104 protein-coding genes and 1 tRNA gene (2 of these 105 running past the window's edge) are annotated in these 115,343 nt (G+C 53.8%); 52 read left to right on the forward strand and 53 right to left on the reverse strand.

What is annotated here, in order from left to right; genetic code table 11:
• The 5 genes from JF44_RS0103220 to JF44_RS0103240 form a co-directional block, all read left to right on the forward strand.
• Nucleotides 1-300: the final stretch of an ABC transporter ATP-binding protein gene (locus tag JF44_RS0103220; protein ID WP_033067510.1), read on the forward strand. It extends 408 nt beyond the left edge of the window; only the last 300 of its 708 coding nucleotides appear in the window; the start codon falls outside the window, past its left edge; the stop codon is at nt 298-300.
• Nucleotides 301-312: 12 nt separating this feature from the next.
• Nucleotides 313-1,323: a branched-chain amino acid ABC transporter permease gene (locus tag JF44_RS0103225; protein ID WP_033067511.1), complete on the forward strand. Its 1,011-nt coding sequence runs from the start codon at nt 313-315 to the stop codon at nt 1,321-1,323.
• Nucleotides 1,320-2,648, forward strand: a complete 1,329-nt coding sequence (locus JF44_RS0103230) for a branched-chain amino acid ABC transporter permease (RefSeq protein WP_033067512.1) — start codon at nt 1,320-1,322, stop codon at nt 2,646-2,648. The genes JF44_RS0103225 and JF44_RS0103230 overlap by 4 nt, the downstream gene beginning before the upstream one ends.
• A 359-nt stretch (nt 2,649-3,007) precedes the next feature.
• Complete coding sequence (locus JF44_RS0103235) at nt 3,008-3,916, forward strand: DMT family transporter (protein ID WP_033067513.1); 909 nt, start codon at nt 3,008-3,010, stop codon at nt 3,914-3,916.
• 138 nt (nt 3,917-4,054) lie between these two features.
• The gene (locus JF44_RS0103240) at nt 4,055-5,074 is read left to right on the forward strand and encodes a DMT family transporter (protein ID WP_081944320.1); all 1,020 of its coding nucleotides are present in this window, start codon (nt 4,055-4,057) and stop codon (nt 5,072-5,074) included.
• Between the two features lie 28 nt (nt 5,075-5,102).
• On the opposite strand, the gene JF44_RS0103245 is transcribed toward JF44_RS0103240, so the two are convergent.
• Both JF44_RS0103245 and JF44_RS0103250 read right to left on the reverse strand, forming a co-directional pair.
• Nucleotides 5,103-5,558, reverse strand: a complete 456-nt coding sequence (locus JF44_RS0103245) for a GNAT family N-acetyltransferase (RefSeq protein WP_033067514.1) — start codon at nt 5,556-5,558, stop codon at nt 5,103-5,105.
• A complete protein-coding gene (locus JF44_RS0103250; protein WP_202901474.1) occupies nt 5,558-6,883 on the reverse strand; it encodes a diguanylate cyclase domain-containing protein in 1,326 nt (441 codons plus the stop codon). Before JF44_RS0103250 ends, JF44_RS0103245 begins: the two co-directional genes overlap by 1 nt.
• A gap of 187 nt (nt 6,884-7,070) precedes the next feature.
• Between JF44_RS0103250 and JF44_RS0103255 the strand changes: the two genes are divergently transcribed.
• The 4 genes from JF44_RS0103255 (at nt 7,071) to JF44_RS0103270 (ending at nt 8,827) form a co-directional block, all read left to right on the forward strand.
• The gene (locus tag JF44_RS0103255; protein WP_033067515.1) at nt 7,071-7,415 is read left to right on the forward strand and encodes an ArsR/SmtB family transcription factor; all 345 of its coding nucleotides are present in this window, start codon (nt 7,071-7,073) and stop codon (nt 7,413-7,415) included.
• The gene (locus JF44_RS0103260) at nt 7,405-7,908 is read left to right on the forward strand and encodes an SRPBCC family protein (protein ID WP_033067516.1); all 504 of its coding nucleotides are present in this window, start codon (nt 7,405-7,407) and stop codon (nt 7,906-7,908) included. The genes JF44_RS0103255 and JF44_RS0103260 overlap by 11 nt, the downstream gene beginning before the upstream one ends.
• 243 nt (nt 7,909-8,151) lie before the next feature.
• Entirely contained in the window at nt 8,152-8,364 is a 213-nt protein-coding gene (locus JF44_RS0103265) for a type II toxin-antitoxin system HicA family toxin (protein ID WP_033067517.1), read from the forward strand.
• Nucleotides 8,365-8,401: 37 nt separating this feature from the next.
• The gene (locus tag JF44_RS0103270) at nt 8,402-8,827 is read left to right on the forward strand and encodes a type II toxin-antitoxin system HicB family antitoxin (protein WP_033067518.1); all 426 of its coding nucleotides are present in this window, start codon (nt 8,402-8,404) and stop codon (nt 8,825-8,827) included.
• Nucleotides 8,828-9,194: 367 nt separating this feature from the next.
• On the opposite strand, the gene JF44_RS0103280 is transcribed toward JF44_RS0103270, so the two are convergent.
• The 14 genes from JF44_RS0103280 to cysE all read right to left on the reverse strand — a co-directional run bounded on the left by JF44_RS0103280 (nt 9,195) and on the right by cysE (nt 21,190).
• Nucleotides 9,195-10,223 carry a DUF7946 domain-containing protein gene (locus tag JF44_RS0103280; RefSeq protein WP_156111581.1) on the reverse strand — a complete coding sequence of 343 codons (1,029 nt, stop codon included), beginning with the start codon at nt 10,221-10,223 and terminating at the stop codon, nt 9,195-9,197.
• Nucleotides 10,224-10,649: 426 nt separating this feature from the next.
• Nucleotides 10,650-10,726 (reverse strand) — tRNA-Met (locus JF44_RS0103285).
• A gap of 185 nt (nt 10,727-10,911) precedes the next feature.
• Nucleotides 10,912-12,057 (reverse strand): tRNA 2-thiouridine(34) synthase MnmA, encoded by a 1,146-nt coding sequence (gene mnmA / locus JF44_RS0103290; protein WP_033067521.1) that lies wholly within the window; start codon nt 12,055-12,057, stop codon nt 10,912-10,914.
• 203 nt (nt 12,058-12,260) lie between these two features.
• The gene (gene tenA, locus JF44_RS0103295) at nt 12,261-12,959 is read right to left on the reverse strand and encodes a thiaminase II (RefSeq protein WP_033067692.1); all 699 of its coding nucleotides are present in this window, start codon (nt 12,957-12,959) and stop codon (nt 12,261-12,263) included.
• A gap of 182 nt (nt 12,960-13,141) precedes the next feature.
• Nucleotides 13,142-13,339, reverse strand: coding sequence for a Fe-S cluster assembly protein IscX (gene iscX, locus JF44_RS0103300; RefSeq protein WP_033067522.1), 198 nt, complete (start codon nt 13,337-13,339; stop codon nt 13,142-13,144).
• Between the two features lie 56 nt (nt 13,340-13,395).
• Nucleotides 13,396-13,731, reverse strand: a complete 336-nt coding sequence (locus tag JF44_RS0103305) for a ferredoxin family 2Fe-2S iron-sulfur cluster binding protein (protein ID WP_033067523.1) — start codon at nt 13,729-13,731, stop codon at nt 13,396-13,398.
• 143 nt (nt 13,732-13,874) lie between these two features.
• The gene (gene hscA / locus JF44_RS0103310; RefSeq protein ID WP_033067524.1) at nt 13,875-15,773 is read right to left on the reverse strand and encodes a Fe-S protein assembly chaperone HscA; all 1,899 of its coding nucleotides are present in this window, start codon (nt 15,771-15,773) and stop codon (nt 13,875-13,877) included.
• Between the two features lie 53 nt (nt 15,774-15,826).
• Nucleotides 15,827-16,447, reverse strand: a complete 621-nt coding sequence (hscB, locus tag JF44_RS0103315; RefSeq protein WP_052065415.1) for a Fe-S protein assembly co-chaperone HscB — start codon at nt 16,445-16,447, stop codon at nt 15,827-15,829.
• A gap of 146 nt (nt 16,448-16,593) precedes the next feature.
• Nucleotides 16,594-16,935: a HesB/IscA family protein gene (locus JF44_RS0103320; protein WP_033067525.1), complete on the reverse strand. Its 342-nt coding sequence runs from the start codon at nt 16,933-16,935 to the stop codon at nt 16,594-16,596.
• A 44-nt stretch (nt 16,936-16,979) separates the two neighbouring features.
• On the reverse strand, nt 16,980-17,381 hold the full coding sequence (gene iscU, locus JF44_RS0103325) for a Fe-S cluster assembly scaffold IscU (protein ID WP_033067526.1): 402 nt from the start codon (nt 17,379-17,381) through the stop codon (nt 16,980-16,982).
• Nucleotides 17,382-17,472: 91 nt separating this feature from the next.
• Nucleotides 17,473-18,696: an IscS subfamily cysteine desulfurase gene (locus JF44_RS0103330; protein WP_033067527.1), complete on the reverse strand. Its 1,224-nt coding sequence runs from the start codon at nt 18,694-18,696 to the stop codon at nt 17,473-17,475.
• Between the two features lie 28 nt (nt 18,697-18,724).
• Nucleotides 18,725-19,852 carry a cysteine desulfurase family protein gene (locus JF44_RS0103335; protein WP_033067528.1) on the reverse strand — a complete coding sequence of 376 codons (1,128 nt, stop codon included), beginning with the start codon at nt 19,850-19,852 and terminating at the stop codon, nt 18,725-18,727.
• 49 nt (nt 19,853-19,901) lie between these two features.
• On the reverse strand, nt 19,902-20,384 hold the full coding sequence (locus tag JF44_RS0103340; protein WP_033067529.1) for an Rrf2 family transcriptional regulator: 483 nt from the start codon (nt 20,382-20,384) through the stop codon (nt 19,902-19,904).
• Between the two features lie 77 nt (nt 20,385-20,461).
• Complete coding sequence (cysE, locus tag JF44_RS0103345; RefSeq protein WP_081944321.1) at nt 20,462-21,190, reverse strand: serine O-acetyltransferase; 729 nt, start codon at nt 21,188-21,190, stop codon at nt 20,462-20,464.
• Nucleotides 21,191-21,435: 245 nt separating this feature from the next.
• Between cysE and JF44_RS0103350 the strand changes: the two genes are divergently transcribed.
• Nucleotides 21,436-22,074: an alpha/beta hydrolase gene (locus JF44_RS0103350; protein WP_033067530.1), complete on the forward strand. Its 639-nt coding sequence runs from the start codon at nt 21,436-21,438 to the stop codon at nt 22,072-22,074.
• Between the two features lie 44 nt (nt 22,075-22,118).
• Here JF44_RS0103350 and JF44_RS0103355 read toward each other — a convergent pair whose 3' ends face one another.
• Nucleotides 22,119-23,246 carry an anhydro-N-acetylmuramic acid kinase gene (locus tag JF44_RS0103355; RefSeq protein ID WP_033067695.1) on the reverse strand — a complete coding sequence of 376 codons (1,128 nt, stop codon included), beginning with the start codon at nt 23,244-23,246 and terminating at the stop codon, nt 22,119-22,121.
• A gap of 187 nt (nt 23,247-23,433) precedes the next feature.
• On the opposite strand from JF44_RS0103355, the gene tyrS reads away from it, so the two are divergent.
• Nucleotides 23,434-24,687, forward strand: a complete 1,254-nt coding sequence (gene tyrS, locus JF44_RS0103360) for a tyrosine--tRNA ligase (RefSeq protein WP_033067531.1) — start codon at nt 23,434-23,436, stop codon at nt 24,685-24,687.
• Between the two features lie 87 nt (nt 24,688-24,774).
• Here the strand turns inward: tyrS and JF44_RS0103365 are convergent, their stop codons facing one another.
• Entirely contained in the window at nt 24,775-28,293 is a 3,519-nt protein-coding gene (locus JF44_RS0103365; protein WP_033067532.1) for a YhdP family protein, read from the reverse strand.
• 265 nt (nt 28,294-28,558) lie between these two features.
• Between JF44_RS0103365 and JF44_RS0103370 the strand changes: the two genes are divergently transcribed.
• The 5 genes from JF44_RS0103370 (at nt 28,559) to adhP (ending at nt 35,244) form a co-directional block, all read left to right on the forward strand.
• Nucleotides 28,559-31,546, forward strand: a complete 2,988-nt coding sequence (locus JF44_RS0103370) for a bifunctional [glutamine synthetase] adenylyltransferase/[glutamine synthetase]-adenylyl-L-tyrosine phosphorylase (protein ID WP_033067533.1) — start codon at nt 28,559-28,561, stop codon at nt 31,544-31,546.
• A 117-nt stretch (nt 31,547-31,663) separates the two neighbouring features.
• Nucleotides 31,664-32,128: a thioredoxin-dependent thiol peroxidase gene (gene bcp, locus JF44_RS0103375; RefSeq protein WP_033067534.1), complete on the forward strand. Its 465-nt coding sequence runs from the start codon at nt 31,664-31,666 to the stop codon at nt 32,126-32,128.
• Between the two features lie 223 nt (nt 32,129-32,351).
• Nucleotides 32,352-33,122 carry a response regulator gene (locus JF44_RS0103380; protein WP_033067696.1) on the forward strand — a complete coding sequence of 257 codons (771 nt, stop codon included), beginning with the start codon at nt 32,352-32,354 and terminating at the stop codon, nt 33,120-33,122.
• 133 nt (nt 33,123-33,255) lie between these two features.
• Complete coding sequence (locus JF44_RS0103385) at nt 33,256-34,077, forward strand: ferritin-like domain-containing protein (RefSeq protein ID WP_052065416.1); 822 nt, start codon at nt 33,256-33,258, stop codon at nt 34,075-34,077.
• Between the two features lie 144 nt (nt 34,078-34,221).
• Nucleotides 34,222-35,244 (forward strand): alcohol dehydrogenase AdhP, encoded by a 1,023-nt coding sequence (gene adhP / locus JF44_RS0103390; RefSeq protein WP_033067535.1) that lies wholly within the window; start codon nt 34,222-34,224, stop codon nt 35,242-35,244.
• A gap of 65 nt (nt 35,245-35,309) precedes the next feature.
• Here adhP and JF44_RS0103395 read toward each other — a convergent pair whose 3' ends face one another.
• From JF44_RS0103395 to JF44_RS0103430, 8 genes are all read right to left on the reverse strand, one after another.
• Entirely contained in the window at nt 35,310-35,843 is a 534-nt protein-coding gene (locus tag JF44_RS0103395) for a methylated-DNA--[protein]-cysteine S-methyltransferase (protein WP_033067536.1), read from the reverse strand.
• Between the two features lie 2 nt (nt 35,844-35,845).
• Nucleotides 35,846-37,363, reverse strand: coding sequence for a DNA-3-methyladenine glycosylase 2 family protein (locus JF44_RS0103400; RefSeq protein ID WP_238318359.1), 1,518 nt, complete (start codon nt 37,361-37,363; stop codon nt 35,846-35,848).
• 33 nt (nt 37,364-37,396) lie between these two features.
• On the reverse strand, nt 37,397-38,002 hold the full coding sequence (locus JF44_RS0103405; RefSeq protein ID WP_033067538.1) for a nucleoside deaminase: 606 nt from the start codon (nt 38,000-38,002) through the stop codon (nt 37,397-37,399).
• A gap of 119 nt (nt 38,003-38,121) precedes the next feature.
• Nucleotides 38,122-38,376 (reverse strand): hypothetical protein, encoded by a 255-nt coding sequence (locus tag JF44_RS0103410; protein ID WP_033067539.1) that lies wholly within the window; start codon nt 38,374-38,376, stop codon nt 38,122-38,124.
• A 265-nt stretch (nt 38,377-38,641) separates the two neighbouring features.
• A protein-coding gene (prfB, locus tag JF44_RS0103415) for a peptide chain release factor 2 (RefSeq protein ID WP_156111582.1) occupies nt 38,642-39,770 on the reverse strand; the annotation gives its coding sequence in 2 pieces (ribosomal slippage) (nt 38,642-39,700 and nt 39,702-39,770; 1,128 coding nt in all).
• A gap of 171 nt (nt 39,771-39,941) precedes the next feature.
• Nucleotides 39,942-42,365 carry a penicillin-binding protein 1A gene (locus JF44_RS0103420; RefSeq protein ID WP_033067541.1) on the reverse strand — a complete coding sequence of 808 codons (2,424 nt, stop codon included), beginning with the start codon at nt 42,363-42,365 and terminating at the stop codon, nt 39,942-39,944.
• 367 nt (nt 42,366-42,732) lie between these two features.
• Nucleotides 42,733-43,737, reverse strand: a complete 1,005-nt coding sequence (locus JF44_RS0103425) for a hypothetical protein (RefSeq protein WP_033067542.1) — start codon at nt 43,735-43,737, stop codon at nt 42,733-42,735.
• 103 nt (nt 43,738-43,840) lie between these two features.
• Nucleotides 43,841-45,124, reverse strand: a complete 1,284-nt coding sequence (locus tag JF44_RS0103430; protein ID WP_238318360.1) for an N-acetylmuramoyl-L-alanine amidase — start codon at nt 45,122-45,124, stop codon at nt 43,841-43,843.
• Between the two features lie 652 nt (nt 45,125-45,776).
• On the opposite strand from JF44_RS0103430, the gene JF44_RS0103435 reads away from it, so the two are divergent.
• Nucleotides 45,777-48,827 carry an Rne/Rng family ribonuclease gene (locus JF44_RS0103435; RefSeq protein WP_033067543.1) on the forward strand — a complete coding sequence of 1,017 codons (3,051 nt, stop codon included), beginning with the start codon at nt 45,777-45,779 and terminating at the stop codon, nt 48,825-48,827.
• A 99-nt stretch (nt 48,828-48,926) separates the two neighbouring features.
• On the opposite strand, the gene JF44_RS0103440 is transcribed toward JF44_RS0103435, so the two are convergent.
• Both JF44_RS0103440 and JF44_RS0103445 read right to left on the reverse strand, forming a co-directional pair.
• Nucleotides 48,927-50,078 (reverse strand): pyridoxal phosphate-dependent aminotransferase, encoded by a 1,152-nt coding sequence (locus JF44_RS0103440; RefSeq protein WP_033067544.1) that lies wholly within the window; start codon nt 50,076-50,078, stop codon nt 48,927-48,929.
• A gap of 75 nt (nt 50,079-50,153) precedes the next feature.
• Complete coding sequence (locus JF44_RS0103445; RefSeq protein ID WP_033067545.1) at nt 50,154-51,542, reverse strand: gamma-glutamyltransferase; 1,389 nt, start codon at nt 51,540-51,542, stop codon at nt 50,154-50,156.
• Between JF44_RS0103445 and JF44_RS0103450 the strand changes: the two genes are divergently transcribed.
• From JF44_RS0103450 to JF44_RS0103460, 3 genes are all read left to right on the forward strand, one after another.
• Nucleotides 51,529-52,890, forward strand: a complete 1,362-nt coding sequence (locus JF44_RS0103450) for a M48 family metalloprotease (RefSeq protein ID WP_052065417.1) — start codon at nt 51,529-51,531, stop codon at nt 52,888-52,890. The genes JF44_RS0103445 and JF44_RS0103450 overlap by 14 nt on opposite strands.
• A 47-nt stretch (nt 52,891-52,937) precedes the next feature.
• Nucleotides 52,938-53,585: a hypothetical protein gene (locus JF44_RS0103455; protein WP_238318361.1), complete on the forward strand. Its 648-nt coding sequence runs from the start codon at nt 52,938-52,940 to the stop codon at nt 53,583-53,585.
• A gap of 90 nt (nt 53,586-53,675) precedes the next feature.
• Complete coding sequence (locus JF44_RS0103460; protein WP_033067546.1) at nt 53,676-54,434, forward strand: DsbA family protein; 759 nt, start codon at nt 53,676-53,678, stop codon at nt 54,432-54,434.
• A 134-nt stretch (nt 54,435-54,568) separates the two neighbouring features.
• Here JF44_RS0103460 and thiS read toward each other — a convergent pair whose 3' ends face one another.
• Nucleotides 54,569-55,564 carry a sulfur carrier protein ThiS gene (gene thiS, locus JF44_RS0103465; RefSeq protein WP_033067547.1) on the reverse strand — a complete coding sequence of 332 codons (996 nt, stop codon included), beginning with the start codon at nt 55,562-55,564 and terminating at the stop codon, nt 54,569-54,571.
• A gap of 330 nt (nt 55,565-55,894) precedes the next feature.
• Between thiS and JF44_RS0103470 the strand changes: the two genes are divergently transcribed.
• The 5 genes from JF44_RS0103470 to JF44_RS0103490 all read left to right on the forward strand — a co-directional run bounded on the left by JF44_RS0103470 (nt 55,895) and on the right by JF44_RS0103490 (nt 59,379).
• Nucleotides 55,895-56,176, forward strand: coding sequence for a type II 3-dehydroquinate dehydratase (locus JF44_RS0103470; protein WP_238318362.1), 282 nt, complete (start codon nt 55,895-55,897; stop codon nt 56,174-56,176).
• A gap of 11 nt (nt 56,177-56,187) precedes the next feature.
• Complete coding sequence (gene accB / locus JF44_RS0103475; RefSeq protein WP_033067548.1) at nt 56,188-56,637, forward strand: acetyl-CoA carboxylase biotin carboxyl carrier protein; 450 nt, start codon at nt 56,188-56,190, stop codon at nt 56,635-56,637.
• Nucleotides 56,638-56,654: 17 nt separating this feature from the next.
• The gene (gene accC / locus JF44_RS0103480) at nt 56,655-58,004 is read left to right on the forward strand and encodes an acetyl-CoA carboxylase biotin carboxylase subunit (protein WP_033067549.1); all 1,350 of its coding nucleotides are present in this window, start codon (nt 56,655-56,657) and stop codon (nt 58,002-58,004) included.
• Nucleotides 58,005-58,201: 197 nt separating this feature from the next.
• Entirely contained in the window at nt 58,202-58,870 is a 669-nt protein-coding gene (aat, locus tag JF44_RS0103485; protein WP_033067550.1) for a leucyl/phenylalanyl-tRNA--protein transferase, read from the forward strand.
• Nucleotides 58,871-58,896: 26 nt separating this feature from the next.
• Nucleotides 58,897-59,379, forward strand: a complete 483-nt coding sequence (locus JF44_RS0103490; protein WP_033067551.1) for a GNAT family N-acetyltransferase — start codon at nt 58,897-58,899, stop codon at nt 59,377-59,379.
• A 98-nt stretch (nt 59,380-59,477) separates the two neighbouring features.
• On the opposite strand, the gene serA is transcribed toward JF44_RS0103490, so the two are convergent.
• Nucleotides 59,478-60,719, reverse strand: coding sequence for a phosphoglycerate dehydrogenase (gene serA / locus JF44_RS0103495; protein ID WP_033067552.1), 1,242 nt, complete (start codon nt 60,717-60,719; stop codon nt 59,478-59,480).
• A gap of 243 nt (nt 60,720-60,962) precedes the next feature.
• Here serA and JF44_RS0103500 point away from each other — a divergent pair, with 243 nt between their 5' ends.
• Entirely contained in the window at nt 60,963-62,117 is a 1,155-nt protein-coding gene (locus JF44_RS0103500; protein WP_081944327.1) for a GNAT family N-acetyltransferase, read from the forward strand.
• A gap of 104 nt (nt 62,118-62,221) precedes the next feature.
• Here JF44_RS0103500 and JF44_RS0103505 read toward each other — a convergent pair whose 3' ends face one another.
• Nucleotides 62,222-63,904, reverse strand: coding sequence for a methyl-accepting chemotaxis protein (locus JF44_RS0103505; protein ID WP_033067553.1), 1,683 nt, complete (start codon nt 63,902-63,904; stop codon nt 62,222-62,224).
• A gap of 11 nt (nt 63,905-63,915) precedes the next feature.
• A complete protein-coding gene (locus JF44_RS0103510) occupies nt 63,916-64,533 on the reverse strand; it encodes a hypothetical protein (protein ID WP_052065419.1) in 618 nt (205 codons plus the stop codon).
• Nucleotides 64,534-64,866: 333 nt separating this feature from the next.
• Between JF44_RS0103510 and JF44_RS0103515 the strand changes: the two genes are divergently transcribed.
• A complete protein-coding gene (locus tag JF44_RS0103515) occupies nt 64,867-65,181 on the forward strand; it encodes a hypothetical protein (protein WP_156111583.1) in 315 nt (104 codons plus the stop codon).
• A 115-nt stretch (nt 65,182-65,296) separates the two neighbouring features.
• On the opposite strand, the gene JF44_RS0103520 is transcribed toward JF44_RS0103515, so the two are convergent.
• The 4 genes from JF44_RS0103520 to JF44_RS20430 form a co-directional block, all read right to left on the reverse strand.
• Nucleotides 65,297-65,842: a hypothetical protein gene (locus tag JF44_RS0103520; protein WP_033067555.1), complete on the reverse strand. Its 546-nt coding sequence runs from the start codon at nt 65,840-65,842 to the stop codon at nt 65,297-65,299.
• 105 nt (nt 65,843-65,947) lie between these two features.
• Nucleotides 65,948-68,266 (reverse strand): ATP-dependent Clp protease ATP-binding subunit ClpA, encoded by a 2,319-nt coding sequence (clpA, locus tag JF44_RS0103525; RefSeq protein WP_033067556.1) that lies wholly within the window; start codon nt 68,264-68,266, stop codon nt 65,948-65,950.
• 3 nt (nt 68,267-68,269) lie between these two features.
• Entirely contained in the window at nt 68,270-68,596 is a 327-nt protein-coding gene (clpS, locus tag JF44_RS0103530) for an ATP-dependent Clp protease adapter ClpS (protein ID WP_008890601.1), read from the reverse strand.
• A 319-nt stretch (nt 68,597-68,915) separates the two neighbouring features.
• On the reverse strand, nt 68,916-69,428 hold the full coding sequence (locus tag JF44_RS20430; RefSeq protein ID WP_052065420.1) for a phasin family protein: 513 nt from the start codon (nt 69,426-69,428) through the stop codon (nt 68,916-68,918).
• 70 nt (nt 69,429-69,498) lie between these two features.
• Between JF44_RS20430 and JF44_RS20435 the strand changes: the two genes are divergently transcribed.
• Nucleotides 69,499-70,029, forward strand: coding sequence for a hypothetical protein (locus JF44_RS20435; protein ID WP_162181380.1), 531 nt, complete (start codon nt 69,499-69,501; stop codon nt 70,027-70,029).
• Between the two features lie 9 nt (nt 70,030-70,038).
• A complete protein-coding gene (locus JF44_RS20440) occupies nt 70,039-70,209 on the forward strand; it encodes a hypothetical protein (RefSeq protein ID WP_162181381.1) in 171 nt (56 codons plus the stop codon).
• 421 nt (nt 70,210-70,630) lie between these two features.
• On the opposite strand, the gene JF44_RS0103540 is transcribed toward JF44_RS20440, so the two are convergent.
• The gene (locus tag JF44_RS0103540; protein WP_033067557.1) at nt 70,631-71,380 is read right to left on the reverse strand and encodes a hypothetical protein; all 750 of its coding nucleotides are present in this window, start codon (nt 71,378-71,380) and stop codon (nt 70,631-70,633) included.
• A gap of 213 nt (nt 71,381-71,593) precedes the next feature.
• On the opposite strand from JF44_RS0103540, the gene JF44_RS0103545 reads away from it, so the two are divergent.
• A complete protein-coding gene (locus JF44_RS0103545) occupies nt 71,594-72,862 on the forward strand; it encodes a D-alanyl-D-alanine carboxypeptidase family protein (RefSeq protein ID WP_033067558.1) in 1,269 nt (422 codons plus the stop codon).
• Nucleotides 72,863-72,964: 102 nt separating this feature from the next.
• Here JF44_RS0103545 and pgmG read toward each other — a convergent pair whose 3' ends face one another.
• From pgmG to JF44_RS0103575, 6 genes are all read right to left on the reverse strand, one after another.
• Nucleotides 72,965-74,380 (reverse strand): phosphoglucomutase/phosphomannomutase PgmG, encoded by a 1,416-nt coding sequence (gene pgmG / locus JF44_RS0103550; RefSeq protein ID WP_033067559.1) that lies wholly within the window; start codon nt 74,378-74,380, stop codon nt 72,965-72,967.
• A gap of 8 nt (nt 74,381-74,388) precedes the next feature.
• Complete coding sequence (locus JF44_RS0103555) at nt 74,389-75,705, reverse strand: UDP-glucose dehydrogenase family protein (protein ID WP_033067560.1); 1,317 nt, start codon at nt 75,703-75,705, stop codon at nt 74,389-74,391.
• A gap of 80 nt (nt 75,706-75,785) precedes the next feature.
• Nucleotides 75,786-76,673, reverse strand: a complete 888-nt coding sequence (gene galU, locus JF44_RS0103560; protein ID WP_033067561.1) for a UTP--glucose-1-phosphate uridylyltransferase GalU — start codon at nt 76,671-76,673, stop codon at nt 75,786-75,788.
• Between the two features lie 114 nt (nt 76,674-76,787).
• Nucleotides 76,788-77,615, reverse strand: coding sequence for a J domain-containing protein (locus tag JF44_RS0103565; RefSeq protein WP_033067562.1), 828 nt, complete (start codon nt 77,613-77,615; stop codon nt 76,788-76,790).
• Nucleotides 77,615-78,337, reverse strand: coding sequence for a hypothetical protein (locus tag JF44_RS0103570; RefSeq protein WP_033067563.1), 723 nt, complete (start codon nt 78,335-78,337; stop codon nt 77,615-77,617). Before JF44_RS0103570 ends, JF44_RS0103565 begins: the two co-directional genes overlap by 1 nt.
• 67 nt (nt 78,338-78,404) lie before the next feature.
• Nucleotides 78,405-79,304 (reverse strand): division plane positioning ATPase MipZ, encoded by a 900-nt coding sequence (locus tag JF44_RS0103575; protein WP_033067564.1) that lies wholly within the window; start codon nt 79,302-79,304, stop codon nt 78,405-78,407.
• 241 nt (nt 79,305-79,545) lie between these two features.
• On the opposite strand from JF44_RS0103575, the gene JF44_RS0103580 reads away from it, so the two are divergent.
• From JF44_RS0103580 to JF44_RS0103595, 4 genes are all read left to right on the forward strand, one after another.
• Entirely contained in the window at nt 79,546-80,532 is a 987-nt protein-coding gene (locus JF44_RS0103580) for a hypothetical protein (RefSeq protein WP_033067565.1), read from the forward strand.
• A gap of 60 nt (nt 80,533-80,592) precedes the next feature.
• Complete coding sequence (locus JF44_RS0103585; RefSeq protein WP_033067566.1) at nt 80,593-81,729, forward strand: NAD(P)/FAD-dependent oxidoreductase; 1,137 nt, start codon at nt 80,593-80,595, stop codon at nt 81,727-81,729.
• A 32-nt stretch (nt 81,730-81,761) separates the two neighbouring features.
• A complete protein-coding gene (locus JF44_RS0103590) occupies nt 81,762-82,937 on the forward strand; it encodes an endo alpha-1,4 polygalactosaminidase (RefSeq protein WP_033067705.1) in 1,176 nt (391 codons plus the stop codon).
• 135 nt (nt 82,938-83,072) lie between these two features.
• Nucleotides 83,073-83,663, forward strand: coding sequence for a 2-hydroxychromene-2-carboxylate isomerase (locus tag JF44_RS0103595; protein WP_033067567.1), 591 nt, complete (start codon nt 83,073-83,075; stop codon nt 83,661-83,663).
• A 108-nt stretch (nt 83,664-83,771) separates the two neighbouring features.
• On the opposite strand, the gene JF44_RS0103600 is transcribed toward JF44_RS0103595, so the two are convergent.
• Entirely contained in the window at nt 83,772-84,005 is a 234-nt protein-coding gene (locus JF44_RS0103600) for a hypothetical protein (RefSeq protein WP_033067568.1), read from the reverse strand.
• Nucleotides 84,006-84,579: 574 nt separating this feature from the next.
• Here JF44_RS0103600 and JF44_RS0103605 point away from each other — a divergent pair.
• On the forward strand, nt 84,580-85,638 hold the full coding sequence (locus tag JF44_RS0103605) for a Glu/Leu/Phe/Val dehydrogenase dimerization domain-containing protein (protein WP_033067569.1): 1,059 nt from the start codon (nt 84,580-84,582) through the stop codon (nt 85,636-85,638).
• Nucleotides 85,639-85,681: 43 nt separating this feature from the next.
• On the forward strand, nt 85,682-85,990 hold the full coding sequence (locus tag JF44_RS20700; protein ID WP_475351022.1) for a hypothetical protein: 309 nt from the start codon (nt 85,682-85,684) through the stop codon (nt 85,988-85,990).
• Between the two features lie 150 nt (nt 85,991-86,140).
• Here the strand turns inward: JF44_RS20700 and JF44_RS0103615 are convergent, their stop codons facing one another.
• Both JF44_RS0103615 and putA read right to left on the reverse strand, forming a co-directional pair.
• Complete coding sequence (locus JF44_RS0103615; protein ID WP_033067571.1) at nt 86,141-86,770, reverse strand: BON domain-containing protein; 630 nt, start codon at nt 86,768-86,770, stop codon at nt 86,141-86,143.
• 285 nt (nt 86,771-87,055) lie between these two features.
• Nucleotides 87,056-90,859, reverse strand: coding sequence for a bifunctional proline dehydrogenase/L-glutamate gamma-semialdehyde dehydrogenase PutA (putA, locus tag JF44_RS0103620; protein WP_033067706.1), 3,804 nt, complete (start codon nt 90,857-90,859; stop codon nt 87,056-87,058).
• 206 nt (nt 90,860-91,065) lie between these two features.
• Between putA and JF44_RS0103625 the strand changes: the two genes are divergently transcribed.
• Nucleotides 91,066-91,539: an Lrp/AsnC ligand binding domain-containing protein gene (locus JF44_RS0103625; protein ID WP_033067572.1), complete on the forward strand. Its 474-nt coding sequence runs from the start codon at nt 91,066-91,068 to the stop codon at nt 91,537-91,539.
• 135 nt (nt 91,540-91,674) lie between these two features.
• Complete coding sequence (locus JF44_RS0103630; protein WP_033067573.1) at nt 91,675-92,286, forward strand: 2-hydroxychromene-2-carboxylate isomerase; 612 nt, start codon at nt 91,675-91,677, stop codon at nt 92,284-92,286.
• A gap of 48 nt (nt 92,287-92,334) precedes the next feature.
• On the opposite strand, the gene JF44_RS0103635 is transcribed toward JF44_RS0103630, so the two are convergent.
• Together JF44_RS0103635 and JF44_RS0103640 are read right to left on the reverse strand one after the other, a co-directional pair.
• On the reverse strand, nt 92,335-92,586 hold the full coding sequence (locus JF44_RS0103635) for a hypothetical protein (RefSeq protein WP_033067574.1): 252 nt from the start codon (nt 92,584-92,586) through the stop codon (nt 92,335-92,337).
• Nucleotides 92,583-93,194 (reverse strand): hypothetical protein, encoded by a 612-nt coding sequence (locus JF44_RS0103640; RefSeq protein WP_156111584.1) that lies wholly within the window; start codon nt 93,192-93,194, stop codon nt 92,583-92,585. Before JF44_RS0103640 ends, JF44_RS0103635 begins: the two co-directional genes overlap by 4 nt.
• Nucleotides 93,195-93,502: 308 nt before the next feature.
• Here JF44_RS0103640 and JF44_RS0103645 point away from each other — a divergent pair, with 308 nt between their 5' ends.
• The 5 genes from JF44_RS0103645 to JF44_RS0103665 are packed head-to-tail and all read left to right on the forward strand — an operon-like array spanning nt 93,503 to nt 99,374.
• A complete protein-coding gene (locus JF44_RS0103645; protein WP_033067576.1) occupies nt 93,503-95,113 on the forward strand; it encodes a carboxyl transferase domain-containing protein in 1,611 nt (536 codons plus the stop codon).
• A 7-nt stretch (nt 95,114-95,120) separates the two neighbouring features.
• Complete coding sequence (locus JF44_RS0103650) at nt 95,121-95,933, forward strand: enoyl-CoA hydratase/isomerase family protein (protein WP_033067707.1); 813 nt, start codon at nt 95,121-95,123, stop codon at nt 95,931-95,933.
• Between the two features lies 1 nt (nt 95,934).
• Nucleotides 95,935-97,938, forward strand: coding sequence for an acetyl/propionyl/methylcrotonyl-CoA carboxylase subunit alpha (locus JF44_RS0103655; protein WP_033067577.1), 2,004 nt, complete (start codon nt 95,935-95,937; stop codon nt 97,936-97,938).
• Nucleotides 97,938-98,867, forward strand: a complete 930-nt coding sequence (locus JF44_RS0103660; protein ID WP_033067578.1) for a hydroxymethylglutaryl-CoA lyase — start codon at nt 97,938-97,940, stop codon at nt 98,865-98,867. Before JF44_RS0103655 ends, JF44_RS0103660 begins: the two co-directional genes overlap by 1 nt.
• Before the next feature lie 3 nt (nt 98,868-98,870).
• Nucleotides 98,871-99,374 carry a GNAT family N-acetyltransferase gene (locus tag JF44_RS0103665; RefSeq protein ID WP_033067579.1) on the forward strand — a complete coding sequence of 168 codons (504 nt, stop codon included), beginning with the start codon at nt 98,871-98,873 and terminating at the stop codon, nt 99,372-99,374.
• A 118-nt stretch (nt 99,375-99,492) separates the two neighbouring features.
• Here the strand turns inward: JF44_RS0103665 and JF44_RS0103670 are convergent, their stop codons facing one another.
• The 3 genes from JF44_RS0103670 to JF44_RS0103680 are packed head-to-tail and all read right to left on the reverse strand — an operon-like array spanning nt 99,493 to nt 101,958.
• Complete coding sequence (locus JF44_RS0103670) at nt 99,493-100,011, reverse strand: DUF934 domain-containing protein (RefSeq protein WP_033067580.1); 519 nt, start codon at nt 100,009-100,011, stop codon at nt 99,493-99,495.
• Nucleotides 99,998-101,653, reverse strand: coding sequence for a nitrite/sulfite reductase (locus tag JF44_RS0103675; RefSeq protein WP_033067581.1), 1,656 nt, complete (start codon nt 101,651-101,653; stop codon nt 99,998-100,000). The genes JF44_RS0103670 and JF44_RS0103675 overlap by 14 nt, the downstream gene beginning before the upstream one ends.
• A gap of 11 nt (nt 101,654-101,664) precedes the next feature.
• Nucleotides 101,665-101,958 carry a DUF2849 domain-containing protein gene (locus tag JF44_RS0103680; RefSeq protein ID WP_033067582.1) on the reverse strand — a complete coding sequence of 98 codons (294 nt, stop codon included), beginning with the start codon at nt 101,956-101,958 and terminating at the stop codon, nt 101,665-101,667.
• A 215-nt stretch (nt 101,959-102,173) separates the two neighbouring features.
• Between JF44_RS0103680 and JF44_RS0103685 the strand changes: the two genes are divergently transcribed.
• On the forward strand, nt 102,174-102,590 hold the full coding sequence (locus tag JF44_RS0103685) for a DUF1489 family protein (RefSeq protein WP_033067583.1): 417 nt from the start codon (nt 102,174-102,176) through the stop codon (nt 102,588-102,590).
• Between the two features lie 29 nt (nt 102,591-102,619).
• Here JF44_RS0103685 and gcvA read toward each other — a convergent pair whose 3' ends face one another.
• On the reverse strand, nt 102,620-103,561 hold the full coding sequence (gene gcvA / locus JF44_RS0103690; protein ID WP_052065435.1) for a transcriptional regulator GcvA: 942 nt from the start codon (nt 103,559-103,561) through the stop codon (nt 102,620-102,622).
• Nucleotides 103,562-103,699: 138 nt separating this feature from the next.
• On the opposite strand from gcvA, the gene JF44_RS0103695 reads away from it, so the two are divergent.
• From JF44_RS0103695 to JF44_RS0103705, 3 genes are all read left to right on the forward strand, one after another.
• Nucleotides 103,700-103,942, forward strand: coding sequence for a DUF1127 domain-containing protein (locus JF44_RS0103695; RefSeq protein ID WP_202901475.1), 243 nt, complete (start codon nt 103,700-103,702; stop codon nt 103,940-103,942).
• Between the two features lie 235 nt (nt 103,943-104,177).
• Nucleotides 104,178-105,221: a polyphosphate kinase 2 gene (gene ppk2, locus JF44_RS0103700; RefSeq protein WP_033067708.1), complete on the forward strand. Its 1,044-nt coding sequence runs from the start codon at nt 104,178-104,180 to the stop codon at nt 105,219-105,221.
• Between the two features lie 123 nt (nt 105,222-105,344).
• The gene (locus JF44_RS0103705; RefSeq protein ID WP_033067586.1) at nt 105,345-106,214 is read left to right on the forward strand and encodes an NAD(P)-dependent oxidoreductase; all 870 of its coding nucleotides are present in this window, start codon (nt 105,345-105,347) and stop codon (nt 106,212-106,214) included.
• 86 nt (nt 106,215-106,300) lie between these two features.
• Here JF44_RS0103705 and JF44_RS0103710 read toward each other — a convergent pair whose 3' ends face one another.
• Entirely contained in the window at nt 106,301-107,800 is a 1,500-nt protein-coding gene (locus JF44_RS0103710; protein ID WP_238318363.1) for a S41 family peptidase, read from the reverse strand.
• A 368-nt stretch (nt 107,801-108,168) separates the two neighbouring features.
• Here JF44_RS0103710 and JF44_RS0103715 point away from each other — a divergent pair, with 368 nt between their 5' ends.
• From JF44_RS0103715 to JF44_RS0103735, 5 genes are all read left to right on the forward strand, one after another.
• The gene (locus JF44_RS0103715; protein ID WP_033067588.1) at nt 108,169-109,938 is read left to right on the forward strand and encodes an acyl-CoA dehydrogenase; all 1,770 of its coding nucleotides are present in this window, start codon (nt 108,169-108,171) and stop codon (nt 109,936-109,938) included.
• A 213-nt stretch (nt 109,939-110,151) separates the two neighbouring features.
• Complete coding sequence (gene lptF, locus JF44_RS0103720; protein WP_238318364.1) at nt 110,152-111,270, forward strand: LPS export ABC transporter permease LptF; 1,119 nt, start codon at nt 110,152-110,154, stop codon at nt 111,268-111,270.
• Nucleotides 111,267-112,370 carry an LPS export ABC transporter permease LptG gene (lptG, locus tag JF44_RS0103725; RefSeq protein ID WP_033067589.1) on the forward strand — a complete coding sequence of 368 codons (1,104 nt, stop codon included), beginning with the start codon at nt 111,267-111,269 and terminating at the stop codon, nt 112,368-112,370. Before lptF ends, lptG begins: the two co-directional genes overlap by 4 nt.
• Before the next feature lie 3 nt (nt 112,371-112,373).
• Nucleotides 112,374-114,560 (forward strand): LPS-assembly protein LptD, encoded by a 2,187-nt coding sequence (locus JF44_RS0103730; protein ID WP_033067590.1) that lies wholly within the window; start codon nt 112,374-112,376, stop codon nt 114,558-114,560.
• A 6-nt stretch (nt 114,561-114,566) separates the two neighbouring features.
• On the forward strand, nt 114,567-115,343 hold the 5' portion of the coding sequence (locus tag JF44_RS0103735; protein WP_033067591.1) for a peptidylprolyl isomerase. It continues 504 nt past the right edge of the window; the window shows 777 of its 1,281 coding nt (coding positions 1-777); its start codon is at nt 114,567-114,569; the stop codon falls past the right edge of the window.

The raw sequence follows: 115,343 nt of genomic DNA on the forward strand, positions 1-115,343 counted from the left end.
TCCGGGGGGCAGCGCCAACAGGTTGCCGTGGGCCGTGCGCTCATGACGCAGCCGAAACTGCTGATGCTTGACGAGCCAACCGCTGGCGTCTCGCCGATCGTGATGGATGAATTGTTCGACAAGATTGTGGAAGTCGCCAAAACTGGCGTCGCCATCCTTATGGTCGAACAAAATGCCCGTCAGGCACTAGAGATCGCCGATCACGGGTTCGTCCTGGTGCAGGGACGGAACCGGTTCACCGATACGGGCGAAGCCCTTCTCGCCAACGAAGAAGTCCGCCGGTCCTTCCTGGGCGGGTAAATGGGGTATTGAATGGAAATTCTTAACGCACTTGCGCTGTTCACCAATTTCGTGGTCGTTCCGGCGACTGCCTATGGTGCGCAGCTCGCCCTCGGGGCGCTGGGCGTCACACTTATTTTTGGCATCCTGCGCTTTGCCAACTTCGCGCATGGCGAGTTGATGTCATTTGGCACCATGATCACAATTCTGGTCACCTGGTTCCTGCAAAATATGGGTGTGAGCATCGCCCCCTTCCCGACCGCGCTTTTGGCATTACCCATCGGCGTTTTGGCTGCCGTCAGCATGGCGCTTTTGATGGATCGGTCGGTTTTCCGGTTCTATCGCAAACAACGCTCCAATCCGATTGTGTTTGCCATTGTTTCGGTCGGCGTTATGTTCCTGCTTGCCGGGATCATCCGCATCGTCATCGGCCCGGCCGATCAAAGCTTCGCCGATGGTGAACGCTTTATCATCGGTGCGTTTGATTCGCGCAGGGCACTGGGTCTGGATGAAGGCATCGCCATCAAACAAAGCCAGGTCATCACCGTCGTCGTCACCGCCATCGTTGTGGCCTGGCTGTTCTGGTTCCTGCAGAAAACCCGTTCGGGCAAGGCAATGCGCGCCTATTCCGATGACGAGGATCTGGCCCTGCTTTCGGGCATCAACCCGGAACGCGTGGTGATGATCTGCTGGATCATCGCGGCGGCATTGGCAACGATTGCAGGCACGCTTTACGGCCTTGACAAGACCTATAAGCCCTTCATCTTCCTGCAGATTCTGCTTCCGATCTTTGCGGCCACCATCCTTGGTGGCATCGGGCAACCGATTGGCGCGATTCTGGGGGCCTTCATTGTCGCCTTCTCGGAGGTGGTTGTGACATATGCCTTCAAGAAGTTCCTTGCCTATCTCGGCCCGACGGACTGGGCGCCAGACGGGCTCGTGCAACTGCTGTCGACTGACTACAAGTTCGCGGTCTCCTTCATCATCCTGGTTGCGGTTCTTCTGATCCGACCAACAGGCATCATTCGTGGGAAAGTAATATGACGAAGAGGGTTGCGCTCCTATATGGCCTTATGTGCCTGGTGTTGATCGTGATCGGCTTTCTTCAAAGCTGGAACGTCGCCTTTGGCATTTTCAATCTTTGTTTGATCTCTGCGGTGATGGCGCTGGGCGTCAACATGCAGTGGGGATATGCCGGCCTGTTCAACGTCGGTGTCATGGGCTTTACCGCCCTTGGTGGCCTGACAGCCGTTCTGGTATCAATGCCACCGGTGGGACAGGCCTGGTCGGTTGCAGGCGGGGATATCGCACTGTCGGTGCTTAGCCTTGCTGGCACGATTGTCGCGGTGATTTACGCCCGCAAGGTCGTGCCGCCGGTCCTGAAATTGCCGGTAACGCTGGTGCTTATGCTGGCCGGCTATTTCGTGATTGGCATTTTCTTTGGTCCGGCGACCGATGCAATTGAAAGCATCGATCCGGCACTGAGCGGTTATCTGGGTGGTGCTGGTCTGCCGGTTGTTCTGGCCTGGCCGCTTGCCGGGCTGGTGGCTGCGGGTGCGGGCTGGCTTATCGGGCGTATCGCGCTGGGGCTTCGGGCTGATTATCTGGCCATTGCCACGCTTGGTATTTCCGAAATCATCATTGCGGTCATCAAGTATGAAGAGTGGCTGTCGCGTGGGGTTAAAAACGTCACCGGCATCCCTCGCCCCGTGCCCTACGAGGTTAACCTGATCGAAAGCGAATGGTTCATCAATCTGGCGAACTTCTTTGGTGCTGCTGAACTCTCGGATGCGGCCAGCCTGTTTGTGAAGCTTTGCTATGCGGTGCTGTTTGTCATTGTGCTGGCGATCATCATGTGGTTTGCCGAACGGGCATTGAAATCCCCGTGGGGCCGCATGATGCGTGCCATCCGTGACAACCGTGACGCGGCAGCAGCCATGGGCAAGGACGTCAAACGTCGCCATCTGCAGACCTTTGTTCTGGGCTGTGCTGTTTGCGGCATTGCCGGTGCGATGCTGACCACGCTTGACGGTCAGTTGACCCCGACCAGTTACATCCCGCTGCGCTACACCTTCCTGATCTGGGTGATGGTGATCCTTGGCGGTTCGGGCAACAACTGGGGTGCGATACTGGGTGGTTTCATCATCTGGTTCCTGTGGGTCGAAGCAGAGCCGTTTGGCAACTGGTTCATGGCCACCGTAACCGCACCGCTGGGTGAGGATTCCGGCCTTGCCGATCACCTGGTCTCAGGGGCGGCCTATATGCGTTATCTGATGATGGGGGCAATCTTGCTTGTCGTCATGCGGTTCGCGCCAAAGGGCCTGATACCGGAACAAACAGGTGGATCAGCGGCGTCACGTTCGTCCTGATCACAGATTTCTGCTTGGGGCGGGCACGATCAACCGATTGTGCCCGCCCCGGCTTTTTTGACCGCCGTACCAAGCTCCTGAGTAGCGCATCGCGTAACGGCCCTGCAATGCAGCTCCATCAATGCCTGCCGGGCGCCAACGCACTCCCCAAAAGAACATCTTCATTCGCGCAGGCCGATTAACTCGGCCTTGCCCGCAAAAATGTGCAAAACAGCGCAAGATTGTGAAAGCCTGCATTGGCGTTTTGTGGCTTATTGGTCCGCAACAGATGCAATGGAGATGCCCCACATGTCCATTGTGCCAATTCCTGATCTCCTTCGTGCCACCACACGCACGTGCTGTTTTGAAAGCCCCAAAGAATGACAGCCCTGCTTTTTGTTATTGTCACCGCCTGCTGGGGATTTACCTGGTATGCGATCAAGCTTCAGATCGGGCCGATCCCGGTTGAAATTTCGATCTTTTATCGCTTTGCCCTGGCCGCGGCCGTTTTGTGCGGTTTCCTTTTAATGATCCGCAAATGGCGTCCTGTGCCCTGGCGTGCGCATCCGTGGATCGTACTTCTGGGCTGCGGACTTTTCGGGATCAATTTTATCCTGATGTATTCGGCGACTGGCTATATCGCCAGTGGCATTGTCGCGGTGATTTTCACCACCTCGACCATTTTCAATGCGCTGGGCAACTGGGCGTTTTATGGCAATAGGCCCGGTTTGCGCTTTGTCTTTGGTGCCGCCTTCGGGCTGGCGGGGATTGCCTGTTTGTTTGCCAATCAGATCTACGCCCTGTCGAACAATGCCAACGCTGTCACCGGCATGATCCTGGCCCTGTGTGGCACGGCGGTGTTTAGCATGGGCAACATGGTTTCGGTCAAACTCAATAAAATGGGCATCCCGAACCGGGACGCGGTTGCACGCGGCATGATTTATGGCACCGTTTTGTTGTTTATCTTTGCCACCTTGCGCGGTCAGACGCCGGTCATGCCAACCGAACCGCTTTATATCGGCGGCCTGATCTATCTGGCGATTCCGGGATCGGTGGTGGCGTTTATCGCCTATCTGGCGCTGGTCAACCGGGTTGGCGCGGGGCGCGCGGCCTATGTCACGGTGCTGTTTCCGGTCGTCGCACTTACGGTTTCGACATTCCTTGAAGGTTATGTCTGGACGCCGATTGGCGCGACCGGGCTTGCGATGGTGTTGCTGGGCAACATCACGATTTTTGCCAAGCTTCCGAAATTCATTGCGGTACGAACCAAGACCGCCATCGCAAAATAACACATCGGACAATTTGACGATCAAACGGGGCCGCATGTGCCCCGTTTTTATGTGTTACCTTCATGTCCGAAACTGGCGAGCGTGTAACACCCGATACGCATAGTCTTTGCCGTCATCACCAAACCGACGGAGCCACAAATGCAGCCCACCAAAGACACCACACACCCGTTACCAGTTGAAAACCAAACCCCGTCGCGCCCATCCAGCGCGGCCCCGCCAATGGATGGCACAAGCTGGTTAATGCTGATTGTGCTTTCGATTCTTTGGGGCGGATCGTTTTTCTTTACCGAAATTGCGCTTGTTGATTTGCCGCCGCTTACACTTGTGCTGTGCCGGGTGATGATTGCCGCGATTGTTTTGTGGTGGGTGGTCTTGCTGCGCAATATTGCAATCCCGCGAGATCCGAAATTCTGGGGCGCAATCCTGATCATGGGGGCACTGAACAATCTTGTGCCCTTCTCGCTTATTGTCTGGAGCCAAACCCACATCACCAGTGGCCTTGCCGCCATCCTGAATGCCACAACGCCGCTTTTCACCCTTATCATTGCCCATCTTGCGACCGATACGGAAAAGCTTAATCTGCGCAAGGCATCGGGTGTTCTGATCGGCTTTGCCGGTGTGGTGGTGATCATCGGTGTGCCTGATGTGCCAACCCCACAGCCCGGCACCGATGCAACCCTGGCCTTGCCAACAGCCTCATGGCTTGCAGCACTTGCGCCACTCGCCCCGCTTGCGGTTCTTTTGGCGGCATTCAGCTATGGCTGTGCCGGGGTGTTTGGCAAACGTTTCGGGGATACAAACCCGATCCTGACCGCTGCGGCGATGACCAGCGCATCAAGCCTGCTTCTGATCCCGCTTGCCGCCATCATTGACACGCCCTGGCGTTTGGCACCGCCATCCCCGGACGCCATCATGGCTGTCTTTGGCATTGCGGTCCTAAGCACTGCGCTTGCCTATATCCTTTATTTCGCGATCCTCAAGCGGGCGGGTGCAAGCAATTTGCTGCTTGTGACCTTTTTGATCCCGGTCAGCGCGATCTTTCTTGGCGTCGGGCTTCTGGGGGAAAAGCTTTCGCTGCAACAGCTTGCCGGGATGGGCGTGATCGGGGTGGGATTGGCGGTAATTGATGGACGGTTGATCAGAAAACGGGTGCGGTAAAAAACAGCGTTGTGGCGGTTTTCATCGCTTAATCATCGAGTGGGCGTTCATAAACCACCCAGTCCGATGCATTGCCAAGCCGGTCATAAAGCCCGCGTGCCGTGGTGTTATCCGCTGCTGTGATCCAGGAGAGTTTGAACCATCCACGGGCGCGGGCGATTTTATCAAGTCGCGCAAGCAGGGCCAGGGCCACGCCCGCGCGCCGGGATCCCTGTACGACATAAAGATCATCAAGTTGACCAAACCAATTTCCGGTCAGGGTTTCGGGCACGGCGCGATATTGCGCAAAACCAACAACCCGACCGTTTTTCACTGCGAGCAGGCATTCCATCGGCCCATCAGGATCAACGATCCAGCGCCATGTCGTCTCAAGCGCTGCGTCAGACGAAACACAGCCGTAAAACGCCATATAGTCACCAAACAGCGTGGCCCAAGCGCCCCGGTCGGCTTCGACTGCGGGGCGGATTTCGATTGTGCCTGCCATTACTCGGCAACCTCCGAACCACCAATGCAATAAAGGTTCGTCCCCTTGGCCTTGGCTGCATACATTGCCTTGTCGGCCGCGTGGATCAGGGTATCAAGCGTGCGGGCATGTTCGGGATAGATCGCAATGCCAAGACTTGCCCCCACCCGATAGGTCCTTTCGCGTGTTTCCAGCGGCGCGGATACAGCCCCCAGGATCTTGTCGGCGATGGCGTGAACCTCTGCCCCTGTTTCCAGTTCTTCGAGAATGACCATAAATTCATCCCCGCCGATGCGGGCGACGGTATCGGCGGCCCTGACCGCATTTGTCAAACGTTGTCCGGTATTGATCAGGATGCGGTCCCCGGCAGCGTGACCGAGTTCGTCGTTGATCGACTTGAAACCGTCCAGATCGATAAAGACCACGGCGATCCGCGTCTGGTGGCGCTTGGCGCGTTCAATGGCCTTTGAAAGCCGATCTTCGAAAATGATCCTGTTGGGCAACCGGGTTAATGGGTCGTTGAAGGCAAGTTCGCGGATTTGGTCGGCTTCTTCGCGTTCCTCGGTAATGTCGCGGACAACCCCCATCATTTTAAGCGTTTCGCCATTTTCATCCTTGATGACATTCCCGGTTTCGCGCAGCCACCGAATGGTCCCATCGGGCCAGACAACGCGATATTCCTCGTCGTGTTTCTCGCCAGTTTCGATACAGCGAATTTCACCCTGCCGGACGCGTTTCTTGTCATCGGGGTGGACCGCGTCACAGAACAGGGAATAGCTTGGCGTCACCTCGCCCGGTTTATAGCCAAACATGGCATAGATGGCGTCCGACCAATAAAGCTCGTCGGTGTCAACGCGCCAGTCCCAGGTGCCGATACGCGCAAAATGCTGGCTTTGCTTGAAGCGTTGGACGTCTTCGCTGACCTCCGGCCGGGCGTTTGCAACATCCCGCACGATCAGCATTTTGGTGCTACGCCGCCGCCCGGTCTGCCCCAATTGCAAGACCTCGACCGGAAACCTCGCGCCGTTTGAGCGGACCGCGTCGGTTCGATGCATGGTTTTGTGCTGTTCGTTGCCACCAGCAACCGGCATGTCGGGCAACAGCATGGCAAGGTCGATGCCCGAAACATCCCCCACAGGTTGACCAAACATCTCTACTGCTGCGGCATTGACGCTTCCAACCGATCCGTCAGGGCCGAGTGTTACGACACCATCAGACATATTCGCGATCATGGCATCAAAGACATCCAGCCGTGCGCGATCCTGCCGACGCAACCAGACGACATAGGCCAATGCAACAACCGAAATGATGGCAAAGAAAAGGGAAAAATGAACGGTATAGGGCATCGGTGGGCGTGTTTTTCCCTAAAACGGTGTGTCATGCAAAGTATAGCTATACATCAGTAATATGAAAAGTCTGCAGAACAAAACAACGGTGAAGATATCTGGTCCAGATGCTCGATCGAACCACTCCAAAAGCCCGGCCAATACTTAGCCATTGACATAACTTTTATACCCGCATATACTTAGCCGCATGGATAAGTATCAAGAACCACTCGACAGCCTCTTTCATGCACTGGCCGACCCGACCCGCCGGGCGGTCGTTCAGCGTTTGGTGGAAGGCCCGGCACCGGTAAAGGAACTGGCAGCGCCACACGACATGGCCCTGCCGTCTTTCATGAAACACATCAGTGTTCTGGAAGACGCCGGACTGATTACCTCTCAAAAGCAGGGCCGTGTTCGGACCTGCAGGTTTAATCCCGAGAAACTGGCGGCAGCAGAAAAATGGTTCGAGCAACAGCGCGCCATCTGGGCAAGCCGCTTTGACAATCTCGACAATCTACTGACAACCCTTCAGGGAGAAACCGATGAAACCTGATCTGCGTTTTAACTTCATCGCCGACATGCAAAAAGGCACCCTGACCGTCCGGCGCGAGTTTGCCGCCAAACGGCAACTGGTGTGGGATTGCTATACCAAGCGTGAGCTTCTCGACCAATGGTACGCGCCCAAGCCCCTGACGACGAAAACCAAGTCTTTTGATTTCCGCGAAGGCGGGCATTGGCACTTTGCCATGATTGATCCGAACGGCACCCATTACTGGAGCCGCACGGATTACGAAACCATCACCCCGATTGACGGTTATACCGGTTATGACAGCTTTACTGATGAGACCGGCACCCCGAACCCCAATATGCCCCGTTCGCATATCGAGATGACCTTCACCGATCAGGGCGCGCATACGATGACCGAGACAGTGGTTGCCTACACCTCCGCCGAAGACCTGCAAACGGTCATTGATATGGGCATGGAAGAAGGCCTGGCCTCGACCCTTGAGCGGCTTGATGAATTGCTTGTTAAATTGGTGGCTTAAGCTGACACCGAAAATGCAAAAGGGACCGGAACGAACCGGTCCTTTTTCTGTTCTATGCCGCAAAATATCGCGGTGATTTTCATATCCTCGAACGACCCGATTTCACATACCTCGTTGTCTCAGAGTTACAGGTGGGGGTTCAAGTCCCTCCTCGGCTACCAATCACTTCAGATAATCTCACACATTGACAATCGAACAAATTTGTTCGAAAACGCATTCATCAGCACACTGGGCAGAGGCTGAATGAACGGCAATGAACTGATGCGCAAGCTCAGGAAATACGCCAAGGCGCGTGGGCTGGACCTTGGGTTAGTGGCTCATCGCGGCAAAGGGTCACACGGTACGCTGTATTTGGGTAGCCGTCGCACCACCCTGAAAGACCGCAAAAAGGAAATCAGCCCCGGCCTGCTCAACAGCATGCTGAAGGATCTCGGCATTGATCCGAAGGATATCTGATATCCGGTGATTCATATCCAAAGAATGGAAGAAAGAAATGCGTTTTAGTTACCCGGTTGATCTCAGCGACGATGGCGCAGGCGGTGTTTTGGCGGTTGTCCCCGATATCACCGGCTGCGCAACCGATGGCACGACAGAACAGGAAGCACTCAGCAACAGTGCCGATGCGCTTGAGGAAGCCATAGCCGCCGCAATGATGGCAAAGGAAGTTATTCCGATGCCATCCCCCAACAATGGACGCCCGACCGTCACCCTTGGCACATTGATGGCCGCCAAGGCCGCCCTTTACATCACCATGCGCGAAACCGGTACAAACAACACCGCCCTTGCGGCAAAGATGGGCCTCGCCGAAACCGAAATTCGCCGCATGCTTGATCCGCGTCATGCGACGAAGATCGGGCGGCTGGAAGATGCGTTGGCTTTGTTGGGGCGGCGGATTTCTGTGGTGGTGGAGGCGGCTTAGGTGGGGTGATACTCTGGGAAATAAATCTGTCCCCTTTTTTCCCAATCTGTCCCCTTTTTTTTCCCAAAGAAGGGAGGGCGCACGTCTCCCAGTCGAATTTCTCTCATCGAGTAACCGGAAGGTCTTTGGTAGCCATTGCGACAGTTGCTGTTACGCTGGCGAAAAAGCTCAAGGCGAAGTCTCTAACAAGTTTTATCATCATATTGGCCTCCCAATTCATCGACTTTTGGTCGAAAAGTGACACTGTCAAAATGGCGAAAAGGCTTATGATTATAATCCAAGGTAGGGCTACTGAAGCAATGGCGCCCCAGCACAATGGCTGCCAAAAACATCCCTTCTAATCAAATTTTGATAAGTGAATACTATATCAATAATCAAACTTCTCGTCTTCTTCATCTAAAATACTTTCAAAAACAAGATGCTTTACAATATTCTGAGAGTCCCTCACGTAATAGAACACCATCACAATCTCTTCTTTTTTCATTGCCTCGATCAGGTCTACTGTTTCGCCAGATTTTTTCCCCCCACGGACAACAAACGACATAGGCCTTTCAAATTCTTCTGAACGAAATTTTCCCCAACCGGTTTCTTTATCGAAGCGCACTATCTCTCCAGCAAGAGAACTGGGAACCATGTCCATTTCGCGCCCAGATAGCCTCTCAATAGTTCTCCCATCCATAAAGGAGAAGGGACGAATTATCTTTCCGCTAGAAAGGTACAATTTCTCTGCCGAGCGAGACAATGGCTTACCAATTTCAACAAACTGCCCGCTAACCTTATCAACGAGCTTCCTCTGCGCATCTTCATCAATCTTTTGCAACTCTCGCTGATATGGCTCTATCGCTTCTTCTCTAATTTGTGCTGCCTCGATAGCATCTTTTCGATTTTCCAAATCCTGTCGGGTAGCGTCACCAATACCTGCAGTCTCAAGCGCGGACTTAACGATAGACAATGCTTGTTCCGTAGTTAAAGCCATCAAACGCATCCGCTCAGTTTCCTGTTCAGATTGCTTTGTCCGTTCTTGTTCTTGCAGTGTAGCTTGCTCAGCTAATTGCACACTGTCAGCCAACAAATTCTTTTTAGGAAGAACAGCGTCAAAAGCCCATGCGACCATAACATCTATGGGCACTTTTAAAAAAGCGTCAGCGAGATGTGGCAGTACGGGCCCAATAATTTCCAGCCCCCAACTTCCTGCTACAGGTGCAGGAATTCGATAATCAGCATTGATTCGCGAAGTAATTTTCTTAGGAACACGACCATTACGGCGAAATGTCTCCAAAGTGGAGATTAATCGCGAGGCTCCATACATAAACCGAGAGGCTTCATAAAAGTTGAGCTGATGATTTGCTGCAGAAGCCCCATCAAAGTTAAAGCTCAGAACTACTTCGTCTGTCACAAAGACCCCACCATCTGTGTATACAACCAACAGAACGATGGCGAACAAATCACTCAAATACAACTAAAAAAAGAATAACCTCGAACCTATAATGCAAACTATTCTTCACCCTTGAACAGTTATGCGCCTCGTTTGTAGCAAGCAAATGTTTATATGTCAGGGGAAGAGCCCCCCGTAAGGTTCATAATTGCCTCCCTCAAGTAGCGCTTTCAACCAATGCAAATGAGGGATTTGTAAAAATCAGCCTTTGGGCTGTTTTTTATCCTTGGGCTTTGCCCTGCGGACCATCGCCCGATGGGCGACGTCTCTCGAAAGCTGCGTGCCTCGCTTTCTCGCGAACCAGTGTTTTTTTTTTGGGGGGGGCAAGCCCTCGCTGAGGTTGCCAATTAAAAACCCCGCCAGGCTTTGCCTGACGGGGTTTTTAATTGGTAGCCGAGGAGGGACTTGAACCCCCGACACGCGGATTATGATTCCGCTGCTCTAACCAGCTGAGCTACTCGGCCACAGGATATATTTTGTGGTGTTCCGCGACGTTTGGAACGAGGCGGTTTTTAAGTCAGGGAGCCGTCCCCGTCAAGCGCCTTTTTGCCGATTTTGGCAAAAAACCTTGTGTCAAAACCAGTGGGCGAGGAACAAGCGCCCTCGCCCACCGTATTCGTTGATAAGCCAAGCCTGTCTGGGGCGTTGCCTATGCGGCACTGGCCGCGTTGCCAATCATCTCCTCACGGGTGATCCAGCCGCCCCCAAGGACACGTTCACCCTGATAGAAGACCCCCGCCTGCCCCGGCGCAATGCCGAACTGGGCATCATGCAGCTCAACGCGGGCTTCACCCGTGGCTTCAGGGAAGACGGTGGCTGTGGTCGGCTGCATCGCCGAGCGCAGTTTGACTTCGACCTCAACCCCGTTTTCATCAATCTTGTCGCCTTCAAGCCAGTTGAGGTCTTTGACATAAACCAGCTTCTTGGCAAGGGCGGCCTTGGGGCCAACCACGACCTGACGTTTTTCCGGCGAGAGTTTGACGACATAAAGCGGTTCTGCCGTCCCGCCGATGTTAAGTCCACGGCGCTGCCCAACCGTGTAGTGGATAAGCCCACGATGATCGCCAAGGACATTGCCATCAAGATCAACGATCTCGCCGGGTTCACCGGCCTCTGGACGGAGTTTTTCGACCAGACGGGCATATTTGCCATCCGGGACAAAGCAGATGTCCTGGCTGTCAGGCTTGTCAGCGACCTCAAGACCATATTTGGCGGCCAGCGCACGGGTTTCGGCCTTGCTCATCAAATGCCCCAGCGGGAAGCGCAGGAAGTCGAGCTGTTCCTGTGTCGTGGTGAACAGGAAATAGCTTTGATCGCGGTTGGGATCGGCTGCGCGGTGCAGTTCAGCCCGACCGTTCGCACCCAGTTTACGCTGCACGTAATGGCCGGTCGCCATGCAATCCGCACCCAGGTCATGGGACGTTTCAAGCAGATCGCGGAATTTAACGGTCTGATTGCATTTTACGCACGGGATCGGGGTTTCGCCGCGCATGTAGCTGTCAGCAAAATCATCGATCACTTCTTCGCGGAAGCGTGATTCGTAATCAAGCACGTAATAGGGAATGTCGATATCCTCGGCCACCTTGCGCGCATCATAGATGTCACGCCCGGCACAACAGGATTTCGCGCGGGTGGGCGCATTGGCACCCATATCATAAAGCTGCAGCGTAATGCCGACCACGTCATAGCCTTCTGATTTCAGAAGGGCTGCAACGGCGGAGCTATCCACCCCACCCGACATGGCGACAACCACGCGGGTATCTTCGGGGGCTTTATCAAAGCCAAGAGAGTTCATGTTTCTCACCCATCCGTGGGTCAAGGCCACGGCGACAAGAGGTTAATATCAAAAGTACCAACGGCACGATGAATTCCCGCCTGCGCGGGAATGACAGCGCATTTTATTCGTCATGCCCGCGAAGGCCGACATCCACGAACTGTACGGAATGACGTTTTCATCAAACAACAAACCGCAATCGCAGTCATATAGGGCATATCGCCCTATTTTGCCAGATCAAGTCCCATCTGCCAAAAATCGGCTTCAAGGCGGCTTGCCATGGTAAAGGTATCGACAAGGCCTTCGAGGCGACGATGACCACCGCGCGTGGCGCAGGTATGTTCAAGCAACTCGATCTCGGCCTTTGCCACGTCCTGAAATTCATCAGAAGCATACATTTCAATCCATGCCCGATATGGATTGCCTTCAAGCACAGTATCAGAACTTGCCATCAGGCGGTTTGCGATTTCGGCATAGCCAACCATACAGGGCATCAGGGCAACCTGAAGATCAACCACATCGCCCTGATGGCCGCGATCGAGCACATAACGGGTATAGGTGATGCAGGCGCGTGCTTCGGGCTCCTTGATGATATCAGCTTCGGACAGGCCCCAGCCTTCGCAGAATTCCAGATGCAGCTTCATTTCCATATCAAGGATGGCATGAACCGTGCCGGAAAATGCGCGCATGGCATAGAGGTCTTCGGCCTTATACACCGCCAGCGCATAGGCGCGCGAAAACTGGATCAGGAACAGATAGTCCTGAATAAGGTAATGCTTAAAAGCCGCTTCTGGCAGGGTGCCATTGCCCAGTTGCTTCACGAAATCATGGCAGACATAGCTTTGCCATGCTTCGGGCGCGCATGTGCGCAGTTTGCCAAACAGGCTGTCGACCGGAATGATGTCGGTGAAGGTGGTGGTCATGGTATCCTGCCCTGCACTTTTGGTTGCGGATATGAAAAGGCCAGCCTGCGGAGGATTTCCGGGCTGGCCCACTAATATCAAGTCACAGGATCGGTGCGGCGATGGACCCCCGCCTTCGCGGGAGTGACGTTAAACAAGGTCGTCATGCCTACGCAGGCCGGCATCCATTTCAGCTGCATCGATCAGTCTTCGCGTTCGTCGATCCAGGCCATCTGAATGGCTTCGAGAATCTTTTCATTGGATTTCTCGGGATCGTCTTCGAAACCTTCAAGCTCAGTGACCCATTTGTGCAGGTCGGTAAAGCGAAGGTTGAGGTTATCCTTGTCCGGATGGGCGTCCTCAAGCTCAATCGCGATGTCCTGAATGTCTGTCCAACGCATTGTCGTCTCCTTTGGGCCGGGACGGGATTTTCCGTCCGGTCAACAGAAGGTGAAACTTACTTGTCGACCATCATGTTGCGGGTCGCAGACGGCAGGGTCACCCGCAGGCCGTCAAGCTCGTCGCTCATGATGATCTGGCAACCAAGACGCGACGTCTCGGTCAGGCCGAAAGCAAGATCAAGCATGTCTTCTTCATCTTCGGACGGTTCGTCAAGTTTATCGAACCACTCTTCATCCAGAACCACGTGGCAGGTCGAGCAAGCCAGCGAACCTTCGCACGCACCTTCAAGGTCGATGCCATTCTTATGGGCAGCTTCCAGAACAGACAGCCCATCGGCAACGTCGAATTCCTTTTCAGTGCCATCCGGCTCAACAAAAACGATCTTAGGCATCTGTGCCTTTCTCCTCGGTAATACTTTTCGTTCGATCTCTGTTTATGCGCTGCTTGATACAGCGCACTTGTCCGGCCCTGACCTTGGCGGTTGTTCGGGACAATCGCCGCAGATGGCCGTTTTGTCAATTCCACCGGTGTCGATTAATTCACTTCATCGACATTTTGCCCGGCAAGAGCCTGGCGTATCCGGCTATCCATACGCGCTTCGGCAAACGGTCGGGACGCATTTTCAAGCGCCTCGGCCGCGTCATTGATCGCATCACGGTCTTCGCCTGCCATTGCTGTTTCCAGCGTGGCAATGGCGTTGGTGATGGATGTGTCATCCTCAGCCGTCAGCAAATCCCGATCCGCATCCATTGCGGCCTGCACCGCCAGAATATTGCGCCGCGCCTCGACCCGTGCTTCGGTCAGCAGGCGCAATTCCATATCGTCACGCGCATTGACCATACTGTCGCGCAGCATGTTGGCCATGTCCGATTCATTGATGCCATAGGTCGGCTTGACGGCTACTTCCTGTTCGGTGCCGGTGGTTTCTTCGCGTGCGGAGACAGTCAAAAGACCATCTGCATCGACGTTGAACTGTACGCGAATGCGTGCCGCACCTGCGGCCATCGACGGAATTCCTGTCAGAACAAAGCGCGCAAGCGATCTGCACTGATCGACCATTTCGCGTTCGCCCTGCACCACATGGATCATCATGGCCGACTGACCATCCTGATAGGTGGTGAATTCCTGTGCCTTGGAAACCGGGATCGGCGTATTGCGGTCGATGACCTTTTCAACAATCCCGCCCATGGTCTCAAGACCAAGCGACAGCGGCGTCACATCCAGTAGCAGGTTATCCGAGCCACCTGTCAACGCCTCTGCCTGAAGGGCTGCCCCAAGGGCAACAACTTCGTCCGGGTCGATGTCAGAAAGCGGTTCCTGTTCAAACAAATCGGCCACCGCCTTGCGCACGGCTGGCACACGGGTTGATCCGCCTACCAGCACCACGCCCTTGACGTCTTCGGGCAGAACATCGGCATCATCAAGCACCTGTTCGGTGATGGCGGTCGTGCGCGAAACCAGTTTGGCAATCATCGCGTCAAAGGCATCACGGGTAACCGTGTGTTTGGTTTCTGCACCGTTCAGTTCAACCGTTACTTCGACACTGTCCTGATCGGTCAGGCTTTCCTTGACGGTCCGGGCGGCCTTGAGAATGCGTTTGGCATCCGACGCATCGAGTGCATCTGTCGCCCCGCCGTCCTTGCGTTCCGCCAGAAGATGTTCGGCAATGGCATGATCAAAATCATCCCCGCCAAGGGCAGCATCACCGCCGGTTGCCTTCACCTGGAAGACACCCTTTTGCATCTTGAGCAACGAGATATCAAACGTCCCGCCGCCAAGGTCATAAACGGCGTAAAGCCCCTCTGCCCCGTTATCGAGGCCATAGGCAAGGGCGGCGGCTGTCGGTTCATTGACCAGACGGAGCACCTCGATCCCGGCCAACTTGGCAGCATCCTTGGTCGCGGTACGGGCGCCATCGTCGAAATAGGCCGGCACCGTAATCACGGCCTTTTCAACCGGTTTATCAAGGCTTTCTTCAGCACGCGCACGCAGGGCACGCAGGATATCGGCCGATACTTCGACCGGGGTCAAAACACGATCGCCGACATTAAGGCGCACCATCATCGGTTCGCCGTTTTCCGTTTCGGATTTTTCCGGAACTTCAACGTGATACGGCAGCGTGCCTGCGACCGATTTGACGTCCTCAAGGCCGCGGCCCATCAGCCGTTTGACCGATGACACCACACGGCTGGCATCGGTATTGATGTGATCGCGCGCCGCTTCGCCAACCACAGGGGTATCGCCCCCATAATAAACGACAGACGGCACAATCGCGTTGCCACCGGATTTATCACGCAGGACTTCAGGCGTTTCGTCGTTTGAGATCGCAACGACCGAGTTGGTGGTCCCAAGGTCGATCCCGACCGCAATCTGACGCTCGTCCTCGTGGGGAAGTGGCGTTTCGCCCGGTTCGTGGATTTTCAGCAGAGCCATTATTCAGTCCAGTTTTCTTGGGCCAGTTTCTTGAACAAGTTTCCTGGCGATGATCAGGCAGCGGCAAGGCGCGATTTCTTCGCGCGCGCTTCCTCGGTCATTTTCACGAGATACCTCAGACGGGTGGCGAGCTTTTTCGCCGCGTCAAAGGATTGGGAGTCAAGCGCATCACCAAGATCCTTTTCACAGGCACGCGCCTGCTTGCGGGTATCCTTGATCATGGCATCAATGGTGGTTTTGTCTTGGGCATCATCAAGAGCCTCGCGCATTTCCATTGCTTCCATCAGAAGGGCCGGGTCATTGACCGTGTGGCCTTCGCCACCTTCGGGTTCATGACCAGCCTGACGCAACATGTAATGGGCACGTGCCACCGGATTTTTCAGCGTCTCGAATGCATCATTCAGACTGGCTGCCTGTTGCGATGACAGGGCCTGCTCGCGGCCTGATTTGGCGGCAAACCGATCCGGGTGCAGCATTTGTTGCTGTTTGAGATAGGTTGCTTCCATCGCATCAACATCCACGGCAAAGGATTTTTCAAGTCCAAAGCGGGTGAAATGATCAAGCTGGCCCGGGGCCTGAATGGCGTTGCAGGTTTCGCAGAACAATGCGCTGGCTGCAACCGGACCCTTGCAGGACCAGCAAACCTTGTGCGCCGGGTGTTCGGTATTGCTCACGCTATGCACTTCCGAGGATTAAAAACAAAAAACAAATCTGGTCAAAAGCGGTCTGCATCAAACATCAGACCACCCTTTTCAGGCGATGGCCCCGGCGATTACGCCAGGGCCATTACCGGTCAGAAAGCAGGGAAAGCCCGGCCTGATCAGACGTGGAAGGATTCCCCACAACCACAACGACCTTTTTCGTTGGGATTGCGGAAGACGAAACCTTCTTCCATCTTGTTGACCTCGTAATCCATCTCCGTGCCAAGCACGAACATGATTGCTTTTGGGTCGATCAGGAGTTTCACGCCGTCTTCCAGCTCGACTACCTCTTCGAAGCCACTGGCATCGTCAGCATATTCAAGCGTGTAAGACAGGCCCGAACACCCTTTGCTGCGCACACCAAGCCGGATGCCTTCAGACGGTTTCCCGCGGCTATCAAGCAGCGCCTTGATATGATCAAGTGCGACAGGTGTAACAGAAATCGGTGACGGCAAAGCCATGGTATTCTCCCTAAATCCCGAAAACGAGACGGTTGGGACGCTGCTTATTCAGCAGCGTCAGCAGCCGCACCGTTTTTGGTTTTGTAGTCGCTGATTGCAGCTTTAATCGCATCTTCGGCCAGGATCGAGCAGTGAACCTTGACCGGCGGAAGAGCAAGCTCTTCAGCGATCTGCGAGTTCTTGATCGCACCAGCTTCGTCAATCGACTTGCCTTTAACCCACTCGGTGATCAGCGAGCTTGATGCAATCGCCGAACCGCAGCCGAAGGTTTTGAATTTTGCATCTTCAATGATCCCTTCCGGGGTCACTTTGATCTGCAATTTCATAACGTCACCACAGGCCGGTGCACCAACAAGGCCGGTACCAACAGAGGTTTCGTTTTTGTCCATTGAACCAACGTTACGCGGGTTTTCGTAATGGTCGATCAGTTTTTCACTATAAGCCATGATAGGAATCCTCCTAAAAGTCCTGTGTCTCTCTCACGAGATAGAATACATATCGATTGTGTCGATAGTACGTTGTCTGTCGTCGTCGTTCTTAGTGCTCAGCCCACTCGATCGACTTGATGTCGATGCCTTCCTGGGCCATTTCCCAAAGCGGGCTCATCTCACGAAGGCGCTCAACTGCGACACAGATCGACTCAACGGCCTGATCAAGTTCTTCCTTCGTGGTGTAGCGACCAATGCCGATACGCAGCGAGGTGTGGGCGAGTTCTTCGTCAACACCAAGTGCACGCAGCACATAGGACGGTTCAAGCGATGCCGAAGTACAAGCCGAACCCGATGAAACAGCAATATTCTTGATGTCCATCAGCAGGCTTTCACCTTCAACATAGGCAAACGAGATGTTCAGGTTGCCGCTAACACGTTCATGTTCGTCACCATTGACATAAATGTCTTCGAGACGGTCACGGAAACGCTGGAGCGTATAGTCGCGCAGCTCGGTGATACGTGCGTTTTCTTCGGCCATTTCGTTTGACAGAATGTCACACGCCTTGCCAAGACCGACGATCAGCGGCGTTGCCAGCGTACCAGAACGCATGCCGCGTTCCTGACCACCACCGGTGATCTGGGCAATGACGCGAACGCGCGGGCGACGGCGAACATAAAGGGCACCAATGCCTTTCGGGCCATAGATTTTGTGGCCGGAAATCGACATCAGGTCGATTTTCATGTCGTCAACGTCAAGGTCGATCTTGCCAACCGCCTGTGCACAGTCGGTGTGGAAGAAGACTTTGCGTTCGCGACAGATTTCGCCGATTTCTTTCAGCGGCTGGATCACACCGATTTCGTTGTTCACACCCATGACAGACACGAGTGCGGTTTCATCGGTGATCGCTGCCTTCAGTTCTTCAAGATCGATCAGACCGTTATCCTTAACGCCAAGATAGGTCACTTTGTAACCTTCCTGCTCAAGGTGACGGGCACTGTCGAGCACGCATTTATGCTCGGTCACGACCGTGATCATATGCGGCTTTTTCTTGCCATAGAACTTCATCACACCTTTGAGTGCGAGGTTGTTCGATTCAGTCGCACCCGAGGTAAAGATGATTTCCTTGGCAGATGCACCAATGATTTTGGCGACCTGACCACGGGCGACGTCAACCGCATCTTCTGCTTCCCAGCCAAAGCTGTGGTTGCGCGAATGCGGGTTGCCGAATTTCTCGGTGAAATACGGCAGCATCGCGTCGACGACCCGCGGGTCTGTCGGCGTCGTTGCCTGGTAATCCAGATAGATCGGCTTTGCTTTAAGCTCGTTCATTTTAAAGGCTTCCTCACTCACTCTCTTGTCAGGCAGCGTGACGCGCCTTCTTGCGCGCTGCATTGCCCCTCATCCGGCTCCAAACTCGGATAAACGTATCGATATCTTCGTCGGTTGTTTCCAATCCCAGACTGACCCTTACGGCCGATCCGGTGTCAGAAATTCCCATTTCCTTAAGCACGTGGCTTTCACGTACCTTGCCTGATGAACAGGCTGATCCCGAACTGATTGCAACACCTGCCAGATCCAGTGCCATTACCTGGGTTTCCCCCGGCATTCCCGGCAAAATCAGGCAACTCGTATTGCTCAGTCGATCCGTTCCCTTACCGGCGATCAGAAGTTCAGGTGCAACTGATGCCAATTCTGTTTCAAGGCGGTCGCGCAAGGCAGCGATATCCGCCATTTTCGCCATGTTGGCTTCTGCACGCCGGGCCGCGGCTTCAAAGCCTGCGATCCCCACAACGTTTTCCGTGCCACCACGGCGGTATTTTTCCTGTCCGCCCCCGCGTATCTGGGGGATCAGCATCACGCCCGGCGCAATCGCCAAGGCACCAATGCCTTTCGGGCCGCCGATCTTATGGGCCGAGATCGACACCATATCAACCAGCAAACGTCCCATATCAACGGGCATCCGGCCCAACGCCTGAACGGCGTCACAATGGACCTTTGCCCCGTATTCACGCGCCAGCAAAGCAACTTTTGCCACCGGCTGAATCACGCCGGTTTCATTGTTGGCCAGCATGACCGAAACCAGGACCTTTTCGCCGGCATTGAATGCGTCCTTAAGCATCGCTTCCAGCGCATCAAGATCGACAACGCCATGCTCATCTACCGGAATGCGTCTGGCATCTGTACGGCCATCCATGACCGACGGATGTTCAATTGCACTGGTAAAGACCGTAACATCCTCCAGGCCATTGAGAGCCAGGTTGTTTGCCTCGGTCCCGCCGCTGGTAAAGATGATCCGTTCTGAATCACCCCCGACCAGTTCGGCGATGGTGCGGCGCGCATGATCAATGATCTTTCTGGCTGCGCGGCCGCTGGCGTGAACGGATGACGGGTTGCCCGGGATTTCCATCGCAGCGACCATTGCCTGCCTTGCCTCTTGGCAGAGCGGCGCGCTTGCGTTGTAATCAAGGTAAACCTGACCGGTCATCCGTTTATAATCATCCTTATTCTCATCTGCCCTCGATATAGAGGACTAATTACTGTGCCGCAACCTGTGACGGTTCTTCTATTTGTGTGGTTTTCGACGGGAAAGCGCGCAGCGTACCGGCGACATTTCGGTCAACCACATCAGCAAGACTGACAGAGGCCAGGTAAAGATAAATCTGGTTGCCAAGTTCTTCCCACAATTCATGGGTTTGGCAGCGCCCCTTGTTGGCCTTGCAGCCCTTGGGCGATCCAGACTTGCAGCGGGTTGCGCGGATCGGCTCATCGACGGCCAAAATGACATCGGCAACACGGGTTTCGGTTGCAGTGCGGGCCAACAGATATCCGCCACCCGGTCCACGAACAGATCGAACCAATCCCCCTTTGCGCAGCTTGCCAAACAGTTGCTCAAGATAGGACAATGAAATTTCCTGACGGTCCGCAATATCGGCAAGTGCGACCGGCCGGTCCTTGCTGCTTTCAGCGAGATCGACCATCGCCATCACGGCATAGCGGCCTTTGGTACTCAGCTTCACGGTGCGTCCTCCTGCCTTGCTGTCGGGTTGCCCCTGCCAGCGGGCTCTTCATTTACGCGGCGCTGTGTGCGCCAATATTATTCCGATGATGCGACGATGCGCGGCTTTTCCGGGGCCGCATCCTTGTCTGCATTACCTGCCTTTTCGGCCTCAAGGGCCACGACCTTGCCGCGCAGGTTTTCGACTTCACGTCCAAGTTCCTCAAGCGCACGGGCCACCGGATCAGGCAGATCGCCAATCGGCGTACCATATGCGCAGAACCGGTCGTCCTGTTCGCGACGGACCATCTTGGCTGGAATACCGACCACAGTTGCGCCTTCGGGCACTTCGCCCAGCACAACCGCGTTTCCGCCAACACGCGCATTCTTGCGCACGGTAAACGGCCCCAAAATTTGCGCGCCTGATCCAACAATCACGCCGTCCTCAAGGGTCGGGTGACGTTTCAGACCACGCTGGCCATCGCTGTTGACACTAGGTGATGTCCCGCCAAGGGTAACCCCTTGATACAGGGTGACATCATCGCCAATTTCGGCGGTTTCACCGATGACAACACCCATGCCATGATCAATAAAGAACCGCTTGCCGATGGTGGCACCCGGGTGAATTTCAATCCCGGTCAACCAGCGCATGATTTGCGACAAAAAGCGTGCTGTCAGACGAAAACCACGTTGCCAAAGCCAATGCGTGCCACGATATCCCATGATCGCATGAAACGCCGGATAGCTGATCACGACTTCCCAACGGGATCGCGCCGCGGGGTCACGGGCAATCATCGCGTCAATTTCCTGACGAATTAGCTTGAACATGGGGCGGTCCACTGTGTAATTAGTATCTTCGATTCCCGGCACCCTTGCCCAGCCCCGGCCTTGCAGCATATGCAAAATCGGGTTTGACGGGCACCAACGGGTTAGCCGGAATATAGGATAACCGAGTAACTTGGTCAAGTATTTGCCCAAAGCAATTTATGCGCAAACACGAAAAAACTTACAAAAACACTCGGATATTTTTGTTACACATATCTTTCCATTCGTGGACAGGAGCAGTCTGATCCATGCCTGAGGTCATTTTTAACGGCCCCGAAGGTCGCCTTGAAGGTCGCTACCACCATAACGGCGCTGACGATTCGCCCATCGCACTTATCCTCCATCCCAACCCGCAACAGGGTGGCACAATGAATAACAAGTTGTGCTTCAACATGTTCAACATGTTCAAGGACCGCGGCTATTCGGTCATGCGGTTCAACTTCCGGGGTGTTGGTCGCTCGCAGGGCATTTACGATCAGGGGATCGGTGAACTGTCTGATGCGGCATCCGCACTCGACTGGATGCAGACCTATAATGCCAACGCACGCGCAACCTGGGTTGCCGGTTATTCGTTCGGTTCCTGGATCGGCATGCAGCTTTTGATGCGCCGCCCGGAAATTGACGGATTTATTTCGGTCGCAGCCCCGGCAAGCGAACATGACTTCACCTTCCTGGCCCCCTGCCCGTCATCGGGCATTTTGATCCACGGGTCGCAGGACACCAACATTCCGGTCGCCTCGGTCAACAAGCTTGCAGACAAACTCAATTCCCAGAAGGGCATTGAAGTTGACATGTGCGCGATTGACGGTGCCGATCACTATTTTGCCAAACAGCAAGATGACGTGATCAAGCATTCGGCTGCATATCTGGACAAGCGTGGCGCTTAAACCCGCCTTAAGCATGATCCAATGACCCACAAAAGGCTGCCTGATCAGGCAGCCTTTTGTGTTGTGTAAAGCCGCCCGCCACAACAGGGGGCAGAAACACCTGTGGTGCCCGGAAAACTGAGCGGTAAATCACGCAGGTGGCGCACTGCCAAAAATCCAAAACATTCCGCCTCGACCGCGTCCCCGTCCCAGTTCAACACATCGACTGAACGCACTCGAACGCCAAGCCGTTCGCCGAGTTTTGTCATGACATATGTGTTGTGGCGCCCGCCCCCACAGACAAACCAGCTTTTGGGCGCTGCGGGTAGGTGATTCACCCCGGCGACGATGGCCGCAACCGTACAATTGGCAAGCGTTGCCGCGCCATCCGACACATTCAGCTTGGCCTCGGTGACAAGTCCGTCAATACGCGCAGCCATATCTTCGCGATCAAGGGATTTCGGCGGAACGCGATCAAAATATGGATCTTCGAGAAATTTGACTTCGACCATCGGATCGCCATTTCCTGACGCGGCTGCTGCCCCGTTCAGGTCCACCGGGTTGCCGGTATGGCGCAACATCCAGTCATCAAGGCGCGCATTGCCTGGCCCGCAATCAAAGGCCAGCAGTTCCTCGTTGGTGTCAATATAAGTGACATTCGACACCCCACCGATGTTAAGTACCGCAACTGGCATCTCCACCCCGGCACTTTTCATAAGTGCAGCGTGGTAGACCGGTGCCAGTGGCGCGCCCTCGCCACCTGCAGCCACATCAGCCAGCCTGAAATCTGCCACCACGGGAATGCCGGTTTTCTCCGCCAGCATATGTGGCGTGCCGATCTGACGTGTCAGCCCGGAGGCCGGTTCGTGAAACACCGTCTGCCCGTGAAAGCCGATAACGCCAATATCACCTGCCGCCACCCCGGATTTTTCAAGCAACATGTTAACGGCACAAACATGAACCTGCGTCAGATCATCGGCAACCACATGTTCGCTATTGGTCGCACTGCGATTGCCAAAACAGGCCCGCATGTTTTCGCGTAGCTCCGGGGCATAGGGCACGAATACGGATTGATCCAGACGACGGACATTGATGCCATCGGTTTCAATCAGGGCCGCGTCCACACCGTCAAGCGATGTACCGCTCATCATGCCGATTGCTGTGATCCAGCCTTTTGGCGAACCGTCTGTCATCTCAAACTCCGTCCCGGAATATTCATCGTTTGGCACAGCCTAGGCTGAAATTATCGCGAATTCGTTACTCAGACATCAGATATGAAAGCCGATGCGTTGCCCAGAAGATGTTTTCTGTGCTAGATCATCGCCTCCGCGCCAAAAAGCGGGTCGAATTTTCAATCACAACCAACATAGCGCAAAAACCATGACTGAACTGAAGTCTGATTTTCTCCGCGTCATGAATGACCGCGGTTATATCCACCAATGTACTGATCTTGAAGGCCTTGATGCCTATGCATCGGATAATACGGTGGTGTGCTATGTGGGCTATGATTGCACTGCAGACAGCCTGCATGTCGGATCGCTTGTATCGATCATGATGCTGCGCTGGTTGCAGAAAACCGGTCACAAGCCAATCGTCCTGATGGGCGGCGGTACGACGCGCGTTGGCGACCCGACCGGTCGCGATGACGCCCGCCCGGTTCTGACCGATGAAATCATCGAAGCCAACATGGCTGGCATCAAAAAGGTGTTTCAGCAGTTCCTGACGTTTGGCGAAGGCCCGACCGATGCGGTCATGGTCAACAATGCCGACTGGCTTGATAAACTGAATTACATTGAATTCCTGCGCGATTTTGGCCGTCATTTTTCGGTCAACCGCATGCTGAGCTTTGATTCGGTCAAGCTGCGTCTTGATCGTGAACAGTCGCTGAGCTTCCTTGAATTCAATTACATGATCCTGCAGGCCTATGATTTTGTCGAACTGAACCGCAATTACGGCTGCACGTTGCAGATGGGCGGATCGGATCAGTGGGGCAACATCGTCAATGGTGTTGAACTTGGCCGCCGGGTGGATGAAAAATCCCTGTTTGGCCTGACCACGCCGCTGATGACCACCGCATCGGGCGCCAAGATGGGTAAAACCGCTGCCGGTGCGGTTTGGCTCAACGAAGAACGCCTGTCGTCCTATGACTACTATCAGTTCTGGCGCAACACCGAAGATGCCGACGTGATCAAGTTCATGCGTCTGTTTACCGAGATGTCGCTTGATCAGATCGCCGAATACGAAAAGCTCGAAGGATCGCAGATCAACGAAGCCAAAAAGGTTTTAGCATTCGAGGCAGTCAAACTGTGCCGCGGCGAAGAAGCAGCCCTTGCGGCCGCAGAAACCGCACGTAAAACGTTCGAAGAAGGCGTTCTGGCCGATGATCTTCCGACCGTTGAAATCGCCAAGGCTGATCTTGATGCCGGCATTGCGGCCTTTGATCTGTTCCGCCGTGCCGACCTTGCAAAATCGGGGGGCGAAGCCCGCCGTTTGATCAAGGGCGGAGGTGCGAAAATCAATGACGAGAAAGTCAGCGATGAAAACGCCAACATCACCGCTGATTCCGTGAATAGCGACGGTGTGATCAAGGTATCGGCGGGCAAGAAACGCCATGTGCTGATCAAACCGGTCTGATCACAGATCGCGTCTGAATTAAAAAGCCCCGCCGGATACCGTGCGGGGCTTTTTCGTGTTCAGACAACAATTGACCACGGATCAGATCTAACCCGGCTCCGCCCCGGTGATCAGGTTTCTAAATACGCCGGGCACAAAGGTTGAAAGCGGATTGACCGTAACATCGGGTTCATTCAGGTCGCCCTCAATCGTATAGGTCGGAGCAAAGATGCCACCGCCTTCTTCCCCGACCAGAAGATCCCCCAAAATCGGGATCGCGCCCAATGCTGAATTCAGCGCGTAAATCGGCACGATTGACCCGGCAAGGCGGATTTCGGATTTGGCCAGATCAATTGATCCATTTGCCGTCACCCCGACGGCCGAACCGTTTGCTGCAACCTTTGACATCGACAGCACATCATTGACGTAGGTAAAGCTGCCGGTCAGCTCGTTAAACGAGATGCCATTGCCCTGTAAGACATCGCCAAGCCCGGTTAAGGACGCGGCGCTGAGAACACGCGCTGCAATCGGTGCGTTGACGACACGAAACTCACGAAGACTAACCGTACCGGAAAATGGCTGGGCAAGGTCGCTTTCATCGACAGTGCCCTCGATGGTTAACCCACCGCCCAAAAGATTGTCATACATATCAACCGCACGCAGGAACCGACCGGCATCTTCGCTGGTCAATGTCACCTTGCGGGTTTGGAAATCTTCGCGGGTGACTTGGGCAAATACGTTATCGCGATCACCGAATGTTCCATTCAGGACAAGTCGGTCCCATTCCTGTCCCACGGTGTGAATTGACCCTCTGACTCCGTCAAGGAGTTCGCCATTGGCCATCACCATTTGTTCGATATTCAGAAACACCTCGGTGCTGCCACCAGTGCGCGCAGCCCGTTCGCCGATGCCCCCTGTTTTGGCCCCGGACGTATCGCCAGGGGGTTCAACTTCGTCATCCTCGGAGACAATCCACGGGGTTGCGATCAACTGGCGGGCCGTGATTTCAAGTTCGCGTTTGTCATTGTCCTGACGCAGGGTGATCTTGCCATCATTGAGAAGCGGCGCATCCCCCTTCATCAGAAACCCGCCGCCTTCGAGAGTAACAAGATAATTCTGATTATCTGTCCCGGCTTGTTCGGTTTCGTTGTCGCTTGCATCACCATCAATGAAAGGACGCAAATCAAACTGCGCACCCTGCAAATCAACACTTACCTGGCCGTTGTCATCGAGCCGAACGGTGCCGTTGATATCTGTATTTTCGCGAAAGCGGGTATCTTCGAACTCAAAGGCCCATTTATCAGCCATCGCGTTTTCGCCGCGCCAGTTTCCACGTCCTTTGGCCTCAAGTTCCGGGGCCATCAGTTCAAAGGAATAAAGGTCGCCCGCACCATCAAAATGCACGGCAACATCAAACTTCGACTGTCCGGAGACGCCGGGCTTCTTATGATAGGAAATGTTTTCCAGCGGGACAGAAACATTGACGTTTGCGAGATCAATATCCCCGACAACCCGGACTTGATCCGATGCCACCTTGATATCGATATCTCCTTGCGCCATTCCCGCAATATACGGCCCCGGATCAAGTTCAATATCGGGCAACACGCCAATATCCAGATCACCCGACAGGATATAGTGGCTTTTGACCGCTGCCTGCTCGTCGAAGTTTTCAACCCAGTTTATGTTGGTTGTGCCCGTACCGACCTTTGCTGCACCACCAAGTTCAAGGCCATTGTTATTGACCTGCAACTCAAAACTGCCATCGGAAATATCCATGCCGCGAAACGCCGATGTGATCGCGGCATTTTCAATACGCGATGCGGCCGCAACTTCCACGTCATCAAAGGTCACCGCGCGCAACAGCGGAAAATGCAATCGCACGCGGGTTGCCTGATCGCCGCTGATCTGTGCCGGGTCAATCCCAAGGCGGGTTGCGAAGCCAAGTGGCTGGGCTTCGATCAATTCAAGTGCCTTGCGCGCGCTGCCCTGGGCAACGATTTCGATATCGGCATATGGGACCGGTTCATCAAGTTTGGAAAAGATGATGCTGGCATCGGTAACCTGCAGGCCATCGGCTTCGCCACGATCAACAAAAATACTGAAACTGGTTTCATCAAATTCTGCCCGACCGGCAGAATTCAGGACCTTGGGCATCTCGCCGAGATAATCGACTGTCACCCCCGACATGGTCATTTGCCCGCCAAGGTCATCGAGAATGACGTCCCCTGCGTCATCCTGATGCAGTTCGGTATGCAGGGTTGCCTGATGAACAATCCCCTCAGACAGTTTGGAGACAACCCATTCACGGGCATCATAGCCAACACCTTCGGGCCACAAACGGTTGAGGTCATTGGTTGAAACATCCTTGGCAGATGCATCAAGCTCAACCTGCCACTGCCCGAAAGGTTCAAGAACAACGCCCTGAAGCTTTGCCGAGGCATCCCCGACAGTCAGTTCCACACCATCAATACTGAAACGACCGGGTACGAAACTTGTCCTGATCCGTCCGTCCGCCACCCGATAGGTCGCCCTGATTTCATCAGGGAATGTAATGATACCGGCGCCAACGGCAAGATCGGTTGCCGCCGACAGCAATTCACCATCGGCATCAAATTTTGCCCGCAGCTTGCCCGAAACAGGTACATAGGCATCGCGCAGTTTTTCAAAAACATCGGAAATGCTGATCAGGTCGGACAGTTCAATCTCGCCCAGATCAGCTTCAAGCTGCACCTCGCCAGTTTCGATGCTGTAATCACCGGTGACCCGCACCTGTGTTGCCACGTCGCCCGCACTTACCTGCAGGGAGGCCTCTGCGCCAATACCAAATGCCCGGCGCGACAAAAGAATATCAGCCTGTGGAGCAGCCCAGACGATCCCGATTTTCTCGTCGCGGACTTCAAGGTCGGCATTGACGACGCCGAAACTTTCAAAATAGGCCGCTGCGGGAACATCCGTGCGTTCACCTGACAGAATGGCAAAAACATCATGCAGGAATCTGGAACCTGATTGTTCTGCGGGTGCGACCGGATCTTCGGTCGTGGCGGGTGTTGCTTCTGTGGCAACGCCATCTGATTGCGCCGTTGTCGGCAGATCAATTGTGACAGATGAGCCACGCCCCTTTTCATAGGGCTGATCACCTGAATTGGTTTGTTCGCTGATATCAGCACCACCGGACTGATCTGCGGCATCAAATGCGGCCTCTTCTGCGACATAGCCAATATCGATCTTGCCGTCCGCACTGCGTTCAAGGCGAATGCGCGGACCAATCAGGTTAAGCTCCCGAAGTGCGAGAACACCTTCAAAAAGGGCCTTGCTTGAAAAAACAACGTCTGCTTCGGGGATATGAAGGATTTCCTGATTACCGGGACCAAAGATGCTGACATCACGCAAACCGACATCAAATTTTTCATCCCAACCGCGCCAACGCAAAACAACATCTTCCACCGCCAGATGGTTGTCACCCATCGACTGGTTGAGATGTTCGACAAGATACGGGGTGAGACGATGAAGCGACACGGGTTCCTGCGACAGCCGCCAGATCGTGACGGCTGCAAACACGCCGACAAACAGGACGATGGCTGATAAAGTCAGCGCCAGCCATCCGGCAAAGGTCTTAACGTGGCGCACTCTTTGTACCCTGTGTTCCCGGTGTCATATGCAGCAATGTCAATGATCAGCTATTGTTAGCATGGCTGTCCAACGTCTTGGGGCAACCATATTACCTGAAAGTTCCAGACAATACTTGATCCATACCTCTTTTTGTTCGATCACAGAAAAGCTAGAGTTGTCCTGTTGATCAGGGCATCCAGCCCCTTGCAGAAATCATGCAATCAGGCGCAACACTTTGAATAGCGCGGTTCGTTACCGTTTCGCAATACAAGGAACGCAAAAAGTGTCTCTTTCCTGGATTCCACAGGACCTGCCCCAGCCCTTTGATTCCGACCGCGTCACCAACGCGTTTGAACGCTGGACGGCCTTGGGCGATCGCCCGGCATTTGAAAATCTGGCAGCAAAAATTGGCGATATTGCGTCCAATGTCCAGTTTCGGGGTGTCTTGTCCGCACTTTTTGGCAACAGCCCGTATCTGACCAACCTGTGTTTGCGTGATCCCGATGTGGTCTGTGATGTGTTTGACAACGGCCTTGACCGGGCTTTTGCCAATGCCCTTGATCCGGTACGCATCAGCGCAGATGCCAGCGGCCTTGATCAACCGACCACCATGGCAACTGTACGTCGCGCCAAACGCCGCGCCGCGCTTGTGATTGCCATTGCCGATATCTGCAAGGCATGGCCGCTTGAAAAGATTACTTCTGCCATCAGCGACACGGCAGAAGTCACCCTTGATTTCACCATTGCCCATTGCCTGTCTGCCGTGGCGAAATTGCGCAAATATGACCTGCCGAACCCGGAAAACCCGCTTGAAGGATCGGGTATTTTTGCCATTGGCATGGGGAAGCTGGGTGCTGGTGAACTTAACTATTCATCTGATATCGACCTGATCTTTCTCTATGATCAGGATGTGGTCACCTATATCGACCCGGATCGCATTCATCAGGATCTTGTTCGCATGGTGCGCGACATTACGCGCATCATGGAAGAACGCACGGGCGACGGATATGTCTTTCGTACCGATCTGCGCCTGCGCCCCGATCCGGCATCAACCCCGCCGATCATGTCGATGCTGGCGGCAGAAACCTATTATGAAACCGTCGGGCAGAACTGGGAACGTGCGGCCATGATCAAGGCGCGCATTGTCGGTGGTGATCGGGTGTCGGGCGATCAGTTCCTTGAAATTCTACGCCCGTTTGTCTGGCGCAAACACCTTGATTTCATTGCTATTCAGGACATTCATTCGATCAAGCGCCAGATAAATGCCCACAAGGGTGGCAGCAAGATCAACATTCCCGGCCACAACATCAAACTGGGCCGGGGCGGCATTCGCGAGATCGAGTTTTTTGCCCAGACCCAGCAACTGATCTGGGGCGGGCGCGAAGTGGCCCTGCGGGGCAAGGCAACCTGCGACACATTACGCACCCTGACCGAGTTCGGACAGGTATCTGAAAAAGTCCGTGATGAAATGCTTGCGGCCTATGATTTTCTGCGCACGGTCGAACACCGTTTGCAAATGATCAATGACCAGCAGACCCAGACCCTTCCCGATACTGACGACGGGTTGCTGGCCCTTGCGACCTTCCTTGGCTACAGCGCACTTGATGACTTCAAGCTTGATCTGTTGGGGCATCTGCGCAACGTCGAAAGCAACTATGCCGAACTGTTTGAAGATGACACGACCCTTGCTGGCACGACTGGAAACCTTGTGTTCACCGGCACCGAAGACGATCCCGAAACCCTGACCAACTTGCGCGAGATGGGGTTTGAGAATGCGGAAAATGTTTCTGTTACTGTGCGCGGATGGCATCACGGGCGTTACCGCGCGACCCGATCGCGCCGTGCACGCGAAATCCTGACCGAACTGATGCCAACCCTGCTCGAAGCGTTGGGTAGGACCACCAACCCGGATATGGCATTCCGTGCCTTTGACGAATTTCTTAAAGGCTTGCCTGCCGGGGTTCAGTTATTCTCGCTGTTTACCGCCAATCCGCAATTGCTTGAACTTCTGGCGCAAATTGCCGGAACGGCCCCGCGCATGGCAAAATATATCGGGCGGAATGCTGCAGTACTGGATTTCGTACTGATGTCGGGATTCCACGAAGAAATGCCTGACGCGGACGCCATGATCGCAGAACTGGACGCGCGCCTGTCACGCGAAGACATGGTCGAAGACTGGCTGGATGCTGCGCGGCGCTGGGCCAACGATCAAAAATTTCAGATTGACGTGCAAACCATTCAGAACCGCCATACTCCCCATGAAGCAGGACGTGCCTTGGCCGATGTTGCAGACGTTGCCATTCGCGCCCTCTTCCCGCGTATCGCCAACGATTTTGCCACCAAACACGGCGCATTTTCAGATGGTGGATTGGCGGTATTTGCGCTTGGAAAACATGGCGGGCAGGAACTTTCCCCCGGATCTGACCTTGATATGGTGTTCATCTATGATGTGGCCGATGACGCCGATGAGTCTGATGGTGAAAAGCCCCTGTCGCCCGGCCATTATTTCATCCGGCTCAGCCAGCGATATATCAACGCCCTTTCCGCCCCGACCGCCGAAGGGGTTCTGTTTGAAACCGACCTTAGGCTGCGACCAAGCGGGTCCAAAGGCCCGCTTGCGACCCATTTCAAAAGTTTTGAAACCTATCAAAACAACGAAGCCTGGACGTGGGAGCATATGGCACTGACCCGTTTGCGACCGGTTTATGGCCCCAAGGCACTTTGTGACAAGGTTCTTGCAACAACCAGCGCAGTTTTGCGCAAGAAACGCGACCCCGACAAACTTGTCCGGGCGGTGTATGACATGCGCAACCGCATGGATGCCGGCAAGGGTGACAACCATCCCTGGGCGATCAAAATGCGCCGTGGCGGGTTGGTTGATCTGGAATTCATCGCGCAATATCTGCAGCTGCGCCATGCCCATGACCACCCGGAAATCCTGTCACCCACGACGCGCGTGGTGTTCAAAAATCTTGGCGCAGCAGGCATTCTTGAGGAACAAGAAGCAGAGTTTCTGGCAAATGCCGGTTCATTCTGGCTGGCCTTGCAGGCGATGTTGCGCCTGACCACCGAGGGGCCATTTAAGCCTGAAAGTGCCAGCGAAGATTTGCAGAAGATGTTGGCCAATGCCGGAAAATGTGATGACTTTGCAAGCCTTCAGGACAAGATGGAAACCACGGCAACAACGATCAAACAAATCTTTGACCGTATCATCACAGTACCCGGAGAGAAGGCCGCATCAACCGAGCAGCCTTCGCAAGGCAAGGAATGATCCAACAGCGCTTGCAACGCTTATAAGGCATTGTATTTTACCCCGGATCGGGACGCATGGGCCGCAAAAACATGCGTATTCGCGCCCCGAACCGCAACGCACAGAAAAGGATTGAACATGACAGTTGATGTTGGTGACAAGGCCCCGGATTTTGACCTGCCGACAGATGGCGGCGGCAACGTAAAACTGTCTGATCTGGCGGGGAAACCGGTGGTGATTTACTTCTATCCAAAGGATATGACCCCCGGCTGCACGACTGAATCCTGTGAGTTTCGCGATGCAGAACCCGATTTTGGCGCCGTGAACGCACAGATCATCGGCATTTCTAAAGACAGCGCCGAACGCCATGACAAATTCAAGGCCAAGCATGACCTGAACTTCATTCTTGCTTCCGACGAGAATGGCACCACCTGCGAGGATTATTGTGTCTGGAAAGAAAAGAACATGTACGGCAAGAAATTCATGGGCATTGAACGATCCACCTTTGTCATTGATGGCGACGGCGTCATTCGCAATGCCTGGCGCAAGGTCAAGGTCAAAGGCCACGTTGCCGAGGTACTTGAAGCCGTAAAGGCCCTTTAAGAACGCCTTTATCAAATATCGCGGCCCGGCAACCAGTAGCCGGGCCTTTTTCTTTTAATGGCAGAAAATCGTTTCAAGTCAGGTTTCTGGCGCATACCGTCAACACTGATTTTGTTGCCTTGCCTTGTTTGTCGGGATAGAAATTCGATATGGGAGTATTGGGTGCATGGTTTTTCACCCAATTGGAGAAAACAAACCGGCATCCGGTAAGGCAGGTACACCAATGAACAAGAATGTTGTTGATCTAGACGATCAAATGCTGGCCGACTTTCGCGACGAAGCGAACGACATTATCAGTTCCATCGACGTTCATGTGCAAAATGCGCGCAGCAAAAACGACCCGGCCCATCTAACCGCCATTCAGCGCGAGGTTTTCAATCTGCGATACAAGGGCAAATCGGTTGCCGCCCCGCTGATCAATCTGGCCAGCCACCGCCTTGCAGACTATGTCACGACGTGCAAAGACCTTAACGAAGGCGCAATTGAAGACATTCAGGCATTTGTCGATAAAATCCAGTCCTTGCTGGATGGTGACATCAGTGCCGGTGGTGCTGATACCGCTGAATTCGTGCGTGAACTGCCCTCCAAACGTGCCCCTGATATTGACCCCAACTGGCTTAAACAGGCCAATGTCGAAGCGCTGCTTGTGATCCCGCAGCGCTCCATGGCCACCATTGTTGAACGCGAACTGGCAGCTTGCGGCTATCGCAGTTCTGTTTCCCAGACGTCTTTTGAAGCCATCGAACTGGCTGTGCGCACGCGCCCGGATTTCATCATCGTTGCCAAAACCATTGATGAACTTGACGGCGTGGACCTTGCCAATGCCCTGCAATCGATGCCCAAAACCCGTGGCATCCCGACCGCGGTTCTGACATCGGATGCCCCCAACCATCCGTCGCTTCAGGACCTGCCATGCCGCACAGCCATCATTCGCAAGGGCAATGCATTTGGCGATGATCTGGCAGAAGCACTGGCGCGCTTTAACATCACCTGATCCTATAACATTCAAGAAATTCAGGGGCGGCTGCACATTGATTGCAGGCCGCCCTTTTCATTGATCATTGACCCGGTGTGATGCAAGTGGCAGACACTGCACAACGATTATCCCCACAGCCAAGCAAACGATCATGACCCAATTGACCCTTGCCGAAGCCGCCAAAAAGGCATTACTGACCGAAGATGCCCCCCAAAAGGCCGATGTCACCGCCGAGATGGCTGCACTTTGGCGCGATGGCAAGATCACCGAAGTTGGTTCAACCGATTTGCCCGATCGTCCCGGTCGCCCGGCACGCCCGGAACTATTGCCGCCCAACAAGATGCCCAAACGTAAAAAAGGCAGCGTTCAGGGCCGGATCGGGCTTTTGCATGCGCTGGCCCATATTGAACTTAATGCCATTGATCTGGCGTGGGATCTGTGTGTGCGCTTTCCCGAGGCCGACATGCCGCGCGATTTTTACGATGCATGGGTGCAGGTTGCCGACGACGAAGCGCGCCATTTCAAAATGATCAACAAACGTCTTGGTGAATTGGGTGCGACATATGGCGATCTGCCTGCCCATGACGGATTGTGGCAGACATCAATGGATACGGCCTATGACATTCTACCGCGTCTGGCCGTGGTGCCGATGGTGTTTGAGGCCCGTGGCCTTGATGCCACCCCGCCAACCATCGAGCGGCTTTTGGCCCATGGGGACACGGAAAGTGCCCGCATCCTTAAAATCATCGCCCATGATGAAATCGCTCATGTGGCGGCGGGCCGCAAATATTATGAATATGTCTGCGATCAGCGCGGCCTGCCCTATTACACTACCTGGCATGACATGCTGCGCAAACATTTCCGTGGCCCGCTAAAACCGCCCTTCAACGACGAAGCACGTTACGAGGCCGGGATGCCGCCCGATTACTATCAGGACTATGTCCTTGAATTGCCGGAAATCGACGGCGAGTAGAGCCAACCGATCGCATTTTAAAATTATATCATCAGGCAATTGATTCACCTCATGGTGGCGACGGGTGAAATTGCCGACACTCCTTTGTGTGAGAATTGACGAAAAGCACGATCTTTTTCCTGTCATCAGCACGGAGTTGTCCCCATGCCCTCCACCATGAAAGCCGCTGTCGTTCGCGAATTTGGCAAGCCGCTATCGATCGAAGAAGTCACGGTGCCAAAGGTCACACCCGGAAAAATCCTGGTAAAGATCGAGGCATCCGGTGTCTGCCACACCGACCTTCACGCCGCCGAGGGCGACTGGCCCGTCAAGCCTAACCCGCCCTTCATTCCCGGTCACGAAGGGGTTGGCATCGTTGCCGAAGTTGGCGACGGCGTATCATCCGTCAAGGAAGGTGATCGTGTCGGCGTGCCATGGCTGCATTCGGCCTGTGGTCATTGCCATCACTGCATCACGGGTTGGGAAACGCTTTGTGGCGAACAGATTAATACCGGATATTCCGTCAATGGTGGTTTCGCCGAATATGTTCTGGCAGACCCGGACTATGTCGGCCACCTGCCCGACCCGCTTGAATTTGGCAATGCCGCACCCGTTCTTTGTGCCGGTGTGACGGTCTATAAGGGGCTTAAGGAAACCGAATGCAAACCCGGTGAAACCGTGGTGATTTCCGGTATTGGCGGACTGGGTCATATGGCCGTGCAATACGCCAAGGCGATGGGCATGAAAGTTATCGCCGTTGACATTGCCAACGAGAAACTCGAACTCGCCAAAAACCTTGGTGCGGACTGGACCCTTAATGCGGCCGAGGCCGATGTGGTTTCTGAGGTGCAAAAACAGATGGGCGGTGCCAATGGTGTGCTGGTAACAGCAGTTTCGCGGGCGGCCTTTAAACAGGGTGTCGGCATGCTGGGCCGGGGTGGCACAATGGCGCTTTGCGGCCTGCCTCCGGGCACGTTCGAGCTTGATATTTTCGATACTGTCCTGTCGCGCAAAACCATCAGGGGATCAATTGTCGGCACCCGTGCAGACCTGCAGGAAGCGCTTGATTTCGCCGGTGATGGCAAGGTGCATTCGCACTTCACGACCGAACCGATGGAAAACATCAACTCGATCTTTGACCGCATGCGCGATGGCAAGATCGATGGTCGTATCGTCATGTCGATCTGATCAGGCGTCACACGACTTCGACTCACTATCCAAAGGCTGCTGGAAGGCAGCCTTTTATTTTGACTTCAGGCCGCCTTTGCCCGCATGGCGGCCTCGTGATCAAGCAACCATTTCTTGCGCGCCAGCCCACCGGCATAGCCGGTCAAGGTGCCGTTTGAACCGATCACCCGATGGCATGGCACTATGATCGAAACCGGGTTAAGCGCATTGGCGCGCGCCACCGCACGAACGGCCTTGGAATTGCCCAACTGATCCGCAAGCCCGGCGTAAGACACGCTTTGTCCAATCGGGATCGTGATCAGGCCATCCCAGACTGATTTCTGAAACGCCGTCCCGACCATTGTAATCGCATCCACGGGTAGTCGTCCGACGCGGCCGTCAAAGTACCCATCCAGCCATTCAATGATCGGTGATGGTGCCGTTCCGCCTTCAGTCCATTCAAGATTTTTGAATCGACGGTTCTGGATGGTGCGCAAGCGTTCGTCATTGTCTTCGAAATCAAGATGCACCAGCTTGTCATCCATAGACGCAAGCGAGAGTTCCCCGATTGGACTGGCATAACGCACGACATTGATTTGTGGGGGGATTTGCTTGGACATCTTTATTCTCCTTCCAATGCGGACCAAAGATACTGCGCGGCATAGGCCCGCCATGGCCGCCAGTTTTCCGAAATGCTTTCAAGTGCATTGGCTTTGTCCGGGCCGCCGCCCATGCCAGATGCCTTAAGAATACCCAGATCCGCGGCCGGAAAAGCATCCGGATCGCCAAGCCCGCGCAGACCAAAGTAATTCAATGTCCAAGGACCGATCCCCTTGATCGCTGTCATGGCCGCAATAAGGTCATCACCGGATTTTTGATCGCAATCTGGTTGGGCAAAAAGATCAATCACATCGGCAAGGGTTTGAGCCCGGCGCGTCGTCAGGCCGATCGGCATCAGTTCCTGTTTCATCAGGCCTTGCGGCGTCGGAAAGACATGGGTGATGCCGGTTCCCCCCACCAGATCATCGGGCAAAGCTTCGCCAAAACGGGCGACCAACCGCCCAGCCAAAGTACGGGCGGCGGCAACCGAAACCTGTTGGCCCAGCACAGCACGAAGGGCAAGTTCAAAACGATCCCAACATCCGGGCACCCGAAGGCCGGGACGCTTTGCGACCAATGGCCCAAGCAACGCATCCTGCGTAAATTGCATGGTGATGGACGGCACATCCGCATCAAGATCAAACAACCTGCGCACCCGTGCGCCAATTTCAAGCACCGCTTCGCGAGCCGGACCACGCAAGATGACATCAACACCACTTTGATCGGTACTGAAGTGACAGATCATCAAGCCGACCCGGCCATCAATTTTGAAACCACGCGCATAAATGCGGTCACGAACGGTCTCCAGGCCGGGAATGGCACGTGCGCGGAAGAAAGCCAGAAGATAGTCGGCATCAAACGGTTGGCGGGCGCGGAGCCGCAAAATCAAATCATCACTGCGTGCCGCAAACGGATCATCTGTCCCGGCAGTTTTCCGGGCATTAGTTTTGATGCCGCGGCGAAAGGCGGTTGGCGCCTGCCCATAGGCCTGTTTCATGGCGTCATTGAAGCGCCGCAGGCTGCCAAAACCGGCAATGTCGGCGATTTCCGTCATGGTCAAGTTGCTATCAACAATCAACTGACGTGCACGCAGCAAACGCCGTGCCTTGGCATGTTCCTGCGGGGTGACGCCGGTATGTTCCTTGAATATCCGGCGCAAATGGCGATCCCCCACCCCAAGGCGGTCAGCAAGATCGGCAATTGAACCGTTTTCCAGTGCGCCCTGATCAATCAGGCGCACCGCACGAACGACCGAGGCATGGACACCGGCACTGGCCGGACTTCCGGGGGCAGCTTCGGGCCGACAGCGCAGGCATGGGCGAAAGCCATGTGCGATGGCGGCCTCCGCACTGGGATAAAATTCCACATTATCGCGCTTGGGCGTGACTGCCGGGCAGATCGGGCGGCAAAAAATCCCGGTGGTCCGAACGGCAGTATAAAACCGTCCGTCAAACCGACGATCGCGGGTTTTGAGTGCCTGATAGCAGATATCGTTATTGAGCTGTTCCATGCCCGGCAGTTTAGCAGAATTGATCAGCAAAACTCGCCAGATTCGGACTCAGACGTAAAACATCTAGTTCAGCGGAATGTCGTTATCGGATTTGCTGTCCTGATACAGCGCAGACAGACGATCATACTCATCGGAAATCGCCTTGGCGCGGGCCAGATAGGCTTCTTTTTGATCCTGGGGCTGCTCAGCGACCGTTGCCATCATGGAATAGCTGTCCCAAAAGGCATTGGATTTATTGTATTCGCCATCTTCAAGGGTGAAGACTTCTTTCATGATCTTCAAATCATGCGGTATGGCAAAGGCATCGCGTGAGTCTTCGTAAGAAAAGAAATAATAGAAATTGTCAAACCCGGCCCAGGTAATGGCCGACAGGCACATGGAGCATGGCTCATGGGTCGAAAGGAAAATCAGCTCCGACGTCGCCGGGCGCTGATCGGCGGGAATTTCATAAAACCGCTTAAGGCAATGGACTTCACCGTGCCACAGCGGGTTTTCGGTTTCATTGTTGGTCTCGGCAATCACCAGTGACAGATCATCCTTGCGCAGGATCGCCGCGCCAAACAGCTTGTTGCCGTCCGAGACGCCCGCACGGGTTTTGGGCAGAATGTCATCTTCGAGCACGCAAAACAGACGTTCGAGGATTTTCTGATCGGCTTTGCTATCTGACATGTTGGCGGCCCTGGCGTCTGGTGATTTCACAATGTCACCATTTCACCGTGTCCGGGCCGCCAAGCCAACCAGTTTTTCATCCAGACGGTCGCGAAACTGCCTATTGATTGGCTTTACAATCAAAGACCACGCAAGATTCCATCATTGTCTGGTTCTTGTCGCCTTTCGGGCGGAACAGGAACATAGAAGTCACGGTCAAGAAGCGTTGTGACCGCAATCAGTGTCGGCGATTTGGTATCGCGCACCTTGGTGATCAAGGCATGATCCACCGGAGCCATTTCACGGATTTTGACCACTTCGAAAATCGGACCGTTCGGGGTTGCAAGTTTGAACTGATCGCCAACGGCGACCGGACCAAGAGAGTGTTGAGCCATTTTTGACTTCACCTGAATTTATATGTTTGCTCCGCAGCAGACTGCCAATTACCGGAACGATACCGGCTATTTGTTATCGGTTGGCAGATCCCGCTCAGGCACACCGTGGCAAAGCTATCCGGCAATTGTGTGACAGAAACGGGGTTTTTCAGGGCAGCCCCATATTTTCTGCGGCTTTTGAGATGATACAAAAACAAACACCCCGCCAAATTTCGGCGGGGTGTTTGTAACTTCAAACGGTTAGCACCGCCCAATCAAAAATCGATCAATCGATGTCTTCGATCTCACCAGCTGATCCAGTGACCTTTGCGGCCAGTGCGGCTGCCATAAAGGCATCCAGATCGCCGTTCAGAACGCCCTGGGTATCGGATGTTTCCGTGCCTGTACGTAGATCCTTGATCATCTGATAGGGCTGCAGGACATAAGAGCGGATCTGATGGCCCCAACCGATGTCGGTTTTGCTGTCTTCGACAGCCTGGGCTTCGGCTTCGCGTTTTTTCAGCTCTGCCTCATACAGACGGGCCTTCAGCATCTTCATCGCCGTGTCGCGGTTTTTATGCTGTGAACGGTCATTCTGACACTGGGCAACAATCCCGGTCGGAATATGGGTCATACGCACAGCAGAATCGGTTCTGTTGACGTGCTGACCACCGGCACCCGATGCACGATAAGTATCGACACGAAGATCCTTATCAAGGATTTCGATTTCGATATTGTCATCAATCACCGGATAGACCCAAACCGACGAGAAGCTGGTATGGCGGCGCGCAGAACTGTCATAGGGCGAAATACGCACCAGACGATGCACACCCACTTCGTTCTTCAGCCAGCCATACGCATTATGACCGGAAATCTTGTAGGTCACTGATTTGATGCCGGCTTCCTCGCCATCGCTTTCTTCAAGCATCTCAAGCTTGTAGCCTTTGGACTCTGCCCAACGGTAATACATGCGTGCCAACATCGATGCCCAATCCTGGGCCTCTGTGCCACCGGCACCAGCATGGATTTCAAGATAGGTATCGTTGGAATCCGCTTCGCCCGAAAGCAGGCTTTCAAGTTCACGCTTGGCGGCAATCTCGCGGATCGAACGCAGGGCTTCTTCGCCCTCTTCGACCGTTTCCGCGTCGCCCTCGGCTTCGCCAAGTTCGATCAGTTCGATACTGTCATCAAGTTCCTGAGCGAGCTTTTTATAGCCATTGATGGCATCATCAAGCTGGGTCCGTTCACGCATGACTTTCTGCGCGTTAGCCGCATCGTCCCAAAGGGTCGGGTCTTCGGCAAGTGCGTTCAGTTCGTCCAGGCGTCTATGAGCGTTATCCCAGTCAAAGATGCCTCCTCAGCAGTGCCATCGACTGCTTGATTTCATCGACCAATGCCTGTGCTTCAGCGCGCATTGATGTCTCCGTTAATATCTTCAAATTCGTTGGGCCACACAGATCGCGTGGCAACTTCGGCGCCGCTTATAGCAGTTTTTATCGTCCTTGAAACCCCCGCAACAACGCAAAAACCCGGCACCATTCTGATGCCGGGTTTGCGATGTCTTGGTCCCAGAATGACCGAAAGAATCAATAGATCCCACCGGGTCCGGAAATGGCGCCGCCCCCGCTGTCGGAACCGCCAGAACCGCTATATCCACCATCAATGACATTGTCATTCGATGCCGGAATGGTGCCGGGCTTGAAGGCTTCCCAAATAACATCATGATCGCCGGGACGTGCGGGAAGTCCGGTACGGGCTTCAACGCGGACCATGCGAATACCCGGCGGGGTACGGAACGGAATGGCTTTGGTGCCTTCAAGCGCACCGCGCATGAATTCTTTCCAGATCGGGGCGGCTGCACTTGCACCTTGTTCCTTTTCGCCAAGCGATCTGTTGTCATCAAAGCCGACATAAACGCCAACGGCCAAATCCGGCGAAAATCCAACAAACCATGCATCCCGCGAATCATTGGTCGTACCGGTTTTGCCCGCCAGCGGATAGCCAAGCTCGGCAATACGACGCCCCGTCCCGCGCGAAATAACGCCTTCCATGATGTGAACCATCTGGAACGCACTTGCCGGGTCGGTAAGTTGTTCGCGGGTGTCAGGCAGATCAGGTGGCATCTGATTGCGGAACGTCACGTCCTGACATTGCGCACATTCACGTTCATCACGGCGGTAAATTACATTGCCGCGACGGTCCTGAATGCGGTCAATCAGGGTCGGTGTGATTTTCTTGCCACCATTGACCATCTCGGCATAGGCCGAGGTCAGACGCATCACCGTGGTTTCCGCAGCCCCAAGCGACATCGACAAAACATCAGGCATTTCGTCGACAACACCAAACCGTTTGGCATAATCAACAACCGTCGGCATGCCGATGGTCTGGGCCAGCCGCACCGTCATCAGGTTTCGGGATTTTTCAATCCCAAGACGCATGGTCGATGGACCATAGAACTTGCCGCTATAGTTGCCCGGCTTCCATTTGCCAAGCCCCGGTCCCTGATCAATCACAAACGGCGCATCAAGCACCAGTGTCGACGGGGTAAAACCCTGATCAAGGGCGGCGAGATAAACGAACGGTTTAAATGCCGACCCCGGCTGACGACGGGCCTGTGTGGCGCGGTTGAATTTCGAAAGATCGTGGGAAAAACCACCCGACATCGCCAGGACACGCCCCGTGTGCGGGTCCATCGCGACAAGACCACCATTCACATTCGGAATCTGACGCAAACCATACGTGTTGGGCGGGAGTTTCTCGCCATCAAGTTCGGCAAAATGTTTGACATAAATGACGTCACCCGGCGCAAGTACATCTGACGGGCTGTTGACCACAGGACCAAGGGTCTGGCCCTTTTGCCACGGACGTGCCCACGTTAGGAAGCGCAGCGGAATACGGCCCTGTTCGCCATTCATCAGGCCAAGGGTTGCTTCATTGGCATCGGTGCCAAGAACAACCGCCCGATCCCACGGAATATCCGACGGGGTTTCGACTTCACGCAGCGCCTGCTGCCAATTGCCAGAAAGATCAATGTTTGTAATCGGCCCGCGCCATCCATGGCGACGATCATATTCAACAAGCCCGTCAAACAGCGCCTTGTCGGCAACATCCTGCAATCGCGGCACAACGGTCGAGCGTACCGAAAGCCCACCATCATACAGCATCCCCTCGCCATAACGGTCGACCAGTTGGCGGCGGACTTCTTCGGCAAAGAAATCTGCCTGATAGGTATCAACCGACTGGCGGGTTTTGGCTTCTAGCGGGGTGGCCCATGCCTGTTGGGCTTCGGCCTCTGTGATGTATTTTTCTTCCAGCATCCGGCCAATCACCCAGTTACGACGGGCCTTGGCTTCGTCGTGGTTGCGCACCGGATGGTAGTTGGAAGGCGCCTTGGGCAAAGCAGCAAGATAGGCCGCTTCTTCGACATTCAGCTCATCAAGCGACTTGTCGAAATAGCGCAAGGCCGCTGCGGCCACGCCATAACTGCCACTGCCCAGATAAATTTCGTTCAGGTAAAGTTCAAGGATGTGTTCCTTGGAAAAGGTCCGCTCGATACGAAATGACAGGATCGCTTCCTTGATCTTGCGTTCGTATGAAACTTCGTTGGTCAAAAGGAAGTTTTTGGCAACCTGCTGGGTAATGGTGGATGCGCCTACCGGGCGTTTGCCCGTTCCGATATTGACCACATTGGTAACCGCCGCACGCAGAACAGAGGCGAAATCAATCCCCGGATGGGAAAAGAAGTTTTTATCCTCTGCCGCGACAAAGGCATCGACGACCTTATGTGGAATGGCGGTGATCGGCACAAAGACACGTTTTTCACGCGCATATTCGGCAATCAGTGCCCCGTCTGACGCATGAACACGCGTCATGACCTCGGGCTCGTAATTTTCAAGCTGGGTGTAATCGGGAAGTCCCTGACCAAAATGCCAGAAAATCGCCAGAACGCCGGCACCACCCGCAACGCCCATCAAGAACAGAAAGCCAAAAATACTTAGTAAAATGCGCATGTAAGCAGGTCTTTTTCATTTTGTTGGCCTGATCCGATCAGGGGCATATTCATGCACTCTTATCGGAAATGCAATGTCCCGGCAGACATTTCGCCCGTCTGTGCCGAAAACCCGGATTTGCCTGCATTATAGCGGCAAAATAATGACGAGGTTGTGACAGCCGCCACGCCCGGCGGTTTTTTTCTGCGCAAAACGCAACACGCAAATGCCCTGCGCCCCACTCTATGCACGGCCCGAAGACCGCAAGCACGATGGCGGAACACGACTTTTGAAACTCGTGGTTCTCGAAATAGACATCAATTGCGCGCGTGACGGCTTCGGCAATTTTTTGCTAAGTGCCGGTCTAGCCTCAACGCTTTCGGTTCACTCAATTGCCAACAGTAATTCCTATATTTGCCAACGCTTGTCCTTCATCTCCGGTACCGTTTGACTGCACGCCAAGGACGTCTGCAACACTGTCGAGCAGAACCAAAGCCCGATCCTTCTTATCATTGTCAGCAGTCAAGCGAGCATTTACCACTTTCGTGAGTTCAGTCGCTGATGCTCCTCGCACCGACAGGAAGACCTCAGCCAAATTACGCAATTGGTTCCGCGTAAAAGCTCCTGATTGTCCATATGCAAGACTGTAAAGTTCCGAGGATACTGTAGACAACCGCTCTGCCTGCTTTGGGAGTTCAACGTTAGGCTTAAACGGTGCTACATCGACACTTTTTGCGATGATGTCTGCCAAATATATTGGGGAGCAGGTCAGGTGGTAGCTGCGCAATTGGCCTTCGGCTTCTGGATAACTCTTGTAAGTCGTGGCTTCTACTCTCAGGGTGTTTGCAAGTTCCTTGCGCGCCTCGACCACCTTCTTATGAAGTGATGGCAAAGCTGGGCTGAGCATGAACCGTTCATTGAACAGTTCGAAGCTGGCGTTACCCGCGCCTAGCGCAATAGCAAGACCACCCAATGCTTCCGAGCTTGCGTCTAACAATCCAAGTGTAGCGCCAGCTGCATTGCCAATCATGTTCATCGCGCCCTGCGCCATTTCTGTGTCTTTCGACAAGCGATGCAAGGTAGCAAACAAAATATCGCAGGCAGCGTCAGACGCAGCAATTGTCGTGGCAGAAAATGCGTAAAAGTTTGCCTTCTGCTCCTCAACATCAGCAGCAGGCTCAATCGCATCTTGTTGAGCCAACAAAAACTGACCGAAGATCGTTTCGATCTGATTATCGCCTGTTTTAAATTCTTTTCTCTCGAGTGTTTCAGGGTCATTTGCGAACAATGGGTCTATGACCACCTTGTTCCGGTAACGATCTAGTTCACAGCCAGAAACTAACAAAGCTGAGAACACAATACTGATTGTGAATGTGTATTTTTTTAACTGCATAAATTTCTCCCCCGGAGATTATGCAGCTTGCCGCCCCAACAACACAAAGATAACCTTAGGTTGATATTGTATCAACACAAAACCACCAAGAAAACCTACAACGTTAAAACTTGTGCTTCTCGAAATAGATATCAATTGCCCGCATGACGGCCTCGGCAATCTTTTTGCGATGGGCGGGGCTTTGCAGCAGCTTGGCATCCGTCGCATTCGAAAGATATCCCATTTCAAACAGTGCCGAAGGAATATCAGGGGCCTTCAGAACCGCAAACCCGGCAAACCGATGGGTCCTGCGTTGCAATTCAATGCTTTGCGAAAGCTGTGTCACCATATTGGCCGCCAAGGTCGCCGACAGGTTCATGGTTTCACGTTGGGCCAGATCGATCAGGATGCTTTGCACCAATGTATTTTCCGATGAAAGATCAACACCGGCTATGACGTCGGCCTTGTTTTCCTTTGATGCCAAAGCTGCGGCTTCTTTATCCGATGCGTTTTCAGACAGGGTATAGACCGATGCTCCGCGATGTTTCGGGTTGGCAATCGAATCAGCATGCAGGGAAATGAACAGGTCAGCGTTGTTTTTGCGTGCAATTTCAACCCGCTGACGCAGCTTCAGGAACACGTCCTTATCGCGGGTCAGCAATACGCGGTAGCGCCCGGATGCGGTTAGTGTTTCGGCAAGTTGACGGGCGGCGGCAAGGGTCAGGTCTTTTTCATAGACATTGCCAACACCAATCGCACCGGGATCCACCCCGCCATGCCCAGCATCAATCGCGATCAGCGGTTTTTCATCGCCCCCACGACCAGATTGAACCGCAACATCAACACTTTGTTCGGTGGCACTGGTGTCGTTGCGGCTGCGTGCAGAATAGGCTTCCATGCTTTCGCGCGACGCTGTCAGAAAGGCTTCGCGCCCGGTCGGCTTTAAATCGACCACCAACCGGTTAGGCGCACCTCCCCCGGGCGGGAGTGAGAAAATCTTGGAAACAAGGGATGGTTGGGCAACATCAAGAACAACGCGGAATGTACCTGGCTTAAACAGGCCATAGCGCAACCCCGAAATCAGCCCGCCGCCCGATGTAACCTTGCTTGGCGGCGCGTTCCAGTCGATCTCGGGCATATCAATGATGATGCGATAGGGGTCCGGCAGCAGGAAATAGGTAAACTCCACATCCCGATCAAGGTCGATCACAAAACGCGTGTAGTCGGGATAAACCCCAAGACGCGCCCCAAGAACCTTTGCTGTCTGAGCATGGGCCGAAGACACGATCATCTGGGCTGAAAACAGCAGCATAAACAACATCATCACCGTTTTTGCCAGCGTTGCAAAAATCGTGATGGATGGTGTTTTTCGCACCTTGAAAAGTGAAATTGCGTGCCGTGAGATCATCTGTCGTTTAAGCGCCTGTTGCCCTGCAAAAACATTTGTTCACCGCTTATAGCAACGCGTTGGTTAACGGGCAATTGACCAAAACCATATCTTGTCTGGCGGGCATATCACATATCCGTCAACATGCTTTACACATGTGCATCGGACAAAAGCGGTTTCTTTTCATATATTTGCTGGAAATTGATCGCGAATGGCGAAAACGTGCGGATTTTTTCGTGTTTTTTAATGCCACTGTCAGAAAGTCGTTACACAGAGCAACAAAACTGTTTGTCGCAGGCGCATAAAAGGGATATGTTGCTCGCGAGATTCCTAAATGCTTTGTGGTAAGCAACCAAAATGCCACCAGGCTGAGGACGCGACGAGTTCAGTTCTTACGGTCGGTGTCTCGGTGACGCGGCAATTCCCGCTCCCGATAGAGCCCTCCTTAAAAAGGCTGTCTTGGCGCGCTCGAAAAGACACGCAATCTATTATTTTGTTTCAACACCAAAACCAGGTCCAACCGGAAGAGCAGCCGACACGCGATGACCCAGAGACATACAGGACATATCGCGACCTTTATGGGCGGCGCCTCCGGACATGCCGGTTTGTTTGCATATCAGCGCAACTGCGCCCATAGCATTGAACTGGCGGGACCCTCAGGAACAGGTTCCGAATGGTCAAACGTATGCTTATCGACGCAACGCACGCGGAAGAAAGCCGCGTCGTTGTTATTGACGGAAATCGCTTAGAAGAATACGACGTCGAGACATCGACGAAAAAACAAATCAAGGGCAATATCTATCTCGCGAAAGTCACGCGGGTAGAACCGTCACTTCAGGCGGCCTTTGTTGACTATGGCGGAAACCGCCACGGTTTCCTTGCCTTCAGCGAAATTCATTCCGATTATTACCAAATCCCGGTTGCAGACCGCGAAGCAATTGCGCAGGGCCACGCCCAAAGCAATAAGCAGGTCAAAGACGCTGAAATCGTCGAAGACAATATCGGCGAGACCGAAGACAGCGCGAAAAAAGACAAAAAACCATCCCGTTCACGTTCGCGTCGCAAGCCGCGTGCGAAGGACGAAGCAACTGATGCGCCTGAGGCAGAAACCACTGAAACCTCTGCTGAGGCCCCTGCCCCAAGTGATGCAGCCACCGATACCGGCGCAACCGGTGACGAAGAAGACGCAAAACCGCGTCGCCGTCGCCCGCGCAACCGTCGCAAGAAAACCGAAGACACCGATGCATCCGCCAACGACGCATCGACCGACGACACATCGGCTGATGCCGCACCTTCGTCTGAAGGAAATGGCGACACCGGGTCTGATGGCGATGACACCCCGACCGGTGGCAATGCCGCCATGTCGGCCGAAGTCGCGGAACTGGACGTTGATGTTGATGCCGACAGTGACGGCGCCGACAGCAGCAACGAAGTCACCGCACTTGACGCCAATGCCGACGTTGAAGAAGACATCGAAGACCTTGGCGGTGATGACAGCGACGAATTCGTCGAATCGCACAGCCGTCAGCTTCAGAAACGCTATAAAATTCAGGAAGTGATCAAACGCCGCCAGATCATTCTGGTTCAGGTCGTCAAGGAAGAGCGCGGCAACAAGGGTGCTGCTCTTTCAACCTTCCTGTCGCTGGCCGGTCGTTATTGCGTCCTGATGCCAAACACCCCGCGTGGTGGCGGCATTTCGCGCAAGATCACCAATGCCAAGGACCGCAAGCGTCTGAAATCCATTCTGGCCGAACTGGAAATTCCGGACGGCATGGCCGTCATTGTTCGAACTGCCGGTGCAGAACGGACCAAGGCCGAAATCAAACGCGACTTCGATTATCTGATGCGTTTGTGGGATCGTATTCGCGAAACCACCCTTCAGAGTCAGGCACCGTGTCTGATTTACGAAGAAGCCGATCTGATCAAGCGTTCCATCCGTGACCTTTATGCACGTGATGTTGATGAAGTTCTGGTCGAAGGTGACGAAGGTTACCGGGTTGCCAAAGACTTCATGAAGATGTTGATGCCATCACATGCCAAGCGTGTGCAGCCCTATAAAGATCAGGGCGTGCCGCTGTTCCACCGCTTCCAGGTGGAAAGCCAGCTTGATGCGATGCTCAATCCGGTCGTACAGCTTAAATCCGGTGGTTACCTTGTCATCAACCCGACCGAGGCACTGGTCGCGGTTGACGTCAACTCCGGCCGGTCGACCCGTGAACGCAATATCGAAGAAACCGCATACAAGACCAACCTTGAAGCGGCCGAAGAACTGGCACGTCAGCTTCGCCTGCGTGACCTTGCCGGTCTGATCGTTGTCGATTTCATCGACATGGAAGATCACCGCAATCAGGCATCGGTTGAACGCAAGCTTAAAGAAGCCATGCGAAATGACCGTGCCCGACTGCAGATCGGTCGCATCAGCCCGTTTGGCCTGCTTGAAATGTCGCGTCAGCGCCTGCGCCCGTCGCTGGTGGAAAGCGCGTTTGAAGTTTGCACCCATTGCCGCGGTGTCGGCCTTGTACGTTCGATTGAAAGTGCAGCCCTTCATCTGCTGCGCGTGATCGAAGAAGAAGGCATGCGTCGTCGTTCCGGCGCGCTGACCGTTCACGTCGCAAGCGAAGTTGCCCTTTACATCCTGAACCGCAAACGCGATTCACTGGGCGAAATCGAAAGCCGTTACGGCTTTAGCGTCATGATCTTTGGCGATGACAGCCTGATTTCGCCAGATCACCGCATCGAGCGTACCCGTGCGAAAAAAGGCGATGAGATCGAAGACGCAACCCCGGTTCTCAATACCGACAGCGTTTCGCTGACGGCGATTGAAAACCCGGTTGATACCGACGACGAAGAAGTAGAAGAAGAAACCGAACGTTCTGAACGGCCTGAGGATGACGATCAGGGCGGTAAACGCCGCCGTCGTCGCCGTCGCCGTCGTGGCCGCAATGATGACCGTGATGATCGCAACACCGATCAGCAGCAGGAAGCATCAAACGAAGCTTCGGAAGAGTCTGACAATTCTGATCGCGCCAACAATGAAGACGACGATGAAGAAAGCCAACGCAAGCGCCGCCGTCGCGGCAAGCGTGGTGGTCGTCGTCGTTCGCGTCGTCAGGACTTTGAAGGCAACCGTACCCGTTCCCCGCAGGATGATCCGGCCTTGACGGCAGCACGCCGCAACCGCGATCACGAAGCACCGGACGGCACTGCCGAAGACACCGTTATCGATGCCGATAGCGATGGTCAGGATGCTGACAACTTTGACCAGGAAGGTGTTCGTGCCGGTCGTTCGCGCAGCACAACCGCACCGGCCCCGGCCCGTCCGCGTCGTGATCGCAATGACAACCGCCGCAACCGTCGTGACCGCAACAACCGTTCGGATCGCAATGACGAGGGCAATGATCGCGATGTGAAGAACATCCCGATCCAAAGCGGTCCGGCCCCGGAAGCACCTGCTGACAGCAAACCGGAAGCAGCAAGCGCACCGTCATCTGCCCCGGCAGAAACCAGCGCACCAGCACCGACACCTGCTCCAACGCCAGAAGCGCCGAAAGCAGAAAAACCTGCTGGGCAAGCAAAAGCTCCGGAACCGGCAAAGGCTGAGACGCCCGCAACGGCACCAGAACCGGCCCCTGCACCTGCTGCAGAGCCGACCCCGGCTGCAGAACCGGCGAAGGATGAAAAACCCAAGCCGAAGAAACGCGGCTGGTGGAGCCTTGGTCGCTAAGGCCAGATACCAGACAACACAAAAGGGCTGCTCATTGAGCAGCCCTTTTTCGTTCGCGGTGATCGCCGTTTGAAGCATGTTGCCTTTAGTAGGTTTACCTCAGCGCTTCCAGTTCTGTAACGCCTTGACCGCGCCGATCATGGTTTCTTCGCTATGGGCGAAAGAAAAGCGCACGTACCCTTTGCCACGCATACGATCAAAATCCGTGCCCGGTGTGGTGGCGACGCCAGTTTCTTCAAGCATCTGCTTGCAGAATGCTTCGCTGTCCGTGGTCAGTTCGCGCACATCAGCATAAAGATAAAACGCACCATCGGCCGGGGCGAACTTGGTGAAGCCTGCCTTTGGCAAACCATCCAGCAGGATTTCACGATTGCGCGCATAGGCCGCGATATTGGCCTGAAGTTCGTCTTCGCAATCAAAGGCAGCAACGGCTGCAAGCTGCGAAAGCGCCGGGGCGGAGATAAACAGGTTCTGTTGCAGACATTCCACTGCACGCATCAGATCAGGCGGCACAATCGCCCAGCCCAGACGCCAGCCGGTCATGGAAAAGTATTTCGAGAAGCTGTTGATGATGATCGCCTCATCACCGAATTCAAGGGCGGTACATTCGGCCACATCCCCAAATGAAATGCCCTGATAGATCTCGTCACTGATAAGGCGAATGCCGTTGTCGCGGCAATAGGTCGCCAGTTCGCGATAGGTTTCGACATCAATCATACTGCCCGCCGGGTTGGACGGGCTGGCAACGATCAGGCCATCGATCGGTTCGTCAAGATCGCGCAGCATCTGTACAGTCGGCTGATAGTGGGTTTCGGGACCTGCGGGCAAGTTGATTGTATCGATACCAAGCGCGCTTAGAATGTTGTGATACGCCGGATAGCCCGGAGCTGCCATTGCCACCCTGTCGCCTGCATCAAAGGCCGCCAGAAACGCCAGTACAAAGATCGAGGATGACCCGCTTGCCACGCACACACGCGCCGGATCAACCGAAACACCAAACTTGGTTTTGTAATGCCCGGCAATGGCTTCGCGGAGCGGATCGATGCCCATGGCATTGGTATAGCCGATCAGATCAGTTTCAAGGGCCTTGGCGGCGGCTTCGCGTACCTTGCGCGGTGCGGGCGTTCCTGGCTGACCGACTTCAAGATGATAAACGGCTTTGCCTTCGGTTTCGCGCGCGTTGGCAGCACGCATCACGTCCATCACGATAAAGGGCGAAATTGCCCCGCGAAGGGATTGCTTCAAAGCCATGTTTGGAATCCTGGTATGTGGTTAAGAACAACAGGGCAGGATGGTCCCCCTGCCCTGTTGGTGTTCGTTTTCTGTTTAACGGGTACCTGCCATACCGCCACCGGCCGGGTCGGCGATGAACTGGCAGCTTTCGGGATGGGGTGGCGTCCCTTCAAGACATTTGATGACATTGACCGACGATGCCCCTTGGGAATTAAGCACAATCGACGATGCAGCCCCGGCGCCAATCAGGTCTTCGGCCATGGTGGCGATCTGTTTGGTTGCACCGGCCGGTGTGCCGGTTCCGGCGATACCGTAATAATATTCCCAGACAAACGGGTTCACCATAAGGGCCGGGCCCATCAGCGGTGTCGATGTCAGCGCAGCATCACCCGCCGCAAGGTTAAGACCAAAGGCATCTGCCCCCAACCCGGCACCGAACGGCGTGTTCATGGTGGTGACACAGGCAACCGCGTTCGCCGCGCGATCAACCACAACAAAGCCACTGCGCCCGGCACTGGCCTGTGCGGCCTCGCTGCCTGACGAGATGTCGGCCAGATAACGGTTCAGGATATCGGCCAGTTCACCGCCCTGACTGATGGCAGATACACCGACATCAGAACGCGGCGGATAGGCAAGATACAGTATTTCATTGCCAACCTTGACCTCGGTCGCGGTTTTCCATTGCGGGCGATAAGTGCGCAGATCATCAGCGGTCAGTGTCCCACCGGCAGCATCAACTGCATTGGCAATATCGACCGCCAGTGCGCCATTATAAAAATCACCCGGGCCTTTAACCCGCAGTGACGTCAGAAGGGCTGCAAGATTGACTGATCGAATACGATCCCCGACCTCAAGCATCTTGCCACCCGGCATAAAGGTTGCGCGAAGGGCCGGGCTTGCTTCGATACGATCACGATGGGTTTCGATATCGCGCACAAGCGAACGCGAAACAGGCACGCCAAGGCGAGCATACTGTTCAGCAGCACTGATCAGCGATCCCCACTGCAGACGGCCATATCGTGCGCTTAGCGCATAAAGACCACGCGGAACCGCCGGGATGGTTGTTGCCGTCTGGTCTGAGCGGGTACGTGTGCCCGGACGCGGCCAGAAATCAAGAACCTCGACTTTTTCCGACGCGCGATCATGAACCACACATACACCGCCACCGCCGATTCCCGCGACCGATGACTTGGTAACCGTCATGGTCGCATACAGGGCCACGGCCGCATCAGCAGCGGTTCCACCAGCAGATAAAACGTCGCGTGCATTGCGCACTGCGCGTGGCTCATCGGCCACCACACCACCGAAATAGCCGGATACTGCCCCTATTTGACCAATATTCTCTGCTTCATTGCTACTGCAGGCAGCAAGTCCGGCAGTCATTGCGATTGCGAACGCGATCCGCCATGATGGCGTGCGCGTCGGCTTGGAACCGACATCAGTCGAACGAAAATATGGAACGCACATTTTGCTCAGACGCATTGTTACTCTCACTGCCATTTTCCTTGTTGCCCTGCCAAGCATGGTGGCTGCGCAGGGTCGTTCTTTTATCCGCGATACAGAGATCGAGGAAACCCTTCGGATGTATGCCACGCCGATTTTCAGGGCGGCGGGTCTCGATCCGAATGGCGTGTCTGTTTATATCGTTTCTGACAACAGCTTGAACGCTTTTGTTGCCGGAGGCCAAAAGCTTTTTATCAATACTGGACTGTTGTTAAAAGCAGAGACTCCCGAACAGGTTATCGGGGTTATGGCCCACGAGACGGGACATATATCAGGCGGGCACCTTTCGCGTGTACATGATCAACTGCGCAATGCGTCTGCGATTTCCATTCTATCGACTATCGCCGGTGTTGCGGCAGGTGTTGCGGCGGGCCGATCCGACGTCGGAACAGCAGCCATTCTGGGCGGGCAAAATGTGGCAACACGTAACTTTCTGGCCTATTCCCGAACACAGGAAAGCAGTGCCGATCAGGCTGGTGTGAAATACCTTACATCTGCGGGCATTTCATCGCGCGGGATGCTGGAATTCATGCAGACCCTTGAAGGACAGGAACTGCTCAGCACAGCAAGTCAGGACCCGTATCTTCGAAGTCACCCGTTGACGGTTGAGCGTGTCGATTTTCTGGAAAACTACGTCAAGAATTCAGAACTGAAAGATGCGAAAGTCAGTCCGGAGTTTTATGAACGCCATGACCGCATGCGCGCCAAGCTGTTTGCCTTTACCAACCATATTCAAAACACGCTGCGGACCTACCCCGAAAGCGACACAGACATTTCAGCACGTTACGCCCGTGCGATTGCCTATTATCGGGATTCGCGCCTTGAACCGGCACTCGAACTGATCGACGGGCTGATTGCCGAAGAACCGGCCAATCCGTATTTCGAGGAACTCAAAGGCCAGATCCTGCTGGAATTTGGCCGCGCAGCAGAAGCAATCCCCCCGCTTGAACAATCAGCAGAACTTTCCGGCGGTGCGCCTTTGATCCGCCTGTTGCTGGCCCATGCCATGATTGAAACCGGTGATGAAACCTATCTTGAACCGGCCAAGGAAAACCTGATTGGGGTGCTGTCGCGTGAACGCGGCAATTCGTCGGCATGGCGTTTCCGTGCCATTGTCGAAAACCGTTTGGGCAATGAAGGTGAAGCGTCCCTGTCACAGGCAGAGTACAGCCTTTTGACCGGGGACCGACAGGCTGCCAGCTATCACGCGGTTCAGGCCGACCGAAAACTTGAAAAAGGAACGGCCGCATGGTTGCGCGCCCAGGATATCCTGCAGGCAACCAACCCGGACGGTGTCCCTGGCAAAGGTAAGGGCAGCCCTGATTGAAGTCGTCCACTGCTAAAAAAACAGGAAAACCACGCTTAGGGTCGCGGGTGAAACCCGGCTTTCTCTCGCCTTTGGTGCTGACGATGGTTGGCCTTTTGGGGGTGGCCGGGTGTTCGCTGCCCGGGGCGGGGGTTGACGTCAGCGGTGATCTTAAGCTGCTTTATGCGCCTTTCTCTCTTGGTAATCCCCCGCGCTATTGGCAGGTCACACAAGCACCTGCCCAAAACGGATCGGATCAAGCGCCCCTGACATGGGAAGACAAGGATGGCCGTATTGCACTGGCCGCACGTCCGGGCATCGGATCGTTCGAAATCGGGCGGCGCACCAATGTGATTGTCTTGGCATCCCCCTATTTGTCCTTTGACTGGCAGCTTAATAACACTGCGCAGGTTGGCGATGTTGAGCTGGTCCTTGGGTTTCGGCGTCAGTCACAGGGAAGCTGGACCGAAAACGATCTGGGGGCTGGGAAACCATCGATTGATCAGGAAGTCCGCATCGCTGTTGGGCAATATGCCGTCAGTTACGGGCAATGGCAGCGCGAATATTTTGATCTGTCCACCCTTTATCGCCGCTACTGGCCTGACACAGATGCGGATGAAGTGCGTCTTGTCTGGATCGGACTTGTTTCCGGCAAGGACCATACGCCCGCACAAGGCAGTGTGACCCATCTAACGCATATTTTACTTTCCCGTTAGCGACCAGATCACGTATCAAAAAAACATCACATAAAATCACGGCCGGCACCGCAATACAGCGCAATGGCCTGAAAGAGATAAGGACGCCCAATGAATTCTCAGATCGCGAAGCGTTTTCTTGCTGGAACAGCCCTTGGTGTCACCATGCTGTTTGGCTCCGGCGCAATGGCACAAGAGGCGCTTGGCACCGCGCAGAAAGCCGAAATCGAAAGCGTCATCGAACAATACCTGCTCGAGAACCCGGACGTTCTTTTGCGGGCCATCCAAAACGTTCAGGCATGGCAAACCGCCGAACAGGAACGTCAGAAAGAAGAAGCCCTGACCCCGGTTTGGGATGCACTGGTTGCGGATAGTTCCATCCCGTCGGTTGGTCCGCTGGATGCGCCGGTCACCGTGATCGAGTTCTTTGACTATCATTGTGGCTATTGCAAACGCGCCTTTGAGGGCGTGATGGATATCGCCGAGAAGAATGACGGCAAGGTGCGCACCATCTTTGTCGAATTCCCGATTCTGCGTGAAGAAAGCGCGATTGCGGCCCGCGCAGCACTTGCTGCGGACAAACAAGGCAAATACATGGAAATCCACGAGGCCTTCATGCAAAACCGTGGCCTTCTGGATCAGGAACGCATTAACGAGCTTGCCGCCAATGCCGGGGTTGACGTTGACCAGATGCTTGAAGACATGAAAGCACCTGAAATCAACGGCATGTTGTCCCAGTATTCGGCAATGGCACGGTCGGTCGGCATCAGTGGCACCCCTGCCTTCCTGATCAACGGCACCATGGTTTCCGGCGCGGATATGGAACGGGTTGAGGCACTTGTTGATGCAGGTCTTGAAGACGCATCGTAACAACTGTCTATACATCATGCGAAACGGACTACATCCGTAGTCAGTCCGTTTCGCCACCCCAACCAACGACAAAGGGCCGTTTCGATTATGAAACGGCCCTTTGTTTTGTCCAATCCCAAGGCATCATCGCCAGATCAGATGATCCCGGCCAATGGCGAAGACGGATCGGCATATTTCTTTTTGGGCATTCTGCCCGCAAGGAACGATTCGCGTCCGGAAATAATGGCGTGTTTCATGGCGCGCGCCATGCGGATCGGGTCTTTGGCCCCGGCAATGGCCGTATTCATCAGAACCCCGTCACAACCAAGTTCCATGGCAAAGGCCGCATCCGATGCGGTCCCGACACCGGCATCTACCAGTACCGGCACATTTGCATTTTCCTTGATCAACGCGATATTGACCGGGTTGAGAATGCCCATGCCTGATCCGATCAGCGAGCCCAGCGGCATGATCGCACAACAGCCCATTTCTTCGAGCATCTTGGCCTGAATGGGATCATCACTGCAGTACACCATCACATCAAAGCCATCCTTGATCAGCGCTTCGGCAGCTTTGAGCGTTTCGGGCATGTTGGGATAAAGCGTTGCCTGATCGCCAAGCACTTCAAGCTTCACCAGGTTCCAGCCCCCCGCTTCGCGTGCAAGACGCAGGGTACGCACAGCATCGTCGGCGGTAAAACAGCCCGCCGTATTGGGCAGATAGGTGTATTTTTTGGGATTGACATAATCAACCAGCATCGGCTGGTTAGGATCGGTCAGATTAACGCGGCGCACAGCAACGGTGACAATCTCGGCACCGGAGGCCTCAATCGCGATTTTGGTTTCTTCAAAATCCTTATATTTGCCGGTTCCAACCAGCAAACGCGATGAGAACTTCTTACCCGCGACCACAAAACCGTCATCCTCAGCAGCAGCCAGCCCTGCCTCGCCGGACCCGCCACCAATGAAATGAACGATTTCGAATTTGTCACCATCGGCAAGTTGGGTTTCGCCATAAGCGGTTTTGGGAACGATTTCCAGATTGCGTTCTACGGCAACCTTGGTGGCAGCAATGCCCAGTTCGCCAAGCAGTTCCGCAACAGTTCCTGCATTTTCAATAGTGCGGTCTTCACCGTTGATCGTCAGACGCATCTTTTTCGTTCAATCCCTGTGGTATTAAAATCTTCATGATTGCCGCGCAGTATGCGCAGCACCCAACATTGAAGCAAGCTGTCTTCGTCAGTTTTTCCGATTGTCTGGCATAACCGCAGGCAAACAGAAATCAGCGGGCAACAATTGGCAAGGCAGACGCGCTTTATCAAGGTCAATGCAAAGTTGCGTCAGACTTTGGTCGTGTTATAAACGCAACACCAATTGTTGGGTATGTGAGAACAGAACCTGTTTCAGGTTGGACGATTGTTTGACCAAATTTTGTTTTCGCAGGCATTTGCCCGAATGGACGCCCCTGTGGCAGGAACAAAGGTGAACTGGTTGACGGGTTCTACGGAAAACCGACAAGAAGACTCTGGCATTCTTGGCACGGCTGAGGCATATACGCACACATTGGTTGCGATCCTCGACGCCAGACGGGCATCAGACATGCCGGTCGGTGAGGTCCAACTGCCCAATATTCAAATGCGGGACGCGTTCAGACACACTTCAAACGTCTCGAAAGCTGCAAACGGTATGATCTATGGCTTTGGCTCCCAGAGTTCCGAATACGCCCTGGATGCCATGCGCGGATTGATCCACACACCATCATAAAAGATATCGAAATGAGCAAGTTCAACATCGACAATGACGCCATTCGCCAGCTCGCAGAGCTGCTGGACGACACCAATCTGACCGAAATTGAAGTTGCCGCAGGTGACAACCGTATTCGCGTTGCCCGTCAGGGCGCCATGGTTGCTGCTGCACCGGCCGCCGCCCCTGCTGCTGCCGCACCGGCTGCTGCGCCAGTTGCTGCTGCACCGGCAGAAGCAGGCGCCCATCCGGGTGCCGTCAAATCGCCGATGGTCGGCGTTGTCTACTTTGCACCGGAACCGGGCGCTGCGCCTTTCATTTCGGTTGGTTCAAGCGTTTCTGAAGGTCAGACCCTGATGCTGATCGAAGCGATGAAAACCTTCAACCCGATCCGCGCACCGAAATCCGGCAAGGTCACCCAGATTCTGGCGACCGACGGCCATCCGGTCGAATATGACGAACCGCTGGTCATTATTGAATAAGTCGGGGTATTAACCGCATGTTCGACAAAATCCTGATTGCCAACCGTGGTGAAATCGCGCTTCGTATTCAGCGCGCCTGCCGCGAAATGGGCATCAAAACTGTCGCGGTGCATTCCACTGCCGATGCGGACGCCATGCATGTGCGTCTGGCCGACGAATCGGTCTGCATCGGTCCGGCAGCATCCAAAGACAGCTATCTGAATATTCCGGCCATTCTTTCGGCTGCTGAGATCACCGGGGCCGAAGCCATCCATCCGGGATATGGCTTCCTGTCGGAAAGCGCTGATTTCGCATCGATGGTCGAAGAGCACGGCTTTGCCTTTATTGGCCCAACGCCAGAACATATCCGTACCATGGGTGACAAGATCACGGCAAAACAGACTGCCGAAAAGCTTGGCATTCCGTGTGTTCCCGGGTCTGATGGCGAAATCACCACCGTTGAAGAAGCCCGCGAATGCGCCAAGGAGACCGGCTTTCCGGTCCTGATCAAGGCATCGGGCGGCGGCGGCGGTCGCGGCATGAAAGTGGTCGAGCGCGAAGAAGACCTTGCCGAAGCCTTTTCCATGACCCGTAAGGAAGCATTGCAGAACTTTGGCAATGCTGCCGTTTACATGGAAAAGTACCTTGGCAAACCGCGCCATATCGAATTGCAGGTCATTGGTGACATGCATGGCAACGCCGTTCACCTGTTTGAGCGTGACTGCTCCCTGCAACGTCGTCACCAGAAGGTGCTTGAAGAAGCGCCATCTCCCACCCTGACACCAGAAGAACGCGAACGGATCGGCTCCACGGTTGCCAATGCCATGATCGGCATGGGCTATCGCAATGCTGGTACGATCGAATTCCTGTATGAAAATGGCGAGTTCTATTTCATCGAAATGAACACCCGTCTTCAGGTGGAACATCCGGTCACCGAAATGATTTCCGGTGTTGACCTTGTGCGTGAACAAATCCGCGTTGCAGCTGGTCTTGAGCTGTCATTCAAACAGGAAGACCTTGAAATTCACGGTCATGCCATTGAATGCCGTATCAATGCCGAAGATCCGCAGACCTTTGTTCCGTCACCGGGCAAGATCAAGGAATATCATGCACCGGGCGGCTTGGGTGTGCGTGTTGATAGCGGTATTTACACCGGCTATTCGATCCCGCCCTATTACGACAGCATGATTGCCAAGCTGATCGTCCATGGTCGCGACCGCGAAGAATGCATGATGCGCCTGCGCCGTGCATTGGCGGAATATGCGATTGGTGGCATCAAAACCACCATTCCGCTGCACCAGACGCTTTTGGCGAACCCGGACATCCAGAAAGGGGATTACGATATCCACTGGCTGGAAAAGTTCATGGGCATGAATAAAACGCTGTGATCGGCACCTGATCAGATATCAAACGGGAACCTTCGGGTTCCCGTTTTTTTTGCCTGCAAGGCACATCAAATTATTAATCGCCCTTCCCTATAATAAGGGTTCGGTTCAGACTATTGGTCAAGATGACCTTGCCTGAAGCGTGCGGTTAACTCATATGTAAGCAGACAAACAGGACCAGAGCAATTATCACTGCGATCATGTCAAACCAGCTGACCCCTGATCTTTTGATCCGCGCCTATTCCGTCGGCCTGTTTCCAATGGCCGAAAGCCACGATGATCCAACCCTTTACTGGATTGATCCGGAATGGCGTGGCATCTTGCCGCTTGACGGGTTTCATGTCCCGCGCAGCCTGCGAAAGGCTGTGCGCAAGGACACCTATAAAATCCATGTCGACCGCGCCTTTCCCGACGTTATTCGCGCCTGTGCCGAACCAACGGATTCCCGTGACGATACGTGGATCAACAACAACATCCTTGATGCCTATTGCGCGCTTCATGAAATGGGCTGCGCTCATTCGATCGAAGCCTGGAAAGACGGCGAACTGGTGGGCGGCCTTTATGGCGTTAGCCTAGGCAAGGCGTTCTTTGGCGAAAGCATGTTTTCACGCGCCACAAATGCCTCAAAGGTTGCGTTGGTATATCTGGTCGCCTTGATGCGCCAGGGCGGCTACAGCCTGCTTGATACGCAGTTTGTCAACGATCACCTCAAACAGTTTGGCGTGCAGGAAATCCCGCGCGAAAGATATCGCAATGAACTGGCCAAGGCATTGACCGGCCGGGCTGTTCTTCCGTTTGAGGTCGAACCGGAATTTCTTGAACAAACCCTGACAGGCGGCGATAGTGACGCTGACCATCCCGCCAAGTAATTCCAATTTCGCCAACCGAGTTCAATATGCAAATCCGCCCCGCCACACAAGACGACATCCCCGCCATCCTTGATATCGTTGCCCCAATCCTGCGGGCTGGCGATACCTATGCCATTGATCCGAATATGACCGATGACGAAATCATCGGATACTGGATGGGCCGCGACAAACTCACCCTGATTGCCGAGGAAGATGGCGACGTTGTTGGCACATATTATATTCGGCAAAATCAGGGTGGTGGTGGATCACACGTGTGTAACTGCGGTTATATGACGTCACCCAAGGCCAGTGGCCGGGGTATTGCCCGACGCATGTGTGAAGACTCACTTGTGCGGGCCAAGGAAATGGGGTATCGCGCCATGCAGTTCAATTTCGTGATCGCCAGCAATGCCGCAGCCGTCCACCTCTGGCCGAAACTTGGCTTCGAGGTGGTCGGCCGCCTGCCCGATGCCTTCATGCATCCGACTTTGGGCGAAACCGATGCATTGGTCATGTATCGCAAACTTTAGGATCAGAACCGAAATGCTGGCTTTCAACAGGAAGCAAAAAGGGCGGGCACCAAATGGTAGCCGCCCTCTTCTATCTTTGGACGTTATCAAAATCCTGCTTAGAACAGGAAGCGGACGCGAAGCGTTCCCTCGATCGCAGCAAGTTCCTTGCGCACGCCTTCGCCCGGTTTGATTTCATCGTCGACTTCGACAACCACATAGCCAACGCCGCCTTCTGAACGCAGGTACTGTCCGCTGATGTTGACACCACGGCGGGCAAACACATCGTTGATTTTAAGCAGCACGCCCGGAACGTTGCGGTGAATGTGCATGAAACGGGTATGGGTGCGATCCTTGACCGGAAGCGATACTTCGGGGAAGTTTACCGCCCCAAGGGTCGAGCCATTATCGGAATAGGTGATCAGCTTGTCTGCGACTTCGATCCCGATGTTTTCCTGCGCTTCCTGTGTCGACCCGCCGATATGCGGGGTCAGGATCACGTTGTTCATGCCGCGAAGCGGGCTTTCGAACTGCTCATCCTTGCCAGCCGGTTCAACCGGGAACACGTCAAGGGCAGCACCGGCCAAATGACCGCTTTCAAGGGCGGCGGCCAGATCTTCGATCACGATGACATTGCCGCGCGCCGCATTGATCAGGTGCGCGCCTTTTTTCATTTTGGCAATTTCGGTCGCGGTGATCATGTTCTTGGTCTGGTCATTGGCCGGAACATGCAAGGACACGACATCGGACTTGGCAAGAAGTTCGTCCATGGATGAACAGCCGTTGGCATTCCCCATGGCAAGCTTGTTGATCACATCATAGTAGATCACGTTCATGCCAAGCGATTCTGCAAGCACGGAAAGCTGCGAGCCGATATGGCCATACCCGATAATGCCAAGCGTCTTGCCACGCGCTTCAAACGATCCCTTGGCATTTTTTAGCCAGCCGCCGTCATGGGCAGCGGCATTGCGCTGCGGAATGCCGCGCAGAAGCATAATGATCTGGCCAAGTACCAGCTCGGCAACCGAACGGGTATTGGAGTATGGTGCGTTAAACACCGGAATGCCACGCATTGCTGCTGCCTGCAGGTCAACCTGATTGGTTCCGATGCAGAAACAGCCAATCGATGTCAGCTTGCCGGCAGCCTGGATAACTTCTTCTGTCAGTTTGGTGCGAGAACGAATGCCCAAAAAGTGCGCTTCGGAAACAACGGACTTCAACTCGTCCGCGTCAAGCGCAGCAGGGTAGTGGTCGACATTTGAGTAGCCGGCCTCTTTGAACATCTTTACAGCGTTTTCATGGATACCTTCGAGCAGGACAACCTTGATCTTGTCCTTCTCCAACGAAAGTTTGCTGTTCACGGCGCACCATCCTTTTTTGTTCGCGAGGGCGACACGGGAACATTCCCGAGCCGTTTTCAAACCGTTTTAAGCGGCCTGTGGGACAATGAAATAGGACTTAGAGGCGCGTGCGTCAAAGGCTTTCCCTTGCGTAATTGTGCATTGCCCCTATCTTCTGAACGCATATACCGGTTACTGCGTATAAAAATAAGGGCCCTACAACGGGCCTTGATCACCTCAGGGGCCCGCTTCGGGAAGATTGCTTTGTCTGTCGAAATCAGAACCGTCACCGATATTCATCAGATCGGCCAAGCGCACTGGGACAAATGTGCAGGAACTGACAACCCGTTTGTCAGCTTTGGTTTTCTTTCGGCAATGGAAGACAGTGGTTCGACCACCGCACAGACCGGATGGCAACCCTTTCATCTGGTTGCAGAAGATGATGCGGGCGCGGTCATTGGCATTGTTCCGCTTTATGTCAAAGGCCATTCTTATGGCGAGTATGTTTTTGACTGGGCTTGGGCGGAGGCCTATGAGCGCGCCGGGGGACGTTATTACCCAAAACTTCAGTCGGCTGTGCCTTTTTCGCCCGTGCCCGGACCACGGTTACTGGTCGCCAATGACCACCCTGCCCCGGATCAAATCCGCCAAACCTTGATCCGTGGTCTTGCCATGCTGCCCGAGAAGCTTGGCATGGCAACGCTGCATGTAACCTTTTGCAAGCGTGCGGAAAGCGAACTTATGGAACAGGCCGGGTTCCTTACCCGTACGGGCATGCAGTATCACTGGCACAATCGCGATTATCAGAACTTTGATGATTTTCTGGCCGCCCTGAATTCCCGCAAACGCAAAAACCTGCGCAAGGAACGCAAACAGGTTCTTGAAGCCGGGTACAGCTTCCGGGCATTGCGCGGTGATGACCTGAAAGCAGAGCACTGGGACAGATTTTATCATTTCTATCACGACACATCAGATCGCAAATGGGGACAGGCTTACCTGACGCGTGACTTTTTTGATCTTCTTCATGAACGCATGCGTGATCGCACTGTACTGGTCTGTGCATACAATGATGATGAAATGGTTGCGGGCGCCCTGAACCTGATCGGGTCAAAAACCCTTTATGGGCGCAACTGGGGCACCATCGACCGGACCCCTCTTTTGCATTTTGAGACCTGCTATTATCAGGCCATTGATATTGCCATCGAACACGGACTTGAAACCGTGGAGGCCGGCGCGCAGGGCGAACATAAAATCCAACGCGGCTATGAACCCGTGCTTACCCACTCGGCACACTTCATCGCCGATCCGGGATTAAAACGTGCGGTCGCACAATTCCTGAGACAGGAACGCGATCACATCGATCAGGATCGTGATTTTCTCCTTTCGGAACACACTCCTTACCGTCGCCAAGAGAAGTAACCCGCATTCGTTACGCGGAGCAGGCTACGGGACAAACACGCCCAAAGGAAAAGGCGCGGGAACGCCCCGCGCCTCCATCGCCTGTTGCGAAGATAAAACGTTTCCTAGACAGTGCGGACGTCATCAAGAAAGCCGTTGACGTGATTGCGAAGCTCGTCATTGGCGGCCGCCAGACGTCCGACGCTATCAAGCTGCCCGTTTGACAAATCGCCGCTTTCGGTCGTGGCGTTGGCAACACTCTTCACCGCGTTGGTAATAGCTGCGTTACCATTGGCCGCCCCTTCGACACTGCGCGAAATTTCTTCGGTTGCAGCGCCTTGTTCTTCGACCGCACTTGCGACCACCGACATCAGTTCATCAATCTTGTTAATGGTATCAGCAAACCCACGCACGGCGTCAGATGCCGCACCGGTTTCGCTTTGCATTTCCGAGATTTTGGCTGTGATCTGCTCGGTCGCCTTGACCGTCTGGGATGCAAGGTTTTTAACTTCACCGGCAACGACAGCAAAGCCTTTGCCTGCCTCACCGGCACGGGCAGACTCAATGGTTGCATTGAGCGCCAGCAGGTTGGTCTGATCGGCAATATCACTGATCAGATTGACAACTTCGCCAACGCTTTGAGCTGCATCATTAAGCTTTTCGACCCGCTCGTTGGTGCGTTCAGTTTCACCAACCGCCATCTGGGTGATTTCGGTCACGCGGGCAATCTGTGACGAGATTTCAGAAATCGACGCCGACAACTGAGCCGTGGCCGATGCGACTGTTTCGATGTTTGAAGAGGATTCCTGCGCCTGTTCGGCAACATCCTGTGCATCCTGATTGGCACGCGCAGCATGGGACGTCAGGGTTTCTGATGCTGAACGTACATCATCCAACGCGGCATTCACCGCGGTCAGAACATCCTGGATTTTTGAATCAAAGCCTTTGGTCAAAGCCCCCATGCGCTGGCTTCGCTCGACCTGACGCTGGGCTTCAACTTTTTCCTGCTCTGCCATGCGGGCACGTTCACGGGCATTTTCGCGGAAGACCTCAAGCGACTTGGCCATCGCTCCGACTTCATCGGTTCTTTTCATATCCAGTGTTTCGATATCAAGATTACCAGATGCAAGCTTTGTCATGGCTTCGGTCATTTTGCGGATTGGTGCCGCAATCATGCGTGACAATGTGCCACCGAACAGAACAGCCATGGAAACCAGAAGGATCACGCCAATGCCCAGTGTTACCTGGAAAATGCGCATGGCCTGCTGCACTTCAGCTTCTACGTCGAGCACCATTTGATCGATGTTTTTGGCAAGTTCACCAGCAATCATGCTGACACGATCTGAAAGCTGACGCGGCTCGCCAGATGCCTCGATCGCACGTGCATGGTTGACCGTCAGATAGTGACGCATCAGCCCCACCTGTTCGGCAGCGATTTCTTCCCAGCGATCAATCGCTGCGTCCATCTCTTCGATCAGGTTCGCGACTTCGGGATTAATCGTCGCATAGGTTTTGATCACATCCGTGCGGATATCAATTTCATTGAGCGATTTTTCATAGCTCGCCAATCCACTGCGATCACCCGTCGTCAGGAAGTAGATCAGTTCCTGACGTGCCATCAGGTAAGCACGGTCAAGACCACGATAATCGCGTTCGAATTCAGAAAGATAATCACGCTGATCATTCGCGCTTTGCACCTGCATGGTGGCAAATACGCCCGCAGCGGCAACCATCAGAATGACCGCAATCATAATTGCGAAACAGGTCATCAGTTTTGACGGGATAGAGAGGTTTTTAAAGAAGGTCATGGCGTTTCTCCCTACAGACCGCGACGGCGCGCAAGTTCATTCAGATTGACCTCAATGGTCACCGCACCAATTGGCTGACGGTTGGCATCACTCATCGTCAGATTGAGTTGCGAACGCCAGGTATCGGAGTCTTCGTTGTATTCGGCCTCGTCAATGAAAACCGCATCTGGGCCATTCGGATAGGTGTTCTGGAATTTCGCTTCATCGCCTTGCCAGAAATCCGATGTAATCGAACTTTGCCCAACATTGAGGCCAACCGCATCCATCACAAAGATTTCGGCATAAAGACCGCCGGAACGCGCCTGTATCTGGGTCAGATAGCTTGAAAGAGGATTGGTCAGGATGCCCGCGACAAGCGGCTGATCATCTGCTTCGCGTTCTGCCCGCCACTGGGTGTCAGCAGCATCAATCTCGTCCTGCGACATGTTTTCGCGCAGCTTGTTTTGCGAGTTGATGGACAATCCCACCACAGGGTTTGCAAGCCATTCACGAATATCCTGAATCATCGCATCTGTAATGAGTGTGTTGGGATCCCCCGGCAACTCAACCTTTGCATTTGCAGTGTGCGGGGCCGCTATCAAGGCCGCAAGCATCACACCTGCCATAGCCATACAACTCTTGGACATCATCCGCTTTACTCCCCAGTACAAGCCAATGTTATTTATCTATGCTTTTGTATATATACTTATACAAAAGCTCAGCAACCCACACAACCATTTTTAGAATTCGGAGTTGAATGAAGCCGCAACAGGTGCGCCTCATGTTTTTCATATGAGGATTGCGCGCCCACAAACAACAGCGCCACTGGCATTAAAGTTCGACTGAGAACGTGCGACATCAGATCTACCGCGCCCCGCCAAGGACATCCTTATGTCCAGCAAGGAAAGCCCACGAAACCCTGAGGCAAGATCATGGGTTGACGCGACAGGGCAAAGGGATGTCCCGGCCTACAGGATTTGTATTTGGCAGATTTTCAAGGCATTGCGCCACCTGTCCAACGCGCTATGTCGCACTGGACGCCAGGCCTCATCAAAGGCCACAGCAAAGCAAACAATGCAAAGCACGCAAGAAAAAAGCGGCGGTATAGCACCGCCGCTGAGTTTGGTTGGGACACGAGCAAACTGCAGAAGATTACGTTGTTCCAGGCGCGAAACGCGCCCCTGCAAAGAACAACTGTCCACCATGACCTAAGCAGGAAGCGTGCCAAGTTTTCAGAAACCAAGAAAGCTTGGGTTTTCGGGCATTCCGAACGCACCACTCCTAAAACATTTCAATGAAGTTACAGAAGTTTCGCATTTCAAAATGCAAAGATTGCAAAATGCAAAGAACATTTTTTGCATTTTGCAAAACGCGAATAATAATTTAGGTTTATCTGTTATTTACGCATCATTGTTAGCGTGTCCTGGCGCGTTTTTTCTTACGACTGCTGAAGTTCAGAAGCGCCGGCGCCTTCTCGATGATTTCTTCAAGAATGGATTTTGCCGTATCAAGATCTTCCTTGGCGGAATCATCTAGTTGGCTGATATAGCGCGGGTCAGAAATCATGCGTTCCGCTTCGTACAGCGTTCGCAACTCACTTTGGAACATTTCGCGCGCGCCAAGCGGCAGGTTTTCCTTGGCGCTCATGATAAAGAAGAACTTCAGGCTTGTTTTGATCACAATGCGCAGCATCAAAACCTGCAACTTGTGAAACTGTTCTTCCAGTTCTTCTTTCTTGGGGTGACTTTCGAGCTTGTTCATGCGCTCCTTGATCACCAAAGACAGCGCTTTGAAGTTGTCGACCTCCTCGCGAAACGGGCGATACCCCGTGACATCCGACTTGTCCGCGCTCTTGTCGAGGTTATCTGCCAATGCAATCAGCCTGCGCGCACGCAATTCCAGCCGGGAAAGAAATTCCTCTACCTCATTTCGATATTTTCGTTGTGCAGCTTGGCTCATAATGCTCTGGCGTTTTTGATATATTTGTGCCCGGGAACAGCATCCCCGGGCACCAATCTATACTGCCAATGATTAACAACAACCCCTAAAGCGGGAGCGAGACTTTTACCCCGCCATTTCGGGATCTTTTTTCTTCTGCGTCTCGCCGTTCTCTTCATCGGGATAGCGGAAGACAACAGCATCGTCTTCGATATCAACCAACACAGCCCCACCTTTGGCAAGCTTGCCAAACAGAAGCTCCTCGGCGAGCGGTTTTTTGACGTGTTCCTGAATGACGCGCCCCAAAGGCCGCGCCCCGAAGGCTGCGTCATAACCACGTTCCGCCATCCATGCACGCGCCGCTTCGGTCAGCTCAATCGACACGTTACGATCTGCCAGCTGCACTTCAAGCTGCAGGACGAACTTGTCGACAACCATCTTGACGACTTCCGGCTTCAGGTTGGCGAACGGAATAACCGCATCCAGGCGGTTGCGGAATTCTGGTGTAAAGGTGCGTTTGATCGCCTCTTCATCTTCACCAACCCGCATTTCACGTTTGAACCCGATTGGCGGCTTGGCCATATCCGAAGCACCGGCATTGGTCGTCATGACCAGCACCACATTCCGGAAATCAACCGTTTTGCCGTTGTTATCGGTCAGCTTGCCGTGATCCATGACCTGCAGCAGAATATTAAACAGATCCGGGTGGGCCTTCTCGATTTCATCAAGCAAAACCACCGCATGAGGATGCTGATCCACCGCATCGGTCAAAAGACCGCCCTGATCAAACCCGACATATCCCGGCGGCGCACCAATCAGGCGTGAAACGCTGTGACGTTCCATATATTCCGACATATCAAAGCGGATGAACTCAATGCCCATAACAGTTGCCAACTGCTTGGTGACCTCGGTCTTGCCGACGCCGGTCGGGCCTGAGAACAAATAGCTGCCGATCGGTTTCTCGGGCTCCCGCAAACCGGCACGGGCCAATTTAATCGCACTGGCAACGGCTTCGATCGCACCATCCTGACCAAACACAACGGTCTTAAGGTCACGTTCAAGATTGGCCAACGCCTTGCGATCATCGGTCGAAACCGATTTTGGTGGAATGCGGGCGATTTTGGCAACGATTTCCTCGACATCGCGTTTGCCCACGGTGCGCTTGCGCTTGCTTGGCGCCACCAGCATCCGTGACGCACCGACTTCGTCAATCACGTCGATGGCACTATCGGGGCGTTTGCGATCACTGATATAGCGTGACGCCAATTCAACGGCTGATCGCAGTGCCTCGTTGGTGTATTTGACCTGATGGTGTTCCTCGTAATAAGGCTTGAGCCCCTTGAGAATCTTGACGGTATCGGCTTCGGATGGCTCATCGACATCGATTTTCTGGAATCGACGCACAAGAGCACGGTCCTTTTCAAAATGCCCACGGAATTCCTTGTAGGTCGTCGACCCGATGCACCGAAGCGAACCACTTGCCAGCGCAGGTTTCAACAGGTTGGACGCATCCATTGCCCCACCTGACGTCGCGCCCGCACCGATCACCGTGTGGATTTCATCAATGAACAGAACAGCACCTTCGTACTCTTCAAGCTCCTTGACCACTGCCTTCAGGCGCTCCTCGAAATCCCCGCGATAGCGCGTACCGGCAAGAAGCGCGCCCATGTCCAGCGCAAAGATCGTGGCGTTTTCAAGAACTTCCGGCACATCACCGTCATTGATACGGCGCGCAAGACCTTCGGCGATGGCTGTTTTACCAACACCGGGATCGCCAACATAAAGCGGATTGTTTTTCGTGCGACGGCACAGAACCTGAATGGTGCGGTCAATCTCGCTCTGGCGGCCAATCAGCGGATCAATCTTGCCACTCTGGGCTTTGACATTAAGATTGACGCAATAGGCCTTAAGCGCCTCACCCTCTGCCGGACCGGCTTCTTCGCCCTCTGGCGCCATGCCCGGTGCGGGTTCTTCTTCGGCACCGCGCGGAATCCGGCGCTCATTAAGTTCGGTGGCCTTGGCGATGCCATGAGAGATATAATTTACCGCATCAAGACGGGTCATATCCTGTAGCTGCAGATAGTAGACCGCATGTGATTCCCGCTCGGAAAACAGGGCAACCAGAACATTGGCACCGGTGACCTCTTCACGGCCCGATGACTGCACATGGATTGCTGCACGCTGTATCACGCGCTGGAAACCCGCTGTTGGCTTGGGATCGACCAGACGGGCACTGATCAGCCCGGAAAGTTCGCTATCGGCGAACTCCAGCAAATCAGAACGCAGGCGATCAATATCCACCCGGCATGCCTTGAGCACAGCCAGTGCATCCTGATCTTCGGTCAAAGACAGCAGTAGATGTTCAAGAGTGGCATATTCGTGCCGACGCTCCGACGCATATGCGAGCGCACGGTGCAGGCTTTCCTCAAGATTGCGCGATAGCATATGTCACTCCTTCTCTAAGGTACACTGCAGCGGATGCTGATTCTGGCGGGCCAGGTCCATGACCTGATTAACCTTGGTCTCTGCTATTTCATATGTGAACACACCACACACTCCGACACCCTTGCGGTGTACCTGAAGCATGATTTCGGTGGCTTCTTCGCGACCCTTTTCAAAAAACCGTTCCAGCACGTGAACGACGAATTCCATTGGTGTGTAGTCGTCATTGAGCAACAGCACCTTATACATGGACGGCTTTTTCGTCTTGGGCCGTGTCTTTGTTACGATCCCCGTATTCGGCAGATCAGTGCCGTCATTATCCTGTTCAGTCATCGTCTATTTACCGGAATCCTTTTCCTGCATGAACTCCATGATAGGTCATTGCCAAACTCTTTCAAAGTCCGCAGCGCGGTTTGTTCCAAGAATTCATTGTGCAACCGTGTTTGATTTATTGTCCATCTTCAATTCATTTAGGCTGAGAATAACGCGCTGCAAGATCAACACATAAACTTCATCGTGATCAGCAGTGCACAACGCCCGAAAACAGCTGCACAGCATTCTCATTTAAGAAAAACGCACGAAAAAGCGGGCATGAACCACCGCCATGCCCGCTCCGACTTCCAGACCAGATTTTATAAATCACGCCCGCACATCACTTCATTGTGACATTCGCCGCCTTGCTGATCGCCTTAAGTCCGTCGGCCAGTGCCGAAAACATAATTTCTTGCACTTTCTCGCCCTCGGCCATGCTGCTGGCATAATAGCGGTTGAAAATACGCGCATTAACGTCCTGCAATTCGGCAAGGCTTTCAACTTTCAGCAGTTGATCAATATCATCCTGCGAGGCGTCAAATTCCTTTTGGATCCAGCTTGATAGCTCGGAGCCGATCCCACCGGTTTTTTCAAACATTTCCATGGTGGCCTGCATTGCTTCCTCAAAACCTTTCTTCTGGGTATCAAGAAGCTCTTCATACTGTGCTGCCACCCGTGACCCGGCACCAGAAAAGACATCCGACTGCCCGGTCATGGTTTCAAAGATCTTGCCAAACGCCTCGTTTGCGACAGAAACGCTATCTTCAAGCGCATCGTTTCCGGCAACAACCATGGCTTCGACCTCTGGGGTTTTCCAAAGTTCAAAATAGGGTGTCATTGCAGAGCCATCCATAAACATTGCCCCGAAACCAAATACATCCGCCTCTTTGGCGGCAGACTTTGGGGTTGGTTCAGGCGCAGGTTTGGACGCCTCGGCAGCCACCTTCGGGGCTGAGGCCGGTTTTGGCTCTGCACTCGGCTTAGGTGCTGCTGGCGCAGGCGTTGCTGCTTTGGATGCTGCCTTGGCTGGTGCGCTGGTGGGCGCCTCACTTTTGGACACGCTCTTTGGCGCACTGGTTGGTGCACTGGCTTTCGGGGCAGATGCCATTTTGGATGCTTCAGCAGCCGGCGCTGCGGCTGCCTTTCGGGGTGCCGACTTTGCCGGGGTTGATTTCTTTGGCGCGGTGGACGCGGCCGTCGGTTTGGTTGCCGCGGATTTACTTTTCGTGCTCACGGTACTGACCTCTTCAGTTTTGGGGGAGGATGCTGCAGAGCTGGCTGATCGGTTGGCTTTTGATGCCACGACGCCTGTCGTCCGCTTGGGTTTGGAAACCGGCTTTGGTAATGCGGCTGCATCCGTTTGGGCCGGTTTCGCAGCATCGCCTTTCGCATCTTCGCTGACAGATGGCGGCTTTGGCGCAGTGATGCCGCCCGTGGGGGCCGTAACGCCCTGATCAGCGGATATGCTATTTTCTGCCATATCACTGGTTGCAGCTGTTTCGCTTGAAACTTTGGATTTGTCGGCAAACGCAGACGCTGCTGTTGATTGCTCAGATTTTGCCGTCACGGGGGTCTTGGCTGCGGCCTCGATCTCGGACGATGTCATCACCTTCCGCTTGGCAGGCGAGGTCTGAGATACCGGTTGAGAAGCTCTTGAGAGCGCTGTCGCGCCCCGACCTTCCGCGCCATTAGAGGATTTCGCGGCCGGCTTTACCTTCGCTGAAGGCTTTCTTGCCGGTTTCCCGGAAGTTTTTTGCCTGGAAACAGCCATTGCCTTGCCCTCCTGATCGCCGGAAACGAAGCCCCAGCATGATGCTGCATTGCAACATAACCCTAGATGGAAAGCGCCTCACAGTCAAGTTCAGTTTAGTGACATTTCCGGCACAAACCGCATCAAACTTATCGCAGAAAACGGGTGATTTTTGGTAACATGCAGAAACCCATAGCGCGAACAACGCACTAGCCTTGCAACTTTGTCGCAACGCAACAATTTTGGACGAGACGACGTCGCTTTAATGGCATCGCCGTCCCGTTCATTTGTGTTGTAGCCGACCGTTAGCGGAGCATATTGCCACGCACTGTTCGATAAAAATCACGAGAGTCGCTGTTTTGGGAATAGTGCAGTTGCGCGGCACCTTGCGAGCGCGCATTTTCGGCTGCTGGCGGCACTGGCAATTCACTTTCAACGGACGACAGGCTGGCCAGAACACCCGGGAAATCCAAGGCACGGAGATCATCAACACCTGACATCCATGCCGCAAGGGTTACATTGCCCGAAGAACAACCAATCGCGACCCAGTAGTAATCATCGGAATACAAACGCAAACCATCACGTTTCTGGGCACCAAAGCCTTCGGCCTGAAGCGCATCAGTGATGGCAAGGTAAGACGCACGGTCAATTACGTCGACAGCTTCCTCCCCGCCGAACGCGCCGAGCGGTGCACGCACCTCAACGTTGATGTCCTTGACTTGCAGCGGCCCAAAGACGCGCGTGGTGAGGTCAAATTCCTCAAAACCAGCATGCGACGTTAATTCAAAAACCCGCACTTCATCATAGTATACAGCATTGTAAGTGATGCGAATCCGCCCCTCTGCATCACCAGCCGAGCACGCCTGACGAAGATCGTCCGCATTCAAATAAGAAAACCAGGATGCCTTTCGGGTTAACGGATTGCGCACATCATTTGTTTGCGTAAATGTGCAACCGGCAACGCTTGTTGCAACAAGTGCAACCACCGCCGATCCAATCAAATTGCGGCGGCGCACACCGGAGTTGGTGTGAACTGAAGCGTTTTTTTTAAACATTCGATCCTCGATTTTTTGCTGATCTGGAGATATAAAAGTTAATCTCGCGCATAAAAATGGCCTTCTCAAGGCTCAAATGAGGGTCATCAAAATTGATGCTCTTAAACATTTGTTTAAGGCTGCGATGCGAGAGTGAAACTGATTAGTTCTTGGGGAACCCAGAAAGCCGAGCCCTGTATAATGCGTTCAATGACCCCTTTCGGGCCTAATGCAATGGCCAAATCTCAGTCTGTGCCGCGCAATAGTTGGATGCGGGGCATTGTGTCTGTGTTTTTGTGCCTGATTGCCATCGTCTCATTCACTGTTTTGGTTCCGTCACTTGCAAGTGCGCGCACCTACACGGCGATGATCATTGATGCTGACACCGGCAAGACGCTGCATGAATATCGCCCCGATCACAAAGTTTATCCAGCATCCCTTACAAAAATCATGACCCTTTACATGGTTTTTGATGCGCTTGAGCGTGGCAAGATATCGCTTTCGACTCGCATGAAGGTTTCCAAGCGCGCCTGGGGACAGGCCCCTTCCAAATTGGGCCTGAAGCCCGGTGAAACAATTTCGGTCAAAGACGCAATTCTCGCACTGGTCACCAAATCGGCGAACGATGTTGCTGTTGTCGTCGCAGAACATCTTGGTGGAACGGAAATCAAGTTTGCACAGATGATGACGACCGAAGCGCGCCGCATCGGCATGTCTCGGACAACTTTCCGCAATGCATCGGGTCTCCCCAACCGCGGCCAAATGACCACCGCACGTGACATGATCACGATGGCCGTCGCTTTGCGCAAAAATTACGGTAAATATTACCATTATTTCGCGACCCAGAAGTTCCGCTTTGGCAACCGTACCTATGGCAACCACAACAACCTTTTGGCGTCCTATTACGGTACCGACGGGATCAAAACCGGCTATATCAACGCATCGGGCTTTAACCTTGTCGCGTCGGTCAACCGCAACGGAAAGCGCCTGATTGGCGTGGTATTTGGTGGTCGCACGGCACGTACCCGTGACGCACAGATGAAAAAAATTCTTGATCAGGCCTATGTCAAACTGATCAAGGAAGGTGAGATTATTGTTCCGCGCCCACGTATCAGCCCGGAAGACAAAATTCTTCCAGCCGATGCACAGCTTCTGATCGCCAAGCGCAACAGCCTTCGCGAAGCCGAACAACCCGGGCGTATTGATACCCAAACAATAGTGACCCGCATGAAACCTGAAAACACCGCCGGATGGGGCATTCAGGTTGGGGCATTTAGCGATCAGCGTCGCGCACAGGAAGCTGTTCTTGCAGCTGCGCGCACGGCACCCGACGTTTTGCGCCTGACCCGCGCTGCTGTCGAACAGCAGACCAACGGCACAGGCATTGTCTATCGTGCACGACTTCTGGGCTTTGACGGCGAAAACGAAGCCCGTGCTGCCTGCGCGGCACTTCGCCGCGAAAACCTTGCCTGCATTCCTGTCAATGCTGGTGACGCGGGTTAAAGCGCACAGCACATAACAGAACACAAAACCAACAAGGACCGCCAGAGATCACTCTGACGGCCCTTTTTCTATTTTACATTAACTTGTATTTTGGTCGACGCCTTAATGCCCGCCGCCCGGCGCGAAGAAATCATCCGATGACAGTCCACTTGTAACCAGCTGCTTTGTGACCTGCTCCTTAAGACGAGCAAGGCCTGCATCGTCGCCAGCTTCGCAGCGCGCAACAATGGCGGGCTGGGTATTGGACGCACGCAGCAACCACCAACCATCTTCGGTGCTAACACGCACACCATCAATGCCGCTGACTTCTGCGCCCGTTTCGGCCAGACGCGCACGAACTTCTTCGATCAGGGCAAACTTGCGGTCATCCGGACAATCGATCCGGGTTTCTGGCGTATTGACGGCAACCGGCATTTCCGCACGCCACTCGGCAAGGCTTTTGCCACTTTGGACCAAAATGCGATACAGGCGCACCGCAGCATAGGTCGCGTCATCATATCCATAATAACGTTCGGCAAAAAAGATGTGGCCACTCATCTCACCGGCAATCGGTGCCTTTTCCTCGATCATTTTGGTTTTGATCAGGGAATGCCCGGTTTTCCACATGATGGCCTTGCCACCAATCCGGTTGACCTCGTCAAACAGGGTCTGACTTGCTTTCACATCCGCAATGATTGCCGCCCCTGGCTGACGTTCCAAGACATCGGCAGCATAAATCTGCAGCAGCTGATCGCCCCAAAGAACATTGCCGCTGCCATCAATCACACCAATCCGGTCACCGTCCCCGTCAAAGGCAACGCCCCAGTCGGCCTCATGTTTGGCCACTGCCGCTTTCAGATCAACCAGATTGGCTTCGACCGTTGGGTCCGGATGGTGGTTCGGGAAGCTGCCATCAATATCGTCGAACAACAAATGATGCGTGCCCGGCAGTTTAGCGGTTAGCTTGCGCACCACATCACCGGCTGCGCCATTACCGCAATCCCAGACGATGGTCATCGGGTTGGGAACTTCACAGTCAAGTTCGGCCAGAAGACGCTCGACAAACCGACCTTCGACATCAAGATCGCTTGCCGTGCCCTGCCCGACCTCAAAATCACCAGCAGCGGCAATTTCGCCCAATTCCTGGATGGCGTCGCCAAATACCGATTTCCCGGCATTGAGCATCTTAAAGCCATTGTAGTTGGACGGATTGTGCGACCCGGTGACCATGATACCAGCGTCGGTTTTTTCGTCATATACCGTGAAGTACAGCATCGGGGTTGGCCCACGGCCAACACGGACAACATCGCACCCGGTCGAAAGAATCCCTTCGGCAAGTGCTGCTGCCAGCTCCGGCGAACTCAGGCGGCCATCGCGGCCCAAAGCAACCCGCTTGCCACCGGATCTGCGCACCATTGTTCCAAATGCCTTGCCCAGCGCAGTGGCGTCTTCCGGGTGCAAGGTGTCGCCAACGATACCGCGCACGTCATATTCGCGCAAAACAGAACGGTCAAATTGATGTCCGGCAGAATTAGTCATGATTTGAATTAGCCTCCGATAGATGCGCGACCGACACAGGAATAACTAAAGCCGTTTTCAGCCATCTCGCTTGGGTCATAAACGTTACGCAGGTCAACGACGATCGGGTGGGTTAGCGCATCCCTGATGCGATCAAGGTCCATGCCACGGAATTCATTCCATTCCGTCAGAACAACCATCGCATCCGCGCCCTCAATCGTCTCATAGGCGTTCTCGCGATAATCAATACCATCAAGAAGCTTTTTGGCTTCTTCCATGGCCTCTGGGTCATAGGCCTTCACCCTCGCCCCCGCGGCAATCAGGGCCGGAACGATATCAAGGCTTGGTGCGTCACGCATGTCGTCGGTGTTGGGTTTGAATGCCAACCCCAATATGCCGATGGTTTTGCCCGAAACCGAACCGCCACAGGCCGAAATGACACGGTCTGCCATCGCCTTTTTGCGCTTGGCATTCACATCCACCACCGTCTCGATGATACGAAGTGGGCTGTCATATTCCTGCGCTGTGCGGACAAGTGCCAATGTATCTTTCGGGAAGCATGACCCGCCATAGCCAGGTCCAGGGTGCAGGAACTTCTTGCCAATACGTCCATCCAAACCGATGCCACGTGCAACATCATGTACGTCTGCACCAACTTTTTCACACAGATCGGCAATTTCGTTGATGAAGGTGATCTTTGCTGCAAGGAAAGTATTGGCCGCATATTTGATCATTTCCGACGTTTCACGCGAGGTGAAAACAATCGGTGTTTCGATCAGATACAACGGACGATACAGGTCAGACATTACCTCACGCGCGCGCGCGTCACTGGTGCCAATAACAACCCGGTCCGGACGCATGAAATCGCCAATTGCTGATCCTTCACGCAGGAATTCCGGATTGGACACCACGGCAAATTCAGCATCCGGACGTGTTTCACGGATGATGCGTTCTACCTCGCGACCGGTGCCAACCGGAACGGTCGACTTGGTAACGATAACCGTAAAGCCATCCATTGCTTTGGCAATTTCTTCGGCGGCTGCGTAAACATAGCTCAGATCCGCATGACCGTCACCGCGACGGGCCGGTGTACCAACAGCAATGAAAACAGCATCGGCGTCCTTGACGCCTTCTTTAAGGTCCGTGGTGAAGGTCAGACGGCCTGCCTTGACATTGTTCTCGACCAGAACATCCAGACCCGGCTCGTAGATTGGCATGATACCATCTTCAAGACGGGCGATTTTATCCGCATCCTTATCAACGCAAATAACATCTGTACCGAATTCAGAGAAACAGGCACCGGACACAAGCCCAACATATCCGGTCCCGATCATTGCTACGCGCATGGAGGTTTTATCCTGATAAGTAAATTCCGGCCGAAACGAACCATAAGTCTACTTCGGCCGGGCATTGTTAATGTAAATGATTATTGCGCTGCTTCGCCTTCGGCGAATTCGTGAATAAGCTTGCGGACATCGTCGCGCATGTCTTCTCGTGCCAATGCAAACGACATCGTCGCTTTCAAAAAGCCGATCTTGTTACCGCAGTCAAAACGACGTCCTTCAAAATTATACCCATAGAACGGCACATGCCCGATCATTGCTGCCAACGCGTCAGTCAGCTGGATCTCATTGCCTGCACCGCGTGGTATCTTTTCAAGCACCTCAAAGATGCCCGGATCAAGAATGTAACGTCCGATTGCCGAAAGTGTTGAAGGCGCTTCTTCGGGCTTTGGTTTTTCCACCATGCCGCACGCACTGACAAGGCGACCATTGGTACCCTCAATTTCCAGAACACCATAGCGATGGACTTCTTCGCGCGGCACATCCATGACAGCCACCATGTTCCCGCCAGTCCGGCCGTAACTGTCGACCATCTGTTTCATGCAGGGAGTTTCGGACTGAATAAGGTCATCGGCCAGAAGCACAACAAACGGCTCGTCACCGACAAGCGACTTGGCACATAGTACCGCATGCCCAAGGCCAAGCGGATTGCCCTGACGGGTATATGTTACACGGCCATTTTCCGGAATCATTTCCAGGGCCTTGGCAAGCGCGTCTTCCTTGCCGCGCTCAGCCAGGATGGTTTCAAGTTCTGCAGAATGGTCAAAGTGATCTTCGATGGCGGTTTTGCCGCGGCCGGTCACGAAAATAAATTCTTCGATGCCTGCGGCGATGGCTTCTTCAACTGCGTATTGAATGAGTGGTTTGTCAACGACAGGCAGCATTTCTTTTGGCATTGCCTTGGTGGCGGGCAAAAAACGGGTTCCCATACCTGCAACCGGAAAAACGGCCTTCTTGATTCTCTTAGACATTCAATATTTCCTTTTTCAACCGCTGCATGCCCGTCCGCAACTTGAAGTGCACACATACTATGCTTCTGCCACACTTCCGAAAGACGGATCAAGCAAGCGCATCCATATTTGACGCTAATCTTTACATAGCCGTAACAAAAGGCTTCGCGCAGCATTGATCTTTGAGGCCAGATAATCCGATCCCCCATGGTCCGGGTGAACCGCCTTGATCTGCATTTTATAGGCCCGGTTTATATCCTCGCGGGTTGCATCTTTTGATACCCCAAGGATTTTTCGGGCCTCACCTTCGGTCATGCCCGACGCGCTTGAACTCCTTTCGCCGTTTCGGCCTTGCTCGTCATCATTGCGGTCGCTTCCTCCGTCGTGTGCGCCGTCTGTGCCATTGTCTGCCTGACGCCAGTTTTGCCACCCTGTACAATCAGGACGACGTTCAAAATAGGCCTCAAGAACCGTCTGGCTCTGATCGGTTGCACTGCAACAGTCAACATAAAGCGACCGCAGTTCGTCAAGTCCCAAGCTGTCGAGATCGGCTCCTTGGTAATCTCCGCTTAAAACCGTTCCACGCATTTGACCACTTTCCAGATCAAGCAGCATGTGCAGAAATTCTGTCTTGATTTCAGACACATCTCCACTTCCAGCCGATTGCCGACCAAACGATCCGGGTTTGGCCTGCCTGCGTGCACGTGCGAAAATCCTACGAAAAAGTGGCCATAAAATGCCAAGCTTCATGGCGCGGGCAAAAAATGGTGCTGCGGCCGCCAATGCGGCCGTCATCGCCGCAATTTTGCCTGTCAGCAAAAGCCACGCGGCCAATAGAACCAACAAAATGATAATCAGGAACAAACCGACTTTTCGAATATCTTTGGGCTCGGCCTCTGTCATCCAGCGAATGAAGAACCCGACACCAACAAAGGCGGCAATGCCAATCAAAAACCACTGCATCAACGCGGTTTCCGCAATTGGTGACTAAGTCTGAGCACCTCGTCCGAGCCAGTTTTCTGCTGATACACGGACAAACCGGATTGTCCGCCCACCGCATAGCTTGCAACAGCCCCCAGCAAATCACGAAGCTTCTTGGCAGAACTGGCATCAAACTGCATGAAGGCTCCGCCTGTGATGCGGGCAATCTCGGCAAACGCAAAGCCCGCGTCGCGATCATGGCCTTCCTGAAACATGAATGTCTTTACCCCCTTCAAGGCCAGTCTTCCTGCAATCGGGGCCAAATGATCCGGGTTTTCTTCGATGCAGTCACCGACATATATCAAGGCATCCACTTTCTGCGCATTTGCTTCACGTTCGACATGGGCCAGAACCCGTTCGATCTGCGTGTGTCCTGCACGACAGGTTACCTTGGTGATGTAGTTGCGAAATGATTTGGCATTGCGACACCAGCCGCTTGATTTGCATTCCGAAAGACCGCGAAAGAAGACAAGCTGCACATCAAGCGCGCCGACGCCGTCAACCGCCTCAAACATTTCAGCCTGAATTTCCGCAGCTGTATCCCAACTCGGCTGGCGGCTCGCAGTTGCATCCATGGCAAAGATCAACCGCCCCTGAGAAGGACCAGATGATGGCGCATGTACCGCGAGGTCACGCGCCTTGTTCAGGAAGTCATTTACTTCCTGTCTGCCGGATGTCTCGGTGGTAATGTCTTTGCGCGTCAAGGAGACCTGCCTGCTTCATGTTCCGGTTGGACACAGTTGCGTCCTACAAGATATAGGCCGGTTACCGTCAGATCGGCAACTCTTCGCCGTCAGCGGGCTTGAACCCGATCACTTCGAGCAGAGATCGAACCTCCTGACGGGCAGCCATGTGTGACATGCTCATCGGGATACCAACACCCTTTTCGCGCAGATCAAGCAATGTCAGACCTTTCAGGAAAAGTTCACGGTAAATCACACGTTCGCCAAATCCCGGTGCTGGCCGAAATCGAATACGACCGGCAAGTTTTTCAACAATCTCGGCTATGTCACGCTTGTTGCGCGCATCAAGGTGCGACAAACGGTTGCGCATGACAATCCAGTCAATGGTTCCCCCATCAATCCCTGCACGGCGTTTGCGCGCGTCCCAAACCATTTCGGCATAGATGCTGGGGCCTTTGATATCAAGCGTATCGGGATCAATACGGGCCAACATATCCAGATCAATGAAACTGTCATTGATGGGCGTGATCAAGGTATCGGCACAGGCATGGGCCAAGCGCGACAAATAGTTATCGCTCCCCGGGCAGTCCATCACAACGAAGTTGCAACCAACCACCATCTCGCCAAGGGCGGATGTAAAACGTTCGCGCTCGTCAAGCTTGGCCTCGTTGGCATCAGGCAGTTCGCTGCGATAAATCGGACGGTGATCCGGAACCGGAAGACTAAGACCCTTTTTCTCGTTAAAGGCATTCCGGTTTTCGACATAGCGCGTCAATGTCCCCTGCCGCGCATCGATATCAAGCGATCCAACCGTAAATCCCATCTTCATCAGGGAAACAATCAGATGCATTGCAGTTGTCGATTTCCCCGAACCGCCTTTTTCATTTCCGATCACGATCACATGGGCGCGATTGGACGGCGGTTGTTTGTCCGTTGCCATCTGCTGGCCTGCGCTGTCCCCGTCCGCGCCAGTCTGTTGCACCGTCATGATTATTTGCTCCGTCTCTTCAGGCTTTTTTTGACTTTGTCCCCAAGGCCAACCTTCCCAATGAGCCAGTTTACACCCAAAAATCAAGGTAAAAGAGATCCGGCTCACATGGCACAGGTTACTGCCCCCTAGCCAATCTAGGAGCACAAAGGTAAAGATAAGGGTAGCGCAACGCAAAAATGCGCCTGAAAACAAACTGAAAGGACGCAATGTGAGGTATCGGGCGGCTTTAATTGGCAGCATGTTCGCAAGTCTTCTGGCAATCATCCCCCAGACAGGTTTGGCACAGCAGGCCGGTGGTTTTGATCAAATCCCCGAAGACCAAAGCCCGATAACATACGCCACACGCGTTCAGGGCCAGAATACCTTCCTGCGTCAGTACCGTGACAACAGCTCAGTCTTTGTCGGACGTTGGTATGCGCCAACAACAGCTGAATCGGCCAACACGGCAAGCGACCTTTATCTTGAAACTGTCTATACGACGTCGGCACCCGGCTTTCGTTTCAGCACGGCCATGGCATCGGAAAGGCTTCTTGATATGTTCGGGTCCATAAAAGGGCGCGCCAGCCTGAATGGGACAAATTTTGTTCAGGACACCCGTTATGGCAGCGTTGCCTTCTCACCCTTTGTTCGTGACGGGTCGCAATGCGTGTCGTTCGTCGGACAATGGGACCCGCAAACGCCCGCGCAACGGGGCAGCCGCCTGCTTGGTTTTTATTGTACGCCAATGCAAATGCAGGCCGAAAGCGGCAATGACGTTGCACAAAGTGCCCTGCCCATGATTGATGCACAGGAATTTGCCGCCGGGCTGTTTGGCCGACTGAACATTGAACTTTCTGAAAATTCAGCAATCGCTGCTGCCGTTGCCGGACCAGAAGATGATACCACCATCCTACAGCCTGAAGGAACGACCACGCCTGCACCGCTTGAGGGCATCGATATTATCACCAACTGGCAAAGTGTCCGTGGCACCGGAAAGTTGCGTTTTGACCAACCCGCTGGCGAAGGCACAATGATCCTTGATGATGACCACCGTCACTGCGAAGGCATCTGGCGTCACGAGGGTGGTGCATATCAAAGCGACACACTTCCGTTTGGCAGCTGGTATGTCTATTGTAACGACAGTAATTTTGCCCGCGGCCACTACACCAGCGAGGCCCCAGCTATTGTCACCGGGAATGGTAAGGACAATCAGGGCCAGGCGGTCTATTTCCGCCAAGCAAACTAGGGCCTGACTGGCCATCCTCAATTAATCGCCCCAAACAAGAAATCAAAATATTAAGTGATCATGACCGCAGATATCCAAACCATCGTCATCGGTGCCGGCGTTGTCGGACTGGCCTGCGCACGCTCTATGGCCCGATCCGGGCGCGAAGTGCTGATTATTGAACAGCATGATGCCATTGGCACCGAAACAAGTGCACGCAACAGCGAAGTCATCCATGCCGGGATCTACTATCCCAAAGGCAGCCTGAAAGCCGAATTGTGCGTTTCCGGTCGTGAAATGCTTTATCGCTATTGCGCAGAAAACGGCATCGAGCACAAACGCACCGGAAAGCTGATTGTCGCCACCGCAGATGATCAGGTGGATGCCTTGCAGGGGATCAAACGCAAAGCTCATGAAAATGGCGTCACCGATCTTGCATGGGTGTCACGCGAAGAGGCACTCGAACGCGAACCCGCCCTGAATTGCGTTGGCGCACTCGTAAGTCCGTCAACCGGTATTGTCGACAGCCATCAATTGATGGTCACCTTGCTGGGCGAGGCTGAAAATCATGGTGCGACACTTGCGCTCAATACAAAAGTCACTTCTGTCAGCTTTGAGAATGGCCTTTACACCGTCAACACCACAGACGTTGACGGCGAAGAAATGAGCCTGACCTGTGCAGAACTGATCGTTGCCGGTGGTCTGCACAGTCAAACACTTGGCCGGAACTTTGCCGGACTACCTGAAAATACAGTGCCACCGCAGCACTACGCACGGGGCTGTTATTTCACACTATCGGGCAAGGCGCCCTTTTCCACCCTGATTTATCCTGCGCCAGAACAAGCCGGTCTTGGTATTCACCTGACGCTCGATATGGGGGGGCAGGCGCGGTTTGGACCGGATGTCACATGGGTGGATGCGCCGAACTACGATGTCCCCGAAGAACGCCGTTCGGCCTTCGCCGAAGCCATTCGCAAATACTATCCGGATTTGAACGAAGACGCCCTTCAAACAGGCTATGCGGGGGTGCGTCCGAAAATTCAGGCTTCCGGCGAAGCCGCACGCGACTTCATGATTGCCGATGAAAAACAGCACGGCCTTAAGGGTCTTGTAATGCTCTATGGTATTGAATCACCGGGTCTTACTGCTGCCCTTGCGATTGGGAGCCGGGTTACCGACCTGATCATGCAGCAAGGCGCATTATCGGCGGCATCATAATGTCGCCATCGTAAACAACGATGGGTACAACCATGGGCAAGAAACGTCACAGCAAGACAGCGCCGATCAGGAAGACCGCCATTCCGGATAACACCGGTTTGACGACACCGTCCCTGTCGCGCCGACGTTTCATGGGTACCAGCATGGCTGCTCTTGGTGGTGCGCTTTTGGCGTCAGGCCCGCTTGGCCTGCGTGCGCAGCAACTTGAACCCTTCACCCCCGCCCCCAACAGCCTGAGCAACGGGCGTGGTTCCGGCATCAATACCGGCAAGCCCGAACAAGATTTCATCGAAGAGATGCGCGAATATGTCGTTGCAATCAGCCGATGGGCCAAAAGTTATCGCAGTGATTTTTCCATTCTTGCAATGAATGGACTGGAGCTCACTGAATTCCTTGAAACGACCTTGTTTGCCACACGCGGCACGGCCGAACCGGCACGTAACTATTTGCGTGCACTTGATGGCATTCTTATCGAAGCCCCGTTTTATGGTTTTGAAAATTACGGTGAGCCGACCAATACGGAAGAAACCAAATATCTGCTGGGCTACCTTGAGCGGCTGAAATTTGAAGGCCTGCAATATCTTATTGTCGACTATACCAACAAACTTGAAGACATGCGCAAAGCCCGCGCGCAGCTTTCCGAACTTGATGCACTTTATTACGCTGCACCACCACCAGGCATGCAGCTTTCATCGCTGGCGAAAGTACCCAACACGCCCATCGGGTCAAATCCGCATGTGATCGACAATATCCGCCAGTCCAAAAACTATGCCATGGTGCTTGATAGTGCGCCCTATGGCACCAAAGACGCCTATCTTGAAGCGTTGCTGGCAACCAACTATGACACATTGATCATTGACCCGTTCCATCGTGGCACCATACCGCTGACCTACAATGACATGAACCGGCTTCGCTACAAGAAGACCGGAACGCCACGTAACCTGATTGCCTATCTCAACATCGCAACAGCGGAAACCTATCGCTATTACTGGAAAAGCGGTTGGCGCACCGGAAGCCCGGATTTCATCAGTGAAGGCAATCTTTTGGCACGCTGGGGACAAGAACATCACGTTCATTACTGGACCCGCGAATGGCAAAGCATCATCTATGGCAGCGAAGGAAGCTACCTTGGCAACATCATGAAGCTTGGCTTTGACGGGGTGCTTTTGGGCGGCATTGATGAATATAGCTGGTGGCAGGATTACTAGGTTTCAGCCCGGTTCACATATTTATGATCATCTGCAATGTGAAATAAAGTGACCGCCGTTTGACGGAACACGTTGGCTTGGGCAATGTTAGGTTATTGAAAAACATAATCTGCACTGCAGACACAGGAGGCCGACATGTCCGAGCCAATCATTCATTATTTCTTTGTTCAGTCCCCTTGGGCGTTCTTTGGTTTTCGGCGTGCTGTCGACATTGCAAAAAAGCATAGTGTGCCGATCATCCACAAACCATGTCGGGCCGCTGACGTCTGGGAACATGGTGGTGGTGTTCCCCTGGCCAAGCGCCCGAAACCACGTCAGGATTACCGACTGGTCGAAATGCGTCGATGGGCAGACCATCTGAACATTCCGATCAATTTGCACCCGGCGCATTTTCCGGTTGATGAAACCTTGGCTGCGCGCACCATCATTGCGGTTCAGGATGACGGCAAGGACGCCGCAGACCTGATAGAAACCCTGATGGGTGATATCTGGTTGCGTGAACGTGACATCACAAACCCCAATACAGTGCGCGAAGCTCTGACTTCAAATGGGCTTTCCAGCGAGTATCTGGAAAATGCCGACCTGCCGGAAATCGCCAATATTTATGACGGGAACTGCCAATCGGCGCGCGAACGCAACATTTTTGGTGTTCCGACCTATTTCGTTGGCAATGAAATGTTCTGGGGACAGGACCGGCTTGATTTTGTGGATCGCGCCTTGGGTTAAAGCCGCTGCGATAACAGAAAATGTATCAAAAAAACACAACGGGCGGGATAATTCCCGCCCGTTGTGTTTTGGCCTTTGCGATCGACAAGACCAGAATTTTTTACCCGCTTAGCCCAGGCGCTTGACCTGATCGACCACAAAGCCGTCTTCTGACGGATAGCTGTTTTCGATCATGGCAAGAGCCTTATGCTCGTCGCTTGCCGCAACTTCATGAGTCTGAACATCAGCCCAGCGATCATCAAAGAGTTCGTGGGAACGGTTCTCTTTGACACATTCGCGAACAGCCTGATTGTGCAGTTCGACCTCGAATACGGTTTGGCGATGGTCTGTGAATGCAGACATTTCCGCCGATCTCCTTACATTTTTTGTCCGGCGGCGCCGCCCAGACGCCGTCGTGTCCTGAACCGGGAATCTCAACCACAAGATACCCAACCGTGAGTCTACGTTTCGCTTCTTAACGAGCCGTAAATTGTCCGGTGAATTCATATTTCCAGATTAATTGGTCCGGCTGCAAGTGCGAATTTGACATAGCCACATGATGAAAGCCGCGATCAGGACAAACGACTACAAAGCCCCGGTTCAAAAAAATTAACGCGCATCAAAATGAGGTCGTGCTGCCCGGAATTTCGGTTTCACAGGCCCAAACGCCCTGAAAAAAGAATCCTCATCACCCCGAAAGCAGCCCAAACGGCATTGATCGACGATGCTGCGCCGCACACGTCGCGAAATAATATTTCAAAGCCAACGGACCATACTCATAAAGTTCCATGCGATGTGGTCACACCCAACCGAAACGTTCTTTTTTCACCCCATGCTGAATTAAAAATTGATCCGCCGTCCGATGCATCAAACATAAAGGAATAAGCAGGCAACAGCCTGCATCAGAACAATGATGCTTCCAGGAGGCTGCAAGAGGATGAACGTCTTTTCCGATATTGCATTTGACGACCACGAACAGGTTGTCTTTGCCAGCGACCCGAAAACCGGACTGAAAACCATCATCGCGGTCCACAATACCAATCTTGGGCCTTCGCTTGGTGGGTGCCGCATGTGGCCCTATGCCAGCGAACAGGAAGCCATCCATGATGTTCTGCGCCTGTCACGCGGCATGACGTACAAGTCTGCCCTTGCCAATCTTCCGCTTGGTGGCGGCAAGTCTGTGATCATTGGCGATCCGCGCAGTCAGAAAAGCCCCGAGCTTTTTCAGGCCATGGGCCGTGTCATCGACCAGCTTGGCGGGCGCTATATCGTTGCCGAGGATGTTGGCACCAGCCCCGCTGACATGGAACAGATCGCACGCAAAACCCAACATGTTGGCGGCATCAATGACGGCAAGGACCCGGCCCGCACCGGTGACCCATCGCCCTTTACCGCCTTTGGCGTTTTCATCGGCCTGAAGGAAGCTGTTCGCTTTAAACACGGTACCAATGACCTGGCGGATATGCGTGTCGCAGTTCAGGGCCTTGGCAATGTCGGCTATCACCTTTGCCAGATGCTCCATGATGCCGGGGCAAAGCTGATCGTTGCCGACCTGAACAGCAACAGTGTGAACAAAGCTGTGAACGCGTTTGGCGCAACCGCTGTGTCTGTGGACGAGATATTGTCGGTCGATACCGATATTGTTGCCCCATGTGCACTGGGCGGCGTTATCAACGACCACAGTATCGAAAAACTCAAGGCAGGTATTATTGCTGGCGCCGCCAATAACCAGCTTGAACATGATCGCCACGGTCAGATGTTGCTGGATGCCGGAATTTTGTATGCCCCGGATTATGTGATCAATGCAGGCGGCGTGGTGGAAGTCTTTTACTGCCGTGAAGGCAAGAGCGTTGCCGAAACGAACAAACATATCGAAGGCATTGGCCCAACCGTTCGTGAGATTTTCGATCGCGCCAAGCAACAAAACCTTTCAACCGGTTTTGTTGCCGACAGATTGGCCGAAGAACGCTTTGGTCTGAACCGCAAAACGGCCTGATCACGAAACGTCGCGCATAGAAACAACAAAAGGCGAGGCCCAAATGGCTTCGCCTTTTTCTGATCTGCACAAAACGTTTGTTTCGAATGTCGCTTTATTCGGCAGCAATCGGTTCGACATTGGCCGTGACGGCTGCGGCATCATCACAATCGCAATTACCGCAGGTTTTAGCCTGCCGCAGTTCAGCGCGCATATGGCAGGCACATTTACCACATTGCGGTGCGCAGCCATGGAAACGGAATACTTCCGCAGGACGTGTCGCTCCGCCTTCTTCGGCAGCACGGCGAACGTCTTTTTCCTTAAGCGCATTACAAATGCAGACATACATGGTGCGATTGCAATCAGTTATTAATTACGTTCAGACACCTCTAGATTAAACGCGAATGGTTTTCAAACACTTTTGCAACAACCTGCAATAAAAAATTCCCTGCAAACCGTTTGGCCTGCAGGGAATTCCATAAAATCATTTTTATCACAATGCGTTAAGTCAAGCGCCATGCAATCAGGCGATGGTGATGTGGCTCACAACCTTGGACACACCTTTGATCCGGCGCACGATGGAAAGAACCTTTTCAAGCTCTTCGTCGCTTTGTGCTTCGCCCATGATATAGACGATATTCTTGACCGACTGCCAACGATAGTTAACAGAGCTCACACCTTTTTCCGCCAATAACAGTGCCTTGATCTGACCTTCAATCCAGACGTCAGACACGGTTTGGGTGGCCGAATCGGTTGGGACGGCGTTCTTGCCATATTCGTCTTCAGCCCGGTGATAGGCATCAATCGTTTCCTGATCGGCAATCACAAGATGATCATGCACGGTTTTGATGCGATTATCCTGTTTGACCATCGACATGACGTCATAGTACTTGCCTTTGGAATCCACCATGCCGGTCACCATGACATTCTGCTTCCAGATATCGATATCAACATCCATCAGATAGGTGTGATCAACCTTGGAGAATTCACCAAGGATACCGGACTTGATCTGGGTATCGAGCCACTGATCATTCCCTGTCCTGTCTTCCAATGGCATCTGAAGCGGCCCACATGCCGCAAGCGGCACAGCCAGCATCGCACACACCGATACCGTTTTCAGGACACGGCCAATGCCGCGGGTCACCTGGATCATTCCTGTTCTCCTTGTTCATGCCTGCCGACATGGGTCAATCTTATTGTGCCACTGTAAACGCAGCAGGGCATCATCTGTTCCATACCATAAGCTATCGCAGCCAATTTTGACGAAAAAAAGCCCGACGTCGCCCCGTGCTGCATTATTTGGGTCCGCACGCGTTCACCAAAGAAGAAAACAGAAAGCAAAAAGGACCGGGAAAGACTTCCCAGTCCAGTTCGCGGAACCATGTTCCAAAGGCTTGTCATCGATCAAGCGGACGATTTGTAACCCGATATGGTCAGATCAATCCTCATCCATCGACATCAGGGATGCGTTGCCCCCTGCGGCCGTAGTGTTGATTGTTATGGTCTTTTCCGTGGCAAACCGATGCAGGAACGCCTCATCGGGCAGCGCACCATCATCCTCGGCGCCACTATCGGAAATCAGCGACAGGATCGCGCCATCCCGTTTCGCCAAAAGCTGCTTGAACGATGTCACACGATCCAACGGTGCCACACAGGACACCCCGGCAATATCGCCATCATACATTGCACCAAGCCCCGTGTTCGCCCCGACAGCCTTGACCAGTTTTGCCGGCAGTCCCGCCTGCTGTGCCAAGGCCGGAATATCAGTCAACCATTTCTGATCGCCTGCAAGGATAACCGCATTGCCTGCCGCCAACGCGGCCCCCAAATGACGCATCACCCGTGCCGGATCGGCATCCTTGTCAGCCTGCACGAGATAAACACCGCGCCCCTGACAATAAAGGTCATTGGTTTCGCCCGTTGGCCCAGGCATCCGCGTTGGTGCAACAAAGCCGTTTTCCGAAAGGGCCGCAAAGTTCGCGACATGATCCGCCCCGGCCTGCAAGGCAGCATTGCCTGATGTCTCCATCTTGGCAGAAAGCTTTTCAAGAATGGTCACCCGCGCATTGCCATCGGTCGCCTGCCATTCTTCCTGCGCGGCCAGCATGGTCGCGTAGTCACGTGCGGCAATGACGTCTTTCACAATGATCGGTGCGCGGTCATCTGTCTCCTCAGTGTCGCTTATCGTTGCGGCATGTGCCACGGGCTTGGCAAACCGTTCGACATAGTGCGGGCCACCGGCCTTGGGACCTGTACCCGACTTGCCCTGCCCGCCGAACGGCTGCACCCCGACAACCGCCCCGATCTGGTTACGGTTCACATAGCAGTTACCGACACGCAGCTTGTGCGAGATTTCGCGCACCGTCGTATCAATGCGCGAATGAATGCCAAGCGTCAGGCCATATCCCGATGCGTTGATCTGATCGAGGATCTTGTCCATGTCACGCGCTTTAAAACGCACCACATGCACCACAGGACCGAATACTTCGCGTTCGAGCACATCAATCGACGGAATCTCAAAGCAATGCGGGGCAAAGAAGTTACCACCTTCGCATTCCGGCAGCGTGTCACACGCATGCAGAAGCTTGGCTTCCCTTTTCATCCGTTCGGCATGGGCTTCAAGAACCTTGCGCGATTTTTCGTCAATCACCGGACCGACATCGATATCAAGGAACTTCGGATCGCCGACGCGAAGCTCCTTCATCGCACCAACCAGCATGTCACACAGCTTATCGGCAATGTCTTCCTGCACAAACAAAACACGCAGTGCCGAACACCGCTGCCCCGCGGACTGGAAACCGGAAATGATTGCATCCTGAACCACCTGTTCGGGCAGCGCGGTCGAGTCAACAATCATCGCATTCTGACCACCGGTTTCCGCAATCAGCGGCAATGGCACACCCGGACGTTTGGCAAGGGCCTGGTTGATCACCTGTGCTGTTTCGGTTGACCCGGTGAAGGCCACACCGGCAATGCGCGGATCATTGATCAACTGATTGCCAATCACACGGCCCGGCCCGGGCAGGAGTTGGAAGGCCGACCCCGGCACACCGGATTGAAGGATCAGCTCTGCGGCACGGGCGGCAACCAGTGATGTCTGCTCTGCCGGTTTGGCAATAACAGCATTTCCTGCAGCCAGTGCCGCTGTCACCTGCCCCAGGAAAATCGCAAGCGGGAAGTTCCACGGGCTAATGCAAACAATAACGCCGCGCCCTTCAAGCGGACTACCTTCGCGGAAAGTTTCCTCCGCCCGATTGGCGTAATAGCGGCAGAAATCAACCGCCTCACGCACTTCGGCAACACCATCAAGATAAAGCTTGCCTGCTTCGCGCTGACAGAGCGCGATGAACTCGTCCATGTTTTCTTCAAGCAGATCGCCCAGACGACGCAGCGCCGTTGCACGATCGGCACCAGGCGTTTTATTCCAGCTTTCATAGCCTGTCAGCGCAGCGACGATGGCGGCTTCGACATCTGCCTCGGTTGCCTGCACCAGATCGCCGACCTTTTCGCTGAGCTTGGCCGGATTCAGAACATCAACCGGCGTACCGGAAATCAGTTTTCCGTCAATCAGGGGCGCTGCGTTCCATGTCTTGCCCTGAATTTCGGCCAGCTTGGCACTCAGCGGCAACAGTTTTTCCGTATCGGTCAAATCGATCCCGCGCGAATTCACCCGCCCTGCGCCGAACAAATCAATCGGAGCCGGAATTTTCGGATGACCTTTACGCGGCAGTGCGGCCATTTTTTCGATGGGATCAGCGATCATTTCTTCGATCGGCAGTTGTTCATCCTGAATACGGTTCACGAAACTTGTGTTCGCACCGTTTTCAAGCAGGCGTCGCACCAGATACGCCAAAAGATCTTCATGTGTTCCGACCGGTGCATAAACACGGCACGGAACATTTTCACCGTCCTTGTCAACGATCTGCCCATACAATGCTTCACCCATGCCATGCAGGCGCTGGAATTCGAATGTGCGGTCATTGCCCGCCATTTCAAGGACAGACGCCACGGTGTGGGCATTGTGGCTTGCGAACTGGCAATAAAATGCGTCGCGGCGCGACAACATATATTTCGCACAGGCCAAATAGGACACATCGGTCGATGCCTTGCGGGTAAAGACCGGATAGCCGTCAAAGCCGTTTTCCTGACTGAATTTGACCTCGGTATCCCAATAGGCCCCTTTGACAAGGCGCACCATCATCTTGCGCCCGACCTTGGTCGACAGATCCGCCAACCATTCGAGAACATGATAGGCACGTTTCTGATAGGCCTGCACTGCAAGGCCGTAGCCCTCCCACCCGTCAAGGTCGGGGTCGGCAAATACGGTGCCTATCACATCAAGTGACAAATCAAGACGGTTGGCTTCTTCGGCATCAACGGTGAAACCGATGTCGTATTTCTTTGCCAGAAGTGCCAGTTGCTTAAGACGCGGGGTCAGTTCGGTCATCACCCGTTCGTAGTTGGCAAAATCATAGCGCGGATGAATGGCCGACAGCTTGACCGAAATGCCCGGACTGTCAATCGGCCCACGGCCATTGGCCACCCGACCGATATCATGGATCGCGGTTTCATAGCTTTTGTAGTAGCGATCAGCATCGTCCATGGTGCGGGCCGCTTCGCCCAGCATGTCATAGGAATAGCGGTAGCCTTTTTCTTCGTTCGCCTTGGCACGTTCGGATGCCTCGTCAATGGTACGCCCCATGACGAACTGACGGCCCATGATTCGCATCGCATGATTAAACGCCTTGCGAATGACAGGCTCACCGGAACGGCCAATCATGCGTTTGATCAAACGACCCGGATCGGCTTTTTCCGCCTTGCCGAATTTGATCACGCGCCCGGTCAACATCAGCCCCCAGGTCGACGCATTCACAAAGAAACTATCAGAATGGCCCAGATGGCTTTGCCAGTCGGCGTCAAACAGTTTGTCCTGAATAAGCTTGTCCGCCGTAACCGCATCAGGCACGCGCAGCAATGCTTCGGCAAGGCACATCAGAATGACGCCTTCCTTGCTGGAAAGCTCATATTCATGAAGAAGCGCATCAATGCCGCTTTTGCCGTTATCGGCTTCGCGCACACGGGCAACAAGCTGATAGGCGCGATCGTGAACACGCGCGGTCTGTTCCGGGGAAAGACGCGCAGCCTCGATCATACGCTCAACAACGGCTTCTTCATCGGCACGATGGGCATCCCTGATCTGCTGACGGATCTTGTTTGGTTGGGGCAATTCAGTACGGAACATCTGCTTCACTCTCTCCGTGATGTTTCAACCATCAACGATCCTGAAAATCGCGCATGACATGCTGCACTTCAGGTCCTGATGCACCTCTATGACGACAGAGACTATTATTTCGATCAAAAAATGTGCTGCCAATTTTCCAAAAAATACGATATATCATCCACTGTATTCATTTTTAGATAGTCACAAACACTGGCTGGACACTCAAAATGCAGAAGAACCACAAGAATCTGGATAAAATCGATAAACAGATCCTCCGGGAACTTCAAAACGATGGGCGCATGTCAAACGTAGAGCTGTCGCGCCGGGTCAACCTCAGCCCGACCCCATGCCTTGAACGTGTGCGCCGCCTCGAACAACATGGCTTTATTACCGGCTATATGGCGACCCTTGACCCGCGCAAACTCAACCAGTCTCTGGTTGTTTTCGTCGAGATCACTTTGGACCGTACAACGCCCGATGTTTTTGATGTCTTCGCGTCTGCGATCCGCAAGTTGCCTGAAATCGAAGAATGCCACATGGTCGCAGGCGGCTTTGACTACCTGGTGAAACTTCGCGTTGAAGATATGTATGCCTACCGCGAGTTTCTTGAACGGCTGTCTTCTGTTCCGGGTGTCGGTCAGACTCATACATATGTTGTCATGGAAGAAGTAAAAGCGCGCCCGGGCATCACAATCCCCTGACCAGGGTCACACGACCTATATTTTTTTATTGATTCGCAACAACTTAATAGATCAAGATCGACTCTGCAAAAGCAGACACAAGATTTGCTGGGGTCGGTATTGCCTTAAAGAATCAACAAAAGCAGGGTCAGGAACATGTCCGAAGTCAGCTTCTATTTCGACTTTTCATCACCTTACGGCTATCTCGCCGCCGAACAGATGGATGCGTTTGAGCAGCGCCTCGGCGTCAGCGTAATCTGGCGTCCCTTCATGATTGGCGCTGCTTTCAAACAAACCGGACAAAGCCCGCTTTTGGACCAACCGATCCGCGGCCCCTATTTCCGCCACGACATGGAACGCTGCGCGCGGTTGAAAAACATCGCCTTTCGCATTCCTGACAACTTCCCCTATGCCGCGCTTGTCCCGACACGGGCATATTACTGGCTCGAAGAAAACTCCCCCAAACTTGCCCGCCTATTCGCCAAGGATATCTATCGCGGCTATTTCGCAGACGGACTGGATATGTCTGATCCGGAGAACGTCTTTGCCGCGGCCACCCGTCATTCGATTGACGTCAGTGAAATGCGCGCAGCCGTCGAATCGCAAAAATGGAAAGACCATGTGCGCAAGGTAACTGAGGACGCCATCGCCATGGGCGCATTTGGGTCACCATTCTTCTTTTATGAAGACGAGCCGTTCTTTGGGAATGACCGAATGGATCAACTTGAACAGTGGATTTCACTCAGCAAGGGAACGCAAGACAGTTAAATGATCTGATTGACCGAAATGACGAGCGGACAACACCAAGGCACGAGCTTAGTCTGAAAATTTCGTTTCCGCTGCTTCGATTGACATCCAGACATCCGCATTATGCGCAAGCGCTTCTTGCACATCCGGGCGCGCAAGACGCTTATTCAGCAGCGCGATCATTTCCCTGCCCCAGCGGTTTCTGGAACAGGCGGCATGATAGTTCATCATTTCCGAGGCTTCGTGGAACGGGTGCGTTGCGATTTCTGGTGTATCCTTAGCGCGAAAATCGATCCCTTGCGCCACAAACCGCCAGGTCATAAGCCATGGCGGCGCCAGGAAAAATCCACCCGATTCTGCGCAACCATCGACACCATCGGCGCAATAAAGTTCGGGGCGGGATGTGAAACCACGCTGTTGGTCGCGGCATATTTTGCGATCAGCGCGTCAATGCGTTCCCCATAGGACACCTTCGCCCCAACCCCGACAACGAAACCGTTCTTTAGCAGCGTTTCAAGCGATACACCTTCAACAAGGTATGGACGTAATCTTTGATTGCTCCTGGCATAAATCAAATGGCTGCTTGCAAGCCGTGCACTTGGCAGTTCAGAGAAATACAGAACCTTCTCCCTTTCTGCATTTCGCATTAAGCCCGGAATACAATAATTTTCAGACCGGACTTGCAGGTATAAACGGGCAATGTTTGCGTGAACCGCGACATTCTCATCGCGTGGTGGCTGCCCCAACAGTGTTGTAATGATCCCACCATGCATACCCTTGCCCGCCAGTGGTCCGGAAGCGATACCGATCGGCGGAATATCAATTTTCAGCCAGCGGATCTCCTTTATCAGGTCAAGCTCGTCGGCAGACGCCGCCTTAGCCCCAAGGATTAATCCCCCAAGGATCACACACCCGATCAACTTTGACAAAACTGGGCCTATACAGGTTTTCAACAACCACTCCGCAAAAAATGTGTCAGCCTCCACCATATATGTATTCTGCCGCCACCTTACAGCCCCTGAAAATAACTTGGCCCGATCTAAAAAACGAACAACGCCCGAACACAGAAAACACACGTAAAACCAACGAATATCGTTAAACAGGCGACATATACCTAAATTCGGTACTGAATTACCTATTTAATATTGACGTTTACGTAAACTTCACCCATAACAAACCCTATAAACACCTTTCACACGGGCCTGGTTTGCCCATAACAAGATGGTGAAAACGGACGATGACGGTACTGAAATCTGCGGTGAACACCCGTTCAGAAGAATTCCGCAACAATGCCGACCATATGGAACAACTGGTTGCCGATCTGCGCGATCAGGTATCGACTGTTAAACTGGGCGGCGGAGAACGCGCGCGAGATCGTCATACCGGACGCGGAAAATTGCTGCCACGCGAACGTATTCGCCAGCTTTTGGATATCGGATCGCCGTTTCTGGAACTCTCCCAACTTGCCGCACACGGCATGTATGGCGACGAAGACGTCCCCGCAGCCGGCATCATTACCGGCATTGGCCGGGTATCAGGCGTTGAATGCGTGATTGTCGCCAATGATGCCACGGTCAAGGGCGGCTCCTACTACCCGATGACAGTAAAGAAGCACCTTCGTGCTCAGGAAATCGCACTCGAAAATAACCTGCCCTGCATCTATCTGGTCGATAGTGGTGGCGCCAACCTGCCGCGACAGGATGACGTTTTTCCCGATCGCGACCATTTCGGACGCATCTTCTTTAATCAGGCAACCATGTCCTCACAAGGCATCCCGCAGATCGCGGTTGTCATGGGGTCCTGCACGGCGGGTGGTGCCTATGTCCCCGCCATGTCGGACGAAAGCATCATTGTCCGCAAACAGGGCACGATTTTCCTTGGCGGCCCGCCGCTGGTAAAGGCCGCGACCGGCGAAGTCGTTTCGGCTGAAGATCTTGGCGGGGCAGATGTTCATTGTAAAACATCGGGTGTGACCGACCATTACGCACAGGATGACAGCCACGCCCTGTCGATCGCGCGTGATGTGGTCAAAAACCTGAACTGGACAAAGAATCCCGGCCTGACGTTGTCCGAACCCCGTGCACCGGCCTATGACCCGCGCGAAATTTATGGCGTTGTGCCGACCGATACCAAAAAGCCCTATGACGTGCGCGAAATCATTGCCCGCATTGTTGATGGCTCCGAGTTTGATGAATTCAAGGCACAATACGGCACGACCCTTGTTACCGGTTTTGCCCGCATCTTTGGCTATCCTGTCGGCATTATTGCCAATAACGGCATCCTGTTTTCGGAAAGCGCACTTAAAGGTGCGCATTTCATCGAACTCTGCGCCCAGCGCGGCATTCCGCTGGTGTTCTTGCAAAACATCACCGGCTTCATGATTGGACGCAAATATGAAAGCGGCGGCATCGCCAAGGATGGCGCGAAACTTGTCACCGCCGTCGCCACCGCCAAGGTTCCGAAATTCACCATCCTGATCGGTGGGTCATTTGGGGCCGGCAACTATGGCATGTGCGGGCGTGCATATAGCCCGCGCTTCCTGTGGATGTGGCCAAATGCGCGTATTTCGGTGATGGGTGGTGAACAGGCAGCAAATGTTTTGACCCAAATTCGCGCCGATGCCGCCGAAAAACGCGGTGAAAACTGGCCGGAAGCCGAACAGGAGGCCTTCAAGGCCCCGATCCGTGATCAATATGAAGAACAGGGCCACCCCTATTACGCGTCAGCGCGGCTGTGGGATGATGGCGTGATTGATCCGGCCGATACCCGCATGGTTCTTGGTCTTGGCCTGTCTGCGGCACTCAACAAACCGGTCGAAGAAACCCGGTTTGGCGTGTTCAGAATGTGAGGTGACCATGACCAATGTAAACACCAATAACATTTCTGATGCCGCGATCTGTGAAATCACGGAAGCCGGGATTGCGACCATCACGCTCAACCGTCCGGACATTCACAATGCGTTTGACGATGTCCTGATCGCCGATTTGACGACAAAAATCGACACCCTAAACACCGATCCAGCGGTTCGCGTGATCATTCTGACTGGGGCTGGCAAAAGCTTTTCGGCCGGGGCAGACCTTAACTGGATGAAGCGCATGGCGGAGTATAGCCATGCTGAAAACCTCGCAGATTCGCGCGCCCTTGCCAAATTGATGAAGGTTTTGAATTTCTCATCAAAACCGACCATCGCACTGGTTAATGGTGCGGCCTTTGGCGGCGGGGTTGGTTTGGCGGCATGCTGTGACATCGTGATCGCATCGGACCGCGCCAGTTTCTGCCTGTCGGAAGTTAAGCTGGGCCTGATCCCGGCGGTAATTTCCCCCTATGTGGTTGAGGCCATCGGCGTTAACCAGGCACGGCGTTATTTCCTGACGGCTGAACGATTTAATGCCCAAACCGCTCAACAGATCGGGCTGGTTCATGAAGTCGTATCTGGCGATGAACTAACTGCCCGCGGACAGGAAATGGCAAAGATTCTGCTGGCCAATGGGCCGGATGCCATGCATGCCGCCAAGAACCTGATTTACGCCGTTGCCAACAAGCCGATTTCAGATGCCGTGATTGATGACACAGCACAACGCATTGCCGATCAACGGGCAAGCGACGAGGGCCGCGAAGGTATCAGAGCCTTTCTGGAAAAACGTCCCGCGAACTGGAGCAAGAAATAACATGCCGCGCAAACTTCTGATCGCCAACCGCGGTGAGATCGCCTGCCGCGTGATCAAGACCGCCCGCCGCATGGGAATTGCCACGGTTGCCGTTTATTCTGATGCGGATGCCAATGCCCTGCATGTCAAACATGCCGACGAGGCCTATCATATCGGTGCCCCTGCCCCCAAGGACAGCTATCTGCGCACCGACCGGTTGCTCGAAGTCATCGCGCAATCCGGTACTGATGCGGTCCATCCGGGATATGGATTCTTGTCGGAAAATGCCAGTTTTGCCGATGCGCTGGAAAAAGCCGGATGTGCCTTTGTCGGCCCACCGGCCAGTGCGATCCGTGCGATGGGATCAAAATCCGAAGCCAAGAAAATCATGGGCAAGGCCGGTGTACCGCTGGTCCCTGGTTATCACGGCGAAGATCAGGATTCCGACCTTTTGGCAGCAGAGGCCGACAAGATCGGCTATCCTGTTCTGATCAAGGCATCCGCAGGCGGCGGCGGCAAAGGCATGCGCGCGGTTGAAAAACCATCCGATTTCAAAGAGGCGCTTGTTAGCTGCAAACGCGAAGCACAAAGCAGCTTTGGCGATGATCATTGCCTGATTGAAAAGCTGATTGTCAAACCGCGCCACGTGGAAATTCAGGTCTTTGCTGATGCCCATAGCAACGCGGTTTATCTGTTTGAACGTGATTGTTCCCTGCAGCGCCGCCATCAGAAGGTGATCGAAGAAGCCCCTGCCCCTGGCATGTCCGAACACCTCCGCGCCCAGATGGGCAAGGCCGCCGTCGATGCAGCCAAGGCGATTGGCTATCAGGGGGCTGGCACGGTTGAATTCCTGCTGGATGCATCGGGCAGTTTCTATTTCATGGAAATGAATACCCGCCTTCAGGTCGAACATCCGGTGACCGAAAAAATCACCGGCGAAGACCTTGTGGAATGGCAGTTGCGCGTGGCGGACGGCGAAAAGCTGCCCAAGACGCAGGAAGAACTGTCGATCAACGGTCATGCCTTTGAAGTTCGCATCTATGCCGAAGACCCGCAGAATGACTTTTTGCCCGCAACCGGCAAGCTTGTTCACATGCGCATGCCCCGTGAAAGCGATCATGTGCGGGTCGATACCGGCGTTTATCAAGGCGGCGAAGTATCGATCCATTATGATCCGATGATCGCCAAACTGATCACATGGGATGTGGATCGCACATCGGCACTGCGGCGCATGGCATCAGCACTCAATGATGTGCAGATTGTCGGGGTGACCACCAATACCGGTTTTCTTGGCAATATTGCCCGGCACCCGGCGTTCGAGGCCGGCGAAGTCGAAACCGGCTTTATCCCGATGTATCATGATGACCTGATCCCGGCACCGAGCACGCCCGACAACGACGCGCTGGCATTCGCCGCACTTGATATTCTGCTGACCCGTGATGCAGAAGCGGCCGCGTACGCCGCCCAAAGCAGCGACCCCTATTCGCCCTGGAACAGCACCGCAGGATTCCGGTTAAATGATGATAACCATCACGACCTGATCCTGCGTCATGACGGTGACGATATCATGATCAAGGTGCACTACCGCGATCATGGCTACGTCATTGATATGCCCGATGGTAGCGCTATCATCGCGTGTGCCGAACATGACGAAACCGGCGCAATCGTTGCCAATTTGAACAATGTTCGCAAACGGGCGTCGGTTCTGCGCGACGGCAATCGTCTGATGATATTCCGCGACGGCCGATCTGATCGCCTTGACATCTTTGATCCACTGGCCGCAGCCGGTCAGAACGAAGGTGCTGGTGGCGGATTGACCGCGCCAATGCCCGGCAAGATCATTGCCGTGATGGCAGAAGCCGGTCAAACGGTGACGGCTGGTGACAAGCTTGTCGTGATGGAGGCGATGAAAATGGAACACACCATTTCCGCCCCGGTATCGGGCACGGTCAGGGAAGTGTTCTTTGGTGTCGGGGATCAGGTCGATGATGGCGCAGAACTGATTGCGATCGAGGAGGCCGACTAATGGCCCTGATTTCCGACCTGCCCCGTCGCGTCAAGATTGTCGAAGTCGGCCCGCGTGATGGCCTTCAGAACGAAAAGGCGATGGTACCAACCAACACCAAGGTCGAGCTGATCCATCGCCTGAATGATGCGGGCCTGTCGGTGATCGAGGCCACCGCCTTTGTCAGCCCGAAATGGGTGCCGCAAATGGCCGATGCACCCGATGTGATGGCACAAATCGACCGTAAGCCCGGTGTGACCTATCCGGTTCTGACCCCGAACATGAAGGGCCTTGAAGCCGCGATTGCAAGCGGCGCGACCGAGGTCGCCGTTTTTGGTGCGGCATCGGAAAGCTTCTCGCAAAAGAACATCAATTGTTCGATTGCCGAAAGCCTTGATCGGTTCCGCCCGGTGGCGGACGCCGCCCGCGAAGGCGGCCTTGCTGTGCGCGGTTATGTGTCCTGCGTGCTTGGCTGCCCCTATGAAGGTGACATCGCGCCTGAAAAGGTCGCAGAGGTCGCAAAAGCCCTTTATGACATGGGCTGTTATGAAATCAGTCTGGGCGACACCATAGGCACGGGCACACCCGCCAAGGCACAGGCGATGATTACTGCTGTTGCCAAACACGTCCCCATCGAAAAAATCGCCGCCCATTTCCACGATACCTATGGTCAGGCGCTGGCAAACTTGCTGGCCGTGCTTCAGATGGGTGTTGCGACCATCGACAGTTCGGTGGCCGGTCTGGGTGGCTGCCCCTACGCCAAAGGGGCGAGTGGCAATGTCGCGACCGAGGATGTTGTCTATATGCTGAACGGCCTTGGCATTGAAACCGGTATTGATCTTGAAAAGCTTACCAAGACAGGAAGCTGGATTTGTGATCAGATTGGAAAATCAAGCGCATCAAAGGTCAATCTGGCCTTGGCTGCAAAGCGATCAACGATTGGGGACTAATGGATGGGCCCGTCAAAATACAGCTTCAGACGGGCAACCCCAAACGACCTGCCGATGATTGGCCGCTGGCTGCATCTGCCCGAGGTTGTCCGCTGGTGGGGCGACCCGGCAGAGCAACTTGAACTGATTTCCGAAGATGTCGAACTGGCCGAGATCGCGACACTGATCGTATCATACCGCAATCGCCCCTTTGCCTTTGCCCAGCATTACGACGTCCATCAATGGCCGCAGGCGCATTTTGATCCCCTGCCCCCACTTTCCCGCTGTATTGACAGCTTTATCGGTGTGCCCGATATGATGGGCTGCGGGCACGGTCGAATGTTTCTTAAAATACTGACGATGCAATTGTTCGAACGCGGCACCCCAATGATCGGCATTGATCCGGCACCTGATAATGAACGCGCCATCCGTTGCTATGAGTCCATCGGTTTTGTTGCCGGGCGGGAATATGACACTGTCGAGGGTCCGTGCCTTTTGATGACACTTACCCCGCCAGACCGGGGTTAGATCCCCCGTTCAGCCTGGTTTCCAATCGCGAACGCCCCAAAACAAAAATTGCCCGACCTGCGCCAGCACGACAGGATCGGGCAATCTTCAAAAAGATCAGGTAATCGCGAAACGCGGTCTAGGACTGCAACACAGCGCGGCGGCGTTCGCGCAAGGATTGCGCAGTCACACGCCCATCACCGGTCGGCTGATAATAGACCGACATCTCCTTAAGCGCGGCACGTACCTTGTTAAGCGCAACGTCGCCTTCGACCTGAAGGTCATAGGAATCAAAACCGCAACGGTGCATGTATAAAATCTGATCACGCAACACATCACCGACTGCGCGAAGCTCGCCAGTAAAGCCCATACGTTCACGCAACACACGACCATATGAATATCCACGGCCATCGGTATAGGCCGGGAAATTGACCGTAATGATCGACAGGCGATCAAGATCATCCGCCAGATCTTCCGGGGCATCACCGGGGTTGAGCTGCACACCAAGACCACCGTTGCGGCCCAGAAGCACATCGCGTTCTTCCTTGAACCGCGCCAATGGCACGATCAGGTTTTCATCACTGGAAGGAAGGTCGCCTTCGGCGTCAACCGTGATCCATTCCTGTTCGATCACGCTGTCATTCTTAACGATCGCCATAGAGAACCTCCTTGAACGGATCCATACCGACACGACGGTATGTATCAATGAACCGCTCACCGCTTTCGCGGATATCAATGTATTTGGTAACCAGACTTTCGATGGCATCGACCACTTCGGCTTCTGAGAAACCGGCACCGGCGATCTTGCCGATCGCGGCATCCTCGCTGGCATCACCGCCAAGCGTGATCTGATAGAATTCCTTGCCCCGTTTATCGAGACCAAGAATACCGATATGCCCGACATGGTGATGGCCGCAGGCATTGATGCAGCCGGAAATCTTGATTTTAAGCTCGCCAATATCATGCTGGCGATCAAGATCACCGAAACGTTCGGAAATGCGCTGTGACAGCGGGATCGAACGCGCAGTTGCAAGCGCGCAATAATCAAGCCCCGGGCAGGAAATGATATCAGTCACATAACCAAGGTTGGCGGTACCAAGCTCGGCCTTGTCCAGTTCACTCCAAACGGCGAACAAATCAGCCTTTTTGACATGCGGCAGAACAAGGTTCTGTTCGTGGGTCACCCGCACATCGCCAAAGCTGTATTTTTCCGAAAGATCGGCAACCAGTTCCATCTGGCTATCGGTCGCATCGCCCGGAATGCCGCCAATCGGCTTCAATGAAACATTGGCAATCGCATATCCCGGCTGCTTGTGTTCGATCACATTCGAACGCACCCAGTTGGCAAAACGACGGTTTTCGGCCTTGTGACGTTCGAAATCGGCATCATCATCAGACAGCGCCTCAAACGCCGGCGGCGCAAACTGTTCGATGTAATGGGCGATTTCCGCATCATCAACGCGAAGTGATCCGTCCTTGATCTGCGCCCATTCCTCTTCGACAAGCTCGCGGATTTTATCAATGCCTTCCTCGTGAACGAGGATCTTGATACGCGCCTTGTACTTGTTATCACGACGGCCAAAACGGTTATACACACGCAGGATGGCTTCGAGATAGGAGAACAAATCGTTCTTGCCGATAAACTCGCGAATGGTCTTGCCGACAAACGGCGTCCGACCAAGGCCACCGCCAACCATCACTTCAAAGCCGGTTTCACCCGCATCGTTCTGATGCATGCGAAGACCGATATCATGGACCTTGACCGCGGCACGGTCATTTGGCGATCCGGTCACGGCGATCTTGAATTTGCGCGGAAGATAGGTGAATTCCGGATGGAAGGTCGACCACTGACGGATCAGTTCGCAATAGGGGCGCGGATCTTCAATTTCATCGGCTGCCGCACCGGCATATTGATCGGTCGTGGTATTGCGGATGCAGTTGCCCGATGTCTGGATCGCATGCATTTCGACCTTGGCAAGATCGAGCAACGCATCAGGAATTTCATCAAGCTTTGGCCAGTTATACTGGATATTCTGGCGCGTGGTGAAATGACCATAGCCCTTGTCATATTTGCGCGCAATCATGCCAAGCTGACGGAGCTGATCAGCGCGCAGCGTGCCATAGGGAACGGCAACGCGCAGCATATAGGCATGGAGCTGCAAATAGACACCATTCATCAGGCGCAGCGGGCGGAACTGTTCCTCGGTAATGTCGCCGGCAAGGCGGCGTTTTACCTGTTCGCGGAACTGTTCGGTCCGTTCAAGAACAAGCTGGCGGTCAAAATCGTCATAACGATACATGGTCAGTCTCCTTATACCGCCTGATAGCCAAGGTCCTCGCGGACACTCGGACCTTTGGTGCGCAAAACTTCGCGGTATTTTGTCGGAACAAGCCCACCGTCCTGCTGTTCAACATCAATCAGATACGGCCCGACGATCACGACATCGAGTTCGGGTGCACTTGCCTCGGCCAGAAGCGCATTCGCGGCTTCCTTGCCTTCGGCGATGCGGGCATCATTGATGTTTTCGCTCCAGCCACCATCACTGGTCAGGAACACCACCAACCCGTCATCCAGACGGTTTGCCGTGACAACTTGCAGGGACATTCGGTTCTCTCAGCCTGTAAATCTCTCGGGTTTGGTCCTGCGGGCGGACCTTTTCTGCACCAGAATTTGGCTGATTAACCTGTATTGGTCAAGTTTTTTTGTGAAATACCATAAACTACATTTTTTATGTGTTTTAATAATCCGCTATTGACCGCTCCGCGTACGGGTTTTACCTCATCAGTCATGAAACATTACCGCACAAGAAACCGCCTCATATGCCCCTGAACATCATCAAATTAAGCGTCGGAACAGACAGCCCGGAAAGCCTGAAGGAATGGCAAACCTATTTTCAGGCCATGAACGGGCGGATTTTCCACACCACCCGCATGACGCCAAAGCGCAAGGCAGAAATTCTTGATGGCGGATCAATATATTGGGTGATCAAGGGCGCGATCCGGTGTCGGCAAAAGATCATCGACCTTGAAGAGTTCGTGAATGAAGAAGGCACCAAATATTGCCGGATCGTCCTTGATGACGAACTGATCGCCACCCGACCCTACCCGCACCGTGCCTTTCAGGGGTGGCGTTACCTTACAGATGACAAATGCCCGCCCGATGATCAACAGGGCGGCGGCACCGAAACCCTGCCAGATGACATGGCCGACGAATTGCGCGACCTTGGGCTGATCTAACGCCACGTCGCTCCATAACAAGCATTGTCTCATTCAGGTGCTATTACGTCGTCCTCATCAATATCGCGCAGGGTCTGGGCGACTTCTTCCTTAAGCCAGCTCACGAAGGCCTTCACGCGGGGGCGCCGCAGATGTTCTTCGGGATACACCAGATAATAGGCCCCGCTTGATGCGACGGTTTGCGCAAACGGGCGCACAAGGTTGCCTGCGGCAAGATCAAGGGCCGCCAGACTTGTGCGGGCCATTGCAATCCCCTGCCCCATCAGGGCAGCCTGAATAACCATATCGCCGGAATTAAACCGAAGCCCGCGACTGACATCCACACCTTTGGCACCAACGCCATTTAACCAAAATTCCCAATCGGCAGCATGTGGGTGGTCAATAAAGGTCGTCGCGTCATGAAGCAACTGATGGCCAGCCACATCGTTTGGCTCCTTTAGCCCGGGGTTGGCCTCCAGATAGGCCGGACTACAGACCGGGAAAGATTCATCACGCATCAGCATTTCGCAATTTAACCCCGGATAATTTCCACTGCCAAACCTTACCGCAAGGTCAATTCCCTCGGTCCGCAGGTCCACAAGTCTGTCATCGGCATGAATGCGCACATCAATATCGGGATAGGCATCGCGAAAATGGCCAAGACGCGGCACCAGCCATTTTACCGCAAAGCTTTGCAAAACGCTGACGGTTACCACGCCGGTTTCTTCGACCCGCATCAGACGTTCGATTTCTTCTGCAATGCGTGAGAATCCGGCACTGGTCGCATGGGCCAGTTGCGCACCTTCTTGTGTCAGATGGATTTGACGGGGCAAGCGATGAAACAACTTGAAACCAAGGTATTCCTCAAGCTGACGAACCTGCTGACTGATCGCACCTTGGGTCACAAACAGTTCTTCTGCGGCCTTGGTAAAACTCAAATGACGGGCGGCGGCATCAAAAGCGCGAAGGGATTGCAAGGGGGGCAGCCGCATCAGCATCACTCCAAATTTATGGATTAATATTTCTAATCCGTTTGGTCAGAAATACTCGTTTGTTCTTGCGGAAATATATACGCACAATGGGTTCAACAGCAAACATTGCATTAGCAATATTAACCTATGGAGAGAATGATGGCTTATTCACTCAGCCCTGCTCCGTCTGCCGTGGAGCGCCAGCCCAAAGCAAGCATGCGCACATTTATTGCCAAGGTTTTTGGCCGCCTGAATGAGTTCTCAAACCACGTTGTACGGTTGCTTGCCGTTCGTGAAGAACGTCGGATGCTGCTTAGGATGTCAGATCACCAGCTAGCAGACATTGGTATCACCCGTGCTCAGGCTGAAGAAGAATATCGGCAGTCTTTCAAACTGCGTTAACCCTGCACCGGATCTGCCTTGCACCGCCCCCCACGGTCTTATGCACAAGGCAGGTCCACCCTTCGTGCCACCACACAACCTGACGCACCCGGTCGATGCCCTGTCATTGACCGGGTTTTGTTACATCTGCAGGTCATTGCTTCATTCCCAGATTGTTTGATCCATTTCATTGCGGTCGTTCGCCTGTTCCCGCAAAATCACACCCATGTTTGGTCACAACACGCGGGGCAGGCTTATGACGTCACAGAAGAAAACAACGCGAAAATCCGAAAGACCCCGCAAGGGTGATACGGTGACCGATGCGACACGCCGCACCGCCAAAAGCCGTTCTGCCGCCAACAAGACAAGCAGCCTTGCCACGCTTGATAGCGAATCCAAAGACAGGTTTCTGCTGGATTCCGAAAACATGACCATGGACCGAATTGATGATCACCCCCTGTCCCGGGATCGCACAAAGCACCAAGATCCCGCCACCGTCCCAACCGACCAATTGCCACCTGACATCGACCTGAACCCGAAAGCACGGGCAAAGAAGATGCGCGGCAAGCAGTATCTTGAACTGATTGCCCCACTTCATATTGAACTGTTGAAGCTGCAAAACTGGATCAAGGAGGAGAACCTCAAATCCCTGATTATTTTTGAAGGGCGCGATGCTGCAGGCAAGGGCGGGACGATCAAACGATTTACCGAACACCTTAATCCGCGCGGCGCGCGCATTGTTGCCCTTGGCAAACCAAATGACCGCGAGCTTACCCAATGGTATTTTCAGCGTTATATCGAACATTTGCCAAGTGGCGGGGAAATGACGCTGTTTGACCGGTCCTGGTACAACCGGGCCATGGTCGAGCGGGTCATGGGATTTTGCAGCATGTTTGATGTTAGCGAGTTCCTGCAATCTGTACCCGAACTTGAACGCATGTTGATCCGGTCGGGGATTCACATGACCAAGTTCTATTTCTCGGTCAGCAAGAAGGAACAGGCACGTCGCTTCAAACAGCGCCAAACCGATCCGTTGAAACAATGGAAACTCAGCCCGGTTGATCTGGCATCCCAGAACCTGTGGGATGCCTACACCGAGGCCAAGCGAGATATGTTTTTCCACACCTCAACCACGGACAGCCCGTGGGTGATCGTGAAGTCGGATGACAAAAAGCGCGCGCGTATCAACGCCATTCGTTTCTATCTGGCGCAGTTTGACTATCCCGGAAAGCGGCCAGAAATCCTTGTTTATGACCGAAGGATCATTCACAGCGTTGCCGAGGAACTCGACGAGGACTGAGCCATATCCTCAACCTCTGGTCTTCCAGATCGTGAAAACATTGCCCCGGTCACATTTGCGTTCATTGACAATACGTCCCCTGCAACCTTTACTGGATCAAATTAATTCGCTGGGAGGCAAGCAATGGCAAAATGTGCATTTATCGGTCTGGGTGTCATGGGATACCCGATGGCTGGTCACCTGCAAAAAGCAGGTCACGACGTTACCGTCTATAACCGTACCGCTGCCAAGGCGGAAAAATGGGTTTCCGAATATGGCGGATCATCCGCACCCACACCGTCTGAGGCCGCCAAGGGTGCCGAGTTCGTCTTTTCCTGTGTTGGCAATGACGATGACCTGCGTAGTGTGATGCTCGGCGACACCGGCATGTTTGCGGGCATGGACAAGGGTTCTATCCTGATTGACAACACCACCGCATCGGCTGATGTGGCCCGCGAAATGTATGCGGCTGCCAAGGAGGCCGGCGTATCCTTTATTGATGCCCCGGTTTCAGGTGGTCAGGCGGGCGCTGAGAACGGTGTTCTGACCGTAATGTGCGGCGGCGACCAGGCTGCCTTTGATCGCGCCGCACCTGTGATTGATGCGTTTTCCAAATCCTGTAAATTGATGGGCGAAAGTGGTGCAGGCCAATTGACCAAGATGGTCAACCAGATTTGTATCGCCGGTCTGGTTCAGGGACTTTCCGAAGGCGTCAATTTCGGGGTGAAAGCCGGCCTTGATATGGAAAAGGTTCTTGATGTGATTTCCAAAGGTGCCGCTGGCAGCTGGCAGATGGAAAATCGCGGCAGCACCATGGTCGAGAATAAATTCGACTTTGGCTTTGCTGTTGACTGGATGCGCAAGGATCTTGGCATCTGCCTTGAAGAATCCAAACGCAATGGTGCGCGCCTGCCGGTGACGGCCCTTGTCGATCAGTTCTATGCCCAGGTGCAGGAACGCGGCGGCAATCGCTGGGATACATCCAGTCTGATTGACCTGCTCGCACGCGGCTAACCGCCTGACAACACACTTCTTGAAACGCAAAGCGCGGCCCATTTGGGCCGCGCTTTGTTATTTATGCCTCGTTTGGACGCGTTAAATCAAAGCCCTGCGCGCAGCAATGGCTCCACCTGATTTCGGTAATTGGCCAGTGGGCCGTTGTCAAAATACCCAACCGCACATTCAAGAACGGAGTCCCGATAGGTTTCCCCGCCTTCTTCTGCCAGGTTGCTTTCAAGATTGTCCCGACTGGATTTACCAAGACGTTCCACTTCGATGTCCTGTTCGCAGGTTGTCGCATCCAGCGTCGCCAAAGACTGCCGCGGATCGCGTCGGCGCGATGGCAACGCGTGCTCCAGGTCAATTTCACGTTCAAATTCTTCGGCATCGGCAAGCACGACTTCGATATCGGGAACCACACCGTGGCCTTGAACGATATGGTTTTCCGGTGTCGTGTAATAACCGGTCGTAATTTTCAAACCACCGCCCGACGTCAGCGGCATGATGCGCTGCATTGATCCTTTGCCAAAGGACCGCTCGCCAATGATGATGCCGCGCCCGTTTTCACGCAAAGCAGCTGCCATCAGTTCCGCCCCCGATGCAGACCCGCGATCAAGCAGGATTGCCATGGGCACTTCTTCAAAGAAATCAGAACGATCTGCCTCATAGCTGCGCAGCTTGCGTTCGCCGCGCCCCTCGGTGGCAACGATCAGACCTTCGGTCAAGAACTGGTCGGCAATATCAGCTGCACTATCCAAAAGCCCGCCGGGGTTGCGGCGCAAATCAACAATAATGCCACGCGGTGATGCGATCCTGTCTTCCAGTTCGCTGAGATATTCCTGTGTCTGGTCAAGTGTGGTCGCGTCAAAACGCGATACACGGACATAACCAATATCCTGATCAATAATGCTTGCCGTGACAGACGGTACTTCGATCCGCGCACGTTTGACCGTCACCTCAAAGCTGTCTTCGACCCGCTGGATTGTCAGGGTAACCGGATCGCCAACACGCCCACGCATGCGGCGCACTGCCTCGGAAATTGGTTCGCCGACCATGTGGAATCCATCGATATGCGTGATCCGGTCATCGGGGCGCAAACCGGCCCGTGCGGCAGGCGTATCGTCAATCGGCGAGACAATCCGAATGCGTTTTTCATCATCAAGCGCAATGACAATACCCACCCCGGCAAAGCTGCCCTCTGTGCTTTCCTGAAGACGGCGGAACATATCGTCTGTCATATAGGCGCTATGGGGATCAAGGTCGTGCAGGCTGTCGTCAAGCACGGCACCCACCACGCCAACCGGCGATGTATCCTCAGCTTCGAGGTCATCAAGCATTGCGATGCTGCTATCGATAAACGCCATGCGATCAATTTGTTCGACATAGGTTTCAGACAAGACCTGAAGCGCCTCGACATAAAGTTTGTCGGCATGGGCAAATTGCTGATCACTCGCACCTGCGGTAACGCTGCTACGGTACGCATCAAGAAATCTTTGCTCTTCGTCGCTCGGCCAGGCGGGCCCGGCACAGGCGACCAACCTTGTCCCGGCGAATGAAATCAGCACCGCAAACAAAATTGGTAATAATCCTTTACGCAGCAACAGCCTGCTCCTGTCCTTTTGGCTTTGTGACCAGATGCGAAACCGCAAGGGTACACTGGCATTTATCACACAAGTCTAGCCTGCCTTTTTTCGAATGGCGACCCCTTGGCGTATATTAGGGTTAAAACTCACGAACTTTTTAAGACGTCAGCTCTTCGCAACATATCGGACTCGTGTTGCCAATTTGCCAGTGTCGGCAGTTTTGAACGCTCTCTTCAACCAATGTTCAATGGCTGCTTAGATACGTGCGGCGAAACAGACTCGATCTTGCGCGCCTGCCCCGTTATGCTTTGCCCAACAAACAAAGTCGGTAAAAAGCTGACTGTTCCGAGCGGGCGGCTCACAGTTTTAGGGAGACGTCTTTTTTCATGAGCGATTTTTCGCCCCCCATCTCAGACATCCGGTTTCTGATTCATGATGTAATCGGGCTGGATACCGTTACCCATTTGCCGCCTTTTGGCGAAACAAGCCCTGATCTGGTTGATGCCATTCTGGAAGAAGCCGGAAAATTTGCATCTTCTGTACTTGCACCGTTAAACCGTGCGGGTGATCAGGAAGGCGCGCGGCTGCTTGAAGATGGCACAGTGCGCACGCCTAATGGCTGGAAAGAAGCCTATGCCCAATTTTGTGAAGGTGGCTGGCAAGGCATATCTGCCCCTGAAAACGAAGGCGGGATGGGCTTGCCGATCTTGCTTGGTGCTGCAGTGGCAGAGATGTGGCAGGCCTCAAACATGGCCTTTGCCCTGTGCCCGATGCTGACTGCAGGTGCAATTGAAGCCCTTTCAGCCCATGGCACCCCCGCACAGCGCGAACTTTATTTATCGCGGTTAGTGTCTGGCGAATGGACCGGCACGATGAACCTGACCGAACCGCAAGCGGGTTCGGATCTTTCAAAGGTGCGCAGTACCGCCATCCGACAAGATGACGGCACCTATGCGATATCGGGGCAGAAAATATTTATCACCTATGGCGATCACGAAATGACCGATAACATCGTTCATCTTGTCTTGGCCCGCACACCGGACGCTCCGGCAGGGGTGAAAGGCATTTCGCTGTTTATCGTTCCCAAATATCTGGTATCTGACAGCGGTGATATTGGCGCGCGCAACGATGTGACCTGCGTCTCGCTTGAACACAAACTGGGAATCCACGCAAGTCCCACGGCTGTTTTGCAGTTTGGCGACAAAGATGGCGCAACCGGCCATCTGGTGGGCGAAGAAGGCAAAGGCCTTGCCTATATGTTCACCATGATGAACAACGCCCGGCTTGCCGTTGGGCAACAAGGCGTTGCTATCTCCGAACGTGCCTATCAACAGGCCCTTGAATATGCAGCCACCCGAAAACAGGGGCGCGACAGCAAGACTGGTGAAGAAGCCCCAATCGCCGTACACGGTGATGTGCAACGTATGTTGATGCGCATGCGGTCTTCGACAGATGCTGCGCGCGCGCTTTCACTTTATGGTGCGAGCCAACTTGATCTGGCGCACCATCTTTCTGACGAAGACTCCCGCGCGACCGCTCAGGCCCGTGCCGACCTTCTAATTCCACTGATCAAAGGTTGGGCAACCGACCTTGGTGTGGATAATGCATCGCTTGGCATTCAGGTGCATGGTGGCATGGGCTTTATTGAGGAAACGGGTGCTGCCCAACATCTTCGTGATGCGCGTATTGCGCCGATCTATGAAGGGACGAACGGTATTCAGGCGCTTGATTTCATCGGGCGCAAGGTTTTGCGTGATCAGGCGGGCACTCTCAACCTCCTGATCGATGAGATCACTGCAAGCATTGAAGATGCCCGGAACAGTGTTGCTGCAACAAACCTTAAACATGTATCAGGCCAACTCGGTAACGCCATTGCAGGCCTTAAACAGTCCACAGCAACCGTTCTGGATCGCTGCGCTGCGGATGGCGACATGGCGCAAGCACTGGCGACACCATATTTGCGCCAGGCAGCCCTGTGTATATCAGGCTGGCTGATGTTGCAGTCCCTGCAAGCGGTCACCACCAACACAGAATTACCTGATGACTTCCGCACGGCCAAATCGAAGAGCTGCGATTTCTTCTTTGCGCAGCTTTTGCCAGAGGCGGCCTTTATGGCAACTCAGATCGAAAACTGCAAAAACGCAACATTGCATTGAACGCGTCACAATTTCGCCGTTGTCTTTTCCGACGATCGGCCTGCACCATTGCTCCAGAATTTGACTTTGGTGTGGGCCTTTCGCCCCCATCTGTTCAACCCTTCCGATCTTTGTCATCAGGACAGATCAACATTCGGAAATTCCGTAACAATTGACCTGCTCTGACGACAATTTCCTGTTTCGGTTTTCGATTGCTTCTCTATAATCCGCCCAATGAATCGCTTAACCCGATATATGCTTAAACAGCAGCTGATCATGATGGTGTTTGTGACACTGGGTCTTCTGTGTGTCATCTGGCTGTCGCAAAGCTTGCGGTTTGTGGAAATGATTGTGAATCGGGGTTTGTCGATCACTGTGTTTCTGCAACTGACATCGTTGCTCTTGCCAAGTTTTCTAACGATCATCATCCCGATCGCACTGTTTTTCGTTATTGTATTTAGCTACAACAAGCTTATTCAAGACCGTGAGCTCATCATTATGCGAGCGACGGGCCTTAGCCAATGGTCGCTGGCCAAACCCGCACTGATGGTTGCGCTGCTTTCGACATCGGTATGCTATTTTCTCACGCTCTTCTACCTCCCCTACAGCTACGAAAAATTCAAGGAACTGCAGTTTTCCATCCGGAACGATTTTTCTTCCGTTCTATTGCAGGAAGGCAGTTTTACAGACATTGACGGCCTGACGGTTTATGTGCGCGAAGTCGGACGGGACAATGAATTGCTTGGCATTCTGGTGCATGATGCCCGTGATCCCGACGCCCAAACCACGATGATGGCAAAAAATGGCGCGTTGGTGCGTACCGATGAAGGGCCACGAATTGTATTGCTGGATGGCAACCGACAAGAAGTGAACGACGATGATGGCACCATGTCGATCCTGTATTTTGATCGGTATGCCGTCGACATTGCCCAGAGCTCATCAGAACCTGGCCTGCGATATCAGGAAGCCCGCGAACGTGGGGTTTATAACTTACTGACAGGTGTCCATCCCGATATCCATCGGCGTGACATCAATGCATTTCGCGCCGAAGGTCATGACCGCTTGATTTCACCACTCAATGCCATTGCATTTGCCAGTATTGCGCTGGCCGTACTTGTTTCCAGCAGCTTCTCAAGGCGCGGCCAAACAGGACGGCTGCTGATTGCGATTGGTGTCATGGTTCTTTGTCAGGTCACCGGCATTGCAATCAAGAACCTTGCCGCCAAAAACCCGGCATTGGTGACGCTGATGTATGCCAACGCTTTCATTCCGATTGTAGCTGGACTTTATTGGACATTCCGGGGCCCCGCCATCAAAGCACGACAGGCAACCAATCAAGAGGTAGAGGCATGAGGATATCTCCGCTTCTAACCTGGTACTTCGGGAAGCATGTCCTGATCTCAATTCTGTCTATTTTATTGCTTCTGATTGGGTTGATTCTGATCGGTGATACGATTGAGCTTCTCAGACGCGCAGGCGGAAAACCCGATGCAACCGTTGGCATTGTCGTTCAGATGGCAACCAGCCGCATTCCGTTCATGACAGAAAAAGTTCTGCCTTTTGCTGTGCTTTTTGGGTCCATGTTTTCCTTCTGGAAGCTTACCGGCAATCAGGAACTGATCGTCACGCGTTCTGCTGGCGTTTCTGCCTGGCAGTTTCTGTTGCCGCCGTTCCTATGCGCATTAATTCTGGGAAGTGTTCAGGTTGCAGCATTAAATCCGCTTTCTTCGATTTTACTGCAGCGCTACGAAAACCTTGAAGCACGTTACCTGCAAAATAATGTCAACGTGATGAACCTTTCTTCGAGTGGTTTATGGCTACGTCAGGGAACTCAGGACGGGCAAGCGGTGATTTATGCGCGCTCGGTTCGCAGCCAACAAGGCGATATGCTTGATTTGCAAAACGTCACCATATTCCGCTTTGAGGATGCAGATGATTTCACAACCCGGATTGATGCGAAACGTGCTGTGCTTGAACCCGGGACCTGGCACTTCTACGACGCATGGACGTTCGTTCCTGGTCAGCCAAGCACATTCTCCGATGAACTTATGCTTCCCACCAACCTGACCGCACGCAAAATTCAGGACAGTTTTGCGTCCCCCGAAACGATGTCGTTCTGGGATCTGAAACCATTTATAACATTGCTCGAACGGGCTGGTTTCAACGCAACACGACATCAAATTCACTTCCATAGCTTACTGTCCCGCCCCTTGCTTTTATGTGCCATGGTTCTCATTGCCGCAGCATTTTGCCTTAAATTTTCTCGACGCAGACGGGCTTCGCTTGTTATCGGTGGTGGTGTTGCAACCGGTTTTATTTTGTATTTCTGCACGGATGTGATTTCCGCTTTGGGTGTATCTGGCGGAATCCCTCCGATTTTATCGGCTTGGGCTCCGGCTGGCATTTCGTTGTTATTGGGGATTTCCACATTGCTACATCTTGAGGATGGCTGATTGATGGTCATGGCGGGGGGAATGATAAAAAGACTGGCATCCAGCACTATTTTGGGGTGCGGCGTGCTTATTGCCGGGATGATGGTGTCATCACATATGGCAGCAGCCCAAACCGCCGGTTCCGAAACGCCGCAGCAAGATCCCGCTATTCTGTTTAGTGCTGACGAGGTGGACTATAACCGCAACCTCCAAACCGTTACTGCACGCGGCAATGTCGAAATTGTGCGTGAAGGCCGCATCCTGCTTGCCGATACGGTTAGTTACGACCAGTCTCAGGATGCGCTGACAGCCTCTGGTAATGTCAGCATCACGGAACCAACTGGTGAGGTGACCTTCGCGAGCTATGTCGAACTGAGCGGCGATTTCAAGGAAGGCATCGTCAAAGATATCTATGTTATCCTTGATGAGAACACACGCATTGCCGGTTCCGGCGCACGCCGCAGCGGCGGAAATTTCACTGAAATCGCCAAAGCCGTTTATTCCCCATGCAAAGTCTGTGAAGACGAAGGCAGTAGCGCCACACCATTATGGCGCATTCGCGCAGCTCGCGTTTTACATGATGCTAACAGCAAAACAGTTGAATATAAGGACGCGCGGCTGGAAATTGCCGGTGTCCCTGTACTCTATACACCGTACTTACAGCACCCTGACCCCACGGTAAAAAGACAGTCTGGTCTGCTTGCACCGTCATTTGGCAGTACCAGTTATGTTGGCAGCTATTTTAGCCAACCTTATTACTGGGCCATCGACAAAAGCAAAGATATGACCTTCACCCCCACCTACACCACGGATGAGGGGCCACTTCTGTCGACTGAGTACAGGCAACGCTTTGATAGCGGTGAGATGGAAGTCTTAAGCAGTGTGACGAACGACAGCAACGATGATTGGCAAGGTCATATTGACGCCGAAGGTCGCTTTGATATTGATCCAACTTGGCGCTGGGGGTTTGATGCAGAACAGGCTACCGAGAAAACTTATCTCTCGCGCTATGGGTTTTCATCACCGTCTGTCTTGACATCGAACCTGTTTACAGAAGGGTTCAGGGGCGCAAGCTATACGCGTGCTGATGCCTACTATTTCCAGGGCTTGAAAGAAGATGATGACAGGGACACGACCCCCATTGTTCTTCCTCATCTTCAATTTCACGGGCAATCCGCGCCGGCCAAATATGGCAGTGTTACAACGCTTGACTTGGATGGTCTCTCTTTGACACGCGATGAGGGTACAAATTCGCACCGTGTGTCGGCAACAGCCGGATGGGAACTTCCACACGTTGGCACAATGGGCGATGTGACGAAACTTAGCCTTTCACTGCGCAGTGATAACTATCTGGTATCTGATGTCTCGCGCACCGATAAGGAAAACTATAGCGGTTATACAGGACGGCTGTTGCCCCTTGCTGCAATCGACTGGCAAATGCCATTCGTGAGCAACCAAGGCAACTACCAACAGGTAATCACGCCAATCGCCATGGCTGCCTGGTCTCCGAACGGCGGCAACCCTGAAGAAATTCCCAATGAGGACTCCCAGTCATTTGAATTGGATGACATTAACCTGTTTTCACACGACAGGTTTGGCGGCCTAGATCGCGCAGAAGACGGCTTTAGAGCAAGTTATGGCCTTGAATGGGGGGTTTATGGCCCTCAAGGTGGCTACACAAGTGCCATGTTCGGCCAAAGCTACCGGGCAAATGAGAACGATACATTTGCAACCGGCTCCGGACTTGATGAACATCTTTCGGACTATGTGGGCCGGGTAACAGTGTCTCCGAACAGTTATCTCGACCTGACCTATCGCTATCGCCTCTCTAACGATGACTTTTCCGCGCGCCGGAACCAAGTCACGGCAAGTGCAGGCTCGATGGATACAATACGTATCAACACGACCTATGTGCATTTCACCGATGATGCAGGCAGTGAAGAGTTTGACGAGCGAGAAGAATTCTATTTCCAGGCACAGCGTCAATTCAACCAGTATTGGTCTGGCAGAGCGTATGGACGATATGATGTTGATCAATCAGACCCATTGGAATACGGCATTGGTTTCGTATATGAGGATGAATGCTTTATCTTCGATGGCCGTATTCGTAGAACCTTCTATGAGGATCAAGACTTGGGTGAATCTGATGAATTCCTCTTCCGTCTTGTCTTCAAAACCTTGGGCGAATTCGAATCCGCAACCGGATTATAAGCAAAAATGATTCTTAAATTTTCGATCTCCTCATCCAAGAAACTTGGTACTTTGCTTGGTGCCGTGATGTTCCTTTTCGTCACGTCCGCTGCACAAGCACAGTCCCCTGTTGGTGTCGCTGCAGTCGTCAATGACGATCCAATTTCAGTGATTGACCTTGTCGAACGCATCAAACTGGTTGCCGTATCTTCGAATATCGAAATGACGCAGCAGCGTTCAAACGAAATGGCGCCGCAGGTTTTGCAGCAATTGATCAACGAAAAATTGCAGCTTCAGGAAGCAGAGCGTCGCGGTATCGAAGTCACGGATGGAGATATTGCGCGTGGAAAATCAATCATTGAACAAAATGCAGGCCTTCCGGACGGGATGCTTGATTCCTATCTGGCGCAACGCCAAATTGCCCCGGAAACCTTAGAAAACCAAATCCGCCCGCAAGTTGCATGGCAAAAGCTTTTGCGGACAATGCGTCGCGACGTTGAAATTTCCGACGCAGAGATCGACGATAACCTTGAGCAGATCACAAACAATCAAGGCAAGCCAAGAAACCGTGTGCAGGAAATTTTCCTGCCGGTCGATAACCCGCAGGACAGTACCCGCGTTTATCAAACGGCTCGGGAAATTCTTGGTGCGCTTAAGCAAGGGGCAGACTTTAGCGGTCTTGCACAACAGTTCTCCGCAAGTGCGAGTGCAGCAAATGGCGGGGATCTGGGGTGGCTTTATGCCGGTGAGATGGCAAGTGATCTGCAGCAAGTCGTCAATCAGCTCCAGCCTGGCGATGTCAGC

It is taken from the genome of Thalassospira australica (assembly GCF_000763295.1).
Taxonomy (GTDB): domain Bacteria; phylum Pseudomonadota; class Alphaproteobacteria; order Rhodospirillales; family Thalassospiraceae; genus Thalassospira; species Thalassospira australica.

Bases quoted from the DNA above. Each gene is read 5' to 3' on its own strand.
- JF44_RS0103225 (WP_033067511.1), top strand. From the start codon at position 313: ATGGAAATTCTTAACGCACTTGCGCTGTTCACCAATTTCGTGGTCGTT.
- JF44_RS0103230 (WP_033067512.1), top strand. From the start codon at position 1,320: ATGACGAAGAGGGTTGCGCTCCTATATGGCCTTATGTGCCTGGTGTTG.
- JF44_RS0103235 (WP_033067513.1), top strand. From the start codon at position 3,008: ATGACAGCCCTGCTTTTTGTTATTGTCACCGCCTGCTGGGGATTTACC.
- JF44_RS0103240 (WP_081944320.1), top strand. From the start codon at position 4,055: ATGCAGCCCACCAAAGACACCACACACCCGTTACCAGTTGAAAACCAA.
- JF44_RS0103245 (WP_033067514.1), bottom strand. From the start codon at position 5,558: ATGGCAGGCACAATCGAAATCCGCCCCGCAGTCGAAGCCGACCGGGGC.
- JF44_RS0103250 (WP_202901474.1), bottom strand. From the start codon at position 6,883: ATGCCCTATACCGTTCATTTTTCCCTTTTCTTTGCCATCATTTCGGTT.
- JF44_RS0103255 (WP_033067515.1), top strand. From the start codon at position 7,071: ATGGATAAGTATCAAGAACCACTCGACAGCCTCTTTCATGCACTGGCC.
- JF44_RS0103260 (WP_033067516.1), top strand. From the start codon at position 7,405: ATGAAACCTGATCTGCGTTTTAACTTCATCGCCGACATGCAAAAAGGC.
- JF44_RS0103265 (WP_033067517.1), top strand. From the start codon at position 8,152: ATGAACGGCAATGAACTGATGCGCAAGCTCAGGAAATACGCCAAGGCG.
- JF44_RS0103270 (WP_033067518.1), top strand. From the start codon at position 8,402: ATGCGTTTTAGTTACCCGGTTGATCTCAGCGACGATGGCGCAGGCGGT.
- mnmA (WP_033067521.1), bottom strand. From the start codon at position 12,057: ATGAACTCTCTTGGCTTTGATAAAGCCCCCGAAGATACCCGCGTGGTT.
- tenA (WP_033067692.1), bottom strand. From the start codon at position 12,959: ATGACCACCACCTTCACCGACATCATTCCGGTCGACAGCCTGTTTGGC.
- iscX (WP_033067522.1), bottom strand. From the start codon at position 13,339: ATGCGTTGGACAGACATTCAGGACATCGCGATTGAGCTTGAGGACGCC.
- JF44_RS0103305 (WP_033067523.1), bottom strand. From the start codon at position 13,731: ATGCCTAAGATCGTTTTTGTTGAGCCGGATGGCACTGAAAAGGAATTC.
- hscA (WP_033067524.1), bottom strand. From the start codon at position 15,773: ATGGCTCTGCTGAAAATCCACGAACCGGGCGAAACGCCACTTCCCCAC.
- JF44_RS0103320 (WP_033067525.1), bottom strand. From the start codon at position 16,935: ATGGCTTTGCCGTCACCGATTTCTGTTACACCTGTCGCACTTGATCAT.
- iscU (WP_033067526.1), bottom strand. From the start codon at position 17,381: ATGGCTTATAGTGAAAAACTGATCGACCATTACGAAAACCCGCGTAAC.
- JF44_RS0103330 (WP_033067527.1), bottom strand. From the start codon at position 18,696: ATGAACGAGCTTAAAGCAAAGCCGATCTATCTGGATTACCAGGCAACG.
- JF44_RS0103335 (WP_033067528.1), bottom strand. From the start codon at position 19,852: ATGACCGGTCAGGTTTACCTTGATTACAACGCAAGCGCGCCGCTCTGC.
- cysE (WP_081944321.1), bottom strand. From the start codon at position 21,190: ATGTTCAAGCTAATTCGTCAGGAAATTGACGCGATGATTGCCCGTGAC.
- JF44_RS0103350 (WP_033067530.1), top strand. From the start codon at position 21,436: ATGCCTGAGGTCATTTTTAACGGCCCCGAAGGTCGCCTTGAAGGTCGC.
- JF44_RS0103355 (WP_033067695.1), bottom strand. From the start codon at position 23,246: ATGACAGACGGTTCGCCAAAAGGCTGGATCACAGCAATCGGCATGATG.
- tyrS (WP_033067531.1), top strand. From the start codon at position 23,434: ATGACTGAACTGAAGTCTGATTTTCTCCGCGTCATGAATGACCGCGGT.
- bcp (WP_033067534.1), top strand. From the start codon at position 31,664: ATGACAGTTGATGTTGGTGACAAGGCCCCGGATTTTGACCTGCCGACA.
- JF44_RS0103380 (WP_033067696.1), top strand. From the start codon at position 32,352: ATGAACAAGAATGTTGTTGATCTAGACGATCAAATGCTGGCCGACTTT.
- JF44_RS0103385 (WP_052065416.1), top strand. From the start codon at position 33,256: ATGACCCAATTGACCCTTGCCGAAGCCGCCAAAAAGGCATTACTGACC.
- adhP (WP_033067535.1), top strand. From the start codon at position 34,222: ATGCCCTCCACCATGAAAGCCGCTGTCGTTCGCGAATTTGGCAAGCCG.
- JF44_RS0103395 (WP_033067536.1), bottom strand. From the start codon at position 35,843: ATGTCCAAGCAAATCCCCCCACAAATCAATGTCGTGCGTTATGCCAGT.
- JF44_RS0103405 (WP_033067538.1), bottom strand. From the start codon at position 38,002: ATGTCAGATAGCAAAGCCGATCAGAAAATCCTCGAACGTCTGTTTTGC.
- JF44_RS0103410 (WP_033067539.1), bottom strand. From the start codon at position 38,376: ATGGCTCAACACTCTCTTGGTCCGGTCGCCGTTGGCGATCAGTTCAAA.
- JF44_RS0103420 (WP_033067541.1), bottom strand. From the start codon at position 42,365: ATGCGCATTTTACTAAGTATTTTTGGCTTTCTGTTCTTGATGGGCGTT.
- JF44_RS0103425 (WP_033067542.1), bottom strand. From the start codon at position 43,737: ATGCAGTTAAAAAAATACACATTCACAATCAGTATTGTGTTCTCAGCT.
- JF44_RS0103430 (WP_238318360.1), bottom strand. From the start codon at position 45,124: ATGATCTCACGGCACGCAATTTCACTTTTCAAGGTGCGAAAAACACCA.
- JF44_RS0103435 (WP_033067543.1), top strand. From the start codon at position 45,777: ATGGTCAAACGTATGCTTATCGACGCAACGCACGCGGAAGAAAGCCGC.
- JF44_RS0103440 (WP_033067544.1), bottom strand. From the start codon at position 50,078: ATGGCTTTGAAGCAATCCCTTCGCGGGGCAATTTCGCCCTTTATCGTG.
- JF44_RS0103445 (WP_033067545.1), bottom strand. From the start codon at position 51,542: ATGCGTCTGAGCAAAATGTGCGTTCCATATTTTCGTTCGACTGATGTC.
- JF44_RS0103460 (WP_033067546.1), top strand. From the start codon at position 53,676: ATGAATTCTCAGATCGCGAAGCGTTTTCTTGCTGGAACAGCCCTTGGT.
- thiS (WP_033067547.1), bottom strand. From the start codon at position 55,564: ATGCGTCTGACGATCAACGGTGAAGACCGCACTATTGAAAATGCAGGA.
- accB (WP_033067548.1), top strand. From the start codon at position 56,188: ATGAGCAAGTTCAACATCGACAATGACGCCATTCGCCAGCTCGCAGAG.
- accC (WP_033067549.1), top strand. From the start codon at position 56,655: ATGTTCGACAAAATCCTGATTGCCAACCGTGGTGAAATCGCGCTTCGT.
- aat (WP_033067550.1), top strand. From the start codon at position 58,202: ATGTCAAACCAGCTGACCCCTGATCTTTTGATCCGCGCCTATTCCGTC.
- JF44_RS0103490 (WP_033067551.1), top strand. From the start codon at position 58,897: ATGCAAATCCGCCCCGCCACACAAGACGACATCCCCGCCATCCTTGAT.
- JF44_RS0103505 (WP_033067553.1), bottom strand. From the start codon at position 63,904: ATGACCTTCTTTAAAAACCTCTCTATCCCGTCAAAACTGATGACCTGT.
- JF44_RS0103510 (WP_052065419.1), bottom strand. From the start codon at position 64,533: ATGATGTCCAAGAGTTGTATGGCTATGGCAGGTGTGATGCTTGCGGCC.
- JF44_RS0103520 (WP_033067555.1), bottom strand. From the start codon at position 65,842: ATGAGCCAAGCTGCACAACGAAAATATCGAAATGAGGTAGAGGAATTT.
- clpA (WP_033067556.1), bottom strand. From the start codon at position 68,266: ATGCTATCGCGCAATCTTGAGGAAAGCCTGCACCGTGCGCTCGCATAT.
- clpS (WP_008890601.1), bottom strand. From the start codon at position 68,596: ATGACTGAACAGGATAATGACGGCACTGATCTGCCGAATACGGGGATC.
- JF44_RS20430 (WP_052065420.1), bottom strand. From the start codon at position 69,428: ATGGATGGCTCTGCAATGACACCCTATTTTGAACTTTGGAAAACCCCA.
- JF44_RS20440 (WP_162181381.1), top strand. From the start codon at position 70,039: ATGCTATTTTCTGCCATATCACTGGTTGCAGCTGTTTCGCTTGAAACT.
- JF44_RS0103540 (WP_033067557.1), bottom strand. From the start codon at position 71,380: ATGTTTAAAAAAAACGCTTCAGTTCACACCAACTCCGGTGTGCGCCGC.
- JF44_RS0103545 (WP_033067558.1), top strand. From the start codon at position 71,594: ATGGCCAAATCTCAGTCTGTGCCGCGCAATAGTTGGATGCGGGGCATT.
- pgmG (WP_033067559.1), bottom strand. From the start codon at position 74,380: ATGACTAATTCTGCCGGACATCAATTTGACCGTTCTGTTTTGCGCGAA.
- JF44_RS0103555 (WP_033067560.1), bottom strand. From the start codon at position 75,705: ATGCGCGTAGCAATGATCGGGACCGGATATGTTGGGCTTGTGTCCGGT.
- galU (WP_033067561.1), bottom strand. From the start codon at position 76,673: ATGTCTAAGAGAATCAAGAAGGCCGTTTTTCCGGTTGCAGGTATGGGA.
- JF44_RS0103565 (WP_033067562.1), bottom strand. From the start codon at position 77,615: ATGCAGTGGTTTTTGATTGGCATTGCCGCCTTTGTTGGTGTCGGGTTC.
- JF44_RS0103575 (WP_033067564.1), bottom strand. From the start codon at position 79,304: ATGACGGTGCAACAGACTGGCGCGGACGGGGACAGCGCAGGCCAGCAG.
- JF44_RS0103580 (WP_033067565.1), top strand. From the start codon at position 79,546: ATGTTCGCAAGTCTTCTGGCAATCATCCCCCAGACAGGTTTGGCACAG.
- JF44_RS0103585 (WP_033067566.1), top strand. From the start codon at position 80,593: ATGACCGCAGATATCCAAACCATCGTCATCGGTGCCGGCGTTGTCGGA.
- JF44_RS0103590 (WP_033067705.1), top strand. From the start codon at position 81,762: ATGGGCAAGAAACGTCACAGCAAGACAGCGCCGATCAGGAAGACCGCC.
- JF44_RS0103595 (WP_033067567.1), top strand. From the start codon at position 83,073: ATGTCCGAGCCAATCATTCATTATTTCTTTGTTCAGTCCCCTTGGGCG.
- JF44_RS0103600 (WP_033067568.1), bottom strand. From the start codon at position 84,005: ATGTCTGCATTCACAGACCATCGCCAAACCGTATTCGAGGTCGAACTG.
- JF44_RS0103605 (WP_033067569.1), top strand. From the start codon at position 84,580: ATGAACGTCTTTTCCGATATTGCATTTGACGACCACGAACAGGTTGTC.
- JF44_RS20700 (WP_475351022.1), top strand. From the start codon at position 85,682: ATGGCTTCGCCTTTTTCTGATCTGCACAAAACGTTTGTTTCGAATGTC.
- JF44_RS0103615 (WP_033067571.1), bottom strand. From the start codon at position 86,770: ATGATCCAGGTGACCCGCGGCATTGGCCGTGTCCTGAAAACGGTATCG.
- putA (WP_033067706.1), bottom strand. From the start codon at position 90,859: ATGTTCCGTACTGAATTGCCCCAACCAAACAAGATCCGTCAGCAGATC.
- JF44_RS0103625 (WP_033067572.1), top strand. From the start codon at position 91,066: ATGCAGAAGAACCACAAGAATCTGGATAAAATCGATAAACAGATCCTC.
- JF44_RS0103630 (WP_033067573.1), top strand. From the start codon at position 91,675: ATGTCCGAAGTCAGCTTCTATTTCGACTTTTCATCACCTTACGGCTAT.
- JF44_RS0103635 (WP_033067574.1), bottom strand. From the start codon at position 92,586: ATGACCTGGCGGTTTGTGGCGCAAGGGATCGATTTTCGCGCTAAGGAT.
- JF44_RS0103645 (WP_033067576.1), top strand. From the start codon at position 93,503: ATGACGGTACTGAAATCTGCGGTGAACACCCGTTCAGAAGAATTCCGC.
- JF44_RS0103650 (WP_033067707.1), top strand. From the start codon at position 95,121: ATGACCAATGTAAACACCAATAACATTTCTGATGCCGCGATCTGTGAA.
- JF44_RS0103655 (WP_033067577.1), top strand. From the start codon at position 95,935: ATGCCGCGCAAACTTCTGATCGCCAACCGCGGTGAGATCGCCTGCCGC.
- JF44_RS0103660 (WP_033067578.1), top strand. From the start codon at position 97,938: ATGGCCCTGATTTCCGACCTGCCCCGTCGCGTCAAGATTGTCGAAGTC.
- JF44_RS0103665 (WP_033067579.1), top strand. From the start codon at position 98,871: ATGGGCCCGTCAAAATACAGCTTCAGACGGGCAACCCCAAACGACCTG.
- JF44_RS0103670 (WP_033067580.1), bottom strand. From the start codon at position 100,011: ATGGCGATCGTTAAGAATGACAGCGTGATCGAACAGGAATGGATCACG.
- JF44_RS0103675 (WP_033067581.1), bottom strand. From the start codon at position 101,653: ATGTATCGTTATGACGATTTTGACCGCCAGCTTGTTCTTGAACGGACC.
- JF44_RS0103680 (WP_033067582.1), bottom strand. From the start codon at position 101,958: ATGTCCCTGCAAGTTGTCACGGCAAACCGTCTGGATGACGGGTTGGTG.
- JF44_RS0103685 (WP_033067583.1), top strand. From the start codon at position 102,174: ATGCCCCTGAACATCATCAAATTAAGCGTCGGAACAGACAGCCCGGAA.
- gcvA (WP_052065435.1), bottom strand. From the start codon at position 103,561: ATGCGGCTGCCCCCCTTGCAATCCCTTCGCGCTTTTGATGCCGCCGCC.
- JF44_RS0103695 (WP_202901475.1), top strand. From the start codon at position 103,700: ATGGCTTATTCACTCAGCCCTGCTCCGTCTGCCGTGGAGCGCCAGCCC.
- ppk2 (WP_033067708.1), top strand. From the start codon at position 104,178: ATGACGTCACAGAAGAAAACAACGCGAAAATCCGAAAGACCCCGCAAG.
- JF44_RS0103705 (WP_033067586.1), top strand. From the start codon at position 105,345: ATGGCAAAATGTGCATTTATCGGTCTGGGTGTCATGGGATACCCGATG.
- JF44_RS0103715 (WP_033067588.1), top strand. From the start codon at position 108,169: ATGAGCGATTTTTCGCCCCCCATCTCAGACATCCGGTTTCTGATTCAT.
- lptF (WP_238318364.1), top strand. From the start codon at position 110,152: ATGAATCGCTTAACCCGATATATGCTTAAACAGCAGCTGATCATGATG.
- lptG (WP_033067589.1), top strand. From the start codon at position 111,267: ATGAGGATATCTCCGCTTCTAACCTGGTACTTCGGGAAGCATGTCCTG.
- JF44_RS0103730 (WP_033067590.1), top strand. From the start codon at position 112,374: ATGGTCATGGCGGGGGGAATGATAAAAAGACTGGCATCCAGCACTATT.